Source organism: Hoeflea sp. TYP-13 (genome assembly GCF_040932035.1).
Taxonomy (GTDB): Bacteria; Pseudomonadota; Alphaproteobacteria; order Rhizobiales; family Rhizobiaceae; genus Hoeflea_A.
Genome location: NZ_JBFRBB010000004.1, coordinates 343,716 through 457,047, shown reverse-complemented (window position 1 = coordinate 457,047; position 113,332 = coordinate 343,716). Strand labels below are relative to the sequence as shown.

110 protein-coding genes, 1 tRNA gene and 2 pseudogenes (2 of these 113 only partly in view) are annotated in these 113,332 nt (G+C 58.9%); 47 read left to right on the top strand and 66 right to left on the bottom strand.

Annotated elements, in window-relative coordinates; all coding sequences use genetic code 11:
- From ABVT35_RS22440 to ABVT35_RS22395, 10 genes are all read right to left on the bottom strand, one after another.
- A protein-coding gene (locus ABVT35_RS22440; protein ID WP_368469487.1) for a Fur family transcriptional regulator crosses the window boundary here: on the bottom strand, positions 1-109 show its 5' portion. It extends 320 nt beyond the left edge of the window; only the first 109 of its 429 coding nucleotides appear in the window; the start codon lies at positions 107-109; the stop codon falls past the left edge of the window.
- Between the two features lie 41 nt (positions 110-150).
- On the bottom strand, positions 151-642 hold the full coding sequence (locus ABVT35_RS22435; protein ID WP_368469485.1) for a GNAT family N-acetyltransferase: 492 nt from the start codon (positions 640-642) through the stop codon (positions 151-153).
- Positions 639-1,325, bottom strand: a complete 687-nt coding sequence (gene tsaB, locus ABVT35_RS22430) for a tRNA (adenosine(37)-N6)-threonylcarbamoyltransferase complex dimerization subunit type 1 TsaB (RefSeq protein WP_368469483.1) — start codon at positions 1,323-1,325, stop codon at positions 639-641. The genes ABVT35_RS22435 and tsaB overlap by 4 nt, the downstream gene beginning before the upstream one ends.
- Complete coding sequence (locus ABVT35_RS22425) at positions 1,306-2,115, bottom strand: alpha/beta fold hydrolase (RefSeq protein ID WP_368469481.1); 810 nt, start codon at positions 2,113-2,115, stop codon at positions 1,306-1,308. Before ABVT35_RS22425 ends, tsaB begins: the two co-directional genes overlap by 20 nt.
- Before the next feature lie 98 nt (positions 2,116-2,213).
- Positions 2,214-2,780, bottom strand: coding sequence for a NifU family protein (locus ABVT35_RS22420; RefSeq protein ID WP_368469479.1), 567 nt, complete (start codon positions 2,778-2,780; stop codon positions 2,214-2,216).
- A gap of 145 nt (positions 2,781-2,925) precedes the next feature.
- The gene (locus ABVT35_RS22415; RefSeq protein WP_368469711.1) at positions 2,926-3,417 is read right to left on the bottom strand and encodes a universal stress protein; all 492 of its coding nucleotides are present in this window, start codon (positions 3,415-3,417) and stop codon (positions 2,926-2,928) included.
- A 108-nt stretch (positions 3,418-3,525) separates the two neighbouring features.
- Positions 3,526-4,590: a tryptophan--tRNA ligase gene (gene trpS / locus ABVT35_RS22410; protein WP_368469478.1), complete on the bottom strand. Its 1,065-nt coding sequence runs from the start codon at positions 4,588-4,590 to the stop codon at positions 3,526-3,528.
- Between the two features lie 95 nt (positions 4,591-4,685).
- Entirely contained in the window at positions 4,686-5,072 is a 387-nt protein-coding gene (locus ABVT35_RS22405) for a VOC family protein (protein ID WP_368469476.1), read from the bottom strand.
- Positions 5,073-5,085: 13 nt separating this feature from the next.
- Entirely contained in the window at positions 5,086-6,648 is a 1,563-nt protein-coding gene (gene murJ / locus ABVT35_RS22400) for a murein biosynthesis integral membrane protein MurJ (RefSeq protein WP_368469474.1), read from the bottom strand.
- Positions 6,645-9,479, bottom strand: coding sequence for a [protein-PII] uridylyltransferase (locus ABVT35_RS22395; protein ID WP_368469472.1), 2,835 nt, complete (start codon positions 9,477-9,479; stop codon positions 6,645-6,647). Before ABVT35_RS22395 ends, murJ begins: the two co-directional genes overlap by 4 nt.
- A gap of 113 nt (positions 9,480-9,592) precedes the next feature.
- On the opposite strand from ABVT35_RS22395, the gene ABVT35_RS22390 reads away from it, so the two are divergent.
- Positions 9,593-10,492 carry a ribokinase gene (locus ABVT35_RS22390; RefSeq protein WP_368469470.1) on the top strand — a complete coding sequence of 300 codons (900 nt, stop codon included), beginning with the start codon at positions 9,593-9,595 and terminating at the stop codon, positions 10,490-10,492.
- Positions 10,493-10,495: 3 nt separating this feature from the next.
- Here the strand turns inward: ABVT35_RS22390 and ABVT35_RS22385 are convergent, their stop codons facing one another.
- Entirely contained in the window at positions 10,496-11,449 is a 954-nt protein-coding gene (locus ABVT35_RS22385; protein ID WP_368469469.1) for a nucleoside hydrolase, read from the bottom strand.
- Positions 11,450-11,602: 153 nt separating this feature from the next.
- On the opposite strand from ABVT35_RS22385, the gene ABVT35_RS22380 reads away from it, so the two are divergent.
- Positions 11,603-12,028 carry an Hsp20 family protein gene (locus tag ABVT35_RS22380; RefSeq protein WP_368469467.1) on the top strand — a complete coding sequence of 142 codons (426 nt, stop codon included), beginning with the start codon at positions 11,603-11,605 and terminating at the stop codon, positions 12,026-12,028.
- Between the two features lie 120 nt (positions 12,029-12,148).
- The gene (locus tag ABVT35_RS22375; protein WP_368469465.1) at positions 12,149-12,403 is read left to right on the top strand and encodes a DUF1150 family protein; all 255 of its coding nucleotides are present in this window, start codon (positions 12,149-12,151) and stop codon (positions 12,401-12,403) included.
- 108 nt (positions 12,404-12,511) lie between these two features.
- Here the strand turns inward: ABVT35_RS22375 and ptsN are convergent, their stop codons facing one another.
- The 7 genes and pseudogenes from ptsN to lptC form a co-directional block, all read right to left on the bottom strand.
- Positions 12,512-12,976, bottom strand: coding sequence for a PTS IIA-like nitrogen regulatory protein PtsN (gene ptsN, locus ABVT35_RS22370; RefSeq protein WP_368469464.1), 465 nt, complete (start codon positions 12,974-12,976; stop codon positions 12,512-12,514).
- Between the two features lie 76 nt (positions 12,977-13,052).
- Entirely contained in the window at positions 13,053-13,625 is a 573-nt protein-coding gene (gene raiA / locus ABVT35_RS22365) for a ribosome-associated translation inhibitor RaiA (protein ID WP_368469462.1), read from the bottom strand.
- A gap of 307 nt (positions 13,626-13,932) precedes the next feature.
- A complete protein-coding gene (gene rpoN / locus ABVT35_RS22360) occupies positions 13,933-15,465 on the bottom strand; it encodes an RNA polymerase factor sigma-54 (RefSeq protein ID WP_368469461.1) in 1,533 nt (510 codons plus the stop codon).
- A gap of 24 nt (positions 15,466-15,489) precedes the next feature.
- Positions 15,490-15,639 carry a hypothetical protein gene (locus ABVT35_RS22355; protein ID WP_368469459.1) on the bottom strand — a complete coding sequence of 50 codons (150 nt, stop codon included), beginning with the start codon at positions 15,637-15,639 and terminating at the stop codon, positions 15,490-15,492.
- A pseudogene (gene lptB, locus ABVT35_RS22350) lies at positions 15,636-16,373 on the bottom strand (LPS export ABC transporter ATP-binding protein); the annotation flags it as partial. The gene ABVT35_RS22355 and the pseudogene lptB, both read right to left, overlap by 4 nt.
- Positions 16,374-16,603: 230 nt before the next feature.
- Positions 16,604-17,158 carry an LptA/OstA family protein gene (locus tag ABVT35_RS22345; RefSeq protein WP_368469458.1) on the bottom strand — a complete coding sequence of 185 codons (555 nt, stop codon included), beginning with the start codon at positions 17,156-17,158 and terminating at the stop codon, positions 16,604-16,606.
- Between the two features lie 28 nt (positions 17,159-17,186).
- On the bottom strand, positions 17,187-17,861 hold the full coding sequence (gene lptC, locus ABVT35_RS22340) for an LPS export ABC transporter periplasmic protein LptC (protein WP_368469457.1): 675 nt from the start codon (positions 17,859-17,861) through the stop codon (positions 17,187-17,189).
- Between the two features lie 250 nt (positions 17,862-18,111).
- Between lptC and sppA the strand changes: the two genes are divergently transcribed.
- The 4 genes from sppA (at position 18,112) to ABVT35_RS22320 (ending at position 20,858) form a co-directional block, all read left to right on the top strand.
- Positions 18,112-19,080, top strand: coding sequence for a signal peptide peptidase SppA (gene sppA, locus ABVT35_RS22335; RefSeq protein ID WP_368469455.1), 969 nt, complete (start codon positions 18,112-18,114; stop codon positions 19,078-19,080).
- Between the two features lie 20 nt (positions 19,081-19,100).
- Positions 19,101-19,391: an integration host factor subunit beta gene (locus ABVT35_RS22330; RefSeq protein ID WP_368469454.1), complete on the top strand. Its 291-nt coding sequence runs from the start codon at positions 19,101-19,103 to the stop codon at positions 19,389-19,391.
- 135 nt (positions 19,392-19,526) lie between these two features.
- Complete coding sequence (locus ABVT35_RS22325) at positions 19,527-19,865, top strand: LapA family protein (RefSeq protein ID WP_368469453.1); 339 nt, start codon at positions 19,527-19,529, stop codon at positions 19,863-19,865.
- An 18-nt stretch (positions 19,866-19,883) separates the two neighbouring features.
- Positions 19,884-20,858 (top strand): ornithine cyclodeaminase family protein, encoded by a 975-nt coding sequence (locus ABVT35_RS22320; protein ID WP_368469451.1) that lies wholly within the window; start codon positions 19,884-19,886, stop codon positions 20,856-20,858.
- Between the two features lie 5 nt (positions 20,859-20,863).
- On the opposite strand, the gene ABVT35_RS22315 is transcribed toward ABVT35_RS22320, so the two are convergent.
- On the bottom strand, positions 20,864-21,310 hold the full coding sequence (locus tag ABVT35_RS22315) for a carbon monoxide dehydrogenase subunit G (RefSeq protein ID WP_368469450.1): 447 nt from the start codon (positions 21,308-21,310) through the stop codon (positions 20,864-20,866).
- Positions 21,311-21,521: 211 nt separating this feature from the next.
- On the opposite strand from ABVT35_RS22315, the gene ABVT35_RS22310 reads away from it, so the two are divergent.
- The 5 genes from ABVT35_RS22310 to ABVT35_RS22290 all read left to right on the top strand — a co-directional run bounded on the left by ABVT35_RS22310 (position 21,522) and on the right by ABVT35_RS22290 (position 25,948).
- The gene (locus ABVT35_RS22310; protein WP_368469449.1) at positions 21,522-22,547 is read left to right on the top strand and encodes a class I SAM-dependent methyltransferase; all 1,026 of its coding nucleotides are present in this window, start codon (positions 21,522-21,524) and stop codon (positions 22,545-22,547) included.
- Complete coding sequence (locus ABVT35_RS22305; RefSeq protein WP_368469448.1) at positions 22,544-23,407, top strand: TrmH family RNA methyltransferase; 864 nt, start codon at positions 22,544-22,546, stop codon at positions 23,405-23,407. The genes ABVT35_RS22310 and ABVT35_RS22305 overlap by 4 nt, the downstream gene beginning before the upstream one ends.
- Positions 23,404-23,913: a signal peptidase II gene (gene lspA, locus ABVT35_RS22300; protein WP_368469446.1), complete on the top strand. Its 510-nt coding sequence runs from the start codon at positions 23,404-23,406 to the stop codon at positions 23,911-23,913. Before ABVT35_RS22305 ends, lspA begins: the two co-directional genes overlap by 4 nt.
- A 32-nt stretch (positions 23,914-23,945) precedes the next feature.
- On the top strand, positions 23,946-24,941 hold the full coding sequence (locus tag ABVT35_RS22295; protein WP_368469445.1) for an MDR family oxidoreductase: 996 nt from the start codon (positions 23,946-23,948) through the stop codon (positions 24,939-24,941).
- A 191-nt stretch (positions 24,942-25,132) separates the two neighbouring features.
- Positions 25,133-25,948 (top strand): GNAT family N-acetyltransferase, encoded by an 816-nt coding sequence (locus ABVT35_RS22290; protein WP_368469709.1) that lies wholly within the window; start codon positions 25,133-25,135, stop codon positions 25,946-25,948.
- Between the two features lie 73 nt (positions 25,949-26,021).
- On the opposite strand, the gene ABVT35_RS22285 is transcribed toward ABVT35_RS22290, so the two are convergent.
- Positions 26,022-28,307 carry an NADP-dependent malic enzyme gene (locus tag ABVT35_RS22285; RefSeq protein WP_368469444.1) on the bottom strand — a complete coding sequence of 762 codons (2,286 nt, stop codon included), beginning with the start codon at positions 28,305-28,307 and terminating at the stop codon, positions 26,022-26,024.
- A 313-nt stretch (positions 28,308-28,620) separates the two neighbouring features.
- On the opposite strand from ABVT35_RS22285, the gene mutS reads away from it, so the two are divergent.
- Complete coding sequence (gene mutS / locus ABVT35_RS22280; protein WP_368469442.1) at positions 28,621-31,329, top strand: DNA mismatch repair protein MutS; 2,709 nt, start codon at positions 28,621-28,623, stop codon at positions 31,327-31,329.
- A 209-nt stretch (positions 31,330-31,538) separates the two neighbouring features.
- Here the strand turns inward: mutS and ABVT35_RS22275 are convergent, their stop codons facing one another.
- On the bottom strand, positions 31,539-31,910 hold the full coding sequence (locus ABVT35_RS22275; protein WP_368469441.1) for a hypothetical protein: 372 nt from the start codon (positions 31,908-31,910) through the stop codon (positions 31,539-31,541).
- A 217-nt stretch (positions 31,911-32,127) separates the two neighbouring features.
- Here ABVT35_RS22275 and ABVT35_RS22270 point away from each other — a divergent pair, with 217 nt between their 5' ends.
- The 3 genes from ABVT35_RS22270 (at position 32,128) to ABVT35_RS22260 (ending at position 36,396) form a co-directional block, all read left to right on the top strand.
- Complete coding sequence (locus ABVT35_RS22270; RefSeq protein WP_368469440.1) at positions 32,128-33,516, top strand: DUF3179 domain-containing (seleno)protein; 1,389 nt, start codon at positions 32,128-32,130, stop codon at positions 33,514-33,516.
- 180 nt (positions 33,517-33,696) lie between these two features.
- Positions 33,697-34,890 carry a D-alanyl-D-alanine carboxypeptidase/D-alanyl-D-alanine-endopeptidase gene (locus ABVT35_RS22265; RefSeq protein ID WP_368469439.1) on the top strand — a complete coding sequence of 398 codons (1,194 nt, stop codon included), beginning with the start codon at positions 33,697-33,699 and terminating at the stop codon, positions 34,888-34,890.
- A 255-nt stretch (positions 34,891-35,145) separates the two neighbouring features.
- Entirely contained in the window at positions 35,146-36,396 is a 1,251-nt protein-coding gene (locus ABVT35_RS22260) for an MFS transporter (RefSeq protein WP_368469437.1), read from the top strand.
- A gap of 8 nt (positions 36,397-36,404) precedes the next feature.
- Here the strand turns inward: ABVT35_RS22260 and ABVT35_RS22255 are convergent, their stop codons facing one another.
- The 3 genes from ABVT35_RS22255 to ABVT35_RS22245 form a co-directional block, all read right to left on the bottom strand.
- Complete coding sequence (locus ABVT35_RS22255) at positions 36,405-37,283, bottom strand: cation diffusion facilitator family transporter (RefSeq protein WP_368469436.1); 879 nt, start codon at positions 37,281-37,283, stop codon at positions 36,405-36,407.
- Positions 37,284-37,388: 105 nt separating this feature from the next.
- Positions 37,389-38,009: an HD domain-containing protein gene (locus ABVT35_RS22250; RefSeq protein ID WP_368469434.1), complete on the bottom strand. Its 621-nt coding sequence runs from the start codon at positions 38,007-38,009 to the stop codon at positions 37,389-37,391.
- Positions 38,006-38,884: a phytanoyl-CoA dioxygenase family protein gene (locus ABVT35_RS22245; protein WP_368469432.1), complete on the bottom strand. Its 879-nt coding sequence runs from the start codon at positions 38,882-38,884 to the stop codon at positions 38,006-38,008. The genes ABVT35_RS22250 and ABVT35_RS22245 overlap by 4 nt, the downstream gene beginning before the upstream one ends.
- Before the next feature lie 96 nt (positions 38,885-38,980).
- On the opposite strand from ABVT35_RS22245, the gene ABVT35_RS22240 reads away from it, so the two are divergent.
- On the top strand, positions 38,981-39,874 hold the full coding sequence (locus tag ABVT35_RS22240) for a LysR family transcriptional regulator (protein ID WP_368469431.1): 894 nt from the start codon (positions 38,981-38,983) through the stop codon (positions 39,872-39,874).
- An 8-nt stretch (positions 39,875-39,882) separates the two neighbouring features.
- On the opposite strand, the gene ABVT35_RS22235 is transcribed toward ABVT35_RS22240, so the two are convergent.
- The gene (locus tag ABVT35_RS22235; protein ID WP_368469430.1) at positions 39,883-40,764 is read right to left on the bottom strand and encodes a DMT family transporter; all 882 of its coding nucleotides are present in this window, start codon (positions 40,762-40,764) and stop codon (positions 39,883-39,885) included.
- Positions 40,765-40,839: 75 nt separating this feature from the next.
- The gene (locus ABVT35_RS22230; protein WP_368469429.1) at positions 40,840-42,288 is read right to left on the bottom strand and encodes a DEAD/DEAH box helicase; all 1,449 of its coding nucleotides are present in this window, start codon (positions 42,286-42,288) and stop codon (positions 40,840-40,842) included.
- A 428-nt stretch (positions 42,289-42,716) separates the two neighbouring features.
- Here ABVT35_RS22230 and ABVT35_RS22225 point away from each other — a divergent pair, with 428 nt between their 5' ends.
- On the top strand, positions 42,717-43,205 hold the full coding sequence (locus ABVT35_RS22225; RefSeq protein WP_368469428.1) for a hypothetical protein: 489 nt from the start codon (positions 42,717-42,719) through the stop codon (positions 43,203-43,205).
- Between the two features lie 36 nt (positions 43,206-43,241).
- Here ABVT35_RS22225 and ABVT35_RS22220 read toward each other — a convergent pair whose 3' ends face one another.
- Entirely contained in the window at positions 43,242-44,498 is a 1,257-nt protein-coding gene (locus tag ABVT35_RS22220) for an MFS transporter (RefSeq protein WP_368469427.1), read from the bottom strand.
- A 291-nt stretch (positions 44,499-44,789) separates the two neighbouring features.
- Here ABVT35_RS22220 and ABVT35_RS22215 point away from each other — a divergent pair, with 291 nt between their 5' ends.
- The 3 genes from ABVT35_RS22215 to ABVT35_RS22205 all read left to right on the top strand — a co-directional run bounded on the left by ABVT35_RS22215 (position 44,790) and on the right by ABVT35_RS22205 (position 46,758).
- A complete protein-coding gene (locus tag ABVT35_RS22215) occupies positions 44,790-45,041 on the top strand; it encodes a hypothetical protein (RefSeq protein WP_368469426.1) in 252 nt (83 codons plus the stop codon).
- Positions 45,038-45,436, top strand: coding sequence for a hypothetical protein (locus ABVT35_RS22210; protein ID WP_368469424.1), 399 nt, complete (start codon positions 45,038-45,040; stop codon positions 45,434-45,436). The genes ABVT35_RS22215 and ABVT35_RS22210 overlap by 4 nt, the downstream gene beginning before the upstream one ends.
- A gap of 110 nt (positions 45,437-45,546) precedes the next feature.
- On the top strand, positions 45,547-46,758 hold the full coding sequence (locus ABVT35_RS22205) for a cytochrome P450 (RefSeq protein WP_368469422.1): 1,212 nt from the start codon (positions 45,547-45,549) through the stop codon (positions 46,756-46,758).
- Positions 46,759-46,826: 68 nt separating this feature from the next.
- Here the strand turns inward: ABVT35_RS22205 and ABVT35_RS22200 are convergent, their stop codons facing one another.
- The 6 genes from ABVT35_RS22200 to ABVT35_RS22175 all read right to left on the bottom strand — a co-directional run bounded on the left by ABVT35_RS22200 (position 46,827) and on the right by ABVT35_RS22175 (position 53,410).
- Positions 46,827-48,386, bottom strand: coding sequence for a sulfatase (locus tag ABVT35_RS22200; protein ID WP_368469421.1), 1,560 nt, complete (start codon positions 48,384-48,386; stop codon positions 46,827-46,829).
- A gap of 11 nt (positions 48,387-48,397) precedes the next feature.
- A complete protein-coding gene (locus tag ABVT35_RS22195; RefSeq protein WP_368469420.1) occupies positions 48,398-50,329 on the bottom strand; it encodes a TRAP transporter permease in 1,932 nt (643 codons plus the stop codon).
- A 128-nt stretch (positions 50,330-50,457) separates the two neighbouring features.
- On the bottom strand, positions 50,458-51,465 hold the full coding sequence (locus ABVT35_RS22190) for a TAXI family TRAP transporter solute-binding subunit (protein ID WP_368469419.1): 1,008 nt from the start codon (positions 51,463-51,465) through the stop codon (positions 50,458-50,460).
- Between the two features lie 91 nt (positions 51,466-51,556).
- Positions 51,557-52,054 carry a MarR family winged helix-turn-helix transcriptional regulator gene (locus ABVT35_RS22185; RefSeq protein WP_368469417.1) on the bottom strand — a complete coding sequence of 166 codons (498 nt, stop codon included), beginning with the start codon at positions 52,052-52,054 and terminating at the stop codon, positions 51,557-51,559.
- A 236-nt stretch (positions 52,055-52,290) separates the two neighbouring features.
- Complete coding sequence (locus ABVT35_RS22180) at positions 52,291-52,665, bottom strand: DUF805 domain-containing protein (RefSeq protein WP_368469416.1); 375 nt, start codon at positions 52,663-52,665, stop codon at positions 52,291-52,293.
- Between the two features lie 193 nt (positions 52,666-52,858).
- Positions 52,859-53,410 (bottom strand): SH3 domain-containing protein, encoded by a 552-nt coding sequence (locus tag ABVT35_RS22175; RefSeq protein WP_368469415.1) that lies wholly within the window; start codon positions 53,408-53,410, stop codon positions 52,859-52,861.
- Between the two features lie 202 nt (positions 53,411-53,612).
- Here ABVT35_RS22175 and ABVT35_RS22170 point away from each other — a divergent pair, with 202 nt between their 5' ends.
- Complete coding sequence (locus ABVT35_RS22170) at positions 53,613-54,614, top strand: 2-hydroxyacid dehydrogenase (protein ID WP_368469414.1); 1,002 nt, start codon at positions 53,613-53,615, stop codon at positions 54,612-54,614.
- A gap of 17 nt (positions 54,615-54,631) precedes the next feature.
- Here ABVT35_RS22170 and ABVT35_RS22165 read toward each other — a convergent pair whose 3' ends face one another.
- The 7 genes from ABVT35_RS22165 to mutM all read right to left on the bottom strand — a co-directional run bounded on the left by ABVT35_RS22165 (position 54,632) and on the right by mutM (position 62,448).
- Complete coding sequence (locus tag ABVT35_RS22165; RefSeq protein WP_368469412.1) at positions 54,632-55,396, bottom strand: molybdopterin-synthase adenylyltransferase MoeB; 765 nt, start codon at positions 55,394-55,396, stop codon at positions 54,632-54,634.
- A 33-nt stretch (positions 55,397-55,429) separates the two neighbouring features.
- Positions 55,430-56,575, bottom strand: coding sequence for a DNA replication/repair protein RecF (recF, locus tag ABVT35_RS22160; protein ID WP_368469708.1), 1,146 nt, complete (start codon positions 56,573-56,575; stop codon positions 55,430-55,432).
- Positions 56,576-56,597: 22 nt separating this feature from the next.
- Positions 56,598-57,716: a DNA polymerase III subunit beta gene (gene dnaN, locus ABVT35_RS22155; protein WP_368469411.1), complete on the bottom strand. Its 1,119-nt coding sequence runs from the start codon at positions 57,714-57,716 to the stop codon at positions 56,598-56,600.
- 301 nt (positions 57,717-58,017) lie between these two features.
- Positions 58,018-59,565 carry a chromosomal replication initiator protein DnaA gene (gene dnaA / locus ABVT35_RS22150; RefSeq protein WP_368469409.1) on the bottom strand — a complete coding sequence of 516 codons (1,548 nt, stop codon included), beginning with the start codon at positions 59,563-59,565 and terminating at the stop codon, positions 58,018-58,020.
- 763 nt (positions 59,566-60,328) lie between these two features.
- Entirely contained in the window at positions 60,329-60,595 is a 267-nt protein-coding gene (gene rpsT / locus ABVT35_RS22145) for a 30S ribosomal protein S20 (RefSeq protein WP_368469407.1), read from the bottom strand.
- A gap of 149 nt (positions 60,596-60,744) precedes the next feature.
- The gene (locus ABVT35_RS22140; protein ID WP_368469405.1) at positions 60,745-61,518 is read right to left on the bottom strand and encodes an enoyl-CoA hydratase; all 774 of its coding nucleotides are present in this window, start codon (positions 61,516-61,518) and stop codon (positions 60,745-60,747) included.
- A gap of 39 nt (positions 61,519-61,557) precedes the next feature.
- Positions 61,558-62,448, bottom strand: coding sequence for a bifunctional DNA-formamidopyrimidine glycosylase/DNA-(apurinic or apyrimidinic site) lyase (gene mutM, locus ABVT35_RS22135; RefSeq protein ID WP_368469403.1), 891 nt, complete (start codon positions 62,446-62,448; stop codon positions 61,558-61,560).
- Between the two features lie 142 nt (positions 62,449-62,590).
- On the opposite strand from mutM, the gene ubiE reads away from it, so the two are divergent.
- From ubiE to coaBC, 3 genes are read left to right on the top strand one after another with little or no spacing between them, the layout of a single operon-like run.
- Entirely contained in the window at positions 62,591-63,367 is a 777-nt protein-coding gene (gene ubiE / locus ABVT35_RS22130) for a bifunctional demethylmenaquinone methyltransferase/2-methoxy-6-polyprenyl-1,4-benzoquinol methylase UbiE (protein ID WP_368469402.1), read from the top strand.
- Positions 63,368-63,406: 39 nt separating this feature from the next.
- Positions 63,407-64,978 (top strand): 2-polyprenylphenol 6-hydroxylase, encoded by a 1,572-nt coding sequence (ubiB, locus tag ABVT35_RS22125; protein ID WP_368469400.1) that lies wholly within the window; start codon positions 63,407-63,409, stop codon positions 64,976-64,978.
- A 51-nt stretch (positions 64,979-65,029) separates the two neighbouring features.
- On the top strand, positions 65,030-66,418 hold the full coding sequence (gene coaBC, locus ABVT35_RS22120; RefSeq protein WP_368469399.1) for a bifunctional phosphopantothenoylcysteine decarboxylase/phosphopantothenate--cysteine ligase CoaBC: 1,389 nt from the start codon (positions 65,030-65,032) through the stop codon (positions 66,416-66,418).
- Here the strand turns inward: coaBC and ABVT35_RS22115 are convergent.
- Together ABVT35_RS22115 and ABVT35_RS22110 are read right to left on the bottom strand one after the other, a co-directional pair.
- Positions 66,400-67,209 carry a class II glutamine amidotransferase gene (locus tag ABVT35_RS22115; protein WP_368469397.1) on the bottom strand — a complete coding sequence of 270 codons (810 nt, stop codon included), beginning with the start codon at positions 67,207-67,209 and terminating at the stop codon, positions 66,400-66,402. The genes coaBC and ABVT35_RS22115 overlap by 19 nt on opposite strands.
- 291 nt (positions 67,210-67,500) lie before the next feature.
- Positions 67,501-67,716: a DUF6356 family protein gene (locus tag ABVT35_RS22110; protein WP_368469395.1), complete on the bottom strand. Its 216-nt coding sequence runs from the start codon at positions 67,714-67,716 to the stop codon at positions 67,501-67,503.
- 115 nt (positions 67,717-67,831) lie between these two features.
- Between ABVT35_RS22110 and ABVT35_RS22105 the strand changes: the two genes are divergently transcribed.
- Entirely contained in the window at positions 67,832-68,302 is a 471-nt protein-coding gene (locus ABVT35_RS22105; protein WP_368469394.1) for an Lrp/AsnC family transcriptional regulator, read from the top strand.
- A 108-nt stretch (positions 68,303-68,410) separates the two neighbouring features.
- Positions 68,411-69,316 (top strand): pirin family protein, encoded by a 906-nt coding sequence (locus ABVT35_RS22100; protein WP_368469392.1) that lies wholly within the window; start codon positions 68,411-68,413, stop codon positions 69,314-69,316.
- On the opposite strand, the gene ABVT35_RS22095 is transcribed toward ABVT35_RS22100, so the two are convergent.
- Together ABVT35_RS22095 and ABVT35_RS22090 are read right to left on the bottom strand one after the other, a co-directional pair.
- Positions 69,306-70,400 carry a DUF2855 family protein gene (locus ABVT35_RS22095; protein WP_368469391.1) on the bottom strand — a complete coding sequence of 365 codons (1,095 nt, stop codon included), beginning with the start codon at positions 70,398-70,400 and terminating at the stop codon, positions 69,306-69,308. The two genes, ABVT35_RS22100 and ABVT35_RS22095, sit on opposite strands and share 11 nt — an antisense overlap.
- A gap of 81 nt (positions 70,401-70,481) precedes the next feature.
- Positions 70,482-72,071 (bottom strand): peptide chain release factor 3, encoded by a 1,590-nt coding sequence (locus ABVT35_RS22090; RefSeq protein WP_368469390.1) that lies wholly within the window; start codon positions 72,069-72,071, stop codon positions 70,482-70,484.
- 121 nt (positions 72,072-72,192) lie between these two features.
- Between ABVT35_RS22090 and dut the strand changes: the two genes are divergently transcribed.
- The 3 genes from dut (at position 72,193) to ABVT35_RS22075 (ending at position 74,370) form a co-directional block, all read left to right on the top strand.
- A complete protein-coding gene (gene dut / locus ABVT35_RS22085; RefSeq protein WP_368469706.1) occupies positions 72,193-72,660 on the top strand; it encodes a dUTP diphosphatase in 468 nt (155 codons plus the stop codon).
- A gap of 241 nt (positions 72,661-72,901) precedes the next feature.
- Positions 72,902-73,873 carry a cysteine synthase A gene (gene cysK / locus ABVT35_RS22080; protein WP_368469388.1) on the top strand — a complete coding sequence of 324 codons (972 nt, stop codon included), beginning with the start codon at positions 72,902-72,904 and terminating at the stop codon, positions 73,871-73,873.
- A 239-nt stretch (positions 73,874-74,112) separates the two neighbouring features.
- Entirely contained in the window at positions 74,113-74,370 is a 258-nt protein-coding gene (locus ABVT35_RS22075; protein ID WP_368469387.1) for a YjhX family toxin, read from the top strand.
- A 326-nt stretch (positions 74,371-74,696) separates the two neighbouring features.
- On the opposite strand, the gene ABVT35_RS22070 is transcribed toward ABVT35_RS22075, so the two are convergent.
- Positions 74,697-75,503 (bottom strand): hypothetical protein, encoded by an 807-nt coding sequence (locus tag ABVT35_RS22070; RefSeq protein WP_368469385.1) that lies wholly within the window; start codon positions 75,501-75,503, stop codon positions 74,697-74,699.
- Between the two features lie 190 nt (positions 75,504-75,693).
- On the bottom strand, positions 75,694-77,226 hold the full coding sequence (locus ABVT35_RS22065; RefSeq protein ID WP_368469384.1) for a YifB family Mg chelatase-like AAA ATPase: 1,533 nt from the start codon (positions 77,224-77,226) through the stop codon (positions 75,694-75,696).
- A gap of 223 nt (positions 77,227-77,449) precedes the next feature.
- Here ABVT35_RS22065 and ABVT35_RS22060 point away from each other — a divergent pair, with 223 nt between their 5' ends.
- The 4 genes and pseudogenes from ABVT35_RS22060 (at position 77,450) to ABVT35_RS22045 (ending at position 80,879) form a co-directional block, all read left to right on the top strand.
- Positions 77,450-78,070, top strand: a complete 621-nt coding sequence (locus ABVT35_RS22060; protein ID WP_368469382.1) for a ribonuclease D — start codon at positions 77,450-77,452, stop codon at positions 78,068-78,070.
- Positions 78,071-78,185: 115 nt separating this feature from the next.
- A complete protein-coding gene (locus tag ABVT35_RS22055; RefSeq protein ID WP_368469381.1) occupies positions 78,186-79,373 on the top strand; it encodes an adenylate/guanylate cyclase domain-containing protein in 1,188 nt (395 codons plus the stop codon).
- A 326-nt stretch (positions 79,374-79,699) separates the two neighbouring features.
- Positions 79,700-80,191 (top strand): annotated as a pseudogene (locus ABVT35_RS22050) (FecR domain-containing protein); the annotation flags it as partial.
- Positions 80,192-80,567: 376 nt separating this feature from the next.
- On the top strand, positions 80,568-80,879 hold the full coding sequence (locus ABVT35_RS22045; protein WP_368469719.1) for a hypothetical protein: 312 nt from the start codon (positions 80,568-80,570) through the stop codon (positions 80,877-80,879).
- A gap of 25 nt (positions 80,880-80,904) precedes the next feature.
- Here ABVT35_RS22045 and ABVT35_RS22040 read toward each other — a convergent pair whose 3' ends face one another.
- Positions 80,905-82,242 (bottom strand): adenylate/guanylate cyclase domain-containing protein, encoded by a 1,338-nt coding sequence (locus ABVT35_RS22040; protein WP_368469379.1) that lies wholly within the window; start codon positions 82,240-82,242, stop codon positions 80,905-80,907.
- Positions 82,243-82,518: 276 nt separating this feature from the next.
- Here ABVT35_RS22040 and ABVT35_RS22035 point away from each other — a divergent pair, with 276 nt between their 5' ends.
- Positions 82,519-83,148, top strand: coding sequence for a GNAT family N-acetyltransferase (locus tag ABVT35_RS22035; RefSeq protein ID WP_368469378.1), 630 nt, complete (start codon positions 82,519-82,521; stop codon positions 83,146-83,148).
- Between the two features lie 10 nt (positions 83,149-83,158).
- Positions 83,159-84,937 carry an adenylate/guanylate cyclase domain-containing protein gene (locus ABVT35_RS22030; RefSeq protein ID WP_368469377.1) on the top strand — a complete coding sequence of 593 codons (1,779 nt, stop codon included), beginning with the start codon at positions 83,159-83,161 and terminating at the stop codon, positions 84,935-84,937.
- Positions 84,938-84,965: 28 nt separating this feature from the next.
- Here the strand turns inward: ABVT35_RS22030 and ABVT35_RS22025 are convergent, their stop codons facing one another.
- The 4 genes from ABVT35_RS22025 to ABVT35_RS22010 all read right to left on the bottom strand — a co-directional run bounded on the left by ABVT35_RS22025 (position 84,966) and on the right by ABVT35_RS22010 (position 88,978).
- On the bottom strand, positions 84,966-85,562 hold the full coding sequence (locus ABVT35_RS22025; RefSeq protein ID WP_368469376.1) for a pentapeptide repeat-containing protein: 597 nt from the start codon (positions 85,560-85,562) through the stop codon (positions 84,966-84,968).
- 94 nt (positions 85,563-85,656) lie between these two features.
- Positions 85,657-86,922 carry a hypothetical protein gene (locus tag ABVT35_RS22020; protein WP_368469375.1) on the bottom strand — a complete coding sequence of 422 codons (1,266 nt, stop codon included), beginning with the start codon at positions 86,920-86,922 and terminating at the stop codon, positions 85,657-85,659.
- Between the two features lie 35 nt (positions 86,923-86,957).
- Complete coding sequence (locus tag ABVT35_RS22015) at positions 86,958-87,752, bottom strand: TfuA-like protein (protein WP_368469373.1); 795 nt, start codon at positions 87,750-87,752, stop codon at positions 86,958-86,960.
- The gene (locus ABVT35_RS22010; protein ID WP_368469371.1) at positions 87,749-88,978 is read right to left on the bottom strand and encodes a YcaO-like family protein; all 1,230 of its coding nucleotides are present in this window, start codon (positions 88,976-88,978) and stop codon (positions 87,749-87,751) included. The genes ABVT35_RS22015 and ABVT35_RS22010 overlap by 4 nt, the downstream gene beginning before the upstream one ends.
- 377 nt (positions 88,979-89,355) lie before the next feature.
- Between ABVT35_RS22010 and aspT the strand changes: the two genes are divergently transcribed.
- Both aspT and ABVT35_RS22000 read left to right on the top strand, forming a co-directional pair.
- Entirely contained in the window at positions 89,356-91,068 is a 1,713-nt protein-coding gene (gene aspT, locus ABVT35_RS22005) for an aspartate-alanine antiporter (RefSeq protein ID WP_368469369.1), read from the top strand.
- A gap of 15 nt (positions 91,069-91,083) precedes the next feature.
- Positions 91,084-92,682 (top strand): bifunctional aspartate transaminase/aspartate 4-decarboxylase, encoded by a 1,599-nt coding sequence (locus ABVT35_RS22000; protein WP_368469368.1) that lies wholly within the window; start codon positions 91,084-91,086, stop codon positions 92,680-92,682.
- On the opposite strand, the gene ABVT35_RS21995 is transcribed toward ABVT35_RS22000, so the two are convergent.
- The 3 genes from ABVT35_RS21995 to ABVT35_RS21985 all read right to left on the bottom strand — a co-directional run bounded on the left by ABVT35_RS21995 (position 92,679) and on the right by ABVT35_RS21985 (position 95,824).
- Positions 92,679-94,319 (bottom strand): tetratricopeptide repeat protein, encoded by a 1,641-nt coding sequence (locus tag ABVT35_RS21995; protein ID WP_368469367.1) that lies wholly within the window; start codon positions 94,317-94,319, stop codon positions 92,679-92,681. The genes ABVT35_RS22000 and ABVT35_RS21995 overlap by 4 nt on opposite strands.
- A 107-nt stretch (positions 94,320-94,426) precedes the next feature.
- Positions 94,427-94,765 carry a DUF6665 family protein gene (locus ABVT35_RS21990; RefSeq protein WP_368469365.1) on the bottom strand — a complete coding sequence of 113 codons (339 nt, stop codon included), beginning with the start codon at positions 94,763-94,765 and terminating at the stop codon, positions 94,427-94,429.
- A 42-nt stretch (positions 94,766-94,807) separates the two neighbouring features.
- Positions 94,808-95,824 carry a permease gene (locus ABVT35_RS21985; RefSeq protein WP_368469363.1) on the bottom strand — a complete coding sequence of 339 codons (1,017 nt, stop codon included), beginning with the start codon at positions 95,822-95,824 and terminating at the stop codon, positions 94,808-94,810.
- Positions 95,825-95,923: 99 nt separating this feature from the next.
- Here ABVT35_RS21985 and ABVT35_RS21980 point away from each other — a divergent pair, with 99 nt between their 5' ends.
- Positions 95,924-96,781, top strand: a complete 858-nt coding sequence (locus ABVT35_RS21980) for a LysR family transcriptional regulator (protein ID WP_368469361.1) — start codon at positions 95,924-95,926, stop codon at positions 96,779-96,781.
- 63 nt (positions 96,782-96,844) lie between these two features.
- On the opposite strand, the gene rpsA is transcribed toward ABVT35_RS21980, so the two are convergent.
- From rpsA to aroA, 3 genes are all read right to left on the bottom strand, one after another.
- Complete coding sequence (rpsA, locus tag ABVT35_RS21975) at positions 96,845-98,548, bottom strand: 30S ribosomal protein S1 (RefSeq protein WP_368469359.1); 1,704 nt, start codon at positions 98,546-98,548, stop codon at positions 96,845-96,847.
- Positions 98,549-98,693: 145 nt separating this feature from the next.
- The gene (gene cmk, locus ABVT35_RS21970) at positions 98,694-99,338 is read right to left on the bottom strand and encodes a (d)CMP kinase (RefSeq protein ID WP_368469705.1); all 645 of its coding nucleotides are present in this window, start codon (positions 99,336-99,338) and stop codon (positions 98,694-98,696) included.
- 2 nt (positions 99,339-99,340) lie between these two features.
- Positions 99,341-100,708 (bottom strand): 3-phosphoshikimate 1-carboxyvinyltransferase, encoded by a 1,368-nt coding sequence (gene aroA, locus ABVT35_RS21965; RefSeq protein ID WP_368469358.1) that lies wholly within the window; start codon positions 100,706-100,708, stop codon positions 99,341-99,343.
- Between the two features lie 358 nt (positions 100,709-101,066).
- On the opposite strand from aroA, the gene ABVT35_RS21960 reads away from it, so the two are divergent.
- Together ABVT35_RS21960 and ABVT35_RS21955 are read left to right on the top strand one after the other, a co-directional pair.
- Positions 101,067-101,468, top strand: coding sequence for a TIGR02300 family protein (locus ABVT35_RS21960; protein WP_368469357.1), 402 nt, complete (start codon positions 101,067-101,069; stop codon positions 101,466-101,468).
- 158 nt (positions 101,469-101,626) lie between these two features.
- Positions 101,627-101,702, top strand: a tRNA-Ala gene (locus ABVT35_RS21955).
- Between the two features lie 81 nt (positions 101,703-101,783).
- Here ABVT35_RS21955 and ABVT35_RS21950 read toward each other — a convergent pair.
- Positions 101,784-102,401, bottom strand: coding sequence for a hypothetical protein (locus tag ABVT35_RS21950; RefSeq protein WP_368469356.1), 618 nt, complete (start codon positions 102,399-102,401; stop codon positions 101,784-101,786).
- A gap of 294 nt (positions 102,402-102,695) precedes the next feature.
- Here ABVT35_RS21950 and ABVT35_RS21945 point away from each other — a divergent pair, with 294 nt between their 5' ends.
- Positions 102,696-103,040 (top strand): RidA family protein, encoded by a 345-nt coding sequence (locus tag ABVT35_RS21945; RefSeq protein WP_368469354.1) that lies wholly within the window; start codon positions 102,696-102,698, stop codon positions 103,038-103,040.
- Positions 103,041-103,064: 24 nt separating this feature from the next.
- Here ABVT35_RS21945 and ABVT35_RS21940 read toward each other — a convergent pair whose 3' ends face one another.
- The 4 genes from ABVT35_RS21940 to ABVT35_RS21925 all read right to left on the bottom strand — a co-directional run bounded on the left by ABVT35_RS21940 (position 103,065) and on the right by ABVT35_RS21925 (position 105,514).
- Positions 103,065-103,598: a cytochrome b gene (locus tag ABVT35_RS21940; RefSeq protein WP_368469352.1), complete on the bottom strand. Its 534-nt coding sequence runs from the start codon at positions 103,596-103,598 to the stop codon at positions 103,065-103,067.
- Positions 103,599-103,623: 25 nt separating this feature from the next.
- Positions 103,624-104,214, bottom strand: a complete 591-nt coding sequence (locus tag ABVT35_RS21935) for a YceI family protein (RefSeq protein WP_368469351.1) — start codon at positions 104,212-104,214, stop codon at positions 103,624-103,626.
- A gap of 301 nt (positions 104,215-104,515) precedes the next feature.
- Positions 104,516-105,133: a DedA family protein gene (locus ABVT35_RS21930; protein WP_368469349.1), complete on the bottom strand. Its 618-nt coding sequence runs from the start codon at positions 105,131-105,133 to the stop codon at positions 104,516-104,518.
- 93 nt (positions 105,134-105,226) lie between these two features.
- Positions 105,227-105,514 carry a hypothetical protein gene (locus ABVT35_RS21925; RefSeq protein WP_368469347.1) on the bottom strand — a complete coding sequence of 96 codons (288 nt, stop codon included), beginning with the start codon at positions 105,512-105,514 and terminating at the stop codon, positions 105,227-105,229.
- A gap of 314 nt (positions 105,515-105,828) precedes the next feature.
- On the opposite strand from ABVT35_RS21925, the gene ABVT35_RS21920 reads away from it, so the two are divergent.
- The gene (locus ABVT35_RS21920) at positions 105,829-106,239 is read left to right on the top strand and encodes a cytochrome c (RefSeq protein WP_368469345.1); all 411 of its coding nucleotides are present in this window, start codon (positions 105,829-105,831) and stop codon (positions 106,237-106,239) included.
- Positions 106,240-106,424: 185 nt separating this feature from the next.
- Here ABVT35_RS21920 and ABVT35_RS21915 read toward each other — a convergent pair whose 3' ends face one another.
- On the bottom strand, positions 106,425-106,886 hold the full coding sequence (locus tag ABVT35_RS21915; RefSeq protein ID WP_368469343.1) for a hypothetical protein: 462 nt from the start codon (positions 106,884-106,886) through the stop codon (positions 106,425-106,427).
- A gap of 249 nt (positions 106,887-107,135) precedes the next feature.
- Here ABVT35_RS21915 and ABVT35_RS21910 point away from each other — a divergent pair, with 249 nt between their 5' ends.
- The 4 genes from ABVT35_RS21910 (at position 107,136) to ABVT35_RS21895 (ending at position 109,591) form a co-directional block, all read left to right on the top strand.
- Entirely contained in the window at positions 107,136-107,384 is a 249-nt protein-coding gene (locus ABVT35_RS21910) for a hypothetical protein (RefSeq protein WP_368469341.1), read from the top strand.
- 193 nt (positions 107,385-107,577) lie between these two features.
- Positions 107,578-108,033 (top strand): DUF411 domain-containing protein, encoded by a 456-nt coding sequence (locus ABVT35_RS21905; protein ID WP_368469340.1) that lies wholly within the window; start codon positions 107,578-107,580, stop codon positions 108,031-108,033.
- A 6-nt stretch (positions 108,034-108,039) separates the two neighbouring features.
- Positions 108,040-108,720, top strand: a complete 681-nt coding sequence (locus tag ABVT35_RS21900; RefSeq protein WP_368469338.1) for a L,D-transpeptidase — start codon at positions 108,040-108,042, stop codon at positions 108,718-108,720.
- Between the two features lie 154 nt (positions 108,721-108,874).
- A complete protein-coding gene (locus ABVT35_RS21895; RefSeq protein ID WP_368469336.1) occupies positions 108,875-109,591 on the top strand; it encodes a pentapeptide repeat-containing protein in 717 nt (238 codons plus the stop codon).
- A gap of 296 nt (positions 109,592-109,887) precedes the next feature.
- Here the strand turns inward: ABVT35_RS21895 and ABVT35_RS21890 are convergent, their stop codons facing one another.
- From ABVT35_RS21890 to ABVT35_RS21880, 3 genes are all read right to left on the bottom strand, one after another.
- Positions 109,888-111,555, bottom strand: coding sequence for an acyl-CoA dehydrogenase family protein (locus ABVT35_RS21890; protein WP_368469334.1), 1,668 nt, complete (start codon positions 111,553-111,555; stop codon positions 109,888-109,890).
- Between the two features lie 116 nt (positions 111,556-111,671).
- Positions 111,672-112,904, bottom strand: coding sequence for a Tm-1-like ATP-binding domain-containing protein (locus ABVT35_RS21885; RefSeq protein ID WP_368469332.1), 1,233 nt, complete (start codon positions 112,902-112,904; stop codon positions 111,672-111,674).
- A gap of 24 nt (positions 112,905-112,928) precedes the next feature.
- A protein-coding gene (locus ABVT35_RS21880) for an aldehyde dehydrogenase (RefSeq protein WP_368469330.1) crosses the window boundary here: on the bottom strand, positions 112,929-113,332 show its end. 1,081 nt of this gene lie beyond the right edge of the window; only the last 404 of its 1,485 coding nucleotides appear in the window; its start codon lies beyond the right edge, outside the window; it ends in the stop codon at positions 112,929-112,931.

The window sequence follows — 113,332 nt, the reverse complement described above, 5'->3', positions numbered from 1 at the left end:
GATGGTCAGCGGAACCCTCAAGGACCCGGGCAATGACGCGCCTTTGCTCCGTCATGCGCATGCCGCGCTCGACGCATTGTTGTTCCAGGGACTTCAATTCTTCTGTCACACGCAACCTCACAGCCGCCAAATTGCCGTTTCAGGAATGGCCTACCCAAGATCGAGCCGCATGACAAGCGCTGCGGTCTTTGCTCCACTGTCCTGGTCGTAATATGCGGCGCGTTCGGCCACCTTGGAAAATCCGATTTTCTGATAGAGCGCAATCGCCGCTTCGTTGCCCTCGTCCACTTCCAGAAACAAGGATTGTGCCCCTTCCGTACGCAAATGCCGCAACACCGCGCCCATCAGCCGCCACCCCAGCCCTGTTTCGCGGTATTTCGGATGCACAGCGATGGTCAGGATCTCAGCCTCGTCCGCCGCCAGCCGAGCAAGGACGAAGCCGCCCGAACGGCCGCGCTTGCCGGGCCGATGCGCAATGAAGCCGAAGACCGCATCCTGGCCGATCAGCGCCTGTATTTCACCGTCGCTCCAAATGCGCGAAAAGCCTGTGGCATGCAGGGACGATGCCTCGGCGCAGTCGTCCGCGCCCATGGGTACGATCTCGAATTCAGTCGTCCAGCGAAACAGCGAAGATTTAGTCATGGCGCCGTATCCCGCCGCGGCACGGCAAAACCCACCTGCGGCTTTGCATCCGCAGATCTCAGATATAGCGGTTTCGGTTGCTCATGCTGCGGCTCCTGAGCAGCGGCAAGCCGCGCGATTGCCTCGATATCGGCCGTTGCGGCATCGCCCCTGATGACCGCCATGGAACCGCCTTCTTCGTTTACGCTGCACACAAGAGGCGCGCCGGAGCCCATAAGCAACGCTTTGGATTCATGCGCCAGCTTGCGGGCGGCGTCCACGGCAATCGCCGCGGGCGGCCCGGAGGCAATGCCGTCCCGATCAAAGAGCTGGGCGTAGACCTCACCTCTTCGTGCATCGAGCAGGATAAGCAGCGGCCTTTTTTTCGGAGCCGACAGCGCCAGGCCTTCAAACACGGTTACGCCGGCAAGCGGAACCGAAAGAGCGAGGGACAGGCCGCGCATCGCGGCAACGCCGACCCGGACACCGGTAAAGGAGCCGGGCCCGATGCACACGCCAAGGCGTTGCACCGCGTCAAAGGTCAGGCCGGCCTCATCCATCGCCAGTTCAATGACCGGAAACAACCGCTCCGCGTGGCCGCGTCCAATGTCCTCGACGGCCTTTCCGAGAATCTCGTCGCTGACGGAATCGTAAATGCAGGCTGCGCAAAGATGTGCGGCGGTATCAATTGCCAGCGTGATCATCGGATTCCAGTGCGCCAAGCAATATTTCGTTGAATTCCTGCGGGTGCGTCAAAAACGGCGCATGGCCGGCGCCATCAATGACCGCAACGCCATTTGTGCTGCCGGGGATATGTTCGGCCATGAAGGTGCTGGCCCCGGGTTTGCAGACGAGATCCTTTTCGCCGCAGATAATCGTCGTCGGCAGGGTGATCTGCGGCAACAGGTCGACCTGCGAACGGGCATCCGTGCTCACATAATCGTTGATGGTGACATCCTGCCGCGCGCACGCGGCCATATCGGAGAGGAACGCGGCGACGTGGTCGTCTTCCGGCGATATGCGTTTGCCGAAACCGCTGGCGGTCGCCACGAAATCCGTTTCGAGAGCCCGTTTGGTCCTTGGTGTGCTTTCAGGATCCTGCCCGTAGGGAAAACGCTCGTCGGAGAGCCGTTGCGGGATCGTGTCGACGAGGACAAGACGTTCAGCCTTTCCCGGATACCGGGTTACAAAAACCTGGCAGATACAACCACCCATCGACCAGCCGAGCAAGGTAATGTCTTTCAAAGACAGCTCGTCAATAAGCGCGGCCAGGTCGTCGCAATGGTCCTCAAAGCTGATATCGGGAGAGGCAGCCGTGGATCTGCCGTGACCGCGAAGATCCGGACACACGCAGCGGAACCGGTCTTTCAGCGCTTCTACCTGCTTGTGCCAGACCGAGCCGTCCATCATCGTGCCATGCACAAACAGGATGGCAGGCAGATCGCCGCCGCTATCGGCGACATAAATCCGTTCGCCGTTGATCTCATAGTTCATTTGCCGCATCTGTCCGTCTATTCCGGGCAAATCCACACCAACATGCTAATAAACAACAGGTATTGCCGCCGCCTGCTCAAAGGCGGCGGTACGCAGCACTAAACCGCTTCGACTTCCTGCACTTCAGGAATGAAATGCCTCAGCAGGTTCTGAATTCCGTGCTTGAGCGTTGCCGTCGAGGACGGGCAGCCCGCACAGGCGCCTTTCATGTGCAAAAAGACGCGGCCGTCCTTGTAACCCTTGAAGGTTATGTCACCGCCATCCTGGGCAACAGCCGGACGCACGCGGGTTTCGAGCAGTTCCTTGATGGTCGCGACGATCGGCTCATCGGCTTCATCATAAAACTCGCCTTCGTCGCTGAAATCCGAATCGTCGACGGTGCTGTTCATGATCGGCGCGCCGGACATGAAGTGTTCCATGATCGTGCCCAAAATGGCGGGCTTGAGATGCTGCCACTCGGCGCCGTCCTTGGTCACGGTAATGAAATCATAGCCGTAGAAAACACCCGTCACGCCAGGAATCGAAAACAGCCTTGCGGCCAACGGCGAGGCTTCCGCCGCGCTTTCCACGTCGCGGAAATCGGCAGATCCGCCCTCATAAACCACTTTTCCGGGCAGAAATTTCAAGGTCGCCGGATTCGGTGTGGCTTCCGTCTGAATAAACATCCATTTTGCTCCTGAGCGGCGGTGGCCGTGCCGTTTGCCGGCATTTTACCGGAACCGCCTGAAATATGCGTGGAAAATAAGGCACAAACCGCCAGACTTCAAGAAGTCGCATCGCCGCAGATATATGCGCTGAATACACCTGTTCTCAGCAAAGCGCCTCGATGTCCTCGTCGCTCAACGCATCCGGAATCACGGTAACCGGAATGGGGAAAGCGGCGCCGCGTCCGGCGATTGACGATACCAGCGGCCCCGGGCCTTCCTTGGCTGAGCCGGAGGCGAGCACCAGAATGGCAATGTCCTGGTCTTCCTCGATTATTGCGTGGATTTCCTCGGTCGTCTTTCCCATGCGGATTTTCAGCTCGGGTTCGATACCACTGTTTTCGCGAACCTGCGCCGCAAAACGTTCAAGCGCAGCATCCGCTTCCTCGCGCGCCTCGGCCTTCATAATCTCCTCGACACCGAGCCAATGCTGGAAATCCCCCGGCTCGATAACAAAGATCAGAACCAGCACACCGTTGGTGCGCCTTGCGCGGCTAGCGGCATAGTGTACCGCACGTTCGCATTCGGGCGTATCGTCGATGACCGCAAGAAACTTGCGGCGGTGACCTTCTTCCCTGGACAGTCGCTTCGAAACCATGACGCGAAGTGTGCCATCGGCCTTGCGGCTCGGCAAGCGTTAGTTTTCGGCGGTCCCCAGAACCGCCGCAACGCCTGGCCTGCAAGGCTTCAGAGCCCGAACGGGCTCTCAGTAGAGCAGTCCTATGATTTCCTTGACATCATTCATGGTCTTGCCGGCAATGGCGCCGGCCCTGTCGCCGCCGTCCTCCAGCACACCGTCGATATAGGCCGGATCGTCCATCAGACGCCGCATCTCGGCGCTGATCGGCGACATGACGCTGACGGCAAGCTCGGTGAGTGCCGGCTTGAAGGCAGAAAACTGCTGGCCGCCAAAATCGGCGATCACCGCTTCCTTGCTGGTATCGGAAAGGGCGGCATAGATGCCGACGAGATTTTCAGCTTCGGGACGGCCTTCCAGCCCTTCAACATCGCCCGGCAGCGGTTCCGGATCGGTTTTTGCCTTGCGGATCTTTTTCGAGATCGAATCGGCATCGTCCGTCAGATTGATGCGCGAAAGATCCGAAACGTCGGATTTCGACATTTTCTTGGTGCCGTCACGCAGGCTCATGACCCGCGGCGCAGGCCCTTCGATCAGCGGCTCCGTCAGCGGAAAATAGCCGTTGACCCGTTCTTCACCGACCAGCATGTCGACGCCGAGGCCGGTGTCGGCAATCCGCTTTGAGAAATCGATGTTGAACTTCTGCGCAATGTCGCGGGTCAGTTCCAGATGCTGTTTCTGGTCATCTCCGACCGGCACATGGGTGGCGCGATAAAGCAGAATATCTGCAGCCATAAGACTCGGATAGGCAAGCAGGCCCAGCGATGCGTTTTCACGATCCTTGCCGGCCTTGTCCTTGAACTGCGTCATGCGGTTCATCCAGCCGATGCGGGCAACGCAGTTGAATATCCATGCAAGCTCGGCGTGGCCGGGAACACGGCTCTGGTTGAAGACGATGTGTTGCTTCGGATCGATACCCGCGGCAAGGAATGCCGCCGTGATCGAACGCGTCTGGCCCTGCAGATCATCATGCACAAGCTGCGCGGTAAGGGCATGCAGATCAACGACGCAATAGATGCAGTTGTGACTTTCCTGGAGGGCGACAAACTTGCGGATGGCACCCAGATAGTTGCCAAGATGCAGATTGCCGGTTGGCTGCACTCCTGAAAAGACGAGCGGCTTGAATTCGGACATGGATATTCCTGAAGATGTTTTTCTCGGTCGGACGTCGCGGCGGGTTATGCACCTGTGACGCGCGGTGATCAAGGAAATTCGGCTACCGGCAGTGCTCAAACAGGCTGCAGAAGATCCCATGTGTTGCCGAACGGGTCCTTGAAGACAGCAACAATGCCATAGGCTTCGGTGCGCGGCTCTTCAAGAAACACGACGCCGTTGTCCACCATGCGCGCACGGTCCGCTGCAAAATCTTCGGTAAACAGGAAGAAGCCGACACGGCCGCCGGTCTGGTCTCCAATACGGGCCCGCTGGCGGTCGTTTGCGGCCTCGGCGAGCAACAGCGCCGATCCGCCGCCGCCCTGCGGGCGAACAAGCACCCAGCGCTTGCCGTCGCCGAGGTCCGTGTCAGAGACCAGCTCAAACCCGAGCGAGCCGACGTAGAAGGCAATGCCCTCGTCATAGCTCGGCACAAGCATCGTCACATGGGCAATCTTTTGCATGTCAGCTCCATATCTATTTTTGCCTGCGCCGGATCATCGACAACAATTGACGGCGGTCCATTGCCCCGGTCGCAAGGACGAAGGCGAAATAGACGAACGCCCCTGCGCAGATGACCGCCAGCATCAGGACGATCCGCAGCAACAGGCTGCCATCCATCAGCAGCGGTCCGATCACGGCCATGACGAGATAGAGCCCCACACCCATCAGGGCGCTGCCGGCAATGATCAGCGCGATGCGCCTCATCGTTTGCGCCGTCGGGCGGAACTGGTCTTCGCGGTACAACAGGCCACCGAGAAGCAACGCATTTGCCCAGCCGGCCAGCGATGTCGCTATGGCGATGCCCATCACCCCGATGATCGGAAAGAGTGTCAGGCTACCGGCGACATTGATCACCGCGTTTACTCCGGCAAACCACATGGGCGAGCGCATGTCCTCGCGGGCGTAAAAGGACGGTGTGAAGATCTTGTTGAGCACAAACGCCGGAAGGCCGCCGGCAAAGGCCGCGAGCACCGTCGCGGTAATTAGTGTCGTCTCGCGGACAAATTCGCCACGCTCAAAGAGCAGCGCCACAATGGGCGCGGGAATGACGGCAAAGGCGACAGCCGCCGGGACCGTCAGCCCGAGGCCGAATTCAAGACTGTTGTTCTGCAGGTCCTGAACCGACTGGGTATTGCCCTCTTTCAGCGCGCGCGACAGTTCCGGCAGAAGCACGACGCCGATGGCGATGCCGATAACGCCGAGCGGCAGCTGCAGGATCCTGTCGGCGAAATTGACAATGGCGATGGCGCCGTTGTCGCCGGAAATGATGATCTGGCCGATGAGCAGATTGAGCTGGGTGATGCCGCCGGTGATAGCGGCCGGAAGCGCAAGCCATAAAAGCCGCTTGACCTGTGCCGACAAGCGCGGCATGCCGATGCGAATGTGAAAACCGGTTTGCCTGACGCCATAGACGAGCAACGCCAGTTGCAAAATGCCGGAAACCATAACGCCGACGGCCAAGGAGACACCAACGAGCCGGGTTTCCACACCCTGGTTGACGGCAACAACAAGCACGCCGACCAGCACAACGTTGAGCAGTACCGGACTTATGGCCGCCAGGAAATAGTGCCGGTACGAGTTGAGGATCCCCGAAAACATCGCCACCAGCGACATGGCGGTCAGATAGGGAAACATGATCCGCGTGAGGTATACGGTCAGTTCGAACTTTTCGGGGATTTCGGTGAATTTCGGCGCGATGATCGTGGCGACCAGCGCCGGCATGAAAATCATGGCCACAGCCGACAGCGCAATCAGGATAAACAAGAGCACCGACAGAACCTGACGCGCGAAAATCTCGGCCGCCGCCGGGCCTCCGCCTTCCAGTTCCTTGGCAAACAGCGGTATGAAAGCTGAATTGAACGCACCCTCGGCGAACAGCCTGCGAAACAGGTTCGGAAAGCGGAATGCCGCATAGAATGCATCGGAGACCGGACCTGCGCCGAGCGTATAGGCGATCAGCGCCTCCCGGGCAAAGCCGAGCACGCGGCTTGCCATGGTCGCGGAGCCGACGCTGGCAAATTTCCGAAACAGACTCATGTCTGCTTGACCCGCCTGCCCTTGGTGGTCGGCGGCGCGATGATGCCCTGGGGCATTTTCTGGCGAACGTCCTCTTCGATTCCTGCGAGCACGGCCTTTAGCCGGGCAATGATGTTGCCATGCCTGTTTTCATTGGTGATTTTGTGGCCGAAAAGGTCCGTCACGTAGAAGGTGTCGATCACCTTCTCGCCGAACGTGGTGATATGTGCGGAAGCGATGTCGAGCGAGAGATCGGATAGAACCTCCGTGATTTCTGACAAAAGACCCGTACGGTCGAGCCCTTCCAGCTCAATGACGGTGAAGTAGTTCGACAGGCTGTTGTTGATGCTGACCTTGGGCGTGACGGAAAATGGCTTGGTCTTTCGCCGGCTCTTCGTCTTGTGCGCGATCACCTCGGGCAGCCGCTTCTGCCCCGACAGCACCGCCTCGATCATTGCGCCGATGCGTTCAGCGCGCCGCAATTCATCGTCATCCTGATCAAAGGCACGGTTGATCAATATCGTATCGAGCGCCCGCCCGTCGGCGGTCGTAAAGACCTGCGCATCGGCAATATTGGCGCCGGCGGCGGAACAGGCGCCGGTCACGATCGAAAGCAGCCGCGGGTGGTCTGGGGCCAGTACGGTGATCTCCGTTATGGCGTGAAAAGAATGGGTCCGGACCATGGTCGAAAGCGGCTTGCCGGCATCCCTGGTGCGCCGGATGAACTCGGCGTGACGGATCTGATCATCAAGTTCAACGGTCAAAAGATAGGGCAGATAATGGAGCTTGAGATAGTCCTCACGCTCCTTGTCCGGCCAGTCAGACAGCGCGTCGGCAAGGCGCAGCCTCGCCTCTTCGGCACGCTCCTTGCCGGAAACCGCTGAAAATCCGCCCGACAGCATCAGTTCCGTTTCACCGTATAAGGTGCGCAGAAGCTGACCTTTCCAGCCGTTCCATACGCCTGGCCCGACGGCCCGGATATCGCAGACTGTCAGCACCAAAAGCAGTCGCAGCCGGTCGAGCGACTGCACAACGTCGGCAAAGTCCTCGATGGTCTTGCGGTCGTGCAGATCGCGCGACTGGGCAATCATCGACATGCTCAGATGCTCGCGAACCAGCCATGCCACGATTTCTGTCTGCTCCGGGGTAAACCCAAAGCGCGGGCAAAGCTTGCGCGCCACTTTCGCACCGGCGACTGAATGATCTTCCGGGCGGCCCTTGGCAATGTCGTGCAGCAGTATCGCAAAATAGAGGACTTCACGCTCGGTGATTTCCGGAAGGATGCTGATGGCAAGCGGGTGCGCTTCATCCTCCTTGCCCTGCTCGATGCGCGACATGATATCAACCGCCCGCAACAGGTGCTCATCCACCGTATAGTGGTGATACATGCTGAATTGCATCATCGATACGATCTTGCCGAAATCGGGAATGAAACGGCCGAGAACACCTGCCTCGTTCATGCGGCGCAGGATCAGCGCCGGGCGGCGCGGCGACGTCAAAATTGAAAGAAACAACCGGTTCGCCTCTTCGTCCTCGCGTACCGGAGCCTTGATCAGCTTGAGCGATCGGGACGCAAGCTTCAGCGCATCGGGGTGGAACTCCAGATCATGTATATCGGCAAGATGAAAGAGACGGATGATATTGACCGGATCGCGCTTGAACACCTCGTCGTCCGCCACGGTGATGCGTCCGTGATCCTGCATGAAGTCCAGCGTGCCGGGGACCTTGCGGCGGCGCTTGGCAAGACGCCGCAGGACACGCGAAAAGCCCGGCGCCTCCTTGGCCTGCTCGTCTTCAAGCGCTGCGCACAATATCCGGGTCAGGTCACCAACATCCTTTGCGACCAGAAAATAGTGCTTCATGAAGCGTTCGACGGCGGAAAGGCCCGGATGGTCATGGTAGCCGAGATCGGCCGCAATCTCGCGCTGAATGTCAAAGGACAGACGTTCCTCGGCCTTGCCCGTGAGAAAATGCATGTGGCAGCGCACCGCCCACAGGAAATCCTCCGATTTCACGAAAAGCTTGGCCTCGCGGCGTGACAGCACGCCGAGCTTGACAAGCTGGCGCGAGGACTGGACGCGGTAATAATATTTGACAAGCCAGAACAGCGTCTGCAGATCGCGAAGCCCGCCCTTTCCCTCCTTGACGTTCGGCTCCACCAGGTAACGCGTGTCGCCGGCCTTTTGGTGACGCACATCGCGTTCGGCGAGCTTTGCCGCGATGAAGGCCTGCGCCGTGTTGCGTACGACCTCGGCATCGAACCGCTTTTCCATACCGTCATAGAGCGGTCTCGCACCGCAGATGAAACGGGCGTCCAGGATCGCCGTGCGGATGGTCATGTCGCTCATCGACAGTCGGATGCATTCATCGATATTGCGGGTCGCGTGACCGACCTTGAATCCCATATCCCAGAGCATATAGAGCACATATTCGACGACCTGCTCGGTCCACGGCGTCGGCTTGTAGGGAAGCACGATCAGAAGATCGATGTCGGATCCCGGCGCCAGGGTCTCGCGACCGTAGCCGCCGACCGCCGCCAGCGCCATATGTTCGGACGTCGAGGGATTTTCAACCGGATAGGAACGGGTTGTGGCATAACCGAAAAGCACCCTGATGATCTCATCCTGCAGCAGCGAGATCCGGCGGGCGCAATCAAGTCCGCTGCCGTCTTCGCGAAGCATCTCGGCGATCATCTTGCGGCCTTGCGTGACCGTTTCCTTCAAAACGGCGAACAGTTCGTTGCGGGCGGTCATTGAAGCCGGATCGTCGGCACTGTCCGCGATCGCATCGCACCTGGCGCGCAGCGTCTCGATATCCAGGATACGTTCAAATTGAAGGTCTTTGGAAGTCATGCCTATCCGGTTATTAATCGCCTGCAAGTATCGCAACTGCCTTGCTGTAGCGCGTTTTCCGTGAAAGAACCACAGCAGAATGCACAAGCACAAACAGACGAGGATTTCCATTCATGATCACTGTGCTCGGTTCAATCAACATGGACCTGATCGCATCGGTTGACCGATTGCCGGACCCGGGCGAGACGGTTGGCGGGCACGCTTTCGTGACGGCGGCCGGCGGCAAGGGAGCCAATCAGGCATTGGCCGCAGGACGGGGCGGTGCGGCGGTGCGCATGTGCGGGGCGGTGGGGCGTGACCATTTCGCCGAACCGGCACTTACGCATCTGAAAGAAGCGGGCGTCGACCTTTCAGCCATCCGCGAAGTCGACGAGGCGACCGGAACCGCCCTTATCCTGGTCGACAGCAATGGCGAAAACATCATCGCCGTTGTTCCGGGTGCTAACGGAACGATCAGCGACGATGACGCAATCCGAGCCGTCGAGGCAATGTCGGAGGGTGATTACCTGCTGTTGCAGCTGGAAATACCGGCGAGCGCCATCCGGGCCGCACTGAGCAAGGCGCGTGAACGCGGTGTGATCTCCGTGCTCAATATCGCGCCGCTGACCGATGATGCGGCGGAACTCGCAGCCGGGGCAGACATTGTTATAGCCAATGAAACGGAATTCGAACTGCTCGCCGGCAAGTCCGAAATGGGCGCCGCTGTTCGCGAAAAGGCTCTTCTCGATCTGCACGGGAAGTCCGAACAAACACTTATCGTCACCCTTGGTGCCGGTGGTGTCATTGCCGCGCGCGGCGGCGCACTGCTGAAGGCACCGGGTTTGATCATCGAACCGGTGGATACTGTAGGCGCAGGCGACACGTTCTGCGGCTATCTGGCGGCCGGCCTCGACCGCGGTCAATCGTTCGAAACGGCTCTCAAACGCGCCGCCATTGCCGGCAGCCTGGCCTGTCTGAAGCCCGGCGCACAGCCGGCGATTCCGCATGAAAAGGACGTGAAAGCGGCTCCGTAAGCGCTACAATCTGGCGATGTGTTCCACCAGCAGGTCGAAGAACCCGTCCGCATTGACGTCGCGTATGACAAGCGCGTTGTGCGGGCGCCCGGTGACCTGCCACCAGTCGACCACCGTCATCCCGGCGGTTAGTGGCGATTTGGTCTCAATTTCGACATTGCAGTAGCGGCCTGAAAACAGTTCCGGCTTCAAAAGCCAGGCAATCACGGTCGGATCATGCAGCGGGCCGCCATCGGTGCCGTATTTTTCCTCGTCGAAACGCTCGAAGAACTCCAGAAGCTCGACGACGGCACGCGAAACCGGCGTTGCCAGCTGTTCGATGCGCTGAAGGCGGCGCTTTGTCGTCAGAACCTTGTGGGTCACGTCGAGCGGCATCATGACGATCGGAATTCCCGATTCAAACACCAGACGGGCCGCTTCGGGATCGACATAGATGTTGAATTCGGCAGCCGGGGTGACATTGCCGCCCTCGAAAAAGCCGCCGCCCATCATGACGATCTGTTCTACGCGCTCGGCGATCTGGGGTGCCTGCTGCAAGGCGAGCCCGATATTGGTGAGCGGACCGAGCGTGCATAAGGTCACGTCACCTGCCGGTTCCGACAACAGGGTTTCGACGATGAAATCGACACCGTGAAGCGGTTGCAGCGGCATGTCCGGCTCCGGCAGAACCGGTCCGTCGAGGCCGGTCTTGCCGTGGACATACTCTGCAGTGACAAGCGGTCGCTCCATGGGCGACTTGGCGCCGGCGAAAACCCTTGTTCCCGGCTTTCTCGCCAGTTCACAAACCATGCGGGCATTTTTTTCCGTCAGCTCGAGAGGTACGTTGCCGGCAACGGCGGTAATGCCCAAGACCTCCAGATTTTCGCTGGCAAGGGCAAGCAGAATGGCAACGGCATCATCCTGACCAGGATCCGTGTCGATAATGATTTTCATCGGCTGCTCGCTGTTGCCAGCCATGGTGTCCTCAGTCGTTTTGCCGAACTATGCGCCTTGCTCGCGCCGACCGCAATATGCTTGCGATATCAAATTTCGACCCCATATAAATACCAAGTCGGGTGCTGAACGCAGGCCCGGCAACATGTCGCTTGAAACCAAGGACAGGATGGAAAAATGTCTCGAATGACGCCCTTTTCAAGCCCGCTGCTGCTCGGCTTCGATACGATGGAAAAGACCCTGGAACGTATCGCCAAAGGCAGTGACGGCTACCCGCCATATAATATCGAACGCGTCGCCGCACACGATTCCCAGGCCGAGACGCTGCGCATAACCCTTGCGGTTGCAGGGTTTTCACAGTCCGACCTCGACGTGACCGTTCAGGAAAATCAGCTGATTATCCGTGGACGGCAGGTCGAAACCGAGGATCGCGAATATCTGCACCGCGGCATTGCGGCCCGGCAGTTTCAGCGCACATTCATGCTCGCGGACGGAATGCGCGTGCTCAATGCCGACCTGAAGAACGGTCTGCTTGCCATTGATCTGGTCAAGCCGGAGCCCGAGCGCCAGGCAAAGCGGATCAATATTTCGGTCAGCGAGTGACCTTGTCTAAACGCTCGACAGGCGACCGGAAGACGCAGCGCATCCAATACGACAAATTGATTTTGGCCGCATGCGGGCACTAATCCGCATGGGCACGGTCTTCCAAAGGAGGATTTGAAAATGGCTTTGGACAACAAGATACATATCACCAAGGACGAGCTGGCCCATCTTGGCGCCGGTCAGGTCGGTTATATTCGCAAGATGACGTCGGACGAGGTGCAGGAACGGTTTCCCGACGCACCGAAACTCGAATCCGGCATTGATCTTTGGGCGCTGTTCGGCGCCGACGGCACGCCGCTCTTTTTGAGCGACGATCAGTCCACGGCCTATGTGAAAGCCGCTGAAGACGAGATCAGCCCGGTCAGCGTTCACTAGAACGCATGCAATTTTTCCGATCCGGCGGATGAACGGGTCGGCCTGAATCAAAAAAAGCCTGCGGATGGTAATCCGCAGGCTTTTCATTTCAATTGCTGAACTGAGCTCTCAGGCGGCGTTGGACGCCGGCGAATCCGTCAGGAATGCATAGATTGCCGAGGCCGATTCCGTCTGGCGCAGCTTTGTCACCATGTCGCCGTCGCGCAAGACCCTGGCGATGCGCGAAAGCGCTTTGAGATGATCAGCCCCGGCGCCTTCCGGTGCAAGCAGCAGAAACACCAGATCAACCGGCTGGTCGTCCAGTGCCTCGAAATCAACGGGTTCGGGCAGGCGTGCAAAAACGCCGACAATGGTTTTGATCGATGTCAGCTTTCCGTGCGGAATCGCAATTCCATTGCCGACACCGGTAGAGCCCAGGCGTTCACGCTGCAGGATGACATCAAAAACCTCGCGCTCGGAAAGGCCGGTCACCTGAGCCGCTTTGGCCGACAATTCCTGAAGCAGTTGTTTTTTAGAATTAACTTTGAGCGCGGGAAGTACTGCGTCCTGTACAATCAAATCCGCAAGTGACATCGCCAGTTCCTCGAGTGTCGAATATTATGTTTGCCGGACAGCGCGCCAAGCCGCCCGCGGTCCCAAAATGGGCTGTTTATGACTTGATATCGGCGGTATCGATCCAGCCGATATTTCCGTCGTTACGACGATACACAACGTTCACTTCGTTGTTGCCAGCATTGCGAAATACAAGAACCGGATTATCAGTCATATCCAGTGCCATGACAGCGCTAGCAACGGTCATGGTCTTCACGATCTTTGAAGACTCGGCCACGATTGCGGGCGCGTAGTCCTCGGGAAGCTCTTCTTCATCATTCGTGCCGGAATCCATTACCCGGTACGCAACCTCAGCGCTGTTGGCATGATTTCCAGAATGATGGTCCTTCAGGCGGCGCTTGTACCGTCGCAAGCGCTTTTCCACCCGTTCGGCGGCCGCATCAAAACTCGCCTGCGGTTCCTGAGCCTGTCCGGTTGCCTGCAAAGAAGCGCCGGTGTCGAGATGGACAAGACAATCGGTTGAAAAACGGGAGCCGGACTTCTCGACTGTTACCTGGCTGGAAAAGCCACCGTCGAAATACTTCGTGACCGCATCGCCAATCCGATCTTCAATTCGCGTACGGAAGGTCTCTCCGATTTCCATATGCTTGCCCGATACGCGTACGCTCATTGTACAACCCTTCTTCTTTTTGCCGTTTTGGTCAGTCTATGCGAGTCTGTCACACCATCCAAGTCGAATGGCGTTCAATTCGATGCTTTGGGGACGCGGCTGTGCAAAACCGTCCTAACCTGTTTTTAGCCTGTTGAGGCTATCTGGCCCGCGGACGCGGCGGCTTTAAGGCGAGATGGCCGAAATGTCAATGCGCGCGGGCTCAAGAACCTGCCAGGAACACCCTCATAAAACCGTTTCTACGCTAAATATATGCCCCCTGAGCCTGTTTTCCCGTTTTGGGACCGGATTAACAGCGCGGCCCGGTTCACTGTCCGGCACGCGCCAAAGCACGTTTTTCCCGTCGCCGTTGCACAGAAGACGCAATATTCATCCCCTCGCGGTATTTGGCCACGGTGCGGCGCGCGATATCGACGCCTTCCTGTTTCAGATTGCGGACGATGACATCGTCCGAAAGTACCTTTTCCGGCGATTCCTCTTCGATCATCTGGCGAATCCGGTGGCGAACGGCTGCGGAGGAGTGACTTTCGCCCTCTCCCGATGCGGCAATCGAAGCGGTGAAGAAGAACTTTAATTCGAATATTCCGCGCGGGGTTGCCATGTATTTGTTCGACGTAACGCGGCTGACAGTGGATTCATGCATGCCAATCGCGTCTGCGACCGATTTCAGTGTCAATGGGCGTAAATATTCAACGCCACGGGACAGGAATTCCGTCTGCCGGAGCACGATCTCACCGGCGACCTTCAAAATGGTCTTCGCCCTTTGATCAAGGCTGCGGGTGAGCCAATTGGCGTTTTTCATGCACTCGTTGAGATATTCACGGTCACCTTGGCTTTGTCCGGCACCGGCCGACACCTGTCTGAAATAGGTCTGATCCACCAGAACCCTCGGTAGGGTCTCGGCATTGAGTTCAACGTTCCAGTTGCCGCCAGATGCCTGGCGCACCGTAACATCGGCAATGATCGTCTGCACGTTGGCACCATCAAAACGGTTGCCGGGTTTGGGATCCAGGGCTCTGATTTCAGTAAGCATGTCGACAAGGTCGGCCTCCTCGACACCGCAGAGCTTCCTCAATGTCTTGAAATCACGCCGCGCCAGCAATTCCAGGTTATTCACCAGCGCCTGCATGGCCGGATCGAACCGGTCTTTTCGGCGCAACTGGATGGCCAGGCACTCGGAAAGCGAACGTGCAAAGAGGCCTGCCGGTTCAAATTCCTGCAATGCGGACAAAACCTGTTCCACCGCCGTCACATCGACATTCAGCCTTTCCGCCGTTTCGCGAAGGTCGACGCTCAGGTAACCCGCCGCATCGAGATGATCGGCAATATCGGCCGCAATCAGCCGATCGGCAACGTTCGGGAAGGTGAATATGATCTGTTCGTTGACGGTATCACGCAAGGTCTGCGGCCTTGCGGAAAATCCGTCCGGATCATTGTAGGCATCGCTTGCATGCGCGGCCGCTCCCGGCATCGATTTCCACTGCGCGGCAAGCTCGGGTGCGTCTGGTGCGGCGGCACCGCTATCTTCCGGAAAAACGTCTTCGGGCGCGGCATCCAGCCGCGCGGAAATTTCCTTTCCGTCGTGGTCGAGTTCATCACTGAACCATTCTGCTTCGCTGCCATTCGGCACTGCCGCGGCTTCTGTCTCCCCGCCGGCCTCGGTCGGCGGCGCGTCCGTTTCAGTCACCTTTTCAAGAAGCGGATTCTTTTCCACTTCCCGCTCGACATATTGCATCAATTCGGTGTGGGTCAGCTGCAGAAGCCTGATCGACTGCATCAACTGCGGTGTCATCACCAGTGACTGGCTTTGGCGTGTCTGCAATGAGGCCGTAAGTGCCATATACCCGGAACTACCTGTGCCGTATCAACCAATATTTTTCGGCAAGCGGCATGCCGCCGATAAAAACTGGCCCAAAAATTGCTTTTTAGCGGCAAATGTCAAGGTTTTAGCTGCAGGACTTTCGGCTACAGTAAATTCGGTGCGGCGGAAACCGGTCTCGCCCGGGGCGATCAAAGCCGGAATCCCTCGCCAAGATAAAGCCGCCGGACATCCGGATTTTCGACGATGTCCTTTGCCCGCCCGTGGGTCAGCACCTTACCGGCGTGAATAATATAGGCACGATCGATCAGCCCCAGCGTTTCGCGCACATTGTGGTCGGTGATCAAAACGCCGATGCCACGCTGGGTCAGATGCCGCACAAGCGCCTGTATGTCGGATACAGCTATCGGATCGACACCGGCAAACGGTTCGTCAAGAAGCATAAATGTCGGATCGGAAGCAAGCGCCCGCGCAATCTCGAGACGCCGGCGTTCGCCGCCGGAAAGCGAAATGGAAGGCGCGGCGCGCAGATGATCGATGCTGAATTCGTTGAGCAGCTCGTCCAGTTTCCTCTCGCGCACGGCCTTGTCGCGCTCGACAACTTCCAGGACGGCGCGAATATTGGCCTCGACGCTCAATCCCCTGAAAATGGAGGCTTCCTGCGGCAGATAGCCGACACCAAGGCGTGCACGGCGATACATCGGCATCTGGGTCACATCGTTGCCGTCTATGCGGATCGTTCCCTCATCAACCGGCACCAGGCCGGTGATCATGTAAAAACAGGTGGTCTTGCCGGCGCCGTTTGGACCCAGCAATCCGACAGCTTCGCCCCTTCGCACGCCCAGCGAAACGCCGTTTACGACGCGGCGCGACTTGTAGGTTTTGGTGAGGTTGCGGGCAATGAGCGTGCCTTCATAGCGTTCACGTTCGCTCTGGCCGGCCGATTGCGGAAATTGCTTGGATGGCCGACTTTTGACGTCGCCACCGGACCTGCCCCTGAACATAGCTGAAATGAAGGTCAATACCGGTCGTTCCCAGAGCGAATATGCGTGCGTTGATCCATCCGACTGTAATGGTGCTTTGCGAAGCACATATCAACGTATTTCAACATTAAAATCTTACGGCAATGGAAAGACCGGTCGAAAACGCGCAGAATGCGCTATTTTTTCCTCGACTTGGGATCGAGCTGAATCTTCACACGTTTGCCGCAGGCTTCCAGCTTGGCTTCACCCGATTTCACAAAAACCGTGAGTTTGCACCCCACAAAAACGTTTTCGCCCTCTGACAGAACAACGCGCTCTCCGGTCAGTTCCACTGTTTCGGAAATCATGTCAAAAACACCCCGGTCGGCAGTCGCCTCCTGGTTTTCCGACTTGATATAGACCTTGTCCTTGACATCGATGCGATCGATCTTGGACGAGCCGGTTGTCGAAGCGCCCTCTTCCTTGGCGTAATAGACAGTCATGTGTCCCGACTGCATCGTCGTCTTGCCCTGCACGACCTTGACGTTGCCGCTGAATATGGCGGTGCCTTTTTCGTCCTGCACCTGCAGCTTGTCGCTTTCAATCTGAATGGGCTGATCGCCGGAAAGGGCAAGCCCTTCAAGACGACCGGCGCTTCCTTCCTGCGCGCGTGCTCCGGTGGAAATCGAGACGGACAGGAACATGCCAAGGGCGAGCACGCAGGACAGTCCAGTTCGGAGACAGCAATACATTGGCTTCATCCTTCGTCAGGAGCGCCGATCAACTGCCGCTCCCCTCAGTCGCGGATGCAGCTTCGACCGCTCCGGGCTTTATTGTCATGCGAACACCTTTGTCGAAGGTGATCATTGCTCCATTGTTTTCCATGGTCAGCGACTGGGCAACCAGCGTCGCCTGGCTTGTGTCGATCCTGACCTGTTGATCCGAAGTAAGTTTGCCGCTCTTGATGTCAATATGCGCCGACTCCAGTTCGGCCGTCATACCTGCTTCGGTTGTCACAGTAAATGGCTGATCAAGCGACAGAAATTCCTCATCCCGATGGTATATGCCGCTGATGGCGCTGAGCACTGCGGTTTCCGATCCGGTGAACGGGAAATCCGCCACGATGTCCTCCAGCCGAATCACCGACTGAGCGGAAATTTCCTGTATGGCACGGACGGCCTTGACGGAGTAACTCTTGTCGTCACCAAGCTGACCGGTCATGATCGGATTGCTCATAACGATCTTACCGTCCGATATTGCCGCACTGTCGATCGACGCTCCTTCCGGCAGCGCGCGCGATATCATCGTCGAGCCGACAAATGCAATGACGGCAAACACCGTTGCTGTCGGAAAAACCAGCTTCAGCAGTTTAACTCTTTTCGAATGCCGAATCGCCGCGGCGTAGTCACTTCTACTCCTGTGGCGCCGGTCCGGTATTGCCCTTGCACTGCTCATAAATGTCCGTATTCCCCCGGCCGGCTTGATTCCGGCCAACGCAAAAACATCTGCGCCCAACACCTTGCTGGGCAGAACTTATCACATGGTACAGGGCGCATACAGACCCAATGTGGTAATTGTGTGCGGTGCAATAGTCTCATTCAACGTTTTTTTTCAGATTGTAAATTGATGTTATGCCCATGGGCATCAATCTGCTATTTCAATGGTCCAATATCGACACATGGTTGAACGGACACGGATTGGAGCAATGGATCAAAGTGGCATAGCCGATCGCCGCCGCCTGCGGCGAAAACTGACATTCTGGCGCGTTGTCGCACTTGTTGTCGTACTCGCGGGCATTGCAGGCCTCGTTGTGAGCAACAGCGCTTCCGATTCCATCGCCGGCAAATCAACGGCCCATATAGCCCGGGTCACGATTTCGGGGGTCATTACCGACGACACCGAGATGATCGAACGGCTCGAGACGATCCGCAAGAGCGATCGCGTAAAGGCGCTGATCATCCGGCTCGAATCACCGGGCGGTACGTCCTATGGCGGCGAAACCCTCTACAACGCCGTTCGCGCTGTTGCGGCCGACAAGCCGGTCGTCGCCGAAGTGCGTACCCTGGCCGCCTCGGCGGCCTACATGATTGCCTGCGGTACGGACTATATCGTTGCGGGCGACACGTCCATTGTCGGATCCATAGGTGTCATATTCCAATACGCTCAGGTCTCCGGTCTGCTTGAGAAGGTCGGCGTGTCCGTTCAGGAAATCAAATCAGCGCCGCTGAAAGCGGAGCCCTCGCCGTTCCATGCGGCCAGCGATGAAGCCAAGGCAATGATCCGCTCGATGATCAACGATTCCTACAACTGGTTCGTCGATCTTGTTGCAGACAGGCGGGGCCTGTCACGGGCCGATGCGCTCAAACTTGCGGACGGCAGCATCTTCACAGGGCGACAGGCGGCAGGCAACGGCCTCGTCGATATTATCGGCGGAGAGGCGGAAATCCGCACCTATCTGACCGGCAAAGGCGTCGCGGAATCTCTGAAGATTGTTGAATGGGAACGGCGCAAATCGAGCAGCGAGTTGCTGTTCGGCAATGCGATGGTCCGGCTGCTGACGGCGCTGGAAGGCGGCTCGATTCCGTTTGCAGATCAGTTGCGTCAACTCGCCGAACGCAAGTTGTTCCTTGACGGCCTTGTTTCTGTTTGGCAATTTGGCCCGGCAGAACAATAGCACGGATGAGGGGAACAACCGTGATCAAGTCGGAGTTAGTGCATATAATTGCCGCCCGCAATCCGCATCTGTACCATCGCGATGTGGAGAACATCGTTAATGCGATACTGGATGAGGTGACGGACGCGCTCGCCGAGGGCAACCGCGTCGAGCTTCGAGGATTTGGCGCGTTTTCCGTCAAGAATCGACCGTCGCGATCCGGTCGCAATCCGCGCACCGGTGAATCGGTCTTTGTCGAGGAAAAATGGGTACCGTTTTTCAAGACAGGCAAGGAGTTGCGCGAACGCCTCAATCCGGGCGGTGAAGGCTAAGCGCAGCATCGTAAATCAGGAGCCGGAATGCATCGATGCGCCCCACGGGGCGCATTTGCCGCATGCGTGCAACTTGCTCTGGCGCGTATCTGATTGCGGTGCTATTCGTGCCACATCTCAAAAGGTTCGGATGCGATGACCAGAAAACTGATCAACTTTATTATTCTAGTCCCGGTTGCGATCGTTCTGATTGTTCTTTCGGTCGCCAACAGGAATTTCGTCACCCTGGCGCTCAACCCCTTTGATCCCGGCGATTCGGTTCTTTCCGTCAGCGCGCCTTTTTTTGTGTTCCTTTTCATCGCCCTGATGATCGGCATGGTGGTCGGTTCACTCGCAACCTGGTTCAAACAGGGCCGGTACCGCAAACAGGCGCGCAAGGAGGCCAAGGAAGCGGTGCGCTGGCACACGGAAGCAGACAGGCAGCGCGAGCGAGCTGAATCGGTTACCAGCGGCAAGTCGCTGACATCGGCGTAGCCCTGCGGACCGCACAATATGAAAATCATATCCGCCGACCAGGTCGACAGTCTGCTCGACTTTCCGATGCTTATCGATGAACTGGCCCGCGCTTTTTCCGGCGGCGTGCGCGCGCCCGTGCGTCATCACCATACGGTGGAGCGTCCAAAAGGCGCTGACAGCACCATGCTTTTGATGCCCGCCTGGAGCGATTTTGCGCAGGACGGCTTCGAGGGCGACGGGTTCATGGGCGTCAAGATCGTGACCGTAAGCCCGGACAATAACCTTGTCGGCAAACCTGCGGTCATGGGCGTGTATCTTCTGTCCGACGGGAAAACCGGCGAACCGCTGGCCCTTATCGACGGCCAGAAGCTGACCCTGTGGCGCACGGCGGCGGCCTCGGCTCTGGCCGGGCGTTATCTTGCGCGGCAAGGCGCTGCATCGATGGCGATGATCGGCGCCGGCAAGCTGGCGCCCTATCTCATCCGCGCCCATGCCGCCGTTCATCCGATCCGCCAGGTTACCCTGTGGAACCGGAATGCCGAAAACGCCGAAAAACTTGCCATGGAACTTGCAGGAGAGGCGTTTGAGGTCACGGTGAGCGAAGATCGCGCTGCAGCGATTGCCGACGCCGACATCGTTTCAGCGGCTACCATAACGTCGCAGCCGCTGATCGAGGGCGCGTGGCTGTCGCCGGGAACCCATCTCGATCTGGTCGGCGCGTTTACACCGCAATTGCGCGAAAGCGACGACGAGGCCGTGCGCCGTTCGACACTGTTCGTCGATACATTTGGCGGCGCGCTCAAGGAGGGCGGCGATATCGTCCAGCCGCTGGAGGCCGGCCTGATCGACAGGTCCGATGTTGTCGCCGATCTTGCCATGCTGTGCAAAGGCGAGCACGCCGGCCGTTCAGACCCGGATGAGATCACCCTGTTCAAATCGACCGGCGCTTCACTTGAAGATTTTGCCGCCGGATGTCTTGTGTGGCAGCGCCTGGCAAAGCCGACCGGCTGATCGTATCAGGAGGCGTTGCCGACCACTTCGCCGAAACTTGCGAAAAACTGACCAGCCAGTTTCTTCGACGTCGAGTCGATCAGCCTTGAACCCAGTTGTGCGAGCTTGCCGCCGACCTGCGCCTTGACGTCATAAGTCAGGATTGTCTCGGCGCCGTCCTCGCGCAGAACCACATCCGCACCGCCCTTGGCGAATCCGGCAATGCCGCCCTTGCCTTCTCCCGTGATGGTGTAGCTTTCCGGGGCGTTGATGTTTTCAAGCGTAACGGCGCCCTTGAAGGTTGCTGACACCGGCCCGACTTTCAGTTTTACCGCCGCCGACATTTCGTTGTCCGATATCATTTCCAGAGACTGGCAGCCGGGAATGCATTGCCGCAGGATCTCCGGATTATTGAGCGCTGCCCATACGACGTCTCTTGATGCGGCGATGCGTTCTTCACCATTCATTTCCATGTGACTGTCCTTCCCTCTGCGCCGGCCATTCGGACCTGGTATCTTGCTGGTTAACCTATGCCGCGACAAAACGCCTTTGCCAAGGGGGACTCTAGTGCTATTTGCTTGCAGCAGCAGAGCGGTGCCGACGGAAAACTGAACGGACGATTTCTTGAAAGAAAAACAACGGCGAAACCCACAGCGCAAGAAACAAGGGCCGAAGGGCAGGACAATGCGAGCCGGGAACCGGGAACCTGTCCGCAGGGCCGAAAAAACGCCCCGCAAGAATGCAGGTCAACACCCATCGCCGGCAAATGCCCAGAGCCTTTCCGCACCGGACCGGCCACCGCGCAGCGGCGAGCGACCGGCTGAGAACATTCCGGTCATACTCGAAACGGCCGCAGCCGAGGGTTTTCGCCTCATCGACAGCGGCAACGGCGAAAAGCTCGAGCGATATGGCCCCTACCGCATCGTGCGCCCGGAGGCGCAGGCACTGTGGCCGCGGGCCTTGGGCGATGCCGACTGGTCGGACGCCGACGCAATTTTCACCGGCGATACGGACGAAGATGGGCTGGGGCGCTGGAAATTTCCCGCAACGCCCCTGGGCGAGACCTGGCCCATGCGGCTCCTGGATGTCGATTTTTACGGGCGCTTCACGTCATTTCGTCACGTTGGGGTTTTCCCGGAGCAGATGGCACACTGGCGCTGGATGCAAGACCGGATCCGCTCCAGCGACCGGACGCTGAATGTGCTCAACCTCTTTGGCTATACGGGGGTTGCCTCACTGATCGCGGCGGCAGGCGGCGCCGAGGTGACCCATGTCGACGCATCGAAGAAAGCCATCGGCTGGGCGCGCGAAAACCAGGCACTGGCAGGGTTGGAGGACAAACCGATCCGCTGGATATGCGATGACGCTATGAAGTTTATCGCCCGCGAAGAGCGGCGCGGCAACAGCTACGACATCATATTGACTGATCCGCCGAAATTCGGCCGCGGACCCAATGGCGAGGTCTGGCAGCTCTTCGACCACCTGCCGGCAATGCTCGATATCTGCCGTTCGATCCTTAGCCCGCAGGCGGTTGCGCTGGTGCTGACGGTCTATTCCATCCGGGCGTCCTTCTATTCGATACACGAGCTCATGCGCGAGACGATGCGCGGCGCCGGCGGGTTGGTGGAATCGGGCGAACTCATTCTGCGCGAGCAATCGGCCGGACGGGCCCTGTCGACATCCCTCTTCAGCCGCTGGGTGAACCCATGACGCACAACAATCCCGGCTCCCACACAGACCGCAAGCCACGTGTCGGTCAGGTCAAGGAAATCACCAGCCTGAGCAATCCGATCATCAAGGATATCCGCGCGCTGGCTCTGAAAAAGAACCGCGACCGCACATCGAGTTTCATGGCCGAGGGGCTGAAGCTGATTATCGATGCGCTGGATCAGGACTGGCATATCCGGACACTGATCTATTCGAAAGCGGCCAAGAGCAATGCGGCGGTCGAACAGGTGGCAGCACGGACCGTCGCTCATGGCGGGCTAGTGCTAGAGGTCTCCGACAAGGTACTTTCGGCAATCACACGCCGGGACAACCCCCAAATGGTTTGCGGTGTGTTCGAACAACGCTATGCCGGGCTCGAAGATCTGCACCCAACTAGGGATGAGACCTATGTGGCGCTCGACCGGGTGCGCGACCCCGGCAATCTTGGCACCATTATCCGCACGGCCGACGCCGCCGGGGCAAGCGGGGTTATCCTTGTCGGGGATTCGACGGATCCGTTTTCGCTGGAAACAACACGCGCCACAATGGGATCGATTTTTGCGGTTCCGGTGACGCGAACCGACATCGGTGGATTTTTGAAGTGGTGCAACGGGCAGGATGCCCTTCTCGTCGGCACGCATCTGGCCGGTGCCGTCGACTATAGAACGATTGACTATGGGGCGCGGCCGACCATTGTGTTGATGGGGAATGAACAAGCCGGCCTGCCGACAGCACTTGCGGAGCGGTGTGATAGACTGGCACTCATTCCACAGAGCGGCAGGGCTGATTCGCTTAACCTTGCCGTTGCAACTGGCATTATGCTGTTTGAGGCCCGTCGACACTTGCTGGAGGTTCCACGATGAAAGCCGTACGGTCACTGTTTTCCCGCCCCCGCTATGCCATGGGGCTGGTTGCCGTGCTGGTGGCGCTTGATCAGACCATTAAGTGGGCTGTAGAGAAATATCTGCCCTTCCAGGAAATGGTCGATATCCTGCCGGTGCTTGCTCTGTTTTATACCCGCAACGAAGGCATCGCATTTTCCATGCTGACCTGGATCGGTGAAAAGTGGCTGATCGCCCTGATGCTCCTGGTAATCGGCTTTGTGGCCACACTTTGGGCCAGAAGCACTCCGCAACGGTGGGTCAGTCAGATCGGATTCGCCTTTATTGTCGCCGGCGCCATCGGCAACCTGATCGACCGGGCAATGCATGGCTATGTCGTCGATTACATACTTGTCCACACCGCCACCTGGTATTTTGCCGTTTTCAACCTTGCCGATGCTTTCATTACCGTCGGCGCCGCCGCGATCATTGTCGACGAGATCTTCGGCAAGTGGCTCTACCCGGCTGAAACCGGCGGAACCGAATAAAGCTAAACGCCCGCTCAAGAGGAGGAACCCCGATGCAAGAACCGTTCAAGGCCATCGTCATTTCACGCGACGAGGACAAGGTACAAAGTGTCGATATCAATGAAATCGGCATGGATGACCTGATGGACGGTGATGTCGTGGTCGAGGTCGAGGCGACAACGGTTAACTACAAGGACGGGCTTGCGATAACCGGCAAGGCGCCGGTTGTGCGCCGCTGGCCCATGGTGCCGGGCGTCGACTGCGCAGGAACCGTAGTCGAATCCACACATGACGCCTTCAAGGCCGGCGACCATGTCATCCTCAACGGATGGGGCGTCGGCGAAACCCACACGGGCGCCTATGCGCGCTATGCGCGGCTCAGCGGCGACTGGCTTATCAAGCGGCCGGAAGGGATCTCAGCCCATGATGCCATGGCGATCGGCACGGCTGGCTATACGTCAATGCTGTGCGTCATGGCATTGCAGCGCTATGGCCTCAAGCCCGACGATGGTCCGATCGTCGTGACCGGCGCCAATGGCGGCGTCGGCTCCGTTGCAATCTCCATTCTGTCGAAACTCGGTTACGAAGTGATCGCATCGACCGGCAGACCCGAAGAGGCCGATTTCCTCAAATCGCTTGGCGCAAACGAAATCATCGACCGCAACGAACTATCCGAACCCGGACGGCCGCTTGGCAAGGAACGCTGGGCCGGCGGTATCGATTCGGTCGGCAGCACCACACTTGCAAATGTTCTCGCGATGACGCGCTACGGCGGCGGCGTGGCGGCCTGCGGGTTGGCGCAGGGCATGGACCTGCCGGCCACGGTCATGCCGTTTATCCTGCGCGGCGTCGCGCTGCTTGGCGTCGATTCGGTGATGGCGCCGAAACATCTGCGCGAGGAGGCGTGGGGCCGGCTGGCGAGCGATCTGGATTTCGACAAATTGCACACTCTATCGAAAACAATCGCGTTTGATGATATTATTCCTACGGCAAAGGCCCTGATTGACGGGAAAATCAGGGGCCGCGTCGTAGTTGATATGGGCGGGTAATATATACAATAAGGTGAAAAAATCACACCTCGGCAACTCTTCGTGGTACATAAGTGGCTGGATGTCACTGCTTTGTCGTATAGTTCTGATTAATGGGCATCAAGACAGTACCAGAGAGTTGATTTGCCATGACACTGAACATGCGCGGAACGCCGGCCAACAAGGCCGCAGCGCCGCGACCGGCACTTGATATGACGCAGGGCGAAACCGCTGTACTTGGCCGCATAGGCCATCTGGAGACACGGTTGGCAGCGACGCCATCGGAGATTGCCGCCGCCCAGGCCGTGCGTTTCAACGTGTTTGCCAAGGAAATGGGCGCCGCCCTGCCGCCCGAATCGATGCGGTGCGGCCGCGATATGGATGCATTCGACGCGGTCTGCGACCACCTGCTGGTTCTCGATCACTCGATCGTCGGGGACCCTGAAAAACAGATCGTCGGCACCTACCGCCTTCTGCGGCAGGAAGTGGCGCGCGCCAATGACGGGTTTTATTCAACCTCCGAATTCGCCATCGCCGATCTTTTAGCCCGCCACCCGGAAAAACGTTTCATGGAACTCGGGCGTTCCTGCGTGTTGCCGCAGTACCGCACCCGCAGGACGGTTGAGCTCCTGTGGCAGGGCAACTGGGCTTATTCGCTCGAACACGGAATAGATGCCATGTTCGGCTGCGCCTCTATGCCCGGAGTTCAACCGGAAGCGCATGCACTGCCGCTGTCATTCCTCTATCATAACTGCCTGGCAAGCGGCATATGGTCCGTCAGCGCCCGACCGGAACTCTACAGCAATATGGATCTTATGCCGAAGGAAGCGGTGGATATGCGCGGAGCCATCAATTCCATGCCGCCGCTGCTCAAGGGTTACCTGCGCCTCGGCGCAATGATCGGCGACGGGGCGGTGATCGACCGTGCTTTCGGCACGACGGACGTCATGGTCGTGCTGCCGATCGCCCAGATCAACAATCGCTACATCAATCACTACGGCGCGGATGCGAGCCGGTTTGCTTCATAAAACAAACTTAGAGTGGAACAGAAAAGGCGGGTGCCCGAGGGCACCCGCCTTTTTCTTTCAGTGCTTTTGACCGCTAGCTGCCGACATTGTAGGCGGCAAGCGCCGCCATATTAACGATGTCGGAATCGCGCGCGCCCATTGAGACGATCTGAACCGACTTGTCCAATCCGACAAGCAGCGGGCCGATGACCGTCGATCCGCCAAGCTCCTGTAGCATCTTGGTCGATATGGAAGCCGAGTGGAATGCCGGCATAACCAGCACGTTTGCGGTGCCCGACAGGCGGCAGAAGGGGTATTGCGCCATAACGTCGGCATTGAGCGCCACGTCGGCCGCCATCTCTCCGTCATACTCGAAATCCACGCGCCGCTTGTCGAGAATATTGACGGCCTCCCTGACCCGTTCGGCTCGTTCGCCGGGCGGGTGCCCGAATGTCGAATAGGCGAGCATGGCGACCCGCGGTTCGTAGCCGAGCCGCCGTGCAACGCCGGCCGCCTCCTCGGCGATATCGGCAAGCTCTTCGGAATTAGGCATGTCGATCACGGCGGTATCGGCGACCAGAACGGTGCGCCCACGGCACAGGGCCAGCGACACGCCGATCACCCGGTGTCCCGGTTTAACGTCGATGCAGCGGCGAACATCGTCAAGCGCTGTCGAATAGTTACGCGTCGTACCGGTCACGACTGCATCGGCATCGCCCAGCGCCACCATGCAGGCGGCGAAATGATTTCGATCGGTGTTAATCAACCTCTGGCAGTCACGGTAGAGATAACCTTTGCGCTGCAATCGCGCGTAGAGGTATTCCGTATAGGCTTCAAGCCGCCGGGACACGCGCGCATTGACAAGTTCGATCTCGGGCTTTTCGAGATCGATGCCCGCCTGTTTTGCCATCTGCTCCATCTGCTCGGTCCGACCGAGCAAAATGGCCGTGCCCAGACGCTGGTTCGCATAGGAAACGGCCGCACGCATGACATGTTCTTCTTCGCCCTCGGCAAAGACCACCCGCCGCGGCTGGCGGCGGACGCGCTGGTAGATGCGCTGCAGGGTCGAGGCGATCGGATCGCGGCGCGCCGAAAGCTCGCGGCCGTAGGCCTCAAGGTCTAGGATCGGCCTTTGCGCGACGCCTGAATCCATCGCTGCGCGCGCCACGGCGCGCGGCACGTCGCTCAAGAGGCGTGGATCGAAGGGAACCGGGATGATATATTGCGGGCCGAAACGCGGACGATTGCCGCGATAGGCTGCCGCCACCTCATCGGGCACGTCTTCGCGCGCAAGGCTCGCAAGCGCTTCCGCCGCGGCTATTTTCATCGCGTCGTTGATGGTCGATGCCCTGACATCCAGCGCGCCGCGGAAAATATAGGGAAAACCAAGGACGTTGTTGACCTGGTTGGGATAGTCGGAGCGGCCGGTCGCCATGATTGCGTCGTCGCGGATACGGGCGACTTCCTCGGGCGTGATTTCCGGATCCGGATTGGCCATCGCGAAAATGATCGGGTTTTTGGCCATGGAACGGACCATGTCTTCGGTCAGCGCGCCCTTGACCGACAGACCAAAGAACACATCCGCACCGTCCAGGGCCTGATCGAGCGTCCGTGCCTTGGTCTTGACCGCATGGGCTGATTTCCACTGGTTCATGCCTTCTTCGCGGCCCTGGTGGATCACGCCCTTGGTATCGCAGAGGATGATATTCTCGGCTGCAAAACCCATCGATTTGATGAGTTCCATACAAGCAATGGCCGCAGCCCCCGCACCGTTGCAGACGAGTTTGGTCGTCTTCATGTCGCGGCCGGTCAGGTGCAACGCGTTGATGAGCCCGGCGACCGCGATGATGGCGGTGCCGTGCTGGTCGTCATGGAAAACCGGAATATCCATGACCTCGCGCAAGCGCTGCTCGATGATGAAACAGTCCGGCGCCTTGATGTCCTCAAGATTGATGCCACCGAAGGAGGGTCCGAGCTGGCGCACGCAGTTGACGAATTCATCGATATCTTCGGTGCCAACCTCAAGGTCGATGGAATCAACGTCGGCAAAGCGTTTGAACAGCACCGCCTTGCCTTCCATCACCGGCTTCGATGCCAGCGCTCCGAGATTGCCGAGACCCAAAATCGCCGTACCGTTGGAGATCACACCCACCAGGTTTCCGCGTGCCGTGTAGTCGAAGGCACGGGAAGGGTCGTCGGCAATCGCCTTGACGGGCACTGCGACTCCCGGCGAATAGGCAAGCGACAAATCCCGCTGGGTCGCCATTGGCTTTGTTGCGTTGATTTCCAGTTTTCCGGGCCGGCCGCGCGCGTGAAATTCCAGCGCTTCCTGCTCCGTAATGGTCGACATTGTTTGAGACGATTTGTCGGTTCCCGGCATATTTCCTAACCTATTGTGGGCGAACGGCATTCGCGGCGCTTGCCCTGTTGTTTTTGCTGTCCGTGCACCGTTAGGGTGCGAGCGGCGCCATGTAAAGTTCGTCAACGAAGATGCAGCTTAACGAATTGGTTGAAAGTGCCAACCGGCAAAGCCAGGAAATTGGCCTTGGGCAATTTCGCCCGGCCGGGCAAAATGGGCGATAAACGCAACCTTTTGCCGGTTTCCGGCATAAAAAACTGGATAACAACGATACGGAATTGTCGCGACCGGATGAATCGATATAAGCGCAACTATGACCGCCGGAATGGAATGAATGCTGACCACCGCAAAACTCGCCTCGGCTGAAAGCCGGGCCTCGGCGACGCCGATGATGGAACAGTTCATCGAGATCAAGGCGGCCAACCCGGACTCACTGCTGTTTTATCGCATGGGCGATTTTTACGAGCTGTTCTTCGGCGATGCCGTGGAGGCATCGAAGGCACTCGGTATTACGCTCACCAAACGCGGCCAGCACCTGGGTGAAGACATACCGATGTGCGGCGTGCCGGTGCACGCAGCCGACGACTATCTGCAAAAGCTGATCGCACACGGATACAGGGTCGCAGTGTGCGAGCAGACAGAGGATCCGGCAGACGCCAAGAAGCGCGGCTCCAAGTCGGTCGTCAGGCGCGACGTCGTGCGGCTCGTCACGCCCGGAACGCTGACGGAAGAAAAACTGCTCTCGCCGTCGGAATCCAATTATCTGATGACTCTGGCCAGGGTCAAAGGCATGGCGCAGGGCGGCTTTGCCCTCGCCTGGGTCGATATATCCACCGGCACCTTCCGCCTGGCCGAAACGACGGCAAGCAGGCTTGCGGCCGACGTCATGCGGGTGGACCCGAAGGAGCTGATCGTTTCGGACCGGGTCTTTCATGACGAGGAACTGCGGCCGGTGTTCGACATGCTCGGCACGATCGTTTCGCCGCAGCCTTCGGTCCTGTTCGACAGTTCCAGCGCAGAAGGACGCATCAGGCGGTTCTTCGACGTTTCGACCCTTGACGGTTTTGGAACCTTCTCCCGCGCCGAGCTTGCGGCAGCGGCGGCGGCCATCGCCTATGTGGAAAAGACCCAGCTTTCGGAGCGGCCACCGCTTAGGCGCCCGGAACGCGAAACGGCAGGCTCTACTCTGTTCATCGACCCGGCGACGCGCACCAATCTGGAGCTGCTGCGCACACTTTCCGGCGACCGCAAGGGCGGATTGCTTGCCGCCATAGACCGCACGGTCACCGGCGGCGGCGGACGGCTGCTGGCCGAACGGCTTATGTCGCCGCTGACCGATCCGGACGCCATCGGCGAAAGGCTCGACGCGGTGTCGTGGTTCCTGTCGCAGGCATCGCTCGGTGAAAGCGCGCGCGAGACGCTGAAATCAGCGCCGGATATGCCGCGCGCGCTGTCGCGCCTGGCACTGAACCGGGGTGGGCCGCGCGATCTCGGCGCTATTCGCCAGGGGCTGGAAACCGCCGGACTGCTCATTGAGTTCTTCAGCAACGCCGATCTGCCGGCTGAAACCTCCCTGGCGGTCGCCAGCCTGAGGCAGCTTCCGGACGATCTTGCGAAAATGCTCGACGCGGTTCTCGGCGAGGAACTTCCGCTTATGCGCCGGGACGGTGGTTTCGTGCGGGCAGGCTATCATGACGAGCTCGACGAGATGCGGGCGCTGCGTGACGAGTCGCGCAAGGTGATCGCTGGCCTGCAGGCGCAATATGCGGACGAGACCGGCGTCAAATCACTGAAAATAAAACATAATAATGTTCTCGGCTATTTCATCGAAGTGACTGCCGGCAATGCGTCTGCATTGACCGAGGGCGACGAAGCCAAGGCCCGCTTTATCCATCGCCAGACCATGGCCAACGCCATGCGCTTCACCACAACCGAGCTTGCCGATCTTGAAAGCCGCATCGCCAATGCCGCCGATCGCGCCCTGACGATCGAATTCGGCATCTATGACGAAATGACCGCAGCGGTCGTTGGCGCCGCGGAGGCCATCACACTGGCGGCCAATGCGCTTGCCGTGCTCGATGTTTCGGCAGCGCTTGCCGTTCTTGCGGAAGAGCAGGGTTATTGCCGGCCCACGGTCGACACCTCCATGGCATTCCACATCGTTGCGGGGCGCCACCCGGTAGTCGAACAGGCGCTGCGCCGGCAGTCGGAGGGCCCGTTTGTCGCCAATGACTGCGACCTTTCTCCGGCAAATGAGGCGTTTGAAGGCGCCATCTGGCTGCTGACCGGGCCGAATATGGGCGGCAAGTCCACCTTCCTGCGCCAGAATGCGCTGATCGCAATCATGGCGCAGATGGGGTCTTTCGTTCCGGCCGGCAGCGCCCATATCGGCGTCGTCGACCGGCTGTTTTCGCGCGTCGGCGCTTCCGACGATCTTGCCCGTGGCCGCTCGACCTTCATGGTGGAAATGGTGGAAACGGCGGCGATCCTCAATCAGGCGAGCGACCGTTCGCTGGTGATCCTCGACGAAATCGGCCGGGGCACCGCGACCTTCGACGGCCTGTCAATCGCCTGGGCGGCTGTGGAACATCTGCACGAGGTCAATCGCTGCCGCGGTCTTTTTGCTACCCATTTCCACGAACTGACGGTGCTTTCCGAAAAGCTCGGGCGGCTCGCCAATGCTACCATGCGGGTCAAGGAATGGGAGGGCGAAGTGATCTTCCTGCATGAGGTCGGTCCGGGCGCTGCCGACCGCTCCTACGGAATCCAGGTGGCGCGGCTGGCGGGCCTGCCGGAATCCGTCGTGGCGCGCGCCCGCGATGTGCTGAGCCAGCTCGAAGAGGGCGAACGCAAGAGCCCCGCCCATCAGCTGATCGACGATCTGCCGCTGTTTTCTGCCGAGATAAGACAGGAAGCGCCGGCAAAATCCGGGCCTTCCGCAGTCGAGGACGCCCTCTCGGAGCTCAATCCCGACGACATGACGCCCCGCGACGCGCTCGAAGCGCTTTATGCGCTGAGGCAGAAGCTGGAAGACGGTAAGTAGCGGACGATTGACGGAAACAGATACAGTGTCCGCGCGCCAATGACGGCAATGCGAACAAACGGACATCGGGTTGTGGTGTGCAAACACCCACAGGCTCCCCATAGAGGTCGGCTGGGACCTGGCGTCACACACCCACAAATGAAGTGCATCTGTCGGATTGAACGGACAGGAAATGCATGACGCGTTGAACGACGCGCGGGATGAAGAACTCATCTGCCTGAGCAGCGTCTTAATGGACCGTTTGACAGTGGAAAACCCCAGCGCAGGGTCAGATCATCGCCGGACAGGATCATACCCAGGAAGTATCCACGCGCGGTATCTTCGCCGCACTGCGCGTGTGCTCCTGTGAAGAACCCATGCTCGCGAGGCTCCACCGGACCCCAGTTGAGGCGGCACCAGAACCGCCCCTGTCTTAGCCAGCCTGAGCTGATCACAAACGGTTCCTTCAGGACTGTCCCGCCAGTCCTGATCGGCGCGCGTGAGCATTGCTTGGCAGTGCCCCATGTCCCGTAGAAGACAGCGCGGTCATCGGCGGCGGCGGGCACGACGAGCGGGACGATGAAGGTGATTACAAGGGGCAAGCGCATCCGAATTGGATAGCGATACTTGACCGCACCTCCTAATCACTTCGCCTTGATCGGGTATCGCAAATCGATGACCGGTCGTCCCCGAGCATCGAGATGGCGCCGGTACTCACGGGACATTGATGCGTTTTTGATTGGCGGCCCATCAGGTTGAGGCCGTAAAGTCGCGGCACATGCGCCTGAGAATGGAACGGGTACACGAAAGGCTCTTCATATGACGGTGGCAAGTGGCTCTCAGTCCCGATTGGTTTTGGCTGCAGCTTTGGTGGCGGTCCTTTCGCTGCTTGGATCCAAGGACTTGCGGGCCCAGGATGCCGCACCGCTGCCGGACTATGTAATCGAGGCCTTTGGCGATCGGCCCTCCGTACCGGAAGGGCCTCTATCTGCGGGTTTACAGTCTGCGGTTCGAGTGGCGTTTGTCGATAGCATTGCGCAATCGACCTGGGGCAAAGATCAAAGCAATGCCCTTATCGAAATCGCCGCTTCAAAAGATCCTCGGCTTGGCTGGATCATCAGCGACTTGATGCGGTTTGCGTCTTCACGTGAGTTGAATGCGATCCTTGCGTCCGCCGCTTCCGAACTGCTGGGCAAAGATCTGCTGAAGCCAAATGCATGGGGAATACTAACCGACCATCTCATGGCCTGGGACATACCGGCGCCACCCGGCTATCTGGACGTTAAACGGGCAATCTTCACTGGATTCATCCCCGGCTGGGACAGGATCTTTGTTGAAGGCGATATCGACTGGCGGATGGTGTCCTGGGGTGGCGTGCTGATCGACAACCGCGCGCACGACAAAACCGACGACCTTTGCAACTGCATCCCCGCCGCGGACAATCCTGAAGTGATTGGTGCAGAAGAAGCCAGCTGGCTCAAAGATGACGATATTGTCTTCGGGATCACGGTGAACGGTGAGTCCCGTGCCTATCCGAGGCGCATCATGGAAGTGCGGGAGATGGTCAATGACACGCTCGGCGGACGGGATCTGGGGATCCCCTATTGTACGTTGTGCGGCTCTGCGCAGGCCTATTTCACCGACCAGCTGCCGGAGGGCATCGAACGGCCGATCCTGCGCACGTCAGGGCTGCTCATTCGGTCCAACAAGGTGATGTATGATCTCAACACATACTCGGTTTTCGACACGTTCCTGGGCAATGCGGTCACCGGACCGCTTGCCGAAAGGAACCTGCAGCTTGAACAAGCGACCGTCGTGACGACAGACTGGGGACGCTGGAAAAATGCTCACCCCGACACAACGGTACTCAAAGAGCGTTATGCTCTTGGCCGCGATCCCGATTTCCGCAATGGAAGGGATGCTAATGGTCCGATATTCCCGATCGGCGATGTTGACCCGCGGCTACCAGTTCATGAGGACATCATCGGCGCGATTACGGCATCCGGCAGGCCGGTGGCATTTCAGCGTAGCAAGGCCTTTGTCGCTCTCCAGAAGGGTGAAGAGATCGCCTTTGAGAACGTCCGTCTCGAGCTCGATGCGGGCGGCATTCGCGCAGTCGACGCGGGTGGCTCCGATCTAGGGAGCCACCAGGCGTTCTGGTTTGCCTGGTCGCAGTTCCATCCCGAGACCGCACTCTGGCCCGAGTAGTGCTTCCCATTGCGTGATCTGAGCAAGAGGCAGGTTCGACCCGCGAACCGAGGTCTACGAATGGCTCCGGGGAGACGTTGCACCCGAGTGGTTTAGCCGGTTATTCTTCGACATAAATGACTTGGAGTTTGATGAGCGCAAAGGTAGGTCTTTCAAGCCGTGCGCCAATTTGGATACGCCATGTGGAACTATCTGCTCGCTGCCACCTGCGCCCTCATTCTGCTTACCACTCAGACCGTGGCCGGTGTCAAAGAGAAGATAGCGGCCCTCGCACCGTCGGGGCTGGTGTTTGTGCTTGACGAAAAGGGCAACGAGCTTGTGGCCCATAACGCTGACCAAACGTTTGGCCCTGCTTCCGTCGCCAAGATCGTCACGGCCTGGCTTGCAATGGAGGTATTGGGAGGCGACTACCGATTTGAAACCCGCTTCTACCTCGACGAGGACCGGGTGCTTTATGTGCGCGGGGGCGGCGACCCTTTTTTAGTCTCGGAGGAGTTAGCGCTGCTGGCAACCAGGCTCATCGAAGCGTTCGGCAACGAGCCGATCAACGGCATCGTGCTCGATACGAGCTACTACCCTGACAGTCTTCGCATCCCGGGCATCGAGAACGACAATGAGGCCTACAACGCGCCGAACTCGGCGCTGGCGGCCAATTTCAACACGATCCACGCCGTGCGCCGCGGCAAGACGGTTCGCTCCGCCGAAAAGCAGACGCCGATCACGCCCCTGGCGATCGCCCAGTTCCGCGCTCGCGGCCCGGCTGGTCGCGGCCGTATCAGCCTGCCCCAGGATGATCCTGCCGCGGGCGCCCGATATGCCGGCGAACTGCTCGCCGCATTCATCGCGAAGGCAGGCGGCAGCGTCAAGGGAAAGATCTCGACCGGCTCGGTGACTGAAGGCCTGGAGCCGGTTTACGTGCACCGCCAGTCCCGCGATCTCGCCGAAATACTGACCCAGATGCTCATTGGATCGAACAATTACATTGCAAACCAGGTTTTCCTGGAGATCGGCGCACACCGCCTGGGCGCACCCGTCAGCCTCGAAAAGTCACTCCGGGTCGCCGGCGAGATACTCGCCGAACATGATCTTGCCGACGCCATCGTGCTCGAAGAGGGCTCCGGCATCAGCCGTGGAAACCGATTTACGGCACGCGGCCTCGCCAAGCTGCTTCACCACTTCGCTCCGAGTGCCGATCTGCTTCGCAAGAACCGTGCAGGCTCCCGGTACAAAACAGGCACCATTCCCGGCGTCCGCACTCTGGCGGGCTATGCCGTCACCTCCAAACACGGCCTCGTAAGATTTGTAATTGCGCTGGGCGGCAATACGGGGAAGACACGTTTCCGGCTATTACGGGCTATCGAGGGCGGATTGTAGCCGCAGGTGCCGGCTTGTGGTTTGGTGCCGCGGTGTGAGCGGAGGCAAATTGCCTCGTCCCGCAATGCCCGCTTTCGCGACACCGCCAAGCAACACCGGTCCTGAAAACACTGCTCTCCAAAATCAACCCAATTCCCGCACTATGCCGATGTGCAAATTTGTGTGCTACGGTTTACGCGAGGGCACGGGCTGATTCCCGTATGCGTTGCGGAATCTGCGTCATGGGGCGCAGGAAGAAATTCTTTGGGGGCCACGATGAATCTGGCAAAGCTCAGCCTGATGCTCGTTGTGCTGGTCGACGTCATGGGACAGGGGCTGGCCTTTCCGATTTTCAATACATTGCTGATGCAGGCGGACCTTGGTTTTCTGCCGGCAGGGACCGGCGAGGCGACCAGACGGTTCAGCTACGGTGTGGTGATCGGGGTCTTTTTTGTCACATGGTTTCTCGGAGCGGTCTATGTCAGCCGCATCTCGGACAGCATCGGCCGCAAGAAAGGCCTCATCATCTGCCTTACCGGCTCTTTTTGCGGTTACCTGCTGACAATCGTTGCCCTGGCGATTGACAGTTTCGGCCTGCTGGTCGCCAGCCGCGCGATCACGGGGTTTACGGCCGGAACGCAATCGATCGCCCAGGCGGCAATGGCCGATGTCAGCTGCGACGACGCCGACAAGGGGCGCAATATGGGCTTCATCGTCGCGGGCGCCGGCATTGGGCTGGTGGCCGGTCCGGTGATCGGCGGCGTCTTTTCCGATCCGAACCTCTTGGGCGGCGATGCCTCCCTGTCATTGCCGTTTTATATCGGCGGCGCTCTCAACCTTTTCGCCGCTGCAACAATCCTTCTGTTTTTTCACGACGTAAATCCGAACCGGTTGCCCTTGCGGATCAACCCGCTCGATATCATCCGCCTGCTTCTCGACATCGGCAAACACCCGACCGTTATGCGCGTAACCGTTCTCTGGTTCTTTTACATGGCGATGCTGATCACCGCCTATATTTTCCTGACCAATTACCTGTCGAGTCGCTTCGGCATGGACACTGCCGGCACCAGTACAGGGGTTCTGATCTTCGGCGCGAGCTTCGGTGTCACCAGCACGTTTCTCGTCGGCCCGTTCCAGGAGAGGATGTCACGCAGGGCAATGCTTGTCGCCTCGACGATCACGATGATTGCATCGATCGTGCTGTTGATTACCGCACCGAATACGACGATCGCCTATCTGGCATTCGTTCCGCTCGGTCTTGCCCACGGTATCGGCGCACCGGCTATGTTTGCGCTGTTTTCCGCCAGTGTGGATGAGACGCTTCAGGGTTGGGTCATGGGCGTGTCGGTTGCCGTGTGGACGCTGGCGGCGGGACTGAATTCATTTCTCGGCGGCGAATTGCTCGTTTTCGGCATCCGCAATCCGTTCCTGCTTGCCATCGGCTACGGAGTATGTCTGCTGGCAGCGATCTACACCATCGGACGGTCCGAGCACTTCCGCAGGATCTCCGGTCGCGTAAGCGCCTAGCCCTAAGCTCAATCGCAGCGGCGCGATTCCAGCTGGATCGTTGCATGGGCGATGCCGAAATCGTCCGACAGCGCCTTTTGCAGCGCCGCAAGCACCGCGTCGTTGTCGGCCCCCTCACCCACCACCGCATGCATGGTCAGGACGGGCTTTTCACTCGTCAGCGACCAGATGTGGACATGGTGGATATCCTCGACGCCCGGCACCTGACGCGCCAGTTTTTCGGAAAGGTCGGCGGGATCGACATTTTCCGGCGTTCCCTCGAGCAGGATATGGCCTGATTTCTTGACGATCGACCAGGCGGCGCGCAATACCAGCAGCGCGACAAGGATCGAAAGGATAGGATCGATCGGCGTCCAGCCCGTGGTCATGATGACGATTGCGGCGGCAATCGCCGCGACCGAACCGAGCATGTCGCCAAGCACATGCAAAGCGGCGCCGCGCAGGTTGAGGTTTTCGCCCTGGCCCGATTGCAGGATCCAGAAGGAAACGATGTTGGCGACAAGCCCGAGCGCGGCGATGATCAGCATGGGCGTTGCCAGCACATGCACCGGTTCGCGGATGCGTTCCACCGCCTCGAATGTGATCCACACGGCAATGACAAAAAGGCTCAGCCCGTTGACAAACGCGGCCAGCACCTGGAAGCGGTAATAACCATAGGAACGCTGCAGATCTGGCTTTTTGTCGGCAATCTTGAAGGCGAACCATGCGAGCGCCAGCGACACGCAGTCGGTGAGCATGTGCCCGGCATCGGCGATCAGCGCCAATGAGCCGGCAATAACGCCTCCAACAGCCTCGGCAACCATGAATCCGGCGGTAATCGCCAGCGCCCAAAGAACGCGGGTCTTGTTGGCCCTGTGTGTATGATCGTGGTCGTGATCGTGACCCATTGATAGTCCCCGAATCGAAGCGCCCCGCAAAACTTAGGCACAGAACGACTGGTGGGTCAAAGGGTTGCCGGATCACGTGGCTGCAACCGGTCGATTGGACCAGGGTCAGGTGTTAGCTGCCTCGTTTTTGCTGGCGGGCAGGCCCCGGACAACCCCTTCCTGCATGACTTTTGGATCATAGGCCTTGCGGGAAAAGACCTCACGGACCATCGGCTCGAAGAATTCCAGCGTTTCGCTTTCATAATCCGGGTCGAATGACGCCTGGTCCCAACGCTCGCAGAAATCGGCGCAGGACCGGAAGCACGGGTGATCCTTGAACCGGTCGCGAGCATCGGGGTCCCAGCCGTAATGGTGGCCGTAGAAATGCATCTGGAAGATACCGTGATGCTCGATCACCCAGGCGACTTCATCGCGCACGAAGGGCCGCACGACTTCGGCAGCGAACCGGTCGTGGTTCTGCGGCGCAAGACCGTCACCGACATCGTGCAGCAGCGCACCGACGACCCAGTCGATATCGGCGCCATCGCGAAGCGCCCGCGTGGCACTCTGCAGACCATGTTCAAGCCGGGTGATCCGGTAACCGGACAGCGTATCCTCGCCCTGCTTTTTAAGTTCCGCCAATATCCTGTCCGCGGTCAGGGCGTGGTAGGGTTTTTCCATTTCGGCAAGGAGTTCGTAGTCTTCCTTCGTGCCGTCCTTCATCTGGGTAAATCCGACGGTTTTCATTGTGCTGTCCCTTCCGACTGTGTGTAGAGCCCGATCGACCGCGCGGCCCCGGCCGTCAGCGCCGCAGTCTGATCGGCAAGAATGCGATCATAAAGCGCCAGCGATCCCTCGCCAAAGAGCGTCGACGGTGGCGCGATGTTGATCCAGTTTCTGCTCCTGTCAGCGCCGCGGACGAGCATGGCGTAATCGCGGCTGCCGACTGATTGTTCGACACTCGGCGTAACATAACGGATGGCCATACCGATGCGGCGGTCCGCCGACCGGTTCGGACCCGATGCATGGAACAGCCGGCCATGATGCAGCGACATTTCGCCGGGTTTGAGTTCGTCAAAAACCGCATCCTTCTCATCGACCTCCACAGCAACCTCCTGTCCGCGCGACAGCAGATTGTCGCCCTCGAAAGTATCCTTGTGCGGCTGGATGCGCTGCTTGTGCGATCCGGGCACGAACCGCATGCAGCCGGCGGCCTCCGATACGTCCGAAAAGGCAATCCAGGCCGTCACCTCCTCGTCCGTTTCGCCCATGCCCCAGTAGGTCAGGTCCTGATGCCAGGAAACGATCTTTTCCGATCCCGCCTCCTTGATGAACAATTCGCAGGACCAGACAAGAAGGTCCGGACCGAGAATGCTCTCGACGGCGTCGAGGATAGCCGGGGTGCGCGCAATTTCCGCAAGCAGCGGGATCGTGACCTGTCCGTTGACCCGGAAAAACTGGTTCAATGTGTGACCGCCTGCGCCCTGATCATGATCGCGCTCCAGCACTTCGATCTCGGCGCGCACCAGTGCTGCCTCATCGACGCTGAACACCGTTACAGGTTTGATGTAGCCGTCATCGCGGTATCGGGCGATCTCCTCGCCGGTCAATGTTGCCGTCATCGGCGCCTCCCTATTTTTTCGGAGTGTGGTTCAAATGCGCAAGCCAGGCCAGTCAGGAAACTTGCCTGCGAGCATAAGCTGTGCTTATCCTCAGAAATGGTCACCAGGCGAATACCGTCCCTCAACTGGCTTCGGGTTTTTGACGCGGCGGCGCGGATGGAGAGTTTTGCCCGGGCGGCAGAGCTGTTGAACATGAGCCCTCCGGCTGTGAGCCAGCAAATCCGGGCACTGGAGGGCTATCTCGGCCGACCGCTGTTCAGCCGTGGTGCAAAGCAGGTGACACTGACCGATGCGGGACGCACCTTCCTGCCGGTCGTCAGCCAGGCGCTCGCTTCGGTCGAGACATCGGCGGCGGCCATTTTTGGCGCGCGTGAAACACAGCAGCTCAACATCCAGGTCGTCACCGTACTGGCGTCGAACTGGCTGCCGGAACGGCTCTCATCCTTTGAGAAAATGCATCCGAACATCCGGCTGCAGATCACCAGCGGCAACTCAATCCAGGATTTCAGGAACAGCGACGCCCATCTGCAGATCGCCTTCGGCTCCGCGACGGATTTTCCGCAGACGGCCGAGCGGCTGTTCGGCGAGACGATCTACCCGGTCGCTCGGCCCGACATTGCGGCGCAAATCAACACCGCAAGCGATTTTACGAGACACCGGCTGATTGAAGTGGCACCCCACCGCAGCGGCTGGTTCCAGCTGCTGCAGAACCGCATCAGCGACGATCTGCACGCCGCTGAATTCTGCCTGGTCGACAATACGGTCATTGCCCTCGGCACCGCGGCCGCCGGCCGGGGCATTGCGCTGGCACGGGCGCCGGCAACAGACAGCATGGTGCGGGCCTATGGGCTGGTGCCGTGCATGGACGACTTTTCGATCCGCGGCCTGCAGCACTATTACCTGTTCGACCCGGCGACCGCACCACCACCGCCCGCCGCCAACGCTTTTCGCACCTGGCTGATTGAGGAGGCGGCAGCCGTAAATGCTTGACGAGAACATCAACCAAATTCATGTTTGCGGCGGGCATCGATTGCCGCGTGGCCGAATACTGCGGCAAGCACCATGGATCCGCCGGCAAAGCTGGCAACGGGCGGCAATTCGGCAAGCAGCAGCCAGGCAAGGATAATCGCGAAGGGCGTTTCGGCCGATCCGAAAAGGCCTGATTGCGCAGCCGGAATCAGCCGGGTCCCCTCTGTCCACAGTACATTGGCGACGGCAAAGGAAAGACCGAATGCCGCGAGCAGTGCTGCATCCTGTGCACTGACCGCAAGCGGATCGGTCACCAGCCAGCTGACAAAAAAGAGCTGCAGGGCCGACATGCCACCTGCCCAGACGACCGGCACATCGCAGAAGCGCCGGATGAGCACCATGTAAAGCGCATTTCCGAAGGTCATCACCACCGCCATCATGTCGCCGCCGACGCTGAAAGTGCCGAGACCGCCGGCAACCACGATGGCGACGCCGAGAAGCGAAAAACCGCCTGCGATGAAGGTGCGGGCATGCACGCTTTCACGCATGATCCACCAGCCGAGCCCCGCCGCCATGAACGGCGCCGTCGCATAGATCACGGCAACATTGGCGACATAGGTCAGCTTGAAGGAATAGATAAAGGCAAGGCTCGAAAGGCTACCAACGATGGCAAGCACCCAGCCGCGCGGCCCCAACCGGAAGGCCGGACCCAAGGGCCTGCCGCGTTGGCGCCAGGCGACATAGGCGGCAATGGCGGCGCCGCCAATCAGGCCACGCCAGCAAACGATGGTCCACACATCGGCTGCAATCGCCTTGGTCAGAACGCCTGATAGGCTGAACATCAGCGCCGAGGCGATGACCAGCAAAACGCCGAGCATGTGCCCATCGGTGCTTAAAGAGCGCTTTTGCATGGAACCCCCGCAGTTAGAGGTTCCAACAATTATCCAATTGCTGCTGACAACAGATTGTCAGCAGTCAATGCCGGACTATGCCGCGGCGGGCCTGCGCCTTGAACGGCGCCGGCGATTGCCCGCCGGCTTGCTGTTATTGTTGTTGGCGTGTGGAGGCTGGTGCCGGTTCTTGCCGGCAGACTTTTTGCCCGGCTTTTGGCCGTGGCGCCCCTCCCTTGCCCTGTCGTCTGCAGCGTTGCCGGCATCTTGCGATCCGGGACCGGCTTTGCGGCGGCGGCGGTTTCTTTTCGGCTTTTCCGAAGCCGCCTTGCCGGCACGGGCGCCACCGGCGTTGCGCGGACGCCCGGAATTGCCCCTTCGGCCATTCTTGCGGGCAATGCCCGCCTCGCCTTCCTCCGGCACATCGCCACTGGCGACGCGAACGGAAATTCCCATCAGCTTTTCGATGGCCCTGAGAAGATGAAGCTCCTCGGGCGAGCAAAATGCGACGGCCTCTCCGGCGGCGCCGGCTCGTGCCGTGCGGCCGATACGGTGAACATAGGCATCCGGAACTTCCGGCAGATCGTAATTATAGACGTGGGTGACGCCCGTAATATCAATGCCGCGGGCGGCAACGTCGGTTGCCACCAGAATGCGGACTTCACCGCTTTTGAAGGCCTTGATGGCCCTGTCGCGCTGATTCTGGCTTTTGTTGCCGTGGATGGAGCGCGCCTGAAAACCGGAAGCCACCAGTTTTTTCATCAGTTTTTCGGCGCCGTGTTTGGTGCGGGCAAATACCAGCGAAAGATCGTTCGGGCGCTGGGCCAGGCACTCCATGAGAAAATCGGTCTTGCCGCGCTGATGCACGAAATGGACCGACTGATTGATCTTGTCAGCAGCGCGCCCGGGCGGTGTGGTTTCGACGCGAACCGGGTCATTGAGATAGGCCTGCGACAGCTTTTCCACCTGTTTCGGCATGGTCGCCGAAAACAGCAGGGTCTGGCGCGGTGTGCCAAGAAGTTTGGCAATCTGACGCAGCGCGTGGATGAATCCGAGGTCCAGCATCTGATCCGCTTCGTCTAGAACCAGATATTTCACGCTGTCGAGATAAACCGCCTTGCGATCGACAAGATCGAGCAGGCGCCCGGGTGTGGCCACAAGAATGTCGGTGCCGCGTTCGAGATTCCTGCGCTGCGTGTTGATGGAGGCGCCACCAATGACCAGGCTGATACGCAGATGCGTATTGCGGACATACTGGCGCAGATTATCGGCGATCTGGTTGACCAGTTCGCGGGTGGGCGCAAGGATCAGCGCCCGCGCCGTCTTTGGTTCCGGCTTCGTGCCGACAGCCAATAGATGATTGACCAGCGGCAGGCCGAAGGCCGCCGTCTTGCCGGTACCGGTCTGGGCAAGGCCCATGATGTCATGGCCCTGAAGCACCAGCGGAATGGATTTTTCCTGGATCGGCGTCGGCGTTTCAAAGCCAAGCGCGTGGACGGATTTGAGGATCGAGGGAGCGAGCCCCAGCTCATTGAATTCTATCAAGTTTTCTAACTTTCATGGCGGCGAAACGGACAATTTCCGGCCCAAAACGCCAAAATAAATCGAACCGTCACCGCATACCCGATGAGCATGCGGGCGGCATTCAATTGCGGTTGCGACCATGCGCTCACCCGGAACGGTATTGTCCATGCGGGCCGGCAGATCGTCAGAACCCCGCGTGATTTGGGAACTTGTGGAGATAGCCCGATTGCGGCAAAGCCGTTGCGGGCGCGGCGCGTCTTGCATCTTCGTGCGCCGGAAACATCATGTTCGTGCGCTTTGTCAACAGTGCTGGTTGCTCACGCGGCAACCGGACGGCAGTTGGGGCGTATATCAGTGCTGACAACCGAATTGTCAAGTTGTCATTAAATACGGGTTTAAAATTTGCGCAACAGCGGCTAGCCTGAGGCTACAGCATCTGGAGAGCTGAAATGGGCGCGCATTTTAACGGCGTGAGGGGTTTCCTCACAGCCGCTTTCATATTATCGGCCGGTTCTACAGCCATAGCCGGCAAAGCCGTGACTGAAGAAAAATCACGCGTTCCACCGCAATCGTTGTACCAGACCATGCTCGACGCCAACCGCCAGACCGGCTGGGTGCAGTTCCGCGATTTCGACGGTGCACAGTGGATCTATTTCACTGCCCTGCAAACGCTGCACTGTCGATTGTCCGAAATCCGCTATTCAATCAACTCGAAAACACTCGACGAAAATTTCGGTCTTGTCGATTGCAATCCGCAAAACCCGATGGCCCTGCCGCCCGAGGCCGGTCCTGATGCCATCGCTTTGAAACTGCCCGCCAACACCGCGCAGTCAATCGCGGTCCAGGTTGTCTGGGAAGACGGCACGGAAAGCGCAGTTGCGGTTTATGAGCCGTGCAAGGATGTCGGCGAACAAAGCTGCGCCTGGCCATTGGAGTAGGGGTTTACACCTATAGACGGCTGACCAATCCGGTCGTCACAATTCGATCCCGCGCCGCTCCTTTAAAAACAGGCAGGCAATCGTCGACAAGATGCCGAGAACCGAAAGGTATATTGCCAGCGCCGCGAGATCACCGGTCCTGGCGACCAGCCACGTTGCAACCACCGGCGCGGTGCCGCCGAATATAGCGAATGTGAGATTGAGGCTCAGATTGGTCGAGGTCGTGCGCACCGCCCAGGGAAACATCTCCGCAAATGTTGCCGGCAGAACAAAGGCGCATGAGCCGCTGAAGATAACAAGAACGCACTGTGCCGCCGCAACAACCTTCGGGTCTCCCTGACTTATCAGCCAGAGCATCGGATAGGTGAAAACCGCCAGGCCCGCCATCGACGTCAACAGCACCGGCTTGCGGCCGATCCTGTCGGAAAGCGCGGCGAGAGCAAGCCCGGCAATGGCGGCAATCGCCATATTGGCAGCGTTGATTTCCAGCGTGTACGCACGTGTAAAACCAAGATGCCTGACCATCCATGTCGGCAGGTAGATGACGGCCACGTACCAGCTCGCACCCATTGCCATGATCGTCGCCGCCGCCAGCGTAATGTCGCGGCCATGCCGGGTAACGGCCTCTATCAGCGGCGCTCTCAAACGCTTTTCAGGAAGCGGCGCTTCGGCAACACCGAAACGCAACACCAAAACAACGCCACCGAGCAGCAATCCGGCCAGGAACGGCAGGCGCCACCCCCAGGCGGCAACCTGATCGGCCGTCAGGACGTGGGAAACAAGGGCGCCGACGCTCGAACCAAGCAGCAGGCCTGCGAACAGACCGGCAGTGGCAAAACTGGAAATGAATCCGCGCCGTCGCGGCGGTGCGGTCTCCGCCAGAAATACCCCGGAGCCGAGATATTCGCCGCCAACGGAAAGACCCTGGATCATGCGCAGAACAATTATCAGCACGGCAGCGGCCGGGCCAATTGCCGCATAGGTTGGCAAAATGCCGATGGCAAATGTGGACAGCGCCATTGCCAGGGACGAGCAGATCATCAGCCTGCGGCGGCCGAAGCGGTCGCCGATATGCCCAAAAAGGATGGCGCCCAGGGGGCGCATGACAAAGCCGAGCGCAAACGCACCAAACGCGGCGATCAGCGAAGCGGTATGATCTTCTGAGGGAAAGAACAAAGCGCCGACGGTCGCGGCGAAAAACCCGTAAACCGCAAAGTCATACCATTCGAGCACATTGCCGATAAAACCGGCCGCCACCACACGCAGGCGGGTGTTCCTGGAATCATCCGACATCAATGCGTCTGGCCTCCCTTGAGTGCATCAATCGGTGTTTCCCGACTTTCCGCACATGTACCCCTGGTGTGATGCTAGAGCGAAATTCTTTTGATTTGAACCACTTAATGGCGAAATTCCGAGAGCAACCAACTTTTACGGAAGCAACCGGTGAAAGTGCGTTCGGCAATCGCCGGTCGATGGAGCCGGTTTGCAGGCAACGAACCGGATGGTCCGCTTGCGCGACCGGGAAACGCACGTCGCCCGCCTGAAACGTTTGACATCTTAGGTACATTGGTACATATATAACAAATGGCAAAATCAATCGAACGTGTGCAGACGGGCATTCGGCTGGAAAAACGGCTCCTGAAGGTGCTGAAGGGCCTCGCTGAACATCTGGATCTTTCCGTCGGCGACCTGGTGGAGGGCTTGGCGCTTCACGCCTTTGAAAACAAGCCGCCCTTTTCCAGCGAGACGCTGAAAAAGATAAAGCAGCTCAAGGATGTCTACGATCTCGACCTGAATGCCACCGACAGCCACAAGCTGAAGGAGACAGAACAATGAGCCGATACGGAGCACTCGCGCAGTCTTTCGAGGCGCGCAATCTCGACGCCAGCACATTCAAGCACCGCGATCACATCGCAGTCGCCTATGAGCTCTTGAAGAAATACGACTTCATCGACGCCACGGTACGCTATGCGGAAAGCCTCAACGCTATTGCTACCAAGGCAGGCGCCGCGCGCAAATACAACACGACGATCACCTTCGCCTTCATGGGGCTGATCGCAGAACGCATAGATGCAGGTCCCGACGGCTGTTTCGACGAATTCATTGCCGCCAATGCCGACCTTCTTGAAAAAAATCCGCTCGCCAAATGGTACTCGCCCGAGCGGCTGAACAACGATCTTGCCCGCAAGATCTTTCTGCTGCCTGACGTCCTGCAGGGAGAAACTGGTTAGCGATTTCGAAAAATAGCGTAGTGCCACGCAACGCAACGGAAGCCCTGACAGCCAGTAAAATCGTGATATTCTGATTCTCTCCAGATCTATTACCCCACCGGGAGTGCGGCATGGCGCGGAACGATGACAGCATCAACCTCTTCGGTCCTGAAATGCTGGAAGATCCGTTTCCAATCTACAAAAGGCTGCGTGAGAGCGATCCGGTGCATTGGGACAGCGCCCGCAACGCCTGGATCGTGACCCGGCACCGCGACGTCATGGCGGTGATGAAAAACCGCAGCTTTTCCTCCGACCGGGTGACCAGTGCGCGAATGCGCTATTCTGAAAAGCACAAAGCGGTGTTCGATCTGTTGTCGCGCATCATGCTGCAGACTGACGATCCAACGCACAAGCGTCTGCACGATCTGGTTCACAGCGCATTTACCCGTACCGCAGTCGAGGAATACGGTGACAATATCCGCTCATTGTGCAACACGCTGCTAGCTCCGGGCCTGCAAAAGGGAGAGATGGAGTTCGTCTCGGAGTTCGCCGCGCCACTGCCCATTCTGATCATTTCGGAAATCGTCGGCATTCCCTCGGAGGAACGCGAACAGATCAAGATCTGGTGCGACGCCTATTCGACGGTTGCCCTTAACTTCTATGTGCATCTCTCCGAAGAGCAACTCGACTATTGCGGCGCGCAAATCGCCGAGTTCAGCGAGTATCTTGCAGGCAAGGTTGAAGCGGCGCGCCGGGCACCGGGTTCCGATCTCATCAGCTCGCTGGTCCTTGCCGCAGACAGGGACCATTCGCTGGACATGGACGAGCTGATCGCAAATTGCATCCTGCTGCTCAATGCAGGCAACGAAACAACGACGTGCCTGCTGGCGAACGGTCTCGGGCTCCTGCTCAAGAACCCGGACCAGATGGCGGCCTTGCGTGCCGATCCGAGCCTGATCCCCGATGCAGTCGAAGAATTTCTGCGGCTCGAGGGTCCGATCCAGTTTCTCGGGCGCGTGGCGGTCGAAGACGTCAGCATCGGCGACCGGCTGATCCGAGCAGGCGAGATGGTCATCCCGGTGCTTGCCGCAGCCAATCGCGATCCGGAAATATTCGATCGTCCCGATACGCTGGACGTGAGGCGCGGCCATATCCATCAACTCGGTTTCGGCACCGGGCCGCACCTATGTGCCGGTATCCAGCTGGCGCGCTTCGAGGCAAGGATCGCATTCGAGATATTGCTGGAGCGCACAAGCGCCATCGAGCTGACAACGGACGCCCTCTCCCACACAAAGAATTTCAACATGCGCTGCCTTGAAAAACTGCCGATCCGGCTGCGCTAACGCAGTGTGTCCACCAATTAATATCACGCATCTGAACTGCCGGGTAAGGCGCCGCCCGCCAAAGCCAATCAGGCCATGTGACGCCCTTTCGGGCTCTCATCCATCATGGCGGTGAGCTGATGATTGAGGCGGAGCGACAGCTCTGCCTTGACGGACGCATAGGCGGGATCGTCCCATCGGTTATGTGTTTCGCGGGGATCGTTCTCATGGTCATAGAGTTCGCCCCATGGCTGATCGCGGTACAGCGTGAAGCGGTAGCGTTGCGTCAGTAAAGAACGCACCCGCGCAGGCGCTTCAAAGCCCAGGCGAATACCGCCGTCATTATATTCGACGACAAGATCTTCACGCAGGTCCGCGCCTCCTTCAAGGCATGGCAGAAGGCTGCGGCCCTGCATTCCGCCATAGGGAGGAAGGCCTGCGCGCTCCAGTACGGAAGCGGAAATGTCGAGGCTCGAGGCCAGCACATTTGTGTCGGCAACGGTCTGCCGCATCGGATCCGACCAGATGAACGGCACCCGGGTGATCGAGCGAAACTGCAGCGCCCCTTTCAGGATCATGTTGAAGTCGCCGAGATAGTCTCCGTGATCGGAATTGAAGCAGATGACGGTGTTGTCGTAGTGGCCGCTTGCGCGCAGGCTTTCGACGACGTCGCCCACCGCATCGTCGACCATGGAAATCATGCCGGCCGTCAGCGCCATGGCTTCGCGCAACTGATCCGGCCCCAGCATCATGGCGGTCTGCGGGGTCTCCTGCTTTCCGCCATGTTCCCATTTTTGGTGCAGATGCCGCATCGGCGGCGGCGGATTGACGTGCGCCTCATAGGGCAACGGAACGTCGAATTCGTCCGGCGAATACATGTCCCAGTACCGGCCCGGCGGATTGAACGGATGATGCGGATCGGGAAAAGACACAAAGAGGAAAAACGGCTCGTCATTTCCCTTTCTGCTTTCCAGGTAGTCTGAGGCCCGGTCGCGAATATAGGCGGTCGGATAAAGCTCTTCCGGCACCGGTGTCCTGAATGCCTGCGGGCAGGAATAGTTGTGCGGCAGCTCGTTGCCGTCGTCCTGCAATGCCTGCCAGTCAGGCGCCTTCTGGCGCAGCCACTGCTGGTAGTGACCGCCGCAGCGGTCGCCGTGATTGGTCACCATGTCGACGTGCTGGTAGCCGTAATAGGGTGTCGCGAATTCATAGCGGCCGTCGGAAAGATAGCGTCCCGGCTGCTCCTGCAAATAATCATTGTCGTCCCGTTTCCAGGCCTCCTCAATCAGAATGCCTTCGGCGGAATGGCAGACCGGCTTCGGGTCCAAAAAAGGCTGCAAATGGCTCTTGCCGATGGCAGCGGTGTGATAGCCTGCGGCGGCGAGCACATCGACAAAGGTGTTGGCGCTGTGCGGCAGTGTGCAGCCATTGTAACGCAGGCCGTGAACGCTCGGATAACGACCCGTTATTAGGGAAGCCCTGTTGGGCATGCACACCGGCGAGGCAACGTGGAAATTGTCAAATCGTGTACCGTTTTGCGCCAGCGCATCGATATGCGGTGTTCTTACGACGTTGTGACCATAACAGCCAAGCCAGTCGGCCCGGTGCTGATCGGTTATGAAAAACACAAAGTTGGGTCTGCCGCTCACCTGATATTCCTTTACGCAAAAGCCGGGTCTGCTCGCCTGCGGCTCCACAAAACATATGCCACCGCCGCGGCCGCAAGCGGCCAGTGCACATAGGCGCTGGTGTGAAGCACGCCGATCGCCAGAGCAATGCGCAGCGCCACTTCCACAATTCCGAGCCGCCTGCTGTCAAAGCCGCTTGCGGCACTCGCCATCAGATAAATCATCACACCCATACGCAGGACAATCGATCCAAATGCCGCAAGGTCAAATTCGGCGCCGGCTTCCCTGACGACAAGCAACACTGGATAATAGGCAAACACGAACGGTATGACGAACATCACGGCGCCGATGCGCATCGCCTTGACCGCCGTCTGGAGGGGCGATGCCTGTGCGATGGCGGCAGCCGCAAAGGCGGCAAGCGCAACCGGTGGCGTAATATTAGAGGCCACGCCATAGTAAAAGACGAACATGTGTGCCGTCAGTGTTTCAAGGCCAAGGCGCTGCAGCGACGGGCCGAGTATGAGAATAATGGTGAGGTAGGCCGGCAGGGTCGGCATACCCATGCCGAGCAGTAGGGCCGACAACATGGCAAGCACCAGCGTGAGGAACAGCCAGTGGTCGGCGGCCTGCGCAATCACCTGGGCAAAGTCGCCCGGCAGATCGGTTGCCCCGAGTACCGCCGTGACAATGCCGATCACGCCGACTGCGACGACGACCCGGGCAAAGTTGAAACCGCCCTGGATGAGTGAATCAACAAGACGTAAGGGATTTCGGCGAACCTCGGGGTTGAGAAAACTGATGACAATCAGCAAAAACAGCGCCGTTATGCCCGACCCCGCGGGAGAAAGGCCGTTCAAAAGGGCGACAATCACCGTGACGACCGGCGCAAAGATCAGGATCATGTTCTTGTAGTCCTGCGGAACCAGGACCATCTCTTCCTCGATGCCGTCAACCTCGACCGCCTCGACACCGAGGCGCCGCGCTTCGAAAATCACCGTCGCAAAAAGGCTCGCATAATAGGCGAGCGCCGGAACGAGTGCCGCGACGATGACGGTCAGGTATGAAATGCCGGTAAAATCTGCCATCACCAGCGCGGCAGCCCCCATGATGGGCGGCATGATCTGACCACCGGACGAAGCGGTTGCTTCGACGCCGCCGGAAAAAGCCGGGCTAAAGCCGCGCTTGCGGATCATAGGAATGGTCAGGACGCCGGTTCCCACGACATTGGCGACAGCACCACCGGACATGGTGCCGAAAAGAGCCGAGGCGACAATTGCCGCATGGGCCGGCCCGCCGCGAAAGCGCCGCATCAGATTGTAAGAGAGCTTGATCAGCGACAATCCGGCACCGCTCCCCTCAAGCATGCTGCCCAGAAGAATGAATGGCAGGACCGTATAGATGACGATGCCGGCTATGGTTCCGAGGATCCCGTCATTGAGGTTGAACCACAAGTCGCTTGCGGTTGATTCAACGATATCGACGGGCGCCGTTTCGAATATGCCCGGCCAATAATGCCCGGTATAGAAATAGAATATGCATATGAGGCCGAAGACGGATAGCGGCGCTCCCCATTCGCGCCAGCACAGAACCGTTATCACCAACGCACCGATCAGCGCCATGAGGGCGTGGAACGGATCGAAGTAAAACAGCCCCTCATTCAGCGCCTTGATTTCGGTGTAGTAGAGAAACAGGGGAATGGCGGCAGCCACAAAGAGCAACACATCCAGCACCGCACCCAAAATGATGCCCTTGCGCCCTTGGTTTGCAAATGTCCGCGCGAAGGGGTTCAGCAGGATCACGACAGCAATGGAAAGCGCAAACATGATCGGGCGCACCAGCTCACTCGGAAAGGGTCCGATCCGGGGCAGATACCCCCAAGTGGGCAGAGCATTTGCAACGCCGAAAACCGCCAGCGAAATGGCACACAGGCCGGCGAGCTGCACTGTCCATTTTGGCAGCGTCATTGAGTGCGGGTCCTGCATATGCTGAATCCCCTGGTTTCCAAGGTGTTGCCCGGGCGGGTGCTTGTTGGCGCTGTGCGGGTGCGGCCAAACCGCACCCGTATCAGACGCTCCGCGTCAAAGCCGGTTTGTTATTGCGGCTTTACGGCATCCGGCACATCGAAGCCGGCCTCGACATAATATCGATAGGCTCCCTTGTGCAGCGGAATATTGAGGGCATCAAAGGCTGTTTCCTTTGTAATGGCCTTCAGCAGCGCCGAGCTTTCATGGACTGAATCGAGGTTTTCCCAGAAGGCCTTGGTGATGTTGTAGACAAGGTCTTCGTCAAGGTCCGCGCGGGTGGCGGAGACCATGATGTACATGGGAACGGTCACGGACGCTTCATTGACCTGGCCGGAATAGGTATTGGCGGGAATTTCGCCAAACGCCCTGCCGGGGACTTTCAGATAGTCCTTGTATTCCTGCGAATTGAGCTTTTCGGGATCAATCCCCAGAAAGCGGATCTTGTTGGTCAATCCGATCTGCTCGACATTGGCGCTGCCGACAGCCGTCGCATTGAACATGGCGTCGAGTTTTCCATCCATCATCGCCTGCGTGCCGGCGCCCCAGTTGAGGTGGATGGCTTCGTAATCCTTACCCGCCTCAAGACCGGTCTCGATCCTCAGCACCTCCTCGACATTCTTGGAAGCGGCGCCCGATGGCGGACCCGTGAAGACTTTCTTTCCCTTCAGATCCGAAAGCGAGGTAATGCCTGAATCCGCATAGGTCATCGGATGGAATGCACCGCCGGTGAAGGCGAATATGGAGCGCAGGTTCTGCGAAGCGTCGATCGCGTCCTGCCCCATCTTTTTGTACATCGCCTGACCCTTGGTCATGAAGACGTAGACCGCGGGCGGCACGATGGAGAAATCAATCTTTCCCTGCGCGTTCTTGATCGCCGCACTCGTCAGGGTCTGGCCATCATTGATCTGGATGTCGATGTCGGCCTTGTCATTGGCAATCTTGGCTATGGCGACCATCGCGGCATGCGTGGCACCACCGGGTGCAGACGTTTCGCCCTTGTAAATTTGTGCCGTGGCGGGCAAGGCCGCGACGGCCAGTGTGGCAGAAAAGGCGGCTGCCGTTAGTTTTTTGAGCATCTCTCTCTCCCTACATTGTCTGATTTCTTTTCTTCAGCCTGTGTTCTCGTTTCGCGGAAACAGGTCATTGCAGCAGCCGTTGGGCCGCTGGCTAAGACGTCTCGCTCAGTGCGAGCGTCCGGTCCGATTGGGCATCCAGCGAGGCCTGCAAAATGCGCCCCGCCATCTCAAGAAACTGGTCAAGTTCCCTCGGCGTGAATGCCGCGTCTATTGCCTGGTTGTGCGCCATGACGCTTGGCAATATCCGCTCGAAATAGTCCCTGCCCTTATCGGTCATGGAGAAAAACCTGGCGCGCCGGTCCTCGTCGCTGCGCGCGGATGTGATCAGATTGCGCTCTTCCATGACCGCCAGGGAGCGGCTTAGCTGCCCCTGTTCGATCTTGGTGAAATCCACAAGCTGTTTCTGTGTAACAGCACCATGCTGGTGAAGACCCGCAAAGATCCGCCATTCGGCGATGCTTATATCGCCGCATTCGGCAAGCACCTTGCCGAGCTGGGAGCGGAGCAATCTTGAAAGGCGATGCGTTGCCACCGCGACGAGGCTGGCGCTATCCGGAATGTTGTTCAAATCGAGCTGCGCAAGTGACATGCGGCAGAACCTCCAAATCCGTTCACGTGTTAACGAATTTATATGAAATATCATATTATGACAAGTCATATAATTTTTTAGGCTCAGGCGTGCATGGTGCCGTGCGAGGGCAAAGCTCTTCCTGTCCGTCTGGCTGTGGCGGTTTGTCTCGTCAGTAATCAGACATCATCTGCAGCAGGCGAGGGCTGGAGGCCGGCCGGCAGAACTACCCTGCAGCAGCCGGAACCGAGCCTGTCTCAGCCATATTCATTCTGTCCGGGCGCGGTTGGCTGAATGTGCCAGTAAAGAAGAATCAGCCAGCCGATGATCGGCAGAAACATCAGCAGCAGCCACCAGCCCGAGCGGCCGATATCATGAAGCCGGCGCGCTGAAACGGCGATGCTGGGAACAAGAAGAACCAGTGCTGAAATCCAGCCAAGCGGATCAGCGGCATCGGAGGAATACATGCCAAATCCCAGAAGCGGCGCAATGATCGCCCCGTCGATGATATCCGTGACGACGGACACGATCACGTTGAACAGGACCCACCACCAATATTCCGGTCGCGTCGCCCGTCCCGAAAAAACCGCGTATTTCGAAAACACCGTTTGAACGGATTCCAAAAAAGTCATCGCTTCCTCCTCCTCGCCGCAGCAACCGGATGTATGACAATGGCCGCCGGCGCGTAACAGCATCCGGCACAGCCGCCGGCATGGCGATTATACTTATCCACAGCCTGTGGATACTCTTACATTAGAGTATAAATTCAAACTCAACAGATATAACGCGGTTGTCGTCAGCGATATGACAGACCTGAAAGGCGCCTTATCTGAAGGCTTCGCCCGGATAGGCGCCCCAGATTTCGTCCTGGGCAACCCAGCCCTTGGTGCCCTGCACTTCGCCCCGGCACCATTTCCCGTTGCACTCGGCAATTTTAATAACGACACCCGGCTCCAATTTGGCGGTCAGCTGGGCACCCAATTGAGGCTTCTCGCGCAGCAATACATAGACTTGTTTCTCACCGCGCTTCCAGGGAGCGATGACTGCGGTGCGGTCTCCGGTCAGGAGCGATTTGTGAATCCAGCCTTCGGTGCCGTCCGGGTCGCGAACGCGGCGCCAGTGATCATATTCCTGGATAATCTCCATCGGAATGCCGGAGCGCGTATAAAGCCACTCGACCGCATAGTCGCGGCTTGGACCGATTCGCAGATTGACGCGGCGCGCCTTGAGGCTGACGAAACGCGGCAACGGCAGACCGCTCGCACCCTTGGCAGCGCTCTGGGCAAAGACCGGCGTGACGGCCGTCGGCCCGGACAGAAGCAGGATTGCCGCGGCAAGACCCGCTGCCAGGGATTTTGTGACGGTTGTTGCATTCATTGCGACCTCCATCGATATTCGTTCATCGCGCCTGAATGCCATTTTCGCCTGGCTCGATGCAATCGATAAATTTCGTTACGGCCGCGCACGAGTTTTCTTTGTCTTCACGCTTTCGTCTGGTAAAAACAACCCGTGTGCCTGGGCCGTACCCAAACTATCACATCATGGTTAAAGAGCTCTCAACAAGGGGCCGATTGAGGAAATGCCGAATAAAAAACGACCAACGGTCTATATAACGCGAAAATTGCCCGAGCCTGTGGAAACCCGCATGTGCGAGCTATTCGACGTTGAGCTGAATATCGAGGACACCGCACGAACGCAGCATGAGCTGGTTGCGGCGATGAAATCCGCCGATGTGCTCGTTCCGACCGTCACCGACCGCATCGATGCAGCAATGATCGAACAGGCCGGCGACAACCTGAAGCTGATCGCCAATTTCGGCAACGGCACCGACAATATCGATGTCGACGCCGCTGCAAAAAGGGGTATTGCGGTCACAAACACGCCGAATGTTCTGAGCGAAGATACCGCCGACATGACCATGGCACTGATTCTTGCCGTGCCGCGCCGCCTGACGCAGGGCGCCAGCATATTGACGGGCGAAGACGTCTGGAACGGCTGGTCCCCGACATGGATGCTTGGACACCGCATCTGGGGCAAACGGCTCGGAATCGTCGGTATGGGGCGCATCGGCACTGCCGTTGCCCGGCGCGCACGGGCCTTCGGCCTGTCGATCCACTACCATAACCGCAACCGCGTCGACCCGGTGACTGAAGAGGATCTCGAGGCCACCTATTGGGAAAGCCTCGATCAGATGCTGGCGCGCGTCGATATCGTCTCGGTCAATTGTCCTTCGACGCCAGCGACATTCCATCTGCTGTCGGCGCGGCGGCTCGGCCTCCTGCGTCCCGAAGCCTTTATCGTCAACACCGCCCGCGGCGGCATTATCGACGAAGGTGCATTGATCAAGAACCTCCAGGAAGGAAAGATCGCGGGCGCCGGGCTTGATGTCTTCGAACACGAACCAGCGGTCAATCCGAAACTCGTCAAGCTTGCCGAGCAGGGCAAGGTTGTCATCCTGCCGCATATGGGTTCGGCGACGCTGGAAGGCCGCATCGATATGGGCGAAAAGGTGATCATCAATATCAGGACGCTGTTCGACGGGCACCGGCCACCAGACCGCGTGCTGCCCGGTCAAATCTAGTTCTTTAGCTGGCTACACTATTTCTGCTTTGCGGCCCGGTAGACAATCATGTCGAAGCGGGCCGCAAGGGCATCATAAAGCAACAACCTGCCAATCAACGGCTTGCCGATCCCGGTGATCAGCTTGATGACCTCCATTGCCTGAAGGGTTCCGACGACCCCGGTCAGCGCGCCAATGATGCCGGCCTCGGCACAGCTGGGCAAAAGACCATCGGGCGGCGGTGTCGGGAAAAGGTCGCGATAGGAAGGATTTGGCTTTCCTTCGCTGTTTTTCTCGTAAGGTTTGAGCACCGTCACCGATCCATCGAACCGACCGACGGCCGCCGTCACCAGCGGGCGCTTTTGTTCGGCGCATTGATCTGCCATGAGGTAACGCGTGGCAAAATTGTCCGAGCCATCGGCAATGATGTCATACCGGGCGATCAGTCCGGCGGCGTTGTCCGCATTGATCCTTGTCTGGTGCTGCTCGAGAACGACATGCGGATTGATCCGCTTCATGGCCTTATCGGCGCTCTTGGTCTTTGCGACGCCGACCGCGTCCGTATCGTGGATGATCTGCCGCTGCAAATTCGATAGCGAAACGACGTCGTCATCAACCACGCCAAGCGTTCCGACGCCAGCTGCGGCAAGATACTGCAACACCGGCGAGCCGAGACCGCCCGCGCCGATGACCAGCACCCGGGCCTTCTTGAGCTTCTGCTGGCCGGGACCGCCAATTTCCGCCAGAACGATGTGGCGGGCATAACGTTCGAGTTCCGATGGAGATAGCGCTTTTTCGGTCATGGGTCTCTCATAGCAGAAATGCACGGCAATGCATCAGCCGGCGGCTTCCGCAGTCACTTCGCCAGCCTTCACATTGAAGAATTGCGCACGCTCGCCAAGGGCTGAAAACATCTGCCTGTCGGTGCCTGTCATGAAGGCCTGGCCGCCCAGATCATCGACGAGATCAAAAAGCGCCGCCCTTCGCCCCTCGTCGAGATGTGCGGCGATTTCGTCAAGCAGCATGATCGGCGCATGGCCGCTGATGTCGCCGGTCAACCGGGCATGGGCCAGAACCAGACCGACCAGCAGCGCCTTTTGCTCACCCGTCGAACAGCGTGCCGCGTCCATGTTCTTTTCACGGTGGCGGATCAGGAGATCCGACCGGTGGGGGCCGGTCAGGGTCCGTCCGGCCGCTGCATCACGGCTGCGCATTTCAGACAGATAGCCGGCAAAACCATCCTCCCGCTCTGCAGCGGTTTCGCCGCTCAGCTCGCCGAGGAAATCCTGCAGCGCCACATCGGCCTGCGGAAACGGATTATTCCCCTGTGCGTCATCAATGAGCTTTGCGAGCATGGCCACAAGTTCGCGCCTGGCAAGGGCAATCGCCACCCCGAGCTCGGCCATCTGCGCTTCTATACCGTCGAGCCAGACCGGGTCGAGCCGTCCTTCCGAAAGCAGACGGTTGCGGCTGCGCATTGCGCGTTCATAGTCGAGCACCCGTCGTCCGTGACCGGGATCGATCGACAGTACCTGCCGGTCCAGGAAGCGGCGGCGGTCCGCTGCCGGCCCGGTGAACAGCCCGTCCATGGCCGGGGTCAGCCATACAATGCGCAGATGATCGAGGAGTTCGTCGTTGGAGCGGGCTGCCGTGCCGTTGATTTTCAGCTTGCGGCCGATCCCGCCCGCAGCCTCGGCTTCACCGCCACCCGAAGTGCCGATCTCCACCGGACCCTCCATACCTTCCAGGGCGGCAAAGACGGTAAAGCCCTGTGTCGAGCCAACCCGGCAGACATCACCATAGGCGGCGCGGCGAAGGCCCCGGCCGGGAGAAAGGAAGGAAACGGCTTCCATGAGGTTGGTCTTGCCGGCACCGTTTTCGCCGGTCAGCACCACGTGGCGTTTGTCCAGGTCGAGCGTGAGCTGGCCGTAATTTCGAAAATCAGTGAGTTTCAGGCGGGTCAGATAGGCAGCGTTCACAATCGGATCCCTATCCGGCCCTCAATCACACCCTCATCGGCATCAGCACGTAGAGGGCGCTGTCTTCAGCCACATCGCGCACCAGTGTGGGCGAGCCGGGGTCGGCAAAAAGGAATATCGCCTCGGCGCCGCTGAACTGGCCGGTTATGTCGAGCAGGTATTTGGCATTGAAACCAATTTCCAGCGCCTCGTTCTTGTAGCCGACCGCAAGTTCTTCGGTGGCACTGCCTGAATCGGGGTTGTTGACGGTCAGCGTCAAAAGCCCCTCCGACAGGGCGAGCTTCACCGCCCGCCCCCGCTCGGACGAAATGGTCGACACGCGGTCAACGGCCGCCGCAAAGGGGGCGCAGTCGATGGTCAGTTCCTTGTCGTTGCCGGACGGAATGACACGCTGATAATCGGGAAAGGTGCCGTCGATCAGCTTCGACGTCAAAAGCACGCCGCCGATGGTGAAGCGGATCTTGGCTTCCGACACTTCCACGGTCACGGCGACATCGGGATCGTCGACCAGTTTTTGCAGCTCACCGACCGTTTTACGCGGAATGATAATACCGGGCATGCCTTCAGAACCGGAAGGCGCCTCGACATCCGCACGGGCGAGACGGTGGCCGTCGGTGGCGACAGCGCGAAGCTTCAGCTCGCCCTCTTCCTCGATCGTGTGCATAAATATGCCGTTGAGGTAGTAGCGCGTCTCTTCCGTGGAAATTGCGAACTGGGTGCGGTCGATCAGCATTTTGAGATCTGTCGACTGGAGGCGGAACGTGTGGCTGAATTCACCGGCCGTCAGGTCCGGGAAGTCGGATTCCGGCAGGCACTGCAGCGAAAATTTCGATCGGCCCGAGGCAACCGTCATGCTGCCGCCATCCGGCTCGACAGCCAGCAGAACCTCGGCCCCGTCCGGCAGCTTGCGGACAATGTCGTAAAGCAGGTGCGCGGGCACCGTGGTCGAACCCGCCTGTTCCACATTGGCGGCCGTTGCCTCTGTCACTTCAAGATCCAGATCGGTCGCTTTCAGATCGATCGTAGCGCCATCGGCCCTCAACAGCACGTTGGACAGGATCGGGATCGTATTGCGCCGCTCCACCACCCGGTGGACGTGGTTCAGTGATTTCAGGAGGTTGGAACGCTCAATTGTCACACGCATGGGTCTTTACACCAAATTCCTGTTGTTCTGATCGCCGGTATCCGGTCTGGGATCGGCATCAGACTTTCCGGGCCGCCCGTCAATAAGATACGCCCGGCCATACCGGGACTTTGCCTTTGGGACAAGCAAAATGACAGATTTACCTGCCATTAGGCAAGTTTATGGCGCATGAGTCGGCCAGCAGGGACCGGCTTTCTGGGGATAAGGTGAAAAACACAGCCTGCAGCCTGCAACCGGCGGAGCCGGATACAAAAAGGCCCCGCGCGGGCGGAGCCTTGTGAACCGGGTCTCGGCTCCAGGATTATTCGCTGATGAGGCGGCGCAGAAGCTCGACTTCGTGCGAGAGCTTGGTGTCCTGCTCCAAGAGGTTCTCGATCTTGCGAACGGCGTGCAGGACCGTTGTATGGTCGCGGCCGCCGAAGCGTCTGCCGATCTCAGGGAATGAACGCGGCGTCATTGTTTTCGACAGGAACATGGCGATCTGCCGCGGCTTGACGATGGTGCGGGTGCGCCGGTTGGAAATCATCTCCTGCCGGGACACGTTGTAGTGGCGTGACACGATGCGCTGGATGTCCTCGATGCGTACGCGCTTCGGCTCACCGGCATTGACAAGGTGCCCGAGCAGTTCGTCGACCCGGTCGATGGACAATGTGGGCTCGAAAGAACGGCGGAAAAGCAGCTGATTGAAGGCGCCTTCCAGTTCACGGCCGCTGGAGGTCACGTGCCGGGCCACATGGGCGAGGATTTCCGTCGGGATATCGAGCGAGCAGTCCTCCTGCTGGGCCGCAGCCAGGCGGCGCTTGAGGATTTCCAGACGCATTTCATAGTCGGGCGCCTCTATCTCGATGGCGACACCACCCTGGAGCCGGGAGCGGACGCGTGCGTCAAGCGACTCCAGCTCCCAGGGTGCCCGGTCCGCCGCAACCACCACCTGCCGTGCAGAGTCCAGCAGCATGTTCAATAGATGACAGAATTCATGCTGAATCGATTTGCCCTGCAGAAACTGCATATCGTCAATGACAAGCAGGTCGATATTGCGAAGCGACTCCTTGAAGGACAGCGCGTCATTGTCACGAATGGCCGTCGCAAAACGCCACATGAAATACTCGGCGGTCAGGTAAACAACGCGCGGCTTGCGCTCGCTTTCATTGGCGGCAAGCGCGATGGCCTGAAGCAGGTGGGTCTTGCCCAGCCCGACGCTTGAGTGAACGAACAGCGGATTGAACCGGACGGCACTGCTGCCGGCTTCCGCAATGGTCTTGGCCGCAGCCAGGGCGACACGGTTCGAAGCCCCTTCGACAAAGGCACTGAAGGAATAGCGCGCATCAAGAGGCGATCCGGAAACCGACCCTCCCTCGGCCGGGCGCAGCTGAGTTTTCTTTGCCTTGGCGGCAACATGCTGTGCGGGTGCGCGGTTTGCCTGCGTGCCTGGAACGGTCGACTGCTGGACGTCTGAAATTTCCGATGACTGGATGAGACGATTGCCGCGCGTTGCCGATCGCACAACGATCTCGACGCGATTGATTTCGGTATTTTCTTCGCTGAAAAGCTGGGTCAACAGATCCAGATAACGGTTGTTGATCCAAGAGCGTAAAAACGTTGTGGGTACTGAAAGACGAACAATGCTCTGCGAAATGGATTCCAGTTTCAGTCGTCCGAACCAGCTTGAAAAAACGTCCGGGCCGACCTGTGCCTTCAGTCGGGTCTGAACCCGTCCGAAGAGTACATCATGCGTCATATCTGATTTCCCCGCCTCCGTGGAAGGAGCAGCCTTTGTGGGAGGAGGTGGCGCGGCGTCTTTCGATTCCCGCAAATTAGATCGCACCGATGCTCCTGATAACCCCTGCATTTGGCCTTCTCCTGTATCGTTATTATTGTCCCGGCCATGCGGCCGACCTTGCTAATTTTTAACGTACCAATCCCCTGAAACCTGCTGTGCAAAAACCCCTTTCTATCTCCGTCAGTAATCCCCAACCGGTTACAACCAAGGTGCAACGGACCACCTAGCGTAACCTTCTTCCCGGCCAATGCGCCGCCCCTTCAGCAATGCGCACAAACGTCCCCACGTCCGGATTCGTACCCGAACCACAACCGGGAAATTTTGATGAATCGTGCCGCAGAATGCGAACACTGCAATGAAGGATGAAAACAAAGAAACTGCCGAAGACACCAGCAGCATCTAATTCAGAACTTGTTGTTTGCGACCTCCATGCAGGCTCATTAAGGCAGCGTTAGAAGCCGAAGGTCAAGGAGGGTTTCGGGAAGAACCCGGCGGCATCGGCCTGCAAATGCAATGCGGCTCAAACGTGCATCCAGTGCGCCTTCCCCTAACGCGTTTGGAATCAATGGCTTTTTAAAAATCGCAGGGGGAGGTGTTGCTCAAATGCAAAAAAACAAAAAAAATCTCTTGACTCGAAAATAGTTCAACGAGTTTTCCAAAGGTCTAGCAAGGAATTTTAAACCTCCCGTAACCTTTTGTTTTTTTTGATAAAAACTTGCTTTTCGAAAATTAGTTCGCGCGTATTTATTACAAGTATATTACAGCGAGTTGATTGAATCGTTAAAGCCCGGCCAACGGCCAGGCTGCTTGCGACAGAGCTAAATAATTGCAATTAGGCGCTGATTGCCTTTACGCGCCGTGCCAGGCGAGAAACCTTGCGCGAGGCGGTGTTGCGGTGAACTACACCTTTGGTTGCTGCCCGCATTAGTTCCGGCTGAGCCTGCTTGAGCGCTTCCGCAGCTGCTGCCTGGTCGCCGGACGCGATCGCTTCTTCGACCTTGCGGATGAAACCGCGCACCCGCGAGCGACGTGTCTTGTTTACTTCCGTGCGCCGAGCGATCTTACGGGTCGCTTTTTTCGCCGAAGCTGTATTGGCCATCTAATTCTCTCTTTGCGTTCGTGCAACGCTCCATATCTTTCACTCAGGTTAGCCAACCCGTGTTTGAACCGAAAGGAGCAGAAAAAACTGAGGTGGCCACCGGGGCCACCAAATCCGTGCGGGGCATATAGCCGGAAAGTCCGGTGCCGTCAACGGTTCTTGAACTGCGCTTTGCGTTTCTCTGCAAATGCGCTCATGCCTTCCTTCTGGTCTTCGGTGGCGAACAGGGAATGGAACACCCGACGCTCGAAACGGATACCCTCTTCAAGAGTGACTTCAAAGGACCGGTTGACGCTTTCCTTGGCCATGCGGACGGATGGTTGGGAGAACCCGGCAATTGTCTCGGCCGCCTTGATCGCGGTTTCGATCAGCTCGGTGGCAGGCACGACCCGGGCAACAAGTCCTGACCGCTCGGCCTCGTCGGCATCCATCATTCTGCCCGTCAGGCAAAGATCCATCGCCTTGGCCTTGCCGACCGCACGCGTCAGGCGCTGGGTGCCGCCCATACCCGGAATGGTTCCGAGCGTGATTTCCGGCTGGCCGAACTTGGCGGTGTCGGCGGCAATGATGAAATCGCACATCATGGCAAGCTCACAACCGCCGCCAAGCGCATAGCCGGCGACAGCGGCGATCATCGGTTTGTGCACATTTCCGACCTTGTCCCAACCGCCGATGAAGTCGCCCATATAGGCTTCGACGAAATTAAGGCTCTGCATTTCCTTTATATCTGCGCCGGCGGCAAAGGCCTTTTCGGATCCGGTGATCACGATGGCGCCGATCTTGGCATCCTGATCGAAGGCCTGCACCGCATCCAGCAGTTCCGCCATCAGCGCGGAATTGAGCGCGTTCAGCGCCTGGGGCCGGTCCAGCGTGATCAAGCCAATGCCGCCACGGGTTTCAACCTTGATGGATTCATATGCCATGTTCGAATTCCCTTTCCTTCGTCTATTTAGATCAACCGGTCAGCGCTGACAGGCCGGACAGTAAAATGTCGAGCGTCCGCTTTGTACAATTCGCCGGATATTTCCACCACAGCCGTCGCGTCTGCAAGGCTCTCCTTCTCGATCATAAGTATTAAAGCTGTGCTGGAAATAGCCAAGGGTGCCGTCGGCCTGCCGGTGGTCGCGCAGTGACGAGCCACCCGCCTCGATCGCGGCCGCAATGACGGTGCGTACCGCGCGGGTCAGCTCCTCGAGCCGTTTGACGGGCTCGCCTGAAGCCGATACCAGCGTGCCGGCCGCTCGGCGCGGCGACAGTCCCGACTGCCACAGGGCTTCGCAGACATAGATATTGCCAAGACCGGCGATGATCCTCTGATCGAGCAACGCCGCCTTCAAAGGCGCCTTTTTGCCGGCAAAGTGTTTGGCAAGATGTTCCGCGTTAAGCGCATTGCCGGTCGGCTCCGCACCGAGGTCCCGGATCAGCGGATGATCCTCGAGGCCGTTGCTGTCGCTCAACAGCATGAAGCCGAAACGCCGCGGGTCATTATAGACGACCCTTGCCCTGCCCCCGGGGCCATCGAGATGAAAGACGACATGATCGTGCTTTTCATCCTTGCTGCGGTCATGGTGGAAATGACCGGGTGTCCCGCCAGCGGCATCACTGTCAACATAGTAGGATCCGGACATGCCGAGATGCGAAATCAGAACCGATCCGTCGTCCAAACCGATCAGCAGGTATTTGGCGCGCCTGTGCAGCGCAGTGATGCTGCGCCCTTCGACACGGGCGGCAAAATCTTCAGGAAATGGAAAGCGCAGATCGGCGCGGCGCTGCTCGAGGCGTTCGACGGTTGCACCCTCCATTGCCGGCTGCAGGCCGCGGCGGACGGTTTCGACTTCGGGCAGTTCAGGCATGGGGCCTCGGTACGTTGGCTTTTGGTTCGACTTGACCTATAAGCGGCGCGACTTTGCCGCACCGGCAAACTGGTGAGCCTGATAGCGCATCTTTGCGCCTTAGGCTATTGTTCCTGTCGAATTGAGTATCGGAGTTCTTTGAATGTCTGAAACGCGCACTTCCGCCGCCGGCGGCATGGAAACATCCTACGGCTTCAGGCAAGTCGGTGAAGGCGAGAAACAGGGGCTCGTCAATGACGTCTTCCATGGCGTTGCCCGGCGCTATGACATCATGAACGACGTCATGTCCGCCGGCATGCACCGGGTGTGGAAGGACGCCATGATCAGCGCCCTCAATCCGCAGCGGAACGGGAACTACAAAGTGCTTGATGTGGCGGGCGGCACTGGGGACATCGCTTTTCGCATCATCGAGGCTTCGCGCCGTCTGGCACATGCAACCATTCTCGACATCAACGGCTCGATGCTTGAAGTCGGCCGGCAGCGTGCTGCCAAGCGCAGGCTTGAAGAAAACCTGACATTCGTCGAGGCCAATGCCGAGGATCTGCCGTTTGAAGACAATTCCTTCGACGCCTACACCATCGCATTTGGCATACGCAACGTGCCGCGCATCGATGTGGCCCTCAAGGAGGCCTATCGGGTGCTGAAGCGCGGCGGGCGGTTCCTGTGCCTTGAATTTTCCGATGTGGACATGCCGGTCTTCGAAAAGTTCTATGACGCCTGGTCGTTCAACGCGATCCCGCAATTCGGGAAAGTGATTACCGGCGACGGCGAACCATACCGCTATCTGGTCGAATCCATCCGCAAGTTCCCCGACCAGCCGAATTTTGCCGCGATGATCGAAAACGCCGGTTTCTCCCGGGTCAAATGGACCAACTATACGGGCGGCGTCGCTGCCCTGCATTCCGGCTGGAAGCTCTAAACAAACACTCAAACGCTTGCTGAAACGGCCCGGCAGATCATGAACAGTTTCCTTGCCTATTATCGTCTGATGCGCGCTGGTTGGGTCATGGCCCGCGAGGGCGTGATCGCGTCACTGCCGGTCGAGGGCCTTCACGGCCCGGCACGGCTGGGGCACAGGATTGCAACGATGATTGCACGGCGCAAAGCGCAAAGCGCAGACCGCGCCGAGCGGCTTGCGCGCGCCGTGGAACGGCTCGGCCCGTCCTATGTGAAGCTGGGACAGTTCCTCGCCACCCGTCCGGACGTCGTCGGCCAGTCGCTGGCAGAAGACCTTTCCCTGCTGCAGGACCGCATGGACACTTTCTCCCAGCAAAGCGCAAGGGAACGGATTGTCGGCTCGCTCGGCCGCGAGATCGACGATCTTTACAGCGAATTTGGCGAACCGATCGCCGCCGCATCGATCGCGCAGGTCCATCCCGCCACAACGAGCGACACCAACGGCATGCACAAAGTGGCCGTGAAGGTGGTGCGGCCCGGCATCCGCAAACGGTTTCATCGGGATCTCGAAGCCTTTTATCTTGTCGCGCGCCTTGCGGAGCGAATGGCGCCGGCGACGCGGCGGCTGAGGCCGGTCGACGTCGCCCACACGCTGGAACAGACGACGAAGATCGAAATGGATTTCCGCCTTGAGGCGGCAGCGCTTTCGGAACTTGCGGAAAACACGCGCGACGATCCGGGCTTTCGTGTGCCGCAGGTGGACTGGGAGCGCACCGGGCGCGACGTTGTCACGATGGAGTGGATCGACGGCATCAAGATCGCCGATATCGAGACTCTGAAAGAGGCCGGTCATGACCTTGCACACCTGTCCGAGGTGCTGATCCAGTCATTCCTTCGCCACACGCTGCGCGACGGCTTCTTCCATGCGGATATGCATCAAGGCAATCTCTTCGTCGATCCGGACGGAACGATCGTGGCGGTCGATATGGGCATCGTTGGCCGGCTTGGTAAAAAAGAACGCCGCTTCCTTGCCGAAATCCTTTACGGCTTCATCCGCCGCGACTACCGCCGGGTGGCCGAGGTTCATTTTGAAGCCGGCTACGTACCTGCCCATCACGACATGGCCAGCTTTGCTCAGGCGATCCGCGCCATTGGCGAGCCGATCCACGGCCAGTCGGCCGAAACTATCTCCATGGCGAAACTGCTGACGCTGCTATTTGAAGTCACGGAGCTGTTCGACATGCAGACACGGCCCGAACTCATCATGCTGCAGAAAACGATGGTCGTTGTCGAAGGGGTCTCCAGGCTGCTCAACCCGCATTTCAACATGTGGAAGGCTTCGGAGCCGGTCGTCGGCGACTGGATCGCGCGCAATCTGGGGCCGGCGCGTGTCGTTACCGACATCAAGGACGGGCTGCACGCGGCGGTCAAGCTGGCCGAACAGGCGCCGGAAATTGCGGCAAGGGCCGAACGGCTGTCGGAGGAACTGGATACCATGAGCCGCGACGGGCTGCGCTTCGATGCACAGACAGCAGAGGCCATCGGCAAGGCGGAAGCGCGCCACTCGCGCTCCGGACGCATCGCCCTATGGGTGATTGCATTGACTGCAATATATATTGCATTTCAATTGTGAATTGATTTCATTGCTAGCAATTTGGTAGGATCCCTCGCAAGGGAGACCTTCATGGCCAGCATCACCATTCGAAATCTCGACGACGCGACCAAGCAGCAGCTGCGCGAACGCGCCGCCCGCAACGGCCGATCGATGGAAGAGGAAGTGCGCCACCTGCTGCGCGATACGACTACCCCGGCGCCCGACAATGCGGACCGCATCTGGCCGGAACCTGCCGGCAGCGCAACTTTGTCGGGCAAACGCATCCTTCTCATCATCACCGGCGGGATTGCAGCCTACAAGTCGCTTGATCTGATTCGCCGGCTGCGCGAGCGCGGCGCGTCGGTGAGGCCCGTCATGACACGGGGCGCGAAGGAATTCATAACACCGCTCGCGGTCGGCGCGCTTGCCGCAGATACGGTTTTCGACGATCTGTTTTCACGCGAGGACGAGCACGATGTCGGCCATATCCGCCTTGCCCGCGAGGCCGATCTTGTCGTGGTCGCGCCGGCAACCGCCGATTTCATCGGCAAAATGGCGCTTGGCCTTGCCGATGATCTGGCCTCGACCGTCATTCTTGCGAGCAACCGGCCGCTGCTTGTCGCACCGGCGATGAACCCGGTCATGTGGAACGCCCCTGCATTCCAGCGCAACATGCAGCAATTGCGCGGGGACGGCGCCCATATTGTCGGCCCGATGCGCGGCGAGATGGCGGAAAGCGGCGAGGCGGGCACCGGGCGCATGGCCGAACCGCTCGATATCGTTGCCGCCGTCCAGCACATTCTCGACGACCGTCCGAAGCCGCTTGCCGGCCGGACAGCGATTGTCACCTCAGGTCCGACCCACGAACCGATCGATCCGGTGCGCTACATCGCCAACCGCTCCTCCGGCAAGCAGGGCCACGCGATTGCCGCTGAACTGGCGGCGCTCGGTGCGGCCGTGACCCTGGTTTCAGGGCCGGTCACTATTTCCGATCCGCAAGGAGTCACGACAGTCCATGTCGAAAGCGCGCGCGAGATGCTCGAAACGGTCGAGCAATTGCTGCCAGCGGACATCGCGGTCATGGTTGCCGCCGTTGCCGATTGGCGCACGGCGGGTGAATCGGGTGAAAAAATCAAAAAGAAGCCGGGCAAGGCGCCGCCGCCGCTGAAGCTGACGGAAAATCCCGACATCCTCAAAACCGTCGGCCACCACAAAAAGCGCCCTTCCCTCGTCGTGGGTTTTGCCGCCGAAACCCAGAACCTCATCGACAATGCCCGCGCCAAGCTGGAGCGCAAGGGCGCCGACTGGATCGTCGCCAATGACGTTTCGCCGGAAACCGGCATCATGGGGGGCGACCGTAACCATGTGCGCATCGTCTCTGCATCGGGCGTCGAGGACTGGCCGGAGATGGACAAGCAATCGGTGGCGGCAAAACTGGCGCTGGAAATCGCCCAGCGTCTTCAGACCGCGATTGCCTGAACGCACCGCCGTGGCTCGAACGTGCTGATCGACAACCCATCGGCGCGTACGCGCACGAAACTGCCCGTCGGTATCTCGGACCAGCGGCTGACGTCCTCGTCGAAAGGTTCAGAGACCAGGCAGTAGCCGTCTTCCTTCATTGCCGCCGACATCGGGCCCGAATAGAGCGTCGGTGCATGCCGGTCCGTCGCGTAGCGCACGCAAAAAAGCGCATCGCCGTCGCTATAGGCGGAGGTGAAGCGGATCAGCGGCCTTGCGCCAAGATCCTCTGCCTGCGACAGGACAAATCCGAGCGTTTCCTCCATTGCACGCTTCGGATTTGCATCCAGCCCGAATTCAAGTGCCAGCAGAAACAGAAGTTCGGAATCGGTCGAGCCCTTCCGCTCGCCATAAAGCCGGTCGCTCAGCCGCGCCTCAAGCCGCCGCTCGAGACGATCGAAGTCACCAAGCTGACCGTTATGCATGAAAGACCAGCGTCCGTGGACAAACGGATGGCAATTGTCCCTCGTTGTGCGACCCGCGGTCGAGGCGCGCACATGGGCAAGAAACAGTTCCGAACCGATCTGCCGCGCCAGCGAGCGCAGATTGTCGTCCGACCAGGCCGGCAGGATGTCGCGGTAGTGGCCCGGCTCATCCCGCTCTCCATACCAGGCAATGCCGAAACCATCACCGTTGGTCGCCGTCTTCGCCTCGGTCGCGCATTGCGATTGGTCGATCAGCGAGTGCGTCGGGGACGTCACGAGATCTTCAAGAAAGCGTCGCCGGCCGTGATAGGCTACCCATCTGCACATTGTTAAAACCTGCCTTGTTCAGATGGAACCATTTGACCGGGGCTTTTTTGCCCACCGGCCGGACCAGTTGCACGCGGTAACCCCAGTCCACCACAAGCGCTGGTCAACGACACCGGAGGACAGTATTGCCCGGCCCCTTCAACGTTGTTTGTCACAATCTTTCTTCCTTTCAGGGGTGGGGAAGTCGACCCATAGCGTCGTTACACCGCCCATATGACGCGCTCCCGTCGCGCCCGGTCGAGTGGATCGATATCCGCCATCAAATGATCCCATCTGATCAAGGCGAGCTTTCTATCCGTTCCGGTTATGCATGCGATGATGCATAGCATTGATCATGCCGCTTGCGGTTTTTTCAAAAAGAAAAGGCAAAAACGCATGAACAAAAGCCGCGCAGGAGGCAAGGAACAGGCGTGCCGAGAAACCCGCGGCGAACCGCATGTGCTCAAGATAAGTTTCGTCGACGGATTTCGGATGGTCGGTAAACAACCGGGTGATCGGTTTTGTCATGGCGGTATCCCCTTGAACGGATTTTGCAGTTTTTAGACAGGATAAGCCGCGCTTATCGGGATATGTTCCCAATTATTCTGTATTTTCTCTCGATATTGGGATATATGTCCCAACAATGCGTAAAATTGATGAAATTGATCACAAGATACTGCACGAACTGCAGCGCGATGGCGGCCTGTCCATCGAATCGCTGGCGGAAAAGGTGCATCTATCGCGCAACGCCTGCTGGCGACGACTGAGAGCTTTGGAGGATGGCGGCGTGATCAAGGGCCGGGTCGCGCTGGTCGATGCCGAGCAAATCGGTTGCGGTCTCTCTGTCTTCATTTTCATCCGCACCGCCAATCACGACCCCGACTGGCTGGCGCAGTTTCGCGAGGCCGTCGTCAGCCTGCCGGAAATCACCGGCGTGCACCGGACCAGCGGCGAACTCGACTATGTGCTCAGGGCGCGCGTTGCGGATGTCAAGGCCTATGACCGGCTCTATCAGCGGCTGATCGCCCGGGTGCCCCTGGCCGACGTCAACGCTTCCTTCGTCATGGAGGATATCAAGGACACGACCGCGCTGCCGCTCGTCAACACCGTGTGACCGCATCTTCGCCTTCTGTCTTCTATTGCTGAACGGTGCGTCTTCGCAGCTCTTCTTAATTCACCGGCCGGGCTCGCTATATTCTGGGTCAACCAAGGAGACAGGCCCATGTCCATTCGACCGGTCAAACAGATTTCATCCGCAGTCCCGACAATGGAAGGGGCCGGCGTCAAGCTGCACCGCGCATTCGGCTTTACCGACCCGACGCTGGCCGATCCGTTTTTGCTGTTCGACGATTTCCGCAATGAAAGGCCGGAAGACTATCTTGCCGGATTTCCCTGGCATCCGCACCGCGGTATCGAGACGATCACCTATGTGCTTGCCGGAACGGTCGATCATGGCGACAGTCTTGGCAACCAGGGCACGCTGGGCGCCGGCGACGTGCAATGGATGACGGCCGGCAGCGGCATCATGCATCAGGAAATGCCGCAGGGCGATGCGCATGGCCGAATGCACGGTTTTCAGCTCTGGGCGAACCTGCCTTCTTCTCTGAAGATGACCGATCCGCGCTATCAGGACATCAAGGCAGCCGACATACCCGAGGTTATCGACGACGACGGAACGGTCGTGCGCGTGGTGTGTGGCGATTTCTGGGGCAAATCAGGACCGGTGGACGGCGTGTCGGCCGATCCGCTCTATCTCGACATTTCCGTGCCCCCGGGCAAACGGAAGACATTGCCGGTCGACACCTACAGGTCGGCCTTTGCCTATATTTTTGCGGGGTCAGGCAGCTTTTCCGGTGCGTCAAAGCCTTTCGGCGTGCTGACCGAAAAGGAAATCGGCGGCGAAGAGCTTCTGTTGCGCGATCAATCGGGTGACCGCACATTGGTGGTCTTCGATACGGGCGACGAAATCACCGTTCAGGCGGGCGATGAAGGTGTCCGTTTCCTGCTCGTTTGCGGCAAGCCGATCCAGGAGCCGGTCGCCTGGCACGGGCCGATTGTCATGAATACGCGCGAAGAACTGGTTCAGGCGATCCGCGAATTGCAGTCCGGCACATTCATCAAGAGCTGAGATCGATCACAAGGCCGGTGTGGGGCGAGATTTTGCCATCGCGCAAATCGTCGAAGACGCTCTCCACATCCTGCAGGCCGGCTGTCGTCTCATAGGTCAGCCACGATCCGCTCTTTTCGGCGACGGAGCGCCAGAAGGCAAAGGCGCGTTTTTCAAATTCGCCCTTGCCCCACTCGCCGGCGCGCTTCTGGATGTGACCGGGCGCAAAGAACATGGCGCTACGCTCGCGAATAAAGCCCGGACCCATCTGGTTTTCCGACCAGTGGGTAACGCCGACATTGGAGCAGTAGCGCATATTGTCGCCGAGATGGGAATGAAGATCGGAAAGTACCGTGCCCGAGCCCGACATGTCTATGATCGCAGTCGGCCTGCCCGCATCGACCGATGCGATCGCGTCATAGGTCAGGACGTCATCATAGAGGTCGAGGGATTTGACCAGCTCCAGGTTCCGGTTCGAGGTCATGCCGATGCTTTTCGGCGCATTGGCATTGTCGGCGAGCGCATAGGCAAGGCCGATGGCCGTCTTGCTCGATGCACTGATGACGATCACCTGTTCGGCGCCGAACCAGCCATTGTCGGAAAAGAAATCCTGCAGGCAGAACGAGGTGGCGTAGAGCGGGTGCAAAACCATGCGGGCATTGTCGAAGGCGCGCTCGTAGCCGGGTTGGCCGGCAAGGCGCATGTAGGAATTGTAAACCGGCGGCAGGGCGGCACGGTGAGCTGCGGCGTCGGACAGGCGCGTTTCGCTCACCCTGTCAGGCCGCATGACAAGATGCGTCGCCATCGGGAAATAGCCGTAGAGCCGTTCACCGACCGGCACATCCGGTGCCTGCGAGGCAACCACATCGGCAAAGCCCCAGACGGGAATGATGCCCCAGCCGCCGTCGTCGTTGTCCGCCGGCGGAAAGAAGTTCCAGTAGCCGATCCGCTCACCGACGACGCCATAGGTGATGTTGTTGGCGGTCAGCCCGAAGCGGTCGACCTTGACCAACACCTCGCCGTCTTCAAGCTCCGGCACCTCCTGGCGGACAAGCCTGTGCGAGGAGAGATCGTCCTTGCGGACCTGAAACTGCTGCACTGTCATGATTCTTCCTCCCGGTTGCCGGGCAAGCTATCGCGGGACCAGCCATGTGGAAACCGGTTTTGAAGAAAAATCGAACGCGTATTATGCCGCCTTCTGGGCGTGATACTCCTTGACGTGCGCAAAGCGGATCGCCGGCCAGCGCTCGGATTCATAATTAAGCGAAAATCCGTCCGAGGCCATGAAGACAGCGTCGCCGTCGAGATCGCGAGCAATGTCGCCCCGCTTGGCGTTGATGAATTTATCAACATCGGCGTCGCTGTTGGCTGAAATCCAGCGGCATATGTTGAAGCGCGCCGTCTCGAAGCTCACCGGCAGCCCGTATTCGGCCTTCAACCGCTCCTTCAATACATCGAGCTGCAGGGCGCCGATGACACCGACGATGGCGGGAGAGCCGTCTTCAGGGGAAAACAGCTGCACGACGCCTTCTTCGGCCATCTGCTGCAGCGCTTCTTTCAGCTTCTTGGCTTTCATGGCGTCTTCAAGCCGGACGCGGCGCAGGATTTCAGGCGCGAAGTTCGGAACGCCCTGGAAGACGATGTCCTCGCCTTCCGTCAGCGTGTCGCCGATGCGCAGCGTCCCGTGGTTGGGAATACCGACCACGTCGCCGGCATAGGCATCGTCGGCGAGCTGGCGCTGATGGGCAAAAAAGAATTGCGGCGCCGACAGGCCAAGTGTCTTGCCGGTGCGCGACAGCCGCGCCTTCATGCCGCGCTGCAGGCGGCCGGAACACACACGCACAAAGGCTATGCGGTCCCGGTGATTGGGGTCCATGTTGGCCTGGATCTTGAAGACGAAGGCCGTCATCTTGGCATCCGTCGCACTGACGAGCCGCGTATCGGCCTTCTGGGCACGCGGCTGCGGCGCATATTTTCCAAGTGCGTTGATCAGGTCGCGTACGCCATAGTTGCGAAGCGCCGAACCGAAATAGACCGGCGTCAGGTGACCCTCGCGGAAGGCCTCCAGGTCGAATGGCCGGCAGGCTTCGATCGCCAGAGACGTTTCTTCGATGAATGTGTCGCGCTCGTTTTCCGGCAAGAGCCCGGCGGCACTGTCGGCTTCCGGGCCGTTGACCGGCGTCGGCGTTTCTTCACTGTCCATTTGACGCACGGCATTGTCGGCAAGATGATAGGTGCCGGTGAAAGTGCGGCCGCGGCCGATCGGCCAGGTCATTGGCGCGGTGTCCAGCGCCAGCTTGTCCTCGATCTCGTCGAGGATTTCAAACGGGTCACGGCTCTCGCGGTCCATCTTGTTGACGAAGGTGATGATGGGAATATCACGCAGGCGGCAGACCTCGAACAGCTTCAGTGTGCGCGGCTCGATGCCCTTGGCCGCGTCGATCACCATGATCGCCGCATCGACGGCCGTCAGCGTGCGGTAGGTGTCGTCGGCAAAATCCTCATGGCCGGGCGTGTCGAGCAGGTTAAAGACATGGTCGCCATATTCGAAGGTCATGACGGAGGTGACGACGGAAATACCGCGGTCGCGCTCGATCTTCATCCAGTCGGAACGCGAATGCATGCGGTCCTTCTTCGCCTTGACCTCTCCGGCAAGCTGGATGGCGCCGCCGAACAGCAGCAGCTTTTCGGTGAGCGTGGTCTTACCCGCATCCGGGTGGGAAATGATGGCAAACGTGCGCCGGCGTGCAACGGCCTTGGCAAGATGGTCTGTCATGCAGAGAAAATCCTGTTGAATTGCGGCCCTTCTAACGCCTGTTGCGCGCCGTTGCAATTGACGAACGAAATCGAGGCGGCAAGAGTGCGGCATGACTGACAGCAAAGAATACAATTCGAGCATGAAACACACCGATGCGGCGCCCGTCGTCGGGCTGGTGCGCCTGCCGCACGGCGACGGCCTTGCCCTGCCCGCCTACGAGACCGAAGGCGCCGCCGGCATGGACCTTCGCGCCGCGAATGACGAGCGTATACCGGTGGTACTTGCACCTGGCGAAAGGACGCTGGTGCCGACGGGCTTCATTTTTGAAATCCCGCACGGGTTCGAGGCGCAGATCCGGCCGCGCTCCGGCCTTGCCTTCAAAAACGGCATCACCTGCCTTAATACGCCGGGAACGATCGACAGCGACTATCGCGGCGAGGTGCAGGTATTGCTGATCAATCACGGTGCGGAGAGCTTTACGGTCGAGCGCGGCATGCGCATCGCCCAGATGATCATCGCCCCGGTGGTTCAGGCGAAAGTGGAGGAACGGACCTTGGCGCAGGAAACCGCGCGCGGCAGCGGCGGGTTCGGCTCGACGGGGCATTGAGGCCGCAAAAAATTTCCACAGAACCTATCCACATGGCTTGTGTTTAGACTTTTTATCCATTTTCCTTCAACTTCGGAAATCGTTTTCTAACATTTGACGATAATTTGTGGCAGAGCCACTGGTATTGTGGCGGCATCGCCCCTACCTTTGGCACAACGCGGGCCGCCACCGGCCCGGCTGATCATTCGAGGAGCCACGGAACCGTTGTGGCTACAGGGTCTTGCTACCAAGGAGTATCTTCATGTCTCTATCAGAAAGAAAGCCGGGACGCGGGCGCATATATGATTCCATAACGCAGACCATTGGCGATACGCCAATCGTGCGGCTGGACAAGCTCGCCGCTGAAAAAGGCGTCAAGGCAAACCTGCTGGCCAAGCTGGAATTCTTCAATCCGATCGCCAGCGTCAAGGACCGGATTGGCGTTTCCATGATCGAGGCAATGGAAAAGGCCGGCACCATTATACCCGGCAAATCCGTTCTGATCGAGCCGACATCGGGCAACACAGGGATAGCGCTTGCCTTTGCCGCGGCGGCAAAGGGATACCGCCTTATCCTGACAATGCCGGAGACGATGTCGGTCGAGCGGCGCAACATGCTGGCCCTGTTCGGCGCTGAACTGGTGCTCACCGAGGGGCCCAAGGGCATGAAAGGCGCCATTGCAAGGGCCGAGGAGCTGGCCGCTGAAATTCCGGATGCGGTGATCCCGCAGCAGTTCGAGAACCCTGCCAATCCGCAGATACACCGCGAGACGACCGCCGAGGAGATCTGGAACGACACCGATGGCGGCATCGATATTCTGGTTTCCGGTATCGGCACGGGTGGCACCATCACCGGCGCGGGCCAGGTGCTCAAATCACGCAAACCGGACATGAAAATCATTGCGGTCGAGCCGGAAGATTCTCCGATTCTTTCCGGTGGCGAACCCGGGCCGCACAAGATCCAGGGCATCGGCGCCGGATTTGCCCCGGCCATTCTCGACACGGATATCTATGACGAGGTGATAACGGCCACCAATGATGAGGCATTTGAGCTTGCCCGCCTGGTTGCACGTCTTGAAGGCGTTCCCGTCGGTATTTCGTCTGGCGCGGCGCTCAGCGCCGCGATCAAGGTCGGCCAGCGGCCCGAGAGCGAGGGCAAGACGATTGTGGTCATCATCCCGTCCTTTGCCGAACGTTACCTTTCGACGGCGCTGTTCGAAGGTGTTGGCCAATAACAACAATGCCGGCTATGTATTTAAAGATCGGCTGCCGGCGTTGTTGACGCCGGTGGTCTTGCAATCCCCTTCCATTGATTTTATCTAAGCAGCGTCAATAAATGGAGTTTTGATGCGCGGACGAAAAGAGTCCCGGTAAAGCCCGGTCAAGGAAGACCGGGCGATAATCATAATGCTGCCGCAGGCAAGAGCGCCGCGGCATGCTTTGTGTTATGCGCAGCAAAACTTCGGACTAATCAATGGACATATCCAGGCATGAGCAACGGGTGCTGCACCTGCTTGCTCAAGGCGGTCATATCCTCGTCGAGAAAGACGAGCGCGGCCGCATTATCGACAACTCCTGCGTCACGCGCGATGGCTGGTACTGGAGGGGCTGTACGCCGGCACTCTTCAAAAAGCTGAAACGAAGGCGCTACATCGCGTCGAAAGGCGGCGGCCCTTATCGCATTACGCAGCTGGGGCTTACCCGTGTGCGTTCCCAGGCAAACAACCGCTGAGTAAAAAAGGAACTGGAGGCGGCATTGCCGCCTCCAGATTGCCAGACCCGAGCGCCCCCGGCCATTAGCCGACGGGTCTGACCAGATGAAATCACACGCCAGTGGAGATCATCGATCGGTGGCTGGAGGCGTGGCAGACGCCTCCAGCACTGCCGGACCGCCAGGGGTAAATGATCCCAACGGGGTGGTGATCCGGCAGAATTGCCCAAGTGCGGGCGCAAAAGCCCACCCGGCGCGATCGCGCAAGCACGCATCGCAACTTCTGTTTTCAATCATTCCGAAATTTGATCGGCGCCTTGTTACAGGCAGGGCGCCGAATCAGAGCTTCATTCGGCCCACAGTCCGAGTGCCGGCTGGTTGTTCAGATACTCTACCAGGGTGATTTTCCGGTCGCGGTTCTCGTCGAGAACGGCAAAGACCATTCTCACGTCGCTTTCCAGATCGGGGTTGGCATTGTCCTGAAGATCATCATTTCCAAGTTCCGCCTGCAGGGCCTTGTCACACGCCTCGCTGACTTCGAAGACTTCCTCCGCCACAACAGCCTTGAGTTCATTGCGGTCAAGGAAACCGTTCTTGTTTGTGTCGAGAACCTCGAACTCCTTGGTATGTATCTTGATGAACGCATCCAGCAGTTCCGTGTAATCGAGCCCGCCATCCCGGTTCACATCGAAGGCTGAAAAATCCTGCAACGGATCCTGGAGAGCCTCCGACAATTCGGCTTCACAGGCTGCGGGCATTTTGAAATCGGCAAACTCCTTGTCATCAACTACTTCTGCACCCTGCAGATAGGCCTCGTGCTCATTCCTGGTGATGATCCCGTCGCCGTCCAGATCCATTTCCGCGAAAGTTACACGGACATCCGGCCGCGCCGATACGTCGCCTGGCGTCGTAAAGTTCCAGGCAACGGCCAATGCAACAATGGCGATGCCCGACATGGCCAATGTGGTTGCGCGACGCGATGTGAATGACAGTCCTGCATTTTTTTCTTTGTCGGCTGAGGCGGAGATTTCCCTTTGCAGAAGCTGACGAATGAGCCTGCTTGTCGATTGACCGCGTTGCCCGCTCAACTCGGCTACTCGCTCCTTGAACTCAGGCGAAATACGAAGTTCGATCGTTTCGGTTTTCTTGCTCATCCTCACACACCATTCACAAGGGTTCCGCCGTGCGCCAAAGACAGGTTCGTACCTTTTGATGACAATCTCAACATATTCCGCGCGCTGACGCAGGTAAAATCGTGTCCGGTCATCTCAAAAAAATGTCCGGACATTTTTATCATTGAAATACAGTTGGTTAAAGGCCCTTTGGCCATATTTCCAACCCCTCTTATGCAGCAGCGGCGAGACCATCGGCGGCGAGCCGGTAGGAAATCGCCTCGGCAATGTGCATTCGGCCGACATTCGAAGCGCCCTCAAGGTCGGCAAGCGTGCGGGCAACCTTCAGTACCCGATGATAGGCGCGTGCAGAAAATTTCATCTGTTCGGCAGCATTCTGCAGCAGTTCCGTTCCCGGCGTGTCGGGTGCGGCAATCTCCTCGATCAGCGATGTCGGACACAGCGCATTGGACGTGATCCCCGGCTGGCCGAGTTCCCTAAACCGCTCCTTCTGGCGCTCGCGCGCCATGGCAACCCTTTGCGCGACATCGGCGCTGCTCTCGCTGTTGCCGGGCTTGATGAGATCCACCGCTGTGACTGCGGGCACCGAAATCCTCAAATCGATGCGGTCGAGCAGCGGGCCCGAGATGCGCGCCTGATAATCCGCCTGGCAGCGCTGTCCGCGCGCGCAGACATGTCCGGGCTCACCGGCCATGCCGCAGCGGCACGGATTCATCGCGGCAATCAACTGTATGCGCGCCGGATAGCTGACATGATGGTTGGCGCGGGCAATGATGCACTCGCCGCTTTCGAGCGGCTGGCGCAGGGAATCAAGCACCTGCGGCGTAAATTCCGGAAATTCGTCGAGAAACAGCACGCCATTGTGGGCGAGCGACACTTCACCGGGTTTTGCACGAAATCCTCCACCCACCATCGCGGCCATCGAGGCGGAGTGATGGGGTGCCCGATAGGGGCGCCGGTCAGACAGCTCGCCACCCGTCAAGAGTCCCGCAATGGAGTGGATCATCGACACTTCAAGAAGCTCGGCCGGCGACAGCGGCGGCAATATGGACGGAAGCCGTGCCGCCAGCATCGACTTGCCAGAGCCGGGAGGGCCGGACATGAGCATATTGTGGGCGCCGGCGGCTGCGACCTCCAGCGCCCGTTTGGCCGTCTCCTGACCCTTGATGTCGGCAAGGTCAGGCAGATTGCCGGTGGCGTTTCGCATCGCCGGTTCGGGCCGCGACAGAACCTGCGTTCCCTTGAAATGATTGGCCATGGCAATGAGGCTGCGCGGGGCCAGAATATCCAGATCAGCGCTCGCCCAGGCCGCCTCCGGGCCGCAGGCGGCGGGGCATATCAATCCCTTTTCCCGGCTGTTGGCGCCAATTGCAGCCGGCAGCGCACCGGCAACCGGCGTGATCGTGCCGTCCAGCGACAATTCACCGAGAACAACATAGCCGGACAGCGCGTCTGCAGGAATTGCGCCAAGCGCCGCCATCAGGCCAAGCGCGATCGGCAAATCGAAATGGCTGCCTTCCTTTGGCAGGTCGGCGGGGGCAAGATTGACGGTGACCTTCTTTGCCGGCAATGAAAGACCCGAGGCGTGAAGGGCCGCCTGAACGCGCTCACGGCTTTCGGCAACCGCCTTGTCAGGCAGGCCGACGATGTTCATGCCGACCTTGCCCGGCGCTATCATGACCTGGACATCGACCGGCACTGCGCTGATGCCCTGAAATGAAACCGTGCTGACACGCGATACCATCTACACAATCCACCCGCGGTTGGTTGCAGCCTATGATCGTTCTACCCCAATGAATACACCATTGGCGCTCAATCAACAAGAACAAAAAAGGAACGTCGGCCGTCAGGGCGAATTCCGGTCGTGCGGGAACCGGCTGGACGGAAGGCCCGTTAGGCGATATGTCCATTGCGCGCCCGATTCCGGGCGCTTTGCGGATTCACGAGAAAAGCAACAGGTGCGAGCCATGACAATCCGGTTTCACAAGGGCGATATCAGCGAGAACGACGCGGCCCGTTACAGCGGTGATATTGCCATTGATACCGAAACGCTCGGCCTGAAGCCGCACCGCGATCGTCTGTGCGTTGTGCAGCTTTCGCCGGGCGACGGCAGCGCCGATATCATTCAGATTGCCAAGGGCCAGAAAAAAGCGCCGAACCTCACCGCCCTGTTGCGGGACCGCAAGAAGACCAAGATTTTCCATTTCGGCCGCTTCGACATTGCCGTCCTCTTCCATACATTCGGTATTACCTGCGAGCCGGTATTTTGCACCAAGGTTGCTTCACGTCTGACGCGGACCTATACGGACCGGCACGGGCTGAAAGATAATCTGCGCGAATTCCTCGATATCGATATTTCCAAGCAGCAGCAGTCATCTGACTGGGCGGCGGATCAGCTGAGCGACGCGCAACTTGAATATGCAGCATCGGATGTCCTTTACCTGCACGCACTGCGCGACAGGCTGCAGGAGCGCCTCGACCGCGACGGAAGGGCAAAACACGCAGACGCCTGCTTCAAATTCCTGCCGACACGATCAAAGCTCGACCTGATCGGCTGGGATGACACGGATATTTTCGCGCACAGCTGACAGCGCCTGTCGAAGAAGCCCGCCGCAGAGCACGCAATTTTGACTGGCCCCGCGAGCGACCCTCGCCGTATATTGACCGCTCGAACAGGCGCTAAGCGCGTAAGCCGAGGGGACAATGACCAAAACCGCCAAGGCAAAAGAGCCAGATCAAAAACCGCTATTTTCAACCGTTTCGGAATTGACGGACTGGATGATCGACGGCGCCCGGCCGAGCGCCGATGCCAGGGAAATCATAACCGGTATCTGCGAGGGGCTCGTCGGTCTCGGTGTGCGCATCGACCGTTTCATGCTGTTCATCTACACGCTGCACCCCAATCTCCTGGGCAGCCGGTTCCGCTGGATAAAGGGGGAAGGCGTCGATGTCGCGCATGCGCAAATGGGCACGTTTTCTCAGGAGGTTTACACCTCCAATCCGTTGCCGCGCGTCGTCGAAGAACAGGTGACAATCCGCAGGCACCTCGAAAGGACCGACTGCCCCGACGACTACATCATTGTCGGAGAACTGCGTGAACAGGGCTTTACCGATTATGTCGCACAGCCGTTGATCTTCACCACCGGCGAAACCCATGCATGTACCTGGTCCTCAGCCCAGCAGGGCGGCTTCAGCGACAGGGACATGGAGGTGCTTGGCCAGGTTAACCGGCCGCTCGCGCGGTTGACGGAAACCTATATGCTGCGTTTGAACGCCGCCATATTGCTTTCCACCTATGTCGGCCGCAACAGCGGACACCAAATTCTGGAAGGAAAGGTGCACCGCGGCGACGGCGAGGAAATCACCGCTGTCATCCTGTTTGTCGATCTGAAGAATTTCACCCAGCTTTCAAACGAAATACAGGGCACGGAGCTCGTCGGTCTGCTCAACGACACGTTCGACCACCTGGTTCCGCCCGTCACGGAACGCGGTGGCGAAGTGCTCAAATATATGGGCGACGGGTTTTTCGCCATCTTCCCCTACAAGGACGAGGAAGGTATTGCGGCAATGACACATGCCGCAATGGACGCTGTCATCGAGGGCGGCAAGGCACTGGCGGACGATGAGAAGGGCAGCAAGGTCGCGTTTCGTGCCGCGCTGCACTGCGGGACATTCCACTATGGCAATATTGGCGGAGCGGACCGCCTCGATTTCACCGCTATCGGACCGCCGATCAATTATACCGCCAGACTATTGTCGGCGGCGACAGACCTCGGCTGCGACCGGGTGCTGTCCTCGGATCTTGCCCGGCTCGCCCCGGAACGCTCCAGTGCCGCGGGAACTGTCGAACTGAAAGGTTTCGACGGAGAGCAGACGGTGTGGCGGTTTTAACCCGACGCCCGCCAGCTTGGTGCGGCGGAAATCCGGACAGGCGAATTATGTCAATCAGCCGTAAACATTGCGTGATCTGACCGAACCGAAACCTTCAATTCATCCCGCCTCCCTAAATACCGCCCCGCCCATTGAACTTAATTCAATATTTACCGAGATGAATTTCAGATCGGGTCGTTTTTTTATTCCGCATTTCCATTGTTTTATTCATAAGTATGATTTTTGAATCAAGATTATCTATTCGTATACGTTGATTCGACCAATTTATTCTTTCATGCTAGGAATTTATATCGAGTGACGTCAGGTGCGGCTACCGGAGTGCCTGGATGTTAAAGTTCGTTACTGCGTCCCGTGACGCGCGCTACCTCGTTTTGTATTTCCTGGCGTGCATTGGCATTGCCGTTTCATCCGGCGCGTTTGCGGCCAGTCCAAGCGGCAAGACCGTTGCCGTGGTACAAGCCACCTCGGCAACAGGCCCCGGCGGCAACCGGACCCTTGCCCCCGAAAAACCAATCTATAGCGGCGACCGCATTAAAACAGGTGGTCGCGGAAGCGCGCAAATTCGATTTCGCGACAATACACGGTTCGTGATCGGCCCCAACTCTTCCGTCGTCATCGATAAATTCATCTTCAATCCTGACAGAACGCTTGCCGGCGCCAGCATCCAAATGGCCCGCGGTGCGTTCAGATTTATGAGTGGCGTCGGGCCGAAAAGGGCGTACAAGATTGTCACGCCAACCGCGACCCTGGGTATCAGGGGCACCGAGGTCGATGTTGCTGTCGGCAGACGCCTTGGAACCGCAATCCTGGTTTTTCGTGGCTCCGTTGAATTGTGCAGCCGGCGCAGCGGCCTTTGCACGATCGTCGAAAGCGGCTGCGGTGCAGCGGTAAGTTCACCCGACGGGAGCCTGCGGTCACCACGTTCGGCGTCCGCCAAGGGAGCGCTTATCAAGTCTTCTTTTCCACTGGTTGAACGACAAAGCCGATTACGCCGCGCGTTCCGCGTCAGCACACGAAGCTGCAGCCGCTTCAACGTCCCGACCAACACCGCCCCGCTTGACATACGCCGCGCCAGTGTCGATCCACAAAAGCCCGGACGCAAGGCCAAAACGCACACAAAGGGTCATAAGGCTCCGGGCTCGAGCGGCAGAGCACCAGGCGGACATAAAAGCAGATTCAGTAATGCCGGCAAAAATGCCACCAGCGGTCCCGGCCATTCCGAAAACAGCAATGCCGGCGGCAAAGGCCACGGCGGCGGGTTCGGCGGAAGCCATAGTGGCGGGTTCGGCGGTGGTCATGGTGGCGGGTTCAGCGGCGGTCATGGTGGCGGGTATGGCGGAGGCCATGGTGGTGGTCATGGCGGCGGCCACGGTGGTGGTCATGGCGGCGGCCACGGAAAATAATCTGAAAGGCGACCGGTCTGCTTCCTGCTTTACGCCCGATACCGGTGTCCGGCACTACAGCGGCACGGCTGATTTCACCGTGATCCTCAATGGCGGCGGATGACAACCATGTATCCCGATCGATGTTATCACGGCAGCGTCAGAATATCCGTCGCAGCACTGCGGCCACGCAGCGACAACGGCCCGTGCGCCTCCAGCCGGGCAATTGCCACTGCTGTCTCCGCGGGGCTTTCGGCCCCGGCTGCCTCAACCAGATCGCTGCTGATGATGCAGCGGCAGCCGATTTCCCGGTTGGCCTTTTCAAGCCTGCTGGCGACATTCACGGTATCGCCCAGGACGGCGAACTCCATGCGCCGGTTACTGCCTATATCACCCAGTACGATCGGACCGTAGTGCACGCCGATTGCGAGTTCCAGCGTCTGTGCGGACGCGCCGGCGGGCGACTGCCTCCAGACCCTGAAGACATCCGCCATTTCTACAGCCGCCGTGAGCGCATTGATTGCGTCTCTTTCAGTTGGCTCCGGAGTTCCAAAGGTCGCCATGAGACCGTCTCCAATGAACTTGTCCAGCGTTCCTTCGTGCCGAAATATTGTTTCAGCAAGCAAGCTGTGAACCTGTCGCAATACATCGATCGTTTCCTGTGGCGGACGGTTCTCCGCCCAGGTGGTGAAGGAGACGAGATCGGCGAACAACACGGCGGCCTTGTGTTCACGCGGCCGCGAAAGCGGATTGGTTTTTGTCGCCAGCAATTCGACCGTCTTGCGCGGGAAATAGCGCGCCAGATTGGTCTTTTCGCTGGCCAGGTTTGACTGGCGAAGCGCGATTGCGCGGGCGCGGCTGACCGCCAGCGCCAAAAGCCCGGCGGTGATCAAAAGCACCATGATCTCCTGGAGCCTTATTCCGAGATCGATAAACGCCGGATTTGCCAACAACTCGAGATAAGGTCCGGTGCTGTCGCCGCGTGGCGGCTCGAGGACCGCGTCGGATCGCGTGATAAGCCACCACACACCAATGGCCCAGCTCAGCGCTGCGGAAACACCGCCCCATAAAACCAGGGCGGGCCGATAGAGGTACGCCAGACCTGCGAGCAATACAAAAAAGTAGATGAAGGTGCCGAAACGCAGTGAGAACTGCGGAGGCAGGTCCAGCGAAAGCAGCGGGTTCGGATAAAGAAGCGTAAAGGAGAGAAGCGCAAAATCAGCCGTCACAAATGCATAAGGGTGCCATCGCCTCTTCCAGGGCGCTGCCTCGACAACATACGCTCCCCAGCCCAACAATATGAATATCATGAGGAGCGGATAATAGAAAAGCGGTCCGGGCCACGGTGTCAAAACTGAAATCAAAAGGGCGATGAACGCAAGCGACACTATGCGCCCTCGCAGCGCCGTTCGTTGCGCGGCCAGTTCCTCGGCTTCGAATGAAAGATCTGCCGGATCCTTCAGGTCGTCAATGCGCGTATCAACCATGGTGCTTTGCCCTCAAGCCGAGATCGTGATTGCCATCCCCAATAGAAAAATGAACTGCACAGCCTGATTTCAAGGCCTCATTGCCGGCTCAAATAGCCAAATTTCAAAATTATGCCGATGAACAAAAGCAAAGCCGGTTGCAGTCCGGTCGCAATACATCTTTTCATATTTGTAGTTGTTCTGTATTTTATACCGCTTCCTGCAGCGTTTAGAACTATTACACACCAGCTACTTACATGATATGTTTTGCGGCGAATAGTGTTACTGGAATGAGTGATGGACAGTAAAAGCGCACAATCCGGATATTCAAATTCCACCTACACCATGAGACCCATGGGATTCGACGATATTGCGACCATGACCCGCTGGTTCTCCAATTTTGAGGACATTGCGCTGTTTGACCGGAACCTGCCCGTACCCATCGGCAAAGAAGCGGTTGAGGAGAGCTGGAAATCGGCGCTCGAACATTCCGAACCACCGCGCTCCCTGTGGTACATGGCTGAAGATGCCGATGGTGAACCGGCCGGGCTCGGCGGATTGCAGGCCATCAGCTACATTCACGGCGATGCGGTTCTGCCGATGTTCATTGCGCGGGAATCACGCGCCAGCGGGCTGGCGACAGCAATTGCAACCGTGCTTTTGGACATGGCCTTCGGACAACTGCGCCTGCACCGTGTGACGACCTATTACCGCGACGGCCACCGGGCATCGGCCAGCGTGACCAAAAAGGTCGGGTTTCGTGAGGAGGGCCGCGTGCGCCAGGGCTGGTTTGGCGACGGCGAATATCGCGACGTCATCCAGGTGGGCATCCTTGGAGCCGAGTGGCAGGCCGTCAGTTCCGGCCTCAAGCAGGAGCTGGCGGACAAATCGAAAATCACCATGAAACTGGAGGGTCCGGTACAGTGATGGTGAGCAGATGATGAACGCAAATACCGAATCCAGATTGCGCAGGCGTTTAACAGCAATCCTGTTTGCCGACATGGTCGGTTACAGCCGCATGATGGCCGACGACGAACTGGCGACGACGGTGGCGATAAAATCGTGCATCGAAATGTTCAGCGCACTTGCAGGCGACTTTTCCGGCAAGGTGATCGGCACCGCCGGCGACGGCGTGTTCCTGGTGTTCGACAGCGCCGTCGACGCGGTTGCCTTTGCCGTCGAGATCCAAAACAGGATCAAGAAGCAGAATGAGGGCGTGAGCAAGGACAAGCAGACCATCTTTCGCATCGGCATCAATCTTGGCGAGATTATTATCGACGACCTGGATCTTCACGGGGACAGCATCAATATCGCCTCGCGGATCGAGGCATTCGCCCAGCCGGGGCGGGTCTGTATATCGGGTGCGGTTCACGACCAGGTCAGCAACAAGCTGTCCTTCGGCTATGAATATCTGGGCGCGCAGGAGTTCAAGAACATCAGCGAGCTCGTCGACGTGTTCCAGGTCCATGAGGACCCGGCCGGCGCGACGCTGACAACCGGGCTGCGCCGTCCGGCCCGGGCCAACGAATCCGCACGGGATGGATCAAGCAAGGACCAGTCCATCGTGGTCCTGCCGTTCGGCTTCCAGGGAAACGATCCGAGCGAAAGCTGGTTTGCCGACGGGCTGGCCGAGGATGTTACGACAAATCTTTCGCGTTTTCACGACTTTTTCGTCATCGCCCGCGGCTCCGCCTATGTCTATAACGACCGGTCAATCGCGCCGAAGGAAGTGGCGCGCGAGCTGGGCGTGCGCTACGTGGTCGACGGGTCGGTCCGCAAGGCCGGCCCGCGCATCCGTGTCGCCCTGCAGCTTCTCGACGCCCAGAGCGACCGGACAATCTGGGGCGAACAATACAATCGTGAAATCGAGGACATTTTCGATCTTCAGGACGAAATCACCCAAGTTATCGTATCGGCTACCGCCGCTCAGATCGAAGCCTCGGAGCTGGACCGGTTTCGCCAGCAACCGCCAGCCAGCCTCGCTGCTTATGGATTTGTGCTTCAGGGCCAAAGCCACATTTTCCGTTACACCAAGGAGGAAGTTCAGCGCGCGCGCGATCTCTACAACAGCGCTCTGGATCTCGATCCGCATTATGCCAGGGCGCTGGCGGCCAAGTCCCGGACACTGAACATCGACTGGCGCTACGACTGGACCGACAGGCCGGACAGGGCGCTCGACGATGCCCTGAGCCTGGCCCGGCAGGCGGTCGAATACGACAACACCGATGCGCGCGGATTTGGCGAGCTTGGCTTTGCGCATCTTTATCGCAAGGAACACGAAGCAGCGATCAGCGCTTATGAAAGAGCGCTTCGGCTCAACCCCAACGATGCGGACCTGATGTCAGACATGGCCGACGCGCTAGCCCATACCGGTCGGTCTGAAGAGGCCATTGAGCTGCTGCATAAGGCCATGCGGCTAAATCCGTTCTATCCGGACCAGTATATCTGGCATCTGGGCGGCGCCTTTTTCAACCTGGAGCGTTACGAAGACGCCATCCGCACAATACAGACGATGCAGAACCCGACTGAAGGAAGACGGCTGCTTGCGGCCAGCTACGGCAATCTAGGACGCGAGGCCGAAGCAAGGGCGGAAGCGCAGAAGGTTCTAGAGGCGCACCCGAATTTCAGCGTTGACGCCTGGGCCGCCGTCCAGCCCGACAAATATGAAGAGGACGTGGTCCGCTTCGTTGAGGGACTGAAGCGGGCCGGACTTTAACGTCAGCGGGTAACCCCGATATCCAGGCCTAGTCGCCTGCGTCGCCGCGGGCGCCACTGATGCGCGCGCCCGATACACGGGCGCCGGATACACGCGCACCGGAAACCCTGGCGCCTGAAACACGTGCCCCCGAAACGCGAGCGCCGGAAACCCGGGCACCTGAAACGCCGGGTCCGCCTTCGCCGATCGTGCTTAGAAGCACCTGCTCAAACGTGCCGGAATCGATATCGAGGCGCATCGTTTCATCGCCCCGGTCATAGGACCAGGCCCGCAGGTCGTTGTAGAAATTCTTGTCATCCGGATCCGGACCCGGAACCTTGAGGCTGGCCGGTGCAACACCGTCACCGTGAACGAGAAACAGCACCGGAACGCCCACTTCGAAATAGGCGCCTTCGTAGCTGAAACCGTATATCCGCGCAAAGCGCGCCAGCTTCTCCCTGGTGCCGGCGGAAAAATCTCCCCAATCCGGGCGGGTCAATTGCTGTTGAAGTCCGGACGATGTGCCCTTGGACGTTGCCACTGAAGGGCTGTGCGATTTATTACCTTTGGGAGTTACAATACTGATGTCTTCAACAACGCGACCGAACAGAACAATATTGGATGCGCTTAATAACGTTTCTGGCATATGCCCCTCCATTTGCCGTATTGGCCGGAATAATTCTTATTTTTATTTCATATTTTTTCTTTTCATCAGAATATAAGTAAACCAACAGGGCGTTTCAGTCCAGAGGTACTACCGTTCGTACCGAGTTGGCGTGGCTGTCTTCTTCAAGCGGCGCAAGTTGCGGCCCTACCCGGACCTTGCCAATGTCACGCATGGCAAAATTGCCGTGGATCAGAGTGGCGAAGCGCCCACTGGTGTGTTCGGCATCCACATCCAGAAAATCTCTGGCCACATCGACATAGTTGAGACTGTTTCTGTCGAGCCGCTGCCAGGTATCGGCAAGATAGGTGCCGAGTATGTCGCGGGCGTCGATAAGAGCCAGTTTGAACCCGTCGGGATCGCGCAGAAACGCTTCGTCGAACAGGGTCTGCATGACCGGTGCATAGTCGGGCGTTGCCAGCAATTCGTCGGAGAGCGATTCCAGGTTTTGATCGATCGTGCCATATTCAAGCAGACATTCGTGAAACAGGTCGACGAAGATATCAAAGAATGCGCCCGTCAGCGGCTGGGAGAGCTTGTGCTCCTTGATCCAACCGCGTTCAAACTCCGACAGGCGGACATCGTTGGCGGCAATTCGAATCTGCGAATTGTCGGACAGTTCGGCCATCCGGGTGATCGAGTTGAGACGATAGAGGTTGCCGCTGGTGTTTTGCAGCAGCCGGTCGATCAGTGAATTGAAATGCAGGGATGAAATAAGGGCGACGAGATCGGCGGCGCTTTCGTGAAACCCGAAATACTCCCCGGTTGTGCGGGCCGGATCAGGGACACCCACCTCCGAATAGATAATGGCGTGGCCGACCTCGTGGGCGATGACGTCGAAATTCAGGCTGAAGGGCTTGTATCCTCCGTGCTTGCGATCACCGCCCATTTCCAGAAATCCGTAGCCGGAATAAGCGTTCTCCAGAGACGGCAGGATGGTCAGTTCCAGCCGGTCGTAATGTTTCTTGCTATGCCAGGGAATGACCCTGTCGAAATAACCTTCCCAGACATCGAGCACAAACCTGACCGTGCCGAAGAGATGGGCCGCCTCGAATTGCGGCGTTCCAGGTTCGAGATGGTCGAAATGCCCTTCCTCGTCAGGCATTGCGGGCGGATGGCACTCGCCCTTCCAGGGCGGCATCGGCACATCGTCGCGGCTGTCAGGGTCCGGATTGATTCCGTATGGCGCAGGTTTGCCAATCGGAAATATCGTATACATGCGATCATCGGCTGGCCCGGGCGCCAGGGTGCCTGCGGGTGAAGAAACGAACACCGTTTCCGGCTCCTCGTAATCGTCGAGAAAACGCGGCTGCGGGAACAGATTGAAGCGAGTGCCTTCCATAGTCTAGCCTCCCCTCATTGCGGGACCTGCCTGGATCATTCTTCGCTGCCGGACCATCTGAATAACCTTTCGTGCGGAACAAGGCGGTAGGCCCCATCCTCAGCGGTTTCGGCAACCGGCGCTCGGCTCTGCCACTCGGTCACGCCCCTTTGCCACAGCTCGGTGTGCTCAAAGTCGAAATCCGCGGACGGGCCAATGCCGGCATCTTTCATGTGAGCGAGAAGCGTCAACGCGTCCTGCTTCTTCTGGTCGACGTCATTGCGCTTCAGCCATTCCAGCAGAACCGCCTGATCCTGCACCGCCGACTGTCGCTCAAGGACGGCATCCCATGTGCGTTGCTTGAAAAAGATCGGCTTTGCCGCGGCCGCGAGAGCCTTGCATTGATCTTTTGTCAGGACACCGGCGCGCTCAGCCTCCAGCAGGGTCGCCCTGACATTGACCATGGGCAGGCTCAGCGGTGCGTAACCGATTTCGGCCGGTCCGTGCTGCAGGGCCACCTCGTCATCGTCCTCCAACACACCGTCACGATAGGCTTCGTAGATTGCGCCAATACCGACCATGCCGAAACTGTCGAGCTCGGCTGCCCTCAGCGCCCCCATGCTGGCACTGCCATAGACCGGAATGTCGAGGGACAGCGCCCATAGAATTTCCTTGTGCCAAACGGAAGGGACACCGTCGAAAACACCGTCGATGATGCCGATTGCGGTCGGATTATCCATCGCCGCGAGGTAAAGATCACCCTGTTTGACGGGCGGGCGAAACTCGAATCCGTCGTGAACATCCAAATTCTCTCCCGCCAAAGACGGCCCGGCAAAGACAATCCTCATCATGCGGCCTCCTCAAAGCCCCTGAAGGCTCTTTCGCCGGCCAGATAGGTCACGTCGTCATGGGGCGCCTCCAGGCCCGGAACGATGATGCGCACCACCGGGATGGAATGTTCGGGCCGGCTGAGGTCGACGGCGGCAACCTCCTTGATGCCGGCGCCGCGGAGCCCGTCGAGAAGGCAGGCAAGGTCCGTCTTCAACGTCTCGTTTGTACGTGTCGGCGCGGCGATGAAATTTCGCGCCTCGCCGTTCATGGCGAACATTTCATCCACCGCACTGTTCTTGTCGACGCGTCCGCCGGCGCTGTATTCGGCAAGCATCAGATCATCCCGCGATCCGCTGATATAGTTGAGCCGTGTCTGCGCCGCCTCCGTAAGGGCCCGCCGAAGTGCAATGCCGCGATCCAGATGCGTCCCCGAACCGATGCCGATATGGCCATCGGGATCATTTGCCTCTCTTGCCGCGCACAGGAAGGTGGCAACGCCGATATCGGTGGTGATGTCCCAGACACCGACGGACAGTCCGGCCTTTTCGAACATGCGCAGGGCGGCAAGAGCTCCCTTGTCGTCAACCGTCGCCAGATCCAGGCCGCGCCGTTTTCGCTGGCCGGAGGGCGCGTGGTGCCATATTGCCAGGGCATCGCGCTCGACTACCTCGCAAATGCCATGGCAGATCGCTTCGAGCGGATGGTTTCCCGACGCCAGGCCATTGGTGCTGGCCGGAAAACACCCGTGACCTGGCTGGACCGGGTGCGTGTAGTCGGCATGCACCATCTCGAACGGCACGAGAATGCCGGTTCCGCTCATCAGATCGATGGCATCGACCCACAACATGCGCAGGGAATCGGTAAATCTGCCATCGACGATCCTTGGTAAACGGTCCAGATCAACCAATGGGTGAGCACCGGCAAGTTCGCGGCGGCTGGCAAAATGCATGCGCCTGTCGAAATGTTCGGCGTGCCAGATTTCCACCGCCTCCATCAAAGCCGACGCCCTGGCTTCGGCAGGGCTCAATCCCTTGCCTTGCGATACCGCAACCGATCGCGCATTCGGGCGGGTGGCAAGGAAAACCGGCAAACCGATCCGGTCCAGACCGGTAATATTGGCAAGCCGGGTAATTCCGAACGTTGCCTTCACCGGAACGAGGCGTTCAAGGGTCTTGTCCGCAGTACAAATGCGGTGCAATCCCTCGGGCAATAGCTTTGCGCCGTCATCATCCGAAACAAGGTCCATCGGCACTCCCAGATTGCCAAATTCACCAAAGAACTATTCCCAACGTTACTGCCGTATGGCCAATTGATCCATATTTTTAACTTAAGAACGGCCTTTTAGTTATTGGCCGCGACCTGCAAGGGAATTGTCAGGCACGTATTCGAGCGGCCCGAACCATCGCTTCATGACAGCGATTTTGCCGCTCAATTCGCCCTCCCGGCAGCTATTCAACCCCGTGGCATGCTAAATCGGCTCACCGTCCAAACTGCCGCAGATCTGAAATGGTGAAAGCCATCCGCCATGGTTGCAGCTGCGCGGCAATTCGCGTCTTGTGCAAACACACTTTGCTGGTGCAGACTGCGCCGGCAACACCACTGCCAACGAAGCGGGGACCGGCCATGTTGGAATATCTCGACAAGCTTTTCGATGCGGCGCCCTTGCTGGCCGTTTTCGTGACGGTTTGCCTCGGTTATGTGGTCGGCAAGCTGACGATCGGTCAATTTGTTCTCGGCGGGGTTGCAGGCTCATTGCTTGTCGGTGTGCTGATCGGCCAGTTGGGCATTCACCTCGACACGGCCATGAAATCGATCTTCTTTGCCCTGTTCATCTATGCGGTGGGTTATCAGGGCGGTCCGCAGTTCTTCCGATCGATCAATAGACGCTCGCTCAATCAGCTAGTGTCGGCATTTGTCATGTGTCTCGTCGGCCTCATTTGCGTCCTCATCAGCGCATGGACATTCGATCTCGACCGTGGCACGGCCGCAGGGCTTGCAGCAGGCGGCCTGACCCAGTCGGCTATTATCGGAACCGCCGGTGACGCGATTGCCAAGCTCGGTGTCTCAGCCGAGCAGATCAAGATCATGCAGACCAATGTCGCGGTGGGCTATGCGGTTTGCTACATATTCGGCAATCTCGGGCCGATCATCGTGGTGACCTGGTTCCTGCCGATGGTGATGAAATGGGACATTCGCCAGGAAGCCGTCAAACTGGCCAAGGAAATGGCCGGCGGGAAGGCCGAGCTGGAACCGGGCCAGTTCAACGCCATCCGCAAGGTCACGACACGCATATACAGTGTCGGCGCCGACAGCAGCGCAAACGGCAAGACGGCCATTGATATCGACCGGGACCTTTCCGATGCGGCGGTTGAAGAGATCATGCGCAACGGCCAGACACTTGCCGTCAATGACGACACCGTCATCGAGGCAGGAGACAGCGTGGCTGTAACCGGCACCGTTGAGGTTTTGCGGGACACGGCCCCCTATTTTGGACAGGAGCGTGCCGCGCCGGATCAATTCCAGCTGGTGGAGGAACACCGCGAGATCATTTTGACCCGCCCGCAATTCATCGGGAAGACGATCGGTGAAATGCATGATGCGCTGGATATCGAGACCCGACACGGGATCTATCTCGTCGCCGTAAAGCGCATGGGCCGCGATGTGCCGGTTCTTTCGGGTCTCGAGCTGCACAAGGGCGACGAACTGCTGTTCATCGGCGCACCGAAGGATCTCAATCGCATTCAGTCCCTGCTCGGATACAAGATCACCGCCGCAGCCGTGACCGATTTCGTGTTTTTCGGCGTCGGCATGTCGCTGGGCATTCTGCTTGGCCTGATCGAGTTCAGGATTGCCGGCATTCCGGTGACGATCGGTACCGGCGGCGGCTGCCTTCTGTCTGGCCTGCTTTTCGGCTGGCTGCGCAGCACGCACCCGCAATTCGCGGCGCTGCCGACCGGTGCATCGAATTTCCTTCGCGATTTCGGGCTGGCCGTGTTTGTTGCGATTGTCGGCATCTCGGCCGGCCCGCAGGCCGTCAAGACAATGCAGCAATACGGGCTGACGCTGTTCTTCCTCGGTGTGGGGGTCACCATCATTCCGCAGATCGTGACGTTCTATTTCTCCTATTTCGTGCTTCGCATCCGCAATCCGATCGAAGCCCTCGGCTGCGTCGTCGGCGGTCGCAGCGCCAATCCGGGATTTGCGGCGCTGCTCGCCAAAGCCGGCAATGCAACGCCGGTCGTCTCGTTTACCGTCACCTATGCCGTCGCCAATGTGTTCCTGACCATCTGGGGGCCCCTGATCGTCGGTATCATCACCAAGAACCCGTCACCGTAAGTTGGGAGTAAGTCGATGCAGGACGAAGATTTCAGCGAATTTGCCGAGCTCAGCCCGTTCGAACTAAAGGACAAGCTTATCGCGGTGGCCACCACCGAATCCCAGCGCGTGATGCTCAATGCCGGGCGCGGCAACCCGAATTTTCTCGCAACGCAACCCCGTCACGCCTTTCTGCGCCTTGGAGAATTCGCCATCCAGGAAGCCGAGCGCGCCTATTCCTACCTCAATAGCGGGTTTGGCGGACTACCTGAACGCGAGGGCATGGTTGAGCGCTTCGAAACCTATGCCGGCCGGTTTCACGATGATGTCGGTATCACGTTCCTGCGGGCAGCGATTTCCTATGTCCGCGACCAGCTAGAGCTGCGGCGCGAGGATTTCCTGTTTGAAATGGTCGCGGCTTTTTTGGGCTGCAACTATCCGGTTCCGCCGCGCATGCTTACCCACGCCGAGGAAATCGTCGGCGCCTATATCGGGCAGGAAATGTTCGGCGCAGTGCCGCAAACCGGCAAATATTCGCTGTTTGCGACAGAGGGCGGCACCGCCGCGATGACCTATATCTTCCAGAGCCTCAAAAGCAACGGGCTGATCGCTCCGGAAGACAAGATTGCCCTCGGAACGCCGATCTTTTCGCCCTACCTGGAAATTCCGCCGCTGCCCGACTATGCGATGGAGATCGTCGATATACGCATGGACGAGGACAATGACTGGCAGTTTCCGGAATCAGAAATCGCCAAGCTGGAAGATCCGGCAATCAAGGTGTTCTGTCTCGTGAACCCGAGCAATCCGCCGTCCTACAAACTGTCAGATGCCTGCCTGAAACAGCTTGCCGATCTGATCAACAACAAAAGGCGCGATCTCATCGTCGTCACCGACGATGTCTACGGCACATTCGCCGATGACTTCGTGTCGCTGTTTGCCATGTGCCCCTACAACACGCTGTGCGTCTATTCCTTTTCCAAATATTTCGGCGCGACCGGCTGGCGGCTCGGGGTTATCGGACTGCACGAGGACAATGTCATTGATGATGCGATTGCCGGACTTCCGCCAAAGACCAGGAAGATCCTCGACAAGCGTTATTCTTCGCTCACGACCGACATTGCGGGATTGCGCTTTATCGACAGGCTCGTCGCCGACAGCCGCGCCGTCGCACTCAATCACACGGCAGGCCTGTCCCTGCCGCAGCAGCTTCAGATGACGCTGTTTGCACTTAACGGGCTGATGGATCTCAACTCCACCTACAAGGATTCGGCAAAACACCTGATACGGCACCGCTATCAGACGCTGTGCCAGCATATCGGAGTCGATCCGAAGTTCGGCCCGAACGACGTGAACTATTACGACCTGATCGACCTGCAGAAACTGGGCGAGCAGCTCTATGGAACCGAATTCGCCGACTGGTTCGCCGATGGCGAGCGGGGCACCGATTTCCTGTTCCGGCTGGCGCGCGAAACCGGTGTCGTACTTCTGCCCGGCAAGGGCTTCGAGGTCGTCGACGCATCTGCGCGCGTATCCCTCGCCAATCTGACCGAGGCCGAATATGCCGAGATCGGTGCATTTACCCGCCGCGTGCTTGACGAACTGCACAAGGAGTTCGAAGCCCGCGACAAGGGCTAGGCCGCAGCCCGCCTGCGGCAGAAGCAGGACGCGTGGACCGGAACCTCGGCCCGCGCCAGTGCCTTGTCCAGCTGCAGCTTGATGTGAAGCAGTTCAACCGTCTCGCCCCGGCGGGTCAGGCATTCGTGAAGACCGTGCAGGCTCCAGACATTGCCCGGATGCTGGCAGGCGCGCGCAAGGGTCGAATCAAGTCCGAGGTCGGCGCGGTATACCGCTTCGGCTTCCTCAAACTGGCCTTGCTCCAGCAACAGCGCGCCAAGCGCATGACGCGTCGGCTGCATCCAGCCCCAGGGTTCGTCATAGGGCAGCGCATCATCGACCTCGACGGATTTGCGCAGATGCTCGAACGCTTTTTCGTGATTGCCCTTCTTATATTCGAGTTCGCCGAGCAACATCTGTTCGGCCACCGCCAGAATATCGAGGCAGGTGTTGTTGAAGAGCATGCGCGATTCCGGCACCCGGTCGCGCGCGGCCATGAAAAGATCGCGTTCCGCCTCCGCCAGGCCAATCTGGTCTGTATTCGACAGCGCGACGCTGCGCGCGTAGTGCATCATGGCCGTTGTGACGCAGAAGAGCTCCTGATCTTCCGGCATCGACTGCGCCAAAATCGCGTCCCAAAGCCCGAAGCGTATCAGAACATGCTGCTTCATGGGAACAAAGGATTCAAACCAGTCCGCCAGCGGCCGCACGATTGATTCCGGCAGGTTCTCCGCCAGCTCCTCCGCCGTCTCCAGCGCTGTTCTTGCCTGGCCGAGGAACATCGCACCGTAAATCTTGAAATGGTAATTGTGACAGCGGTAGAGCGTATAGAAATTGTCGGCACCGTCGCGCTGAAGAAAGACCTTGTCCGCTTCAATCGCCCGGTCATTGCGTGACACGACGTTTTCGTATTCTCCGCAAAGAACATCGATATGCGTCGGCATATGAATGAGATGGCCAGCATGGGGCACCAGCGTTGCCAGCCGGTCGCCCTGACGCAAGGCGCGTTCGGGATGCGGCGACATTTCCATCAGATGAATGTACATGTGCAAAAGGCCGGCGTGCTGCCATGCGCCGTCAAGCGTGTCGAACGCATTTTCAAGCACCCTAATCGCCTCCACCGTGTCGGCGCCCTTTGCCGGTGCGCCGGTCGGAAGGTCCCAGAGCTGCCAGGGCGTGCGGTTCATAATGGCCTCTGCAAACAGCGCCGCGAGATCCAGATCGCCCGGAAAAGAGCCGTGCACCAGCCGCATCTCATCGGCATAGGCGTCATTGAAGGGTGAAAAGTCCTCGACTTCAGCATCATCCGGGTAGCGGGCCCGGATGGCCTTGATGAGTGCGCGCTCGGCCGGTTTTGACTGGAGCGCAAATTCTCCGGCGGCCTTTACCGCCTTTTGTGCGATGGCAAGCGCTTCCGGCTTTTCCTCCGGCTCGAAGGCTTCCCAGGGCTTGTTGTAGTTGGGGCCGATCGCATAGGCGATCCCCCAATGGGCCATGGCGCATTCCGGGTCGTGTTCAAGCGCTTTTTTAAAGCAGACAATCGCTTCCTCATGGTTATAGGCGTATGTCCACAAGAGGCCGCGACTGAACCATTGCTGCGCGTCAGGTGACGTCGTCGTAATTTCGCGGTGATACGTTCCAAGATCGTAGTAGTCCATGATCTCTCCTGTCCAAACCGGTCATCCGATATCGCCGCAAGGAACACAGAGTATCACGGGTGGGCCCACCCGCCAATTTCACTTGGAAATACCGCTAGAACTATCCGCTAATTCTTTCGAATACCGATACGAACAAGTACATTGCCCGGAATACCGTATCGTTTCACCAGCTGTTGTTGCGTAGAAAGGCCGGCAAGCTCGTACTGGATGAATAGCGCCCAGGCACAATCAGCTGCTTCCTGCACAAGCGCCTGCCGCGACGCTTCGTCCGACGTATCTGCAGCGGCTGCATCATGGGCATCCAAATCGGCCAGGGCCTTCTCTAGAGCCCGCCCGCAACGCCCGATGGAAGCAGCCATTTCGGCGATGATCTCGCCGTCGAGGATGCCGGCGCCGGTTTGCAGGCCGCCACGTCCGCTGGAAAATGTCGGCGCCTTCACGCCCATATCGCATCGCCCCGGTGCTGTTTCGTTCCCGGATACTTTCTACTAGACAATCAGGCCGAATATCCAGCCGGATATCAAGGATCCGATAACTGCCAGGACAAGATAAAGGGCAAATGGTCTGATCCTGAGGACAGGAAATATGGCCATCGCGCCCCAGATACTGACCACACTGCCGGAAACGAGAAAGGCCATGGCGGCACCCGGCGACATGCCATGGTCGATCAGAGAGCGGGTCAGAGGCAGCGCCGCGTAGCCGTCGACATAGGCCGGTGCTCCCACGAAGGCGGCAAAGGGTACGGCCCACCAGACGTCGGATCCGACATAGGCCGACAGGGCCTGCGGGTGCAGAAGACCGTTGAGCACGTGCTCCGCTGCAAAGGCCGGGATCAGGCAGATCAGCACCAGCCGGGCTGTCGCGACAAATTCTGTCCGGAACCTTGACCGCCGTTCCGGCGAGGCCCAGACCGCCATGTCGTAACCGCTGTCGCCGCCACACGATCCGCACCTTGCGACAATCGCATTGTTGCGCAGTGGATCGCAAACCCAGCTGCGGGGCGCAACAAGGGCCGTCGCGAATCCGCCAAGCAGCCCGAGCCCGAAGGCAGCAAGCGTCTTGCCGACCGCGAAGCCTGCACCAAGCGTCGCGGCCGTGGTTGCAAGCATGGCCGGGTCGGTCACGGGAGATGACAGCCAAAAGGCCATGACCGGTGCAAGCGGCACACCGGCCATCAACAACCCGGCCATGAGCGGCAGAACGGTGACACCACAGACAGGCGTCACCGCGCCGATGGCTGACGCCAGAACGACCGTGCGAAAAACCCGTCCGTTGAACGCATCGGTAATCCGGTCCCCTGCCCCGCTTGCGCTCACCCACGCGGCCAGGACGATGCCGGGAACAACGAGCGGTGAGACGTCAACGAGACTACGCGCGACAAATCCAAGCGTTGACCAAGCTTCTGCCGGTGCCCAGATAATCGCCGCCAAGGCCGCTGCGCCGACAAACACCGACACTTTCAACAAAATGCCGCTGGCATTCTTTTTTTCAGCAATATCCGACATGCCGTACTCCTGCGTGGCGATGCCAATGTGCCAGCTGGTAAGAGTTTTAAAAAACGAATATAATTAATTCCTATTATCTGTTTTGTGCATAGCTCGATCATGAAAAATCTCGACTCGGATCTTCTGCGCACCTTTCTGGCAATCACTGACACCGGCAGTTTTCTTGGCGGCGCCGCCCGGATCTTCCGCTCGCAGTCGGCTGCGAGCGTCCAGATCGGAAAACTCGAAGACCTGCTCGGGGCACCGGTTTTTGAGCGCCACGGCCGCGGGATCAGCCTGACGCCCTTGGGCGAGAAACTCGAACCGGTGGCGCGGCAGGTGGTCACGCTCTTGGACGGGACCTTCGCGGAGCTGACCGGTGAAGGCCTGGAAGGGTCATTGCGCATCGGCATTCCGGACGACCACAGCAAAGAGGTCCTTTCCCGCATCATCGCGGATTTCACCCGCGAACATCCGAAGGTGGAACTCACGGTCCATTGCGCCCTGAGCACCGGCTTTTCAAAACTGATTGCAACCGGTGCGCTCGATATCGCGGTTCACGAGGTGGAAAAGGTTGAACCCGGCATGGTGCTTTTGCGCAAGGAGAAGCTGGCCTGGGTCACGTCCCGCCTGCACGATGCACTTGATCGCGACCCGCTTCCGATTGCGCTCTTCGACCGCGCCTGCTGGTGGCGCGACGCCGCTCTCAAATCCCTGCAGACAGGTAACCGTGCCTATCGGGTGGTCTATTCCAGCGAAAGCGTTACGGGTGTCGCCGCAGCGATTGAAGCGGGTATTGCCATCGGTGTCCTCGGCACCGCTGCACTCAGCGGCAATCTGAGACCCCTGTCCATAGCCGAGGGGTTCCACGCCGTGCGGTCCTCGAACCTTGTGATCGAGTATGCCGACAAGCTCGACAGGGAGCTTTGCGAAGCAATGACCGGGGCCATTGAAAGAAATTTCGTTCACGGCAATTAGAGCACATCAAAAAACCCGCGGCGCATGCGCCGCGGGTCTCAATCTTTTCAAGCAGGTTTCGGCTTAGTCGTCGCCGTTCTGCTTTTTCAGCGCGGCACCGAGGATATCGCCGAGCGATGCACCGCTGTCGGAAGAACCGAACTGAGCGACGGCCTCCTTTTCCTCGGCAATTTCCAGTGCCTTGATGGACAGGGTGATCTTGCGATCCTTCTTGGAGAAGTTGGTGACGCGCGCATCGAGCGTCTGGCCGACGGAGAAACGCTCGGGGCGCTGCTCGTCGCGATCGCGGGAAAGGTCGGAGCGGCGGATGAAGGATGAGACATCCTCATGATCGACCAGCTTGACCTCGATGCCGCCATCGGTGACGGCCGTAACTTCAGCGGAGACAACGGCGTTCTTGCGCAGGCCGCCGGACGCAGCAGCTTCGCCGACGCTGTCCTTGCCGAGCTGCTTGATGCCGAGCGAGATGCGCTCCTTATCGACGTCAACATCAAGAACAACGGCCTTGACCATGTCGCCCTTGTTGAACTCTTCGATAACCTGTTCGCCGGGACGGTTCCAGTCGAGGTCGGACAGGTGAACCATGCCGTCCACATCGCCTTCGAGGCCAATGAACAGGCCGAATTCGGTCTTGTTCTTGACTTCGCCTTCGACTTCGGTGCCGACGGAGTGGCTCTGCGCAAAGACTTCCCACGGATTGTCGAGGGTCTGCTTCAGGCCGAGCGAAATGCGGCGCTTGCTCGGATCGACTTCCAGAACAACCACTTCGACTTCCTGGCTTGTCGACAGGATCTTGCCCGGATGGACGTTCTTCTTGGTCCAGGACATTTCCGAAATGTGGATGAGGCCTTCAATGCCCGGCTCCAGCTCAACAAACGCACCGTAGTCGGTGATGTTGGTGACGGTGCCGGTGATCTTCTTGCCTTCCGGATACTTGACGCCGATGCCATCCCACGGATCCGCCTCGAGCTGCTTCATGCCGAGCGAGATGCGGTGGGTTTCCTGGTTGATGCGGATGATCTGGACCTTGACGGTCTGGCCGATCGACAGGATTTCCGTCGGGTGGTTGACGCGACGCCAGGCCATGTCGGTGACGTGCAGCAGGCCGTCAATGCCGCCGAGGTCGACGAACGCACCGTAATCGGTGATGTTCTTGACGACGCCCTCAACGACCTGACCTTCTTCAAGGTTCTGGACGATTTCGGAACGCTGTTCGGCGCGGCTTTCTTCAAGAACGGTGCGGCGTGAGACAACAATGTTGCCGCGGCGCTTGTCCATCTTGAGGATTTCGAAAGGCTGCGGGTTGTGCATCAGCGGGGTGACGTCGCGGATCGGACGGATGTCGACCTGCGAACGCGGCAGGAAGGCAACGGCACCGTCGAGATCGACGGTGAAGCCGCCCTTGACCTGGTTGAAGATGACGCCTTCAACGCGCTCATTGGCTTCGAACTTGGCTTCGAGGCGGACCCAGCTTTCCTCGCGGCGAGCCTTCTCGCGCGACAGGACGGCTTCGCCGAGAGCGTTTTCGATGCGCTCGACATAGACTTCGACTTCGTCGCCCGGCTTCATCGAGCCGTCTTTCGACTTGGCGCCGAATTCCTTCAGCGGTACGCGGCCCTCGACCTTGAGACCGACGTCGACGATTGCGACATCCTTCTCGATGGCGGTGATGATGCCCTTGGCGACATAGCCTTCGGCAAGATCCTGGGTGGCAAAGGATTCCTCGAGGAGGGACGCAAAGTCCTCCATAGACGATTGTGCAGACATAAAAACTCCTGAACGGTCCGTGCCGGAATGTCTCTACGGACGGACACAAAGCGCCGGCGGTTGGTGTTGCATTCACATTCGATACGGCCCGGCAGGCTCCAATGGCTGCCATGTTCGGCGCGTGGGCCGCATCAAAAGCGGTGGTTCAAGTCTTGTTTCCGGCGCCGTAGGCAGCATCAATCAGCCTTTTGGCGGCCAGGAACGCCGCTTCTATATCCATTTCGCTCGTATCTAGCAAGTGGGCATCTTCAGCGGGGCGCAATGGAGAGTCGGCGCGCTCGGTATCGCGGGCATCGCGTATCCTCAGATCCTGCAGGACCTCGTCGTAGGAAACATCGTTCCCGCCATCGCGGATTTCGGCAAACCGGCGCTCGGCCCGAACCTCGGGCGAAGCCGTAACGAAGAGCTTGACCGGCGCATCGGGACACACGACGGTGCCGATATCACGGCCATCGAGAACGGCACCCGGCTCACGGGCGGCAAAACGCCTTTGCGCTTTAACCAGTGCTGCGCGTACGGCCGGCATCACCGCCACTTTCGAAGCTGCTTCGCCGATCGTATGGGCGGAAAGGACGGAACGGTCCAGCCCTGTAAAATCGAGCGAGCCGGCAACGGATGCGGCCCGCCCTTCATCGTCGAGCGGCGCACCGGCATCGAGCAGCGCTTTGGCGACTGCGCGGTAGGTCAGCCCGGTGTCGAGATGGTGAAAGCCATATTCGGCTGCGATGCGCCGCGCCAAAGTGCCCTTGCCCGAGGCCGCCGGCCCGTCAATGGCTACCGCAAAGCCCATGCTCAAGCCGCCTCCTGCTCGAGCGTGATGCGGGCACCGAGACCGGCCATCATGTCCATGAACTCCGGAAAGCTGGTGGCGATGATTGCGGCATCGTCCACCGAAACCGGGCGCTCGGATGCAAGACCCATGACAAGGAACGACATGGCGATGCGATGATCGAGATGGGTCTCGACCACAGCATCTTTGGAAACCGCGCCGAGCCCCTTGCCGCCCGGCACGCCGCGCACCCTGAGCGAAGCCTTGCTCTCGTCGCAATCGACGCCGTTGATCTTCAGGCCTTCTGCGACCGCCGACAGGCGGTCCGATTCCTTGACGCGCAGTTCCTCCAGCCCTTCCATCACGGTTTCACCTTCGGCAAAGGAGGCGGCGATGGCAAGTGCCGGATATTCGTCGATCATCGACGGCGCCCGCTCGGGCGGCACTGATACGCCCTTGAGCTCGGAAGAGCGAACGACAAGGTCGGCAACGTCCTCACCGCCGGCGAGGCGTTCATTCGTGACGACGATATCCGCTCCCATTTCCACAAGCGTTGTGATGAGCCCCGTACGGGTCGGATTCATCAGAACATTTTCGATTGTAACGTGCGAACCCGGAACAATGAGCGCGGCAACGAGCGGAAAGGCCGTCGAGGACGGATCGCCCGGAACATCGATTACCTGTCCGGCCAGCTTGCCCTGCCCCTGCAATGCGATTGTGCGCACGCCATTGCCGTCCGTTTCGACCGACAGCTGCGCGCCGAAGCCGGCAAGCATTTTTTCGGTGTGGTCCCGGGTCATCACCTCTTCGATGACCGTTGTTGTGCCGGGCGCATTCAGTCCGGCAAGGAGCACCGCCGATTTGACCTGCGCTGACGCCATCGGCACGCGGTAGGTAATGGGGTTGGCGATATGCGGTCCGCGCAGCGTCACCGGCAGCCGGTCGCCCTCCTGCGCCTCGACCTGCACGCCCATGAGACGCAGCGGATCAAGCACCCGGCCCATTGGCCGTTTGGACAGCGACGCGTCACCGGTGAAAGTGGCTGAAAATGCGTATGTGCCGACAAGTCCCATGGTCAGGCGCACGCCCGTGCCGGCATTGCCGAAATCGAGCGCGGCTTCCGGCTCCAGAAGGCAGCCATTGCCGACGCCGTCGATGATCCAGGTGTCCCCTTCCTTGCGGATATAGGCACCCATCGCCTGCATGGCGCGGCCGGTGGCAAGCACGTCTTCGCCTTCCAGAAGACCGGTGATGCGCGTTTGACCGCTGGCGAGCCCGCCGAACATGAAGGAGCGGTGGGAAATCGATTTGTCACCCGGAATGCGGATGGTGCCGGTCAGGCGGTCGGATTTGTGCGCGGCAGCCGGTGTCAGGTGAGCGCCATGGGTCATTGTCGTTTTAATCCCTGCATGAAACAGCAGAATTTTGTGCCCACTGCGGACACGGCCTGCAATTTGCGCCTCGTCTAGCACAGGGAAATTTGGCCGTCATCCTCCCAGACCCCGCGGGTTGCTTTTTTTGCGTAGATAGGCTTTGACAGACGCTGCCAAGATGGGTATGGGGTCCGGCACATCAAAAAACCCGTCCGCACTGCGCGGCCGGTACATAGTGACTTGCAGCAGCGGTCAGCGGATTTGATGAATTGAACGCGGCATGCCGCCAGGTCACAGGATGGAAGCTGGCGGAACCCGGCGCTGGATTCACCAAATCCGCAACATCCGCGAAACGAACAACCAAGAGGCCCCAGAAGTGTCAAAGCCTGAACTCGGAACCAAGCGCGTCTGTCCCGAAACTGGCCGCAAATTCTACGACCTTAACCGTGATCCGATCGTTTCCCCCTACACCGGACAGACCTATCCGCTGACCTTCTTCGAAGGCGGCGAACCGGAACCGGAAGTAAAGGAAGCTCCGGAGGAACAGCCGGAAGCCGCCGAAGCGGAAAAAGAAACCGCGGATGTCGAAATCGTTTCCCTGGAAGATGCCGACGAGGAGGCGTCCGATACGGGCGAAACCATCCCGGACATCGACGGCGACGATGATGATGTTGATCTCGGCGACGATGACGATGACACGTTCCTGGAGACCGACGATGACGACGATGACGACGTAACCGGCATCATCGCAGTTTCGGACGACGACGAAGAAACCTGATTTCAGGCGTTTGATCGCCTGGAGCGGAGAGCGAAACAGCCGGCGGCAAAAAATAAGCGCCGCCCGTCATTTTCGTCTTGATCTCCGCGAAAAGCGGCTTTAGATAGCCGCACTGGCTGGCGGTAACCCACACCGCCGCCGCCGTAAAACCGGCAAATGGGGCCATAGCTCAGTTGGGAGAGCGCTTGCATGGCATGCAAGAGGTCAGGGGTTCGACTCCCCTTGGCTCCACCAAATTTCTCAGATTTTCACGAAATATAATTGGATGCCGCTTCTGGCCGTCGAATGGCTGGGGACAACTACGCGGCGACCCGCTCAGTTGCACTCGATCCGCATGCTGCCGTGACGAAACTGTGCCCTTCCATCCTGTGAACGCATTGTTTTGCCGGCGATTTTGACGCGATAGAACGGGATGCCGCGGACATCGCCATGGGTGGGCTGGACCTCGATCAGATTTCCGGCCTCAAACGGCTCGTCATGCTGATTGCCGTCGGGAAGTTCACCGGAAAATACACCACCGTTTACACAGGACCGCCGGTCAAATTCGGCCATCTGAAATGCAAATCCGGCATTTCCAAAAGCCGAAAGGCGGCCCATGGCAACGTCGATCGAATGGTTGAGCTTTGCCGATGCAGACCGCACGATCCGGTCCTGCAATTCCTCCGATTTTGAAGACAACCGCTCGACAAGAGCCTCCTGGCCGGAGTTGACAATTTCAGTGAGCAAAACACTGTTTTGCCGGGCGGATGCCACCGATGCCCTCAGTTCCGAAACTTCGGCGCGCAACTCAGAAATCTGCGAAAAACTCCAGGCGCAATAAAGGCCAAAAACAACCGTCGCAGCGACGATCAAAACCGTGAGAAACGCGGTTCGAATGCCGGTTCCTCTTGGCCGCGCAGCATTGTCTTCAGGCCAGTCAGGCGTGTCAGCCATATCGTAATTTCCCAATGGTCACCTCAGCGCGCAATACAACATCTCAGGCGGCGCCTCCACAAGCCGGTCCAACCAATTTAACCGCCCGTTTTACCGGATTGTGCTGTTCTGACGCACTCAATGTGTCGTGAAGATGAGTTTCCCACCACGGTGTCCGGTTTGCTTCATCATGAAAAGGCGCTGTCCGCACCCGCATGAATTACGAAGCTTGCCAAGGCCGATATTGCGGTCTAACGGTGACGCAAATCTTCACCCCGCGGGGTGAGCCTCCACCCATCAAAGACTGGAACTGAAATGATTGAACGTATCGATGTCGGCACACGCATGAGCAAAATCGTCAAGCATAATGGCGTTGCCTATCTGTGCGGCCAGGTCGGCACGCGCGGCGAAAGCGTCGCGGACCAGACCGCCGAATGCCTGCGTAAAGTCGAGACCCTGCTTGAAAAGGCCGGCTCCGGCAAGGAGCAGATCCTGCAGGCCATCATCTGGCTTGCAGACATGGCGGATTTCGATGAGATGAACGCCGTCTGGGATGCCTGGGCACCGGAAGGCCATGCGCCGGCGCGCGCCTGCGGCGAAGCCAAGCTCGCGTCACCGGAACTTGCGGTCGAAATCATCATCACGGCGGCTTGCGAATAGCGCGATTATTGCTGCGTTCAGCCTTCACCAGGTCATGCGCCGCAGGGTCCTGTCACCGTCGATCAGGTGATGTTTGATTGCGCCGCCCGCATGCAGCAGAACAACGGCCAGAAGACCATACGAGGCGTAGATATGCAGCTGAATGGCGATATCGCGCAGTGTTTCAGGTACGGCAAAAAGCGCCGGCAGTTCGAACAGGCCGAAAAACGGCACGGCCTCGCCGTTTGACGTGGTGAAGATATAGCCTGTAACCGGAATGACGATGACGCAGGCTATGAGCGCAAAATGCACCACCCTGGAAGCCACTTTCTCCCACGGCCTGTGGGAAGCATCGGCCGCCGGCCGCGCTGAAAACCGGCGCCACACGATCAGGACCAGGCCTAGCCCGAATACGCAAAGGCCAAGCGCCTTATGGAGCGCCGGCGCGGTGTGGTACCAGGTGCTGTAATAGCTCAGCTGGATCATCCACCAGCCCAGCCAGATCAGCCCGAGCATGAGCGCGGCGATTAGCCAGTGAAGGGCCTTGCTGACCGGCCCAAAACCGTTTTCAGTGTCCATCGCCACGCTCCGGTTTGAAATTGACCTACTGGTCTTTTATCGCTTCGATGAGCAGTGTCAGCTCGATGTTTTCGGCTGCCGGCCCGAGATTGGTCTGATCGAGATTGAAGTCCTTGCGGGCAAGCGTGTAGCTGCCTTCAAAGCCGACACGGTATCCGCCCCAGGGATCCTTGCCTTCGCCGATCAGCTTGATCGGAAAGCTGATTTCCTTGGTGACGCCGTGCAGGGTGAGGTCGCCGGTTATTGTGCCGCCGTTTGCATCGCCATCGAACGAGGTGCTTTCGAAGGTGGCCGTCGGGAATTTTTCCACATCGAGGAAATCGGCGCTGCGAAGATGTTTGTCGCGGTCGGCCCAGTTCGTGTCGATGCTGGCGGTGTCGATATTGATGACGATCTTCTGATCAGCGGCGGATTTGTCGGCGCTGTAGTTCAGCTTGCCGTCGAATTTGTTGAACTGGCCCGGCAGCCAGGAATATCCCAGATGCTGCGTTTTGAACTGAATGAAGGAATGGGACGGATCGACCGTGTAGGAATCGGCAAGTGCGGCGCCTGCCGGCAAAGCCGTTGCAGCCACAAGCGCTGCCATCAGCAGCCGGTTTTTCATCGGGATGGTCATATTGGGGTCCTTGCTCTGGTCTGAATTGCCTTGCGCGGTTGATGCGCCGGCCCGTCCGTCGAACGAACCAGCCGGTCACGACACCGCAGATGTAGTCGGCAGCCGACGCGCAAGACAATTCTTCAATTGGTGAACACAATGTCACTTGCCTGACCCACGGCGAGCACTTGAAAAACACGGCCGGCGTACCAATGCAAAAGCACGAAGCGATGGCAATCGCCCGTAAAACGGGAGGGCGCAAAGCGGTCACTTTTGCGGCGCGGTCAACAGACGCCATCTTTCAACCATATTGCGGCCCGCGCTACCTGGACCGCCGGCTCCACATCCACGCCACAACTCCGGCTATGGCAAGAATGACAATGAGCGCGGGCACAACGATCATGGCGATGAGCGACAGGTGGTGCCACAGGTTAGGCAGGACCGAAACATCCTTGCCGAAGTGGTAGGCGAGCATTGCCCAAAAGCCCACCCAGAGCGCGGCGCCGACCGCATTGGCAATCAGAAATCTGAGCCAGTGCATGCCGGCAGTGCCCGCCGCTATGCCGTTAAGCTGACGCAGCAGGACAAAAAACCGGGCAAAGGCGACAATCACAGGACCACGTTTCTGGATAAGAATTTCTGCTTTTTGCAGCCGTTCATGGGTGATGCCAAAGCGGCTGCCGTGGCGGACAATCAGTGGCCGGCCCAGCCTGCGTCCGATCAGATACCCGACATTGTCGCCAGTCACGGCCGCTGCAAAAGAGGTCAGCGCCACGGCATAGATATTCAGCTGTCCAAGGGCGGCAAGGCCGGAGGCGAAAATGATCAGCGTCTCGCCCGGCAGCGGCAAACCCAGCGCCTCCAGAAAAACATCGGCAAACAGCCCCGGCAAACCGAATTGCCGGACGAGCGGTTCGACGTTGGTCAGCCATGTCGGCACGAATTGCGGTCTCCGGTCGGCGGATGCACTAGGCTCCGGGTTTCATATCACACACGCATTGTCGCAAATTCAAATCAGCAAACCGGTTGCAGATCAGCAGAATGCATACGGATCGGCAATGTTTGCACAGTAACGGGGCCTCGATGCGGCGATCGTTGCCGCCTGCCGCTGCGAGATTGCCCGATCGCGCTCGAGAATGGCGGCCTGGATGCACTGGGCATAGGCCGTTGTTCCGGGCTTAAAGCCAAATGCCTTGCAATCTGCGGACTTGGTGTCGATGAGCGCCTGTTTGTCGACAGGGTCCAACCGGTCGAATGTCATCTGCGCCTGGCACCCGGCCAGCAATACGCAAACACTGAACACCAAAATCAATCTGTACATGCTCATCCTCGCAATGGACCGCGGGTTGAACCTATGGATGCCAAAAGGGGATGTCCAGTCGCGTCATGCCACTGCATCCTTGACCTTCCACCTACTGGAACCCCTACATATCCATCTGAACAACCATAGTCACAAAATTGGAGTCTGCCATGATGGATATGATGAACAATTGGAGCGTGATGCCGATGGGATTTGGAATGCTTGCCGGCGTGCTCATAATCCTCGGCGCCGGTGTTGTCATCGGATACGTTATCGGAAGGTCGCACTAGACCGTGACTTCAAATTCCGCAAACATTCGACAGGATATCTGATCCATGCGCCGTGACGTTGGACTTGCCTTAATTGCCACCCTTGCAGCAGCTGTTCTTTGGTGGCTGGTGCAAGGAACAGTCAATACGCCGGGCGGGTCGGTCATGGTGACCGTCAGCGTTCCCCAACTCTCAGATGCCGCAGCTCAGGGCAAAGAGATTTTTGACGCAAACTGCGGCACCTGCCACGGCGAAAACGCGTCAGGACGCGACGGGTTCGGCCCACCCCTGGTGCACAAGATTTACGAGCCCGGCCACCACGGCGATGCCGCATTTCAGCTTGCGGTCAAAAACGGTGTGCGGGCCCATCACTGGACGTTCGGCAATATGCCTGCGGTAGAAGGGATCAACTCGGCGCAGGTCGAGAAAATTGTGCTGTATGTGCGGGAACTGCAAAGGGGCAACGGAATCCAATGAGGTTTCGAACCGCCGGCAACAGACCGGTGTTTGCGTTTGGGGCGCACCGGTGATGTGGGTAGCCCTCCCGGCATTGCTGCCCGTTGGCGGGATGCCGACCCACGCAGCAACAAATCCGCGGATCATGTTCATGCCCGCAACGCACAACCATGGCAAGCCTGTGAAAGAGCGCTCGCATCCTGCCCCTATGGATTTGCTCCCCTGATTTGCCGTCTGGAAAACCAGACCACAAGGAGCGGAATAAAAATCCATTGCAGCAGTGGGCTGAGGCCTGTTCCAAACGGCGGAACCAGCGGCATCAGTTCAGAATAGGTCCAGCGCAGCGAGATATTGGTGTAATAGAATTCGAAACCCACCGTCAAAGCGATCCCTACCGCCAGGAAAACCAGCAGATTCGGCGCGGTCGGAGCCAAAATCCATTGCCGTGAGCGAGCGGCAATGCTGGTGACCCAGAATGCGGTGAGTGCAAAACCCACATCGCCAAAGGTTGCGGACGTACACAGTTTGATGCCGTCCCAATGGTTCATCTCGATCATGCCCGCATAGGTCGGCGCCTGGATGAACTCCCAGAGATAATGAAGCAGGAACGAAAAAACGGCGACATTGAACTCGGGCGAGGATGTTATCCTCTTAAATGCATCTGACATCAGTCTCTTCCAATTTGCCCAAGGATAGAGATTCCAGTAGATGGAAGGTCAAGAGCACCCGGCGGATATGTTGCTCTGTGTCAAATTGACCGGCCTTGCTCACGATTGCGTGAAGCCGGAACTCTGGAAATCGAGAACCCGACAGGCTATTCAAACGACATGAGGAAATGGGTTTGTGCGTTTGTTGTGCTGCTTTTCACCGCGACGTTCGGTTTCGCGGCGCATGGGCCGTCGACGCAGCAAATGCCAATGAGCATGACAGCAAAAACCGTGGAAACCGGACCGATTGCCGGTCTGGTGGCCGAAACGGTTTCCCATTGCTGCGCGGACAAGCTGGCCAAGAGCCGAACGGCGGCACCGTGCTCCGTCGATTGCTCCTTCCTGCCGGCATCCAGCAATATTACGGTCCTGCGCGCATTGCAGGATTATGACGAGGAAACATACGCGCCGCCGCCGACACCTGCCGACGGCAGGCTGCATCGTCCGCCAATTGTCTGATTGTTGAACCGGCGGGCCGCCGGTTCGGGTGCATAAACAATCAGGAGCATTCACCACCAATTGAGAGATGGCTGCCATTCTGGCACCGTTTTGCCGTTTTTATCCGGCAATTCGATCCATGCGGCAAGGGTGATGAAATCTCCTCATCCAACAATGGCTCCCAGGCAAACAAGAGCCGAAGAAGGACAGAACGATGAGACAGTTTCAGACAATGCTGCTTGCAGCAATTATTGGCCTATCCGGATGGGCCGCCGCCGATGCCGGCGAAAAGCCAAAAATGACGGTATTCAAGACACCCTGGTGCGGGTGCTGTGAAGCCTGGACCGAAATCATGACGGCGGAAGGATATGACGTCACGGTCAGGGATCTGGAAGATCTCGATCCGATCAAGAAGCAGGCCGGTGTCCCGGACAATATGCAGGGCTGCCACACTGCGGTCCTGGACAATTACGTGCTGGAAGGCCATGTGCCGGTGGCGGCAATCGACAAGCTTCTCAGCGAACGCCCGGCGGTTCGCGGGATTGCCGTTCCGGGCATGCCGCAGGGCGCACCCGGCATGGGCGACGATCCCGATGCGAACTACACGGTCTACAGCATTGGACATGACGCGTCGGAAACGGGCGCGGTCTTTTTCGAGGCCGGAAAGTAGGGTGTCATGGTGTCACGTTTCAATCCAAACCGCCGCCAGTTTCTGGCGGGATCGGCAAGCCTTTGCGGGCTTGCCGTAGCCGGGTGCTCGACGACGACCGACGAGCTGCCTTTGAACCCGGCGCGTCCGCAGGTCAGCCGAACCTATGCGCTTATGTACGGGCCGGTGCCCGGCGAGCGCTTTCCAATTCCCGCCGTCGATCTCAACCGCGTGCCTGAGAAGTACTATCGGCGGCAGGTCAACTATTTCGGCCCTGAGGCACCCGGCACCATCGTCGTCAATACGCGGCAGTTTTACCTCTATCTCGTGCAGGAAGATCGTAGCGCCATGCGTTACGGCGTGGGTCTCGGCAGAGCCGGCTTCGAGTGGTCGGGGCGCGCCCGTGTCGGTTGGAAACAGGTGTGGCCCAAATGGACCCCTCCGGCCGAAATGATCCGCCGGCAACCGGAACTGGAGCGCTGGAGCGCGGACAATGGCGGCATGCCGCCGGGGCTCGATAATCCACTTGGTGCGCGAGCGCTCTACATATTTCAGGGCAAAGTCGACACGCTGTACCGCATCCACGGCTCACCCGAATACTGGACCATCGGCAAGGCGGTCTCGAGCGGCTGTGTGCGGATGATGAACCAGGATATCATCGATCTTTACAGCCGTGTGCCGACACATTCGCAAATCCTGGTCGTATAATCGGAGCGGCATCGCGTCATCGGGTGACTATCAGGCTCCGGTGGCGCTTATGCCGCATGTTCCGGTTTTGAAGACACGGATTTTTCATTATGTTGCCGCCATTGTGAGTTGTACATTTGTACATTCCCCTAGGCGTTTAACCGGAGCGATTCTCATGCCCATTTCCCGCTTTTCAATTTGCGCTTCCCTGGTTTCGGCTATTGCGGTGACGGCATTGACCGGGTTCGTTTCGCCTGCCATGGCAGGCTGCTCGGACGGGCCGGGCCAGGGCGTCGACTGGTCCGACTGCCGCAAGCGCAATCTGATCCTCAAAGGCACCACGCTGACCGGCGCGGATCTGCGCGGTACAGACTTCACGTCCACCGATTTGCGCGATTCGAAGCTTAACGATGCCGATATGACCAAGGCCAATCTGCTGAAGGCGCATTTGGACGGATCCACCCTGGTTGGCGCAAATCTGACCAAGGTCGTCGGATTTCGTTCGCAGTTCCACAATACCGATCTGACAAATGCCAATTTCGAAAAATCGGAACTGCAACGCTCCGATTTTTCCGGCTCAACACTGCACGACACGAATTTTGCCAAGGCCGAACTCGGCCGCTCAACATTTTCCGGAGCCAATCTCAGCAATGTCAATTTTGATTTTGCGATACTGGCACGCGCCGATTTCCGCGGAGCAGATCTTACCGGCCCGATCAACTTCACATCGGCCTATCTGTTTTTGACCCGTTTTGAGGGGACCGATCTTTCAGGGACCACCGGGCTGATACAAACACAACTCGAATTGAGTTGCGGCGATGCGGAAACAGTGCTGCCGGCAGGCTTGAATCCGCCCGAAAGCTGGCCTTGCGACGACGATACGGTGAATTAGAGCGTTTCTTGTTCATACGGGATCATTTGACCGAGGCTATTTTGGTTTCGGACAAGGCGGGTTGCGCGCCGTGGTGTTTGCCCACCACAAGCGCAAGCCAACACAGTCAGAGGGCAAAATAGCCCGGCCCGTTCAGCATTGCATATCAATAGCATAGCCCTTTTGAGGGTGGGGAAAATCGGCCCATCGGCGTTGTTGCGCCGCTTGCCCGATGCACCACATCGCACTGTGCGACGCGCCTAACCGAGTGAGCCGATTTTCCGCCATCAAATGATCCCGTATGAACAAGAAACGCTCTAGCCCGGCATAGCGCGTTCAATGATCGTGTCAAAATCAACATTTGCCGGCAGAGCGCCATAGGCGCCGGACCAGCGGGACCCGAGCCGCGACGCGCAAAATGCATCCGAGACGGCCGAGGGCGCATAACGCACGAGCAGGGCGCCCTGCAGCGCCAGCGCCATCATTTCCGTCACGCCGCGCGCCCGCAGCTCAAGATCGGACTGATCGGAGAGCGCGTCCTTAACGCCATCGATTGCCATATCCAGCTTCGCATGTGCTCCGCGCGCAAGCTCCAGCTCTCCCAGAACCGCCGGGATAGCGGCTTCCTCGCGGAACATGGCCCGCAGGACATCGAGGCACATGACATTGCCGGACCCCTCCCAGATACTGTTGATCGGAACTTCCCGGTAAAGGCGCGGCATGATCGATTCCTCGACGTAGCCTGGACCGCCATGGCATTCCATCGCCTCGAAAATGTGACCGGGCGCACGCTTGCAATTCCAGTATTTTCCAAGCGCCGTGCCGATCCGGGCAAAAGCAGCGGAGGTCTCGTCGCTCCCCGCCTCGTCCATCGCCCGGGCAATGCGCAGCGCAAGCGCCAGCGCAGCTTCCGATTCCACCGCGAGATCCGCAAGCACGTTGCGCATCAGCGGCTGCTGGATCAGCCGTTTCTGGAATGCCGACCGGTTGCTTGTGTGGTGCAGCGCCTGGACAAGGCCCTGACGCATAAGGGCCGCCGAACTGATGCAGCAATAGATGCGCGTGCCCTGCACCATATCGATGATGGTGCGCACACCGCGGCCCTCATCGCCGACCATGACGCCGTAGGTGTCGAGAAACTCCATTTCCGACGATGCGTTGGAACGGTTGCCGAGCTTGTCCTTGAGACGCTGGATCATCAGATTGTTGCGCTCGCCGTCCGGGCGCCAGCGCGGCACCAGGAAGCAGCTCAGACCGCCCTCGGAGTAGGCGAGCGTCAGGAATGCGTCCGACATGGGCGCAGAGCAGAAAAACTTGTGCCCGGTCAGAAGATATTCTGCGCCCTTGCCGGTGGCAGGCCCAATGGGTTCGGCGCGCGTGGAGTTGGCGCGCACATCAGATCCGCCCTGTTTTTCGGTCATGAACATGCCAATCGTGGCACCGGACTTGTCCGTCACCGGAATATCGCGCGGATCATAGGCACTTGAAAGCAGCCGAGGGACCCATTCATCGGCAACCTGCGGCGTCGTGCGCAGGGCCGGAATCGCAGCATAGGTCATCGCCATCGGACAAAGCACACCGCCCTCGGGCTGGTTGAACATGTAAACCAGTGCCATATGCGCGACCTGGGCTCCGGGGCCTTCATGGTTCCAGGCAAAACTGCCTGTCCCGCGCTCTTTCGCGACCGTCATCAGATCATGATAGGCAGGGTGGAAGTCGACCTGATTGATGCGCATACCGTAACGGTCGAAAGGCCTGATTTCCGGTATATGACGATTGGCCTGGTCGGCTTTTTCGAAAATGTCGGAGGAGCCGGCAGCCTTTCCCATGGCTGCCAGGTCATCGGCCGCCCAGCCGCCGCCCTCGCGCTCAACACCCTCGCGAAGCGCCGTATCGTCGCACCACAAATCCTGATCGCCCATATGCGGCGGCATGTTGATGACTTCATGGGTTGCAAGCTGCGCCTGCGGTTTCCTCGGGATCATTGCAGCGGCTCCGGCCAAATGCGTTCAAGCTTGAACAATAGATTGGCACTTTATGTCCGCTTCATGCAAATCAAATCGCACCCAAATCGGTCGGGCATAACCCGGCGGCACGATAATTAGCGGGTGATAAGGCCCTTTTCGAGCCACCCGTCAAAGATCTCCAGTGCCGCGTCGGCAAATTCGTCGTCATTGATGTGACAATCGAGTTCGCGGAAATCCACATTAGGCGGCATGGATTTGCGCATTTCATCCAGAAACGCGCCGAGCCCTTCCGGATCATGCAGATCGGCGCCCTCCCGGTCCCATTCGCCATAGCCCTTGTTGGGCATCAGGAAGGCCGTCGGCCCTTTTGCCTGCGCCAGTCTCTCAGCGTGCGCGCGGGCAACCTCACGGCGTTCTTCCGCATTCAATACGATCGAGTTGATCAACCGGTTGTGGGTATGGTTCGGATGGTTTGCCCATTTGTCGGCAACGCCCTGCCAGGCGACGATATCGACAAGATCGTAACATCCGGCGGAGACGATCTGCGGCACCCGGTGAGTGCCGGCGGCCATCAGACGGTCGGGACCCGCAGAAATGCTTGAACCATGAACGTAATTGCCGACTTCCTGGGTGCAGAAATCCATGACGCAGGCAAATGCACCCTGGGCGGCAAGACCTTCAAAGGCCCGGCCTCCCATGCCGGTGGCGTGAAAAACCGCCAGATCGAAGCCGCGCTCCTCAAGTTCAGGTTTGAGACGCAGCATATAGCGCAGCGCGCTGGAGCCGAGGCTCGTCATGCCGACAAGCGGCCGGTCCCGAGCCGGCGCCTCAACCGCCCTTGCGGCACCGAGAACCGCACCGGCCGCTTGCGACAGGGAGGATTTGCAGATGGCGTTGAGCCCGTAGAGACCGCCCGCCCACAGGATCATCTGCACATCGGGCGCAAGCCGCTCGGGCGGCAGCATGGATGAAAAAGAGACGGTCGAGACGATATATTTAGGAACACCGACGGGAAGAGCCGATGTTACGTCCAGCGCCAGATCCGTGCCCATCGAGCCACCGAGCAGGATAACGCCGTCAAACACCCGGTCCTGCCACAGTTTCAGGCAAAGCGCCGCGCAGCCATCGGCCATGATCTGCATTGCGGTATTCTCGTCGCCCGAATCGATCGCCGCCTTAATCGAGGAGCCGCCGGCTTCGGCAACATTGTGCTTGGAATAGTCCGTTGGTGTCGAGGGATCCCCAAGCACACTGACATCCATGGTCAGAACCTGGCCGCCCTGCGAGCGGATGCGCGAGGCGACATAATTCAGCTCGTCATCCTTGGTGTCGTAGGTTCCGATGATCAGGATCGTCTTGTCGGACATGGCGTTTCCTTCATCAAGATGCGTCTAGAGCTGAATCCATGCGGTCTTCAGATCGACATATTTGTCGAGCGCGTGCAGCGACTTGTCGTGGCCATTGCCGGACTGCTTGACGCCGCCCAACGGCACTGTTCCATCCGCACCGCCATAGGTATTGACGTGAATGACCCCGGTTTTGACCTTCCGGATCATCCGGTGGGCCCGTGACAGGTCCGCCGTCCAGACGGCACCGGCAAGGCCGAAATCGCTGTCATTGGCGATTGCCACGGCCTCTTCTTCCGTGTCGAATGTTATGACGGCAAGCACCGGGCCGAAAACCTCTTTCTGGGCGATCGTATCACCGGATTTGACGCCCGTCAGGACGGTCGGCTCCATGTAATAGCCACCGGTTTCCTCCAGGATGCGGCTCCCGCCGGTCACGCGTTCCGCGC

Coding starts and splice junctions, on each gene's coding strand:
- ABVT35_RS22065 (WP_368469384.1), bottom strand. CDS start 77,226: ATGGTATCGCGTGTCAGCACGGTTTCATTTCAGGGCATCAGCGCAGTG.
- mutM (WP_368469403.1), bottom strand. CDS start 62,448: ATGCCTGAACTGCCCGAAGTCGAAACCGTCCGCCGCGGCCTGCAGCCG.
- ptsN (WP_368469464.1), bottom strand. CDS start 12,976: ATGTCACTTGCGGATTTGATTGTACAGGACGCAGTACTTCCCGCGCTC.
- ABVT35_RS22180 (WP_368469416.1), bottom strand. CDS start 52,665: ATGACTTTTTTGGAATCCGTTCAAACGGTGTTTTCGAAATACGCGGTT.
- ABVT35_RS22175 (WP_368469415.1), bottom strand. CDS start 53,410: ATGAATGCAACAACCGTCACAAAATCCCTGGCAGCGGGTCTTGCCGCG.
- dnaA (WP_368469409.1), bottom strand. CDS start 59,565: ATGCAGGGGTTATCAGGAGCATCGGTGCGATCTAATTTGCGGGAATCG.
- ABVT35_RS21895 (WP_368469336.1), top strand. CDS start 108,875: ATGCCCATTTCCCGCTTTTCAATTTGCGCTTCCCTGGTTTCGGCTATT.
- ABVT35_RS21980 (WP_368469361.1), top strand. CDS start 95,924: ATGAAAAATCTCGACTCGGATCTTCTGCGCACCTTTCTGGCAATCACT.
- lptC (WP_368469457.1), bottom strand. CDS start 17,861: ATGAGCAGTGCAAGGGCAATACCGGACCGGCGCCACAGGAGTAGAAGT.
- ABVT35_RS22025 (WP_368469376.1), bottom strand. CDS start 85,562: ATGCCAGAAACGTTATTAAGCGCATCCAATATTGTTCTGTTCGGTCGC.
- ubiE (WP_368469402.1), top strand. CDS start 62,591: ATGTCTGAAACGCGCACTTCCGCCGCCGGCGGCATGGAAACATCCTAC.
- cysK (WP_368469388.1), top strand. CDS start 72,902: ATGTCTCTATCAGAAAGAAAGCCGGGACGCGGGCGCATATATGATTCC.
- ABVT35_RS22070 (WP_368469385.1), bottom strand. CDS start 75,503: ATGAGCAAGAAAACCGAAACGATCGAACTTCGTATTTCGCCTGAGTTC.
- ABVT35_RS21950 (WP_368469356.1), bottom strand. CDS start 102,401: ATGGCTGACACGCCTGACTGGCCTGAAGACAATGCTGCGCGGCCAAGA.
- ABVT35_RS22115 (WP_368469397.1), bottom strand. CDS start 67,209: ATGTGCAGATGGGTAGCCTATCACGGCCGGCGACGCTTTCTTGAAGAT.
- ABVT35_RS22020 (WP_368469375.1), bottom strand. CDS start 86,922: ATGGAAGGCACTCGCTTCAATCTGTTCCCGCAGCCGCGTTTTCTCGAC.
- ABVT35_RS22260 (WP_368469437.1), top strand. CDS start 35,146: ATGAATCTGGCAAAGCTCAGCCTGATGCTCGTTGTGCTGGTCGACGTC.
- ABVT35_RS22055 (WP_368469381.1), top strand. CDS start 78,186: ATGACCAAAACCGCCAAGGCAAAAGAGCCAGATCAAAAACCGCTATTT.
- ABVT35_RS22045 (WP_368469719.1), top strand. CDS start 80,568: ATGCCACCAGCGGTCCCGGCCATTCCGAAAACAGCAATGCCGGCGGCA.
- rpoN (WP_368469461.1), bottom strand. CDS start 15,465: ATGGCACTTACGGCCTCATTGCAGACACGCCAAAGCCAGTCACTGGTG.
- ABVT35_RS22205 (WP_368469422.1), top strand. CDS start 45,547: ATGGCGCGGAACGATGACAGCATCAACCTCTTCGGTCCTGAAATGCTG.
- ABVT35_RS21945 (WP_368469354.1), top strand. CDS start 102,696: ATGATTGAACGTATCGATGTCGGCACACGCATGAGCAAAATCGTCAAG.
- ABVT35_RS22060 (WP_368469382.1), top strand. CDS start 77,450: ATGACAATCCGGTTTCACAAGGGCGATATCAGCGAGAACGACGCGGCC.
- ABVT35_RS22295 (WP_368469445.1), top strand. CDS start 23,946: ATGCAAGAACCGTTCAAGGCCATCGTCATTTCACGCGACGAGGACAAG.
- ABVT35_RS21920 (WP_368469345.1), top strand. CDS start 105,829: ATGCGCCGTGACGTTGGACTTGCCTTAATTGCCACCCTTGCAGCAGCT.
- dnaN (WP_368469411.1), bottom strand. CDS start 57,716: ATGCGTGTGACAATTGAGCGTTCCAACCTCCTGAAATCACTGAACCAC.
- ABVT35_RS22240 (WP_368469431.1), top strand. CDS start 38,981: ATGGTCACCAGGCGAATACCGTCCCTCAACTGGCTTCGGGTTTTTGAC.
- ABVT35_RS22140 (WP_368469405.1), bottom strand. CDS start 61,518: ATGGCATATGAATCCATCAAGGTTGAAACCCGTGGCGGCATTGGCTTG.
- ABVT35_RS22310 (WP_368469449.1), top strand. CDS start 21,522: ATGCGAGCCGGGAACCGGGAACCTGTCCGCAGGGCCGAAAAAACGCCC.
- ubiB (WP_368469400.1), top strand. CDS start 63,407: ATGAACAGTTTCCTTGCCTATTATCGTCTGATGCGCGCTGGTTGGGTC.
- ABVT35_RS22380 (WP_368469467.1), top strand. CDS start 11,603: ATGTCTCGAATGACGCCCTTTTCAAGCCCGCTGCTGCTCGGCTTCGAT.
- aspT (WP_368469369.1), top strand. CDS start 89,356: ATGTTGGAATATCTCGACAAGCTTTTCGATGCGGCGCCCTTGCTGGCC.
- trpS (WP_368469478.1), bottom strand. CDS start 4,590: ATGTCCGAATTCAAGCCGCTCGTCTTTTCAGGAGTGCAGCCAACCGGC.
- ABVT35_RS21940 (WP_368469352.1), bottom strand. CDS start 103,598: ATGGACACTGAAAACGGTTTTGGGCCGGTCAGCAAGGCCCTTCACTGG.
- dut (WP_368469706.1), top strand. CDS start 72,193: ATGAAACACACCGATGCGGCGCCCGTCGTCGGGCTGGTGCGCCTGCCG.
- ABVT35_RS22285 (WP_368469444.1), bottom strand. CDS start 28,307: ATGCCGGGAACCGACAAATCGTCTCAAACAATGTCGACCATTACGGAG.
- ABVT35_RS22110 (WP_368469395.1), bottom strand. CDS start 67,716: ATGACAAAACCGATCACCCGGTTGTTTACCGACCATCCGAAATCCGTC.
- ABVT35_RS22245 (WP_368469432.1), bottom strand. CDS start 38,884: ATGACGGCAACATTGACCGGCGAGGAGATCGCCCGATACCGCGATGAC.
- ABVT35_RS21985 (WP_368469363.1), bottom strand. CDS start 95,824: ATGTCGGATATTGCTGAAAAAAAGAATGCCAGCGGCATTTTGTTGAAA.
- ABVT35_RS22030 (WP_368469377.1), top strand. CDS start 83,159: ATGATGAACGCAAATACCGAATCCAGATTGCGCAGGCGTTTAACAGCA.
- ABVT35_RS22215 (WP_368469426.1), top strand. CDS start 44,790: ATGGCAAAATCAATCGAACGTGTGCAGACGGGCATTCGGCTGGAAAAA.
- murJ (WP_368469474.1), bottom strand. CDS start 6,648: ATGAGTCTGTTTCGGAAATTTGCCAGCGTCGGCTCCGCGACCATGGCA.
- ABVT35_RS22420 (WP_368469479.1), bottom strand. CDS start 2,780: ATGTTTATTCAGACGGAAGCCACACCGAATCCGGCGACCTTGAAATTT.
- rpsA (WP_368469359.1), bottom strand. CDS start 98,548: ATGTCTGCACAATCGTCTATGGAGGACTTTGCGTCCCTCCTCGAGGAA.
- ABVT35_RS22405 (WP_368469476.1), bottom strand. CDS start 5,072: ATGCAAAAGATTGCCCATGTGACGATGCTTGTGCCGAGCTATGACGAG.
- ABVT35_RS22195 (WP_368469420.1), bottom strand. CDS start 50,329: ATGACGCTGCCAAAATGGACAGTGCAGCTCGCCGGCCTGTGTGCCATT.
- ABVT35_RS22095 (WP_368469391.1), bottom strand. CDS start 70,400: ATGACAGTGCAGCAGTTTCAGGTCCGCAAGGACGATCTCTCCTCGCAC.
- ABVT35_RS21885 (WP_368469332.1), bottom strand. CDS start 112,904: ATGTCCGACAAGACGATCCTGATCATCGGAACCTACGACACCAAGGAT.
- ABVT35_RS21900 (WP_368469338.1), top strand. CDS start 108,040: ATGGTGTCACGTTTCAATCCAAACCGCCGCCAGTTTCTGGCGGGATCG.
- sppA (WP_368469455.1), top strand. CDS start 18,112: ATGGATCAAAGTGGCATAGCCGATCGCCGCCGCCTGCGGCGAAAACTG.
- rpsT (WP_368469407.1), bottom strand. CDS start 60,595: ATGGCCAATACAGCTTCGGCGAAAAAAGCGACCCGTAAGATCGCTCGG.
- lspA (WP_368469446.1), top strand. CDS start 23,404: ATGAAAGCCGTACGGTCACTGTTTTCCCGCCCCCGCTATGCCATGGGG.
- ABVT35_RS22100 (WP_368469392.1), top strand. CDS start 68,411: ATGTCCATTCGACCGGTCAAACAGATTTCATCCGCAGTCCCGACAATG.
- ABVT35_RS22325 (WP_368469453.1), top strand. CDS start 19,527: ATGACCAGAAAACTGATCAACTTTATTATTCTAGTCCCGGTTGCGATC.
- ABVT35_RS22190 (WP_368469419.1), bottom strand. CDS start 51,465: ATGCTCAAAAAACTAACGGCAGCCGCCTTTTCTGCCACACTGGCCGTC.
- ABVT35_RS21910 (WP_368469341.1), top strand. CDS start 107,136: ATGAGCATGACAGCAAAAACCGTGGAAACCGGACCGATTGCCGGTCTG.
- ABVT35_RS22270 (WP_368469440.1), top strand. CDS start 32,128: ATGACGGTGGCAAGTGGCTCTCAGTCCCGATTGGTTTTGGCTGCAGCT.
- ABVT35_RS21915 (WP_368469343.1), bottom strand. CDS start 106,886: ATGTCAGATGCATTTAAGAGGATAACATCCTCGCCCGAGTTCAATGTC.
- ABVT35_RS21990 (WP_368469365.1), bottom strand. CDS start 94,765: ATGGGCGTGAAGGCGCCGACATTTTCCAGCGGACGTGGCGGCCTGCAA.
- ABVT35_RS22105 (WP_368469394.1), top strand. CDS start 67,832: ATGCGTAAAATTGATGAAATTGATCACAAGATACTGCACGAACTGCAG.
- ABVT35_RS22010 (WP_368469371.1), bottom strand. CDS start 88,978: ATGGACCTTGTTTCGGATGATGACGGCGCAAAGCTATTGCCCGAGGGA.
- ABVT35_RS22090 (WP_368469390.1), bottom strand. CDS start 72,071: ATGACAGACCATCTTGCCAAGGCCGTTGCACGCCGGCGCACGTTTGCC.
- mutS (WP_368469442.1), top strand. CDS start 28,621: ATGCTGACCACCGCAAAACTCGCCTCGGCTGAAAGCCGGGCCTCGGCG.
- ABVT35_RS22385 (WP_368469469.1), bottom strand. CDS start 11,449: ATGGCTGGCAACAGCGAGCAGCCGATGAAAATCATTATCGACACGGAT.
- ABVT35_RS22390 (WP_368469470.1), top strand. CDS start 9,593: ATGATCACTGTGCTCGGTTCAATCAACATGGACCTGATCGCATCGGTT.
- ABVT35_RS21995 (WP_368469367.1), bottom strand. CDS start 94,319: ATGGACTACTACGATCTTGGAACGTATCACCGCGAAATTACGACGACG.
- ABVT35_RS22035 (WP_368469378.1), top strand. CDS start 82,519: ATGGACAGTAAAAGCGCACAATCCGGATATTCAAATTCCACCTACACC.
- ABVT35_RS22040 (WP_368469379.1), bottom strand. CDS start 82,242: ATGGTTGATACGCGCATTGACGACCTGAAGGATCCGGCAGATCTTTCA.
- ABVT35_RS22015 (WP_368469373.1), bottom strand. CDS start 87,752: ATGATGAGGATTGTCTTTGCCGGGCCGTCTTTGGCGGGAGAGAATTTG.
- ABVT35_RS22345 (WP_368469458.1), bottom strand. CDS start 17,158: ATGTATTGCTGTCTCCGAACTGGACTGTCCTGCGTGCTCGCCCTTGGC.
- coaBC (WP_368469399.1), top strand. CDS start 65,030: ATGGCCAGCATCACCATTCGAAATCTCGACGACGCGACCAAGCAGCAG.
- ABVT35_RS22220 (WP_368469427.1), bottom strand. CDS start 44,498: ATGTCGGATGATTCCAGGAACACCCGCCTGCGTGTGGTGGCGGCCGGT.
- ABVT35_RS22170 (WP_368469414.1), top strand. CDS start 53,613: ATGCCGAATAAAAAACGACCAACGGTCTATATAACGCGAAAATTGCCC.
- ABVT35_RS21935 (WP_368469351.1), bottom strand. CDS start 104,214: ATGACCATCCCGATGAAAAACCGGCTGCTGATGGCAGCGCTTGTGGCT.
- ABVT35_RS22315 (WP_368469450.1), bottom strand. CDS start 21,310: ATGGAAATGAATGGTGAAGAACGCATCGCCGCATCAAGAGACGTCGTA.
- ABVT35_RS21905 (WP_368469340.1), top strand. CDS start 107,578: ATGAGACAGTTTCAGACAATGCTGCTTGCAGCAATTATTGGCCTATCC.
- ABVT35_RS22210 (WP_368469424.1), top strand. CDS start 45,038: ATGAGCCGATACGGAGCACTCGCGCAGTCTTTCGAGGCGCGCAATCTC.
- cmk (WP_368469705.1), bottom strand. CDS start 99,338: ATGGGCTTTGCGGTAGCCATTGACGGGCCGGCGGCCTCGGGCAAGGGC.
- ABVT35_RS22235 (WP_368469430.1), bottom strand. CDS start 40,764: ATGCAAAAGCGCTCTTTAAGCACCGATGGGCACATGCTCGGCGTTTTG.
- ABVT35_RS22165 (WP_368469412.1), bottom strand. CDS start 55,396: ATGACCGAAAAAGCGCTATCTCCATCGGAACTCGAACGTTATGCCCGC.
- ABVT35_RS22305 (WP_368469448.1), top strand. CDS start 22,544: ATGACGCACAACAATCCCGGCTCCCACACAGACCGCAAGCCACGTGTC.
- aroA (WP_368469358.1), bottom strand. CDS start 100,708: ATGACCCATGGCGCTCACCTGACACCGGCTGCCGCGCACAAATCCGAC.
- tsaB (WP_368469483.1), bottom strand. CDS start 1,325: ATGATCACGCTGGCAATTGATACCGCCGCACATCTTTGCGCAGCCTGC.
- ABVT35_RS22375 (WP_368469465.1), top strand. CDS start 12,149: ATGGCTTTGGACAACAAGATACATATCACCAAGGACGAGCTGGCCCAT.
- ABVT35_RS22265 (WP_368469439.1), top strand. CDS start 33,697: ATGTGGAACTATCTGCTCGCTGCCACCTGCGCCCTCATTCTGCTTACC.
- ABVT35_RS22290 (WP_368469709.1), top strand. CDS start 25,133: ATGACGCAGGGCGAAACCGCTGTACTTGGCCGCATAGGCCATCTGGAG.
- ABVT35_RS22255 (WP_368469436.1), bottom strand. CDS start 37,283: ATGGGTCACGATCACGACCACGATCATACACACAGGGCCAACAAGACC.
- ABVT35_RS22425 (WP_368469481.1), bottom strand. CDS start 2,115: ATGAACTATGAGATCAACGGCGAACGGATTTATGTCGCCGATAGCGGC.
- raiA (WP_368469462.1), bottom strand. CDS start 13,625: ATGAGCGTACGCGTATCGGGCAAGCATATGGAAATCGGAGAGACCTTC.
- ABVT35_RS22435 (WP_368469485.1), bottom strand. CDS start 642: ATGACTAAATCTTCGCTGTTTCGCTGGACGACTGAATTCGAGATCGTA.
- ABVT35_RS22000 (WP_368469368.1), top strand. CDS start 91,084: ATGCAGGACGAAGATTTCAGCGAATTTGCCGAGCTCAGCCCGTTCGAA.
- ABVT35_RS22415 (WP_368469711.1), bottom strand. CDS start 3,417: ATGGTTTCGAAGCGACTGTCCAGGGAAGAAGGTCACCGCCGCAAGTTT.
- ABVT35_RS22225 (WP_368469428.1), top strand. CDS start 42,717: ATGGGCGCGCATTTTAACGGCGTGAGGGGTTTCCTCACAGCCGCTTTC.
- ABVT35_RS21890 (WP_368469334.1), bottom strand. CDS start 111,555: ATGATCCCGAGGAAACCGCAGGCGCAGCTTGCAACCCATGAAGTCATC.
- ABVT35_RS22395 (WP_368469472.1), bottom strand. CDS start 9,479: ATGACTTCCAAAGACCTTCAATTTGAACGTATCCTGGATATCGAGACG.
- ABVT35_RS22320 (WP_368469451.1), top strand. CDS start 19,884: ATGAAAATCATATCCGCCGACCAGGTCGACAGTCTGCTCGACTTTCCG.
- ABVT35_RS22185 (WP_368469417.1), bottom strand. CDS start 52,054: ATGTCACTTGCGCAGCTCGATTTGAACAACATTCCGGATAGCGCCAGC.
- ABVT35_RS22250 (WP_368469434.1), bottom strand. CDS start 38,009: ATGAAAACCGTCGGATTTACCCAGATGAAGGACGGCACGAAGGAAGAC.
- ABVT35_RS21925 (WP_368469347.1), bottom strand. CDS start 105,514: ATGTACAGATTGATTTTGGTGTTCAGTGTTTGCGTATTGCTGGCCGGG.
- ABVT35_RS22075 (WP_368469387.1), top strand. CDS start 74,113: ATGGACATATCCAGGCATGAGCAACGGGTGCTGCACCTGCTTGCTCAA.